Genomic DNA, 97626 nt, shown 5'->3' on the forward strand with positions numbered 1-97626 from the left:
CAGCACGCCAAGGGCACCGACACCGTCACCGCGTTCATCAACCTGGCCCTCGCGCTGGGCCTGCCCGGCACCCACGGCTCCGGCTACGGGTGCGTGACCGGGCAGGGCAACGGGCAGGGCGGCCGCGAGCACGGGCAGAAGGCCGACCAGCTCCCCGGCTACCGCAAGATCGACGACCCGGCGGCCAGGGAGCACATGGCCCGGATCTGGGGGATCCCGGCCGAGGAGATCCCCGGGCCCGGGCGGTCGGCGTACGAGCTGCTCGACGCCCTCGGCACCCCGGGCGGGCCGCGGGCGCTGCTGCTGTTCGGCTCCAACCCGGTCATCTCCGCCCCGGCCGCCGAGCACGTGGCCGAGCGCATCGGCGCGCTCGACCTGCTCGTGGCCTGCGACTTCGTCATGTCAGAGACCGCCGCGCTGGCCGACGTGGTCTTCCCCGTGACCCAGTGGGCCGAGGAGACCGGCACCATGACGAACCTGGAGGGCCGCGTCCTGCTGCGCCGCCGGGCCGTCACCCCGCCCGAGGGCGTCCGGAGCGACCTGGACGTCATCGCCGGGCTGGCCGAGCGGCTCGGCCACCGCTTCGAGACCGAGCCGGCCGAGGTGTTCGACGAGCTGCGCCGCGCCAGCCAGGGCGGCCTGGCCGACTACTCCGGCATCACCTACGACCGCATCGCGAACGAGACCGGCGTGTTCTGGCCCTGCCCCGACGAGGGCCCTTCCTCCCGGCACCCGGGAACGCCGCGGCCGTTCCTCGACTCCTTCGCCACCCCGGACGGTCGGGCCAGGTTCGTGCCCGTCCAGCACCGGCCCCCGGCCGAGGAGGTCGACGAGGACTACCCCGTCTACCTGAGCACCGGCCGGGTGCTCGCCCACTACCAGAGCGGCGCCCAGACCCGCAGGATCGCGCCACTCGTCCAGGCGGCTCCCGAGCCGTTCGTCGAGCTGCACCCGGACCTTGCCGAGCAGCTCGACATCGCCGCCGGGGACATCGTGCGGGTCAGCAGCAGGAGGGGCGAGGCCAAGGCCGTCGCCCGCATCAGCGACGCCATCAGGCGCGACACCGTGTTCATGCCCTTCCACTGGGAGGGCGCCAACCGGCTCACCAACCCGGCCCTCGACCCGACGTCGAGGATGCCGGAGTTCAAGGTCTGCGCGGTCAGGGTGGAGAGGGACTCATGAGGCTCGTCGTCGTGGGCAACGGGATGGCCGGGTCACGCCTGGTCAGCGAGGTGCGCACCCGTGACCCGCACATGAAGATCACCGTGTTCGGCGCGGAGACGTGCCGGCCCTACAACCGGATTCTGCTGTCGAACGTGCTGGCCGGCAGCTCCCGCCCCGACCAGGTGCGGCTCGTCGACGCCTCCTGGTACGAGGCGCACAACGTGGAGGCCGCCTTCGGCAGCGCGGTCGCCCACATCGACAGGGAGACCCGGCACGTCGTGACCGAGGACGGGCGGCGCGAGCCGTACGACCTGCTGGTCCTGGCCACCGGCAGCGACGCCATCGTGCCGCCGATCCCCGGCGTGGAGCGGGCCATCCCGTTCCGCACGCTCGACGACTGCGAGCGCATCATGCAGTCGGCCGAGCGGGCCCGCAGGGCCGTGGTCGTCGGCGGCGGCCTGCTCGGCATCGAGGCCGCCCGCGGCCTGGCCGGGCGCGGCCTGCCCGTCACGCTGCTGCACCTGGCCGGGCACCTCATGGAGCGCCAGCTCGACGTCGAGGCCGGCGAGGTGCTCGGCGAGACGCTGGCCGGGCTCGGCGTCGAAATCCGCACCGGCGTCAGCGCCTCCGGCGTGGACGAGGGCGGCGTCCGGCTCGACGACGGCGAGCTGATCGAGGCCGACCTCGTCGTCCTGGCCTGCGGCGTCCGCCCGGTCACCGGCCTGGCCGCCGACGCGGGCCTGGAGGTGCGCCGCGGCGTCGTCGTGGACGACGAGCTGCGCACCGACGACCCGTCGATCTTCGCCATCGGAGAGTGCGCCGAGCACGACGGCACCGTGTACGGCCTCGTCGCGCCCGCCTGGGAGCAGGCGTCCGTGGCCGCCGACGTCATCACCGGGGGCAAGGCGCTCTACCGCGGCTCCCGGCTCGTCACCCGGCTCAAGGCCAAGAGCGTCGAGCTGGCCGCGATGGGCGAGACGCAGCTCGGCGAGGAGCACGCCGAGGTGGTGCGCTTCAGCCACCGCGCCCGCGGCACCTACCGCAAGCTCGTCATCCGCGACGGCCGGCTGGTCGGCGCGATCCTGCTGGGTGAGAGCGACGCCGTCGGCACGCTCACCCAGCTGTTCGACCGCGGCGGGCCGCTGCCGGGCGACCGGGCCGGGCTGCTGTTCCCCGGGCTGTCGTCGGCGCCCGTGGCCGACAGCCCGACGCTGATGCCGGACGCGGCCAAGGTCTGCCAGTGCAACAACGTGACGAAGGGCCAGATCAGGGCGTGCTGGGAGGCCGGCGCGCGGGACGTGGCCGCGGTGGCGTCCGCGACCAGGGCCACGACCGGATGCGGGACCTGCCGCGACGCCGTGGAGGGCATCGTCGGCTGGCTGTGCGAGCAAGAAGGAGTCTCCGTATGAACAGGATCGTCGTCGTAGGGTACGGACCGACGGCTCACCGGCTCGTCGAGACCCTCGCGGGCAAGGGCTTCGACGGCACCGTGACCGTGATCGGCGAGGAGCCGCGCCCCGCGTACGACCGGGTGGCGCTGACCTCCTACCTGTCGGGCACCAGTGCCGAGGACCTCACCTACGAGGTGCCCGCCGGCATCGTGACCAGGCTGAACACCCGGGTCACCGGCATCGACCGGGACGCCCGGCTGGTCACGCTGGCGGACGGCGGCACCGAGCCCTACGACGTGCTCGTGCTGGCCACCGGCTCCGCCCCGTTCGTGCCGCCGGTGCCGGGCGCCGAGCACGCCTTCGTCTACCGCACCATCGAGGACCTGGACGCGATCAGGGTGGCCGCCAAGGACGCCGTGGAGGGCGTCGTGATCGGTGGCGGCCTGCTCGGCCTGGAGGCGGCCGACGCGCTGCGGGCGCTCGGCCTGAAGGCGCACATCGTCGAGATGAGCCCCTGGCTGATGCCGCGCCAGGTGGACGAGGGCGGCGGCTCGGTGCTCAAGTCGCACATCGAGGGGCTCGGGCTGAGCGTGCACGCCGGCGCGGGCGTCAAGGAGATCGTCACCGACGGCGGGGGCCAGGTGACCGGGCTGCGCAAGCCCGACGGGACGCTGGTGGACGCCCAGGTCGTGGTGTTCTCCGCGGGCATCAGGCCGCGCGACGAGCTGGCCAGGTCGTCGGGCCTGGACGTGGGCGAGCGGGGCGGCATCGTGGTCGACCCCGGGATGCGCACCTCCGACCCGTCGATCTACGCGGTCGGCGAGTGCGCGCTGGTCGGCGGCATGGTGTACGGGCTCGTGGGGCCGTGCAACACGATGGCCGAGGTGGCGGCCGACCGGATCACGGGCGGCTCCTCGACGTTCGAGGGCGCCGACATGTCCACGAAGCTCAAGCTGCTGGGCGTCGAGGTGGCGCAGTTCGGGGCGATGGAGGGGGCGCTCGACGTCACCTACATGGACCCGGTGGGCGGCGTCTACAAGAGGCTGTTCATCAGCGACGACGCGCAGACGCTGCTCGGCGGCATCTGCGTGGGCGACGCCTCGCCGTACACCTCGCTGCGGCCGTTCGTGGGCAAGGCACTGCCGGCCTCGCCGTCGGACCTGCTGTTCAGCGGGGCCGGCGCGAGCCTCGACCTGCCGGACGAGGCGCAGGTGTGCTCGTGCAACAACGTGTGCGCGGGCGACATCCGCACGGCCATCGCCGACAAGGGCGTCACCGACGTGCCCGGGATCAAGGCGTGCACGCGGGCCGGCACGACCTGCGGCAGCTGCGTGCCGATGCTCAAGCAGCTGCTGGAGAAGTCGGGCGTCGAGGTCAGCAAGGCGCTGTGCGAGCACTTCACGTACTCGCGGGCCGAGCTGTTCGACATCGTACGGGTCCGCAAGATCACGACGTTCTCCCAGCTCATCACCGAGCACGGGCAGGGCCGGGGCTGCGACATCTGCAAGCCGGCCGTGGCCTCGATCCTGGCCTCGCTGCACAACGGGCACGTGCTGGAGGGCGAGCGCGCCGCGCTGCAGGACACCAACGACGCCTTCCTGGCCAACATCCAGAAGAACGGCACGTACTCGGTGGTCCCGCGCATCCCGGGCGGCGAGATCACGCCGGACAAGCTGATCGTGATCGGCGAGGTGGCCCGCGACTTCGGCCTCTACACGAAGATCACCGGCGGGCAGCGCATCGACCTGTTCGGGGCCCGGGTCGAGCAGCTGCCGGAGATCTGGCGGCGGCTGGTGGACGCCGGGTTCGAGTCGGGGCACGCGTACGGGAAGGCGCTGCGTACGGTGAAGTCGTGCGTGGGCTCGACCTGGTGCCGCTACGGCGTACAGGACTCGGTGGGCATGGCGATCGCGCTGGAGCTGCGCTACCGCGGCCTGCGCTCGCCGCACAAGCTGAAGTCGGCCGTCTCCGGCTGCGCCCGCGAGTGCGCCGAGGCCCGGTCGAAGGACTTCGGCATCATCGCCACCGAGCAGGGCTGGAACCTGTACGTCGGCGGCAACGGCGGCTTCAAGCCCCGCCACGCCGACCTGCTGGCCAACGACCTGTCCACCGACGAGCTGATCAGGACCATCGACAGGTTCCTGATGTTCTACATCCGCACCGCAGACCGGCTGCAACGCACCGCCGCCTGGCTCGAGTCGCTGGACGGCGGGCTCGACTACCTCCGCGAGGTGATCATGGAAGACTCGCTCGGCATCTGCGCCGACCTGGACGCGCAGATGGAGCACCACATCGCCACGTACGCCGACGAGTGGCAGGCCACGCTGGACGACCCGCAGAAGCTGAGCAGGTTCGTCAGCTTCGTCAACGCCCCCGGGATGCCCGACCCGTCGATCGTGTTCGGCAACGAGCGCGGCCAGATCAAGCCGGTGATGGCCCGATGAACTGGACGACGATCTGCGCCTACGACGTGCTGCCGCCGGAACGCGGCGTCTGCGCCCTGGTGGAGGGCGTCCAGGTGGCCGTCTTCCGCACCTACGACGGCGACCTGTACGCGCTGGACAACCTCGACCCCTTCAGCGGGGCGTACGTGCTCTCCCGCGGCATCGTCGGCACCAGGAAGGGTGAGCCGACGGTCGCCTCCCCGCTGCACAAGCAGGTGTTCTCGCTGGTGACGGGGCGCTGCCTGGACGACGGAGGCGTGTCGGTGCCGGTCTACTCCGTGCGGGTGGGTACCGGCGGGCACGTGGAGGTCAGCCTGGAGCAGCGGGTGGAGGTAGGCGTCTAGCGGAACTCTCCGGCGAGGACCGGGCCCCGGGTCGTACGGCCTGGGGCCCGGTCTTTCTTCGCGTACCGGCTGCGACGCGGGCGAACGTCAGGCTAGGCTCTGGGTCTCCGCGGCGCCCGCTTCCACCGGGGGATAGACATGTGGGCTGCGGTGGGCCGCCGGAAGCACGCATCGACGTCCGGACTCGACGCTGTCACAACGTTCGGCTTCCTCGCGCTGGGGGAGAGGTTCGGGGTTCGCCTGGGTTCGCGGCACTGGATGGACGGTATCGGCGCTCCCGTTCGCGCTGGTCTCGGGACGACAACGATCACGGCACTGACCTGTCTCGCCAATTCCAGTGAACCGTTACGGTGAGTAATACCCGGACCAGGCAAAGGGGTCGTGCGGAGTGCCTAAACCCCGCATTCGCCGCCGACGGACGCGGGCATCAAAGCGGTCATGAGCAAGATTTCTCAGCGCAGGGCACTCCTGCTGGCCGCGATCGTCCCCGCCCTCCTCGTCGCGGGCTGCTCCGCCGGGAGCAACACGCAGGCGATGAAGGGGGCGGCGAGCCCCGGCACGCCCACCGACATGGACTCCATGCCACCGGAGGAGACCGACACCTCCTCTCCCGAAGCCACGGACACCGGCGAGGCCACGCCGACCGAGACCGGGGCCGGCGGCCAGGCGCAGTCGGCCGTCCAGGGCTACTTCAACGCCCTCAAGTCGGGGAACGTGGACCAGGTCGTCAGCTCGTTCGCCGACGACGGGATCGCCGCCGTGGACGGGGAGGCCACGGCGGAGGGCAGCCAGGCGATCCGCACCCTGTTCCAGAAGCAGTTGCAGGGCGCGAACGACATGGGGAAGGCCACGCACACCATCGACGAGGCGCGTACGGCCGGCAGCGACGACGCGATCGTCCGCTCGACGAGCAAGCAGGGGGGCGACAACTACCGGGAGCTGTTCGTGCTCACGCGGGACGGCGGGGAGTGGAAGATCGCGCAGTTCATGAACAACCAGGCATCATGAGGCACCTGCGCGGTTGAGAGCTCCCGATCGGGGTGCTCCCGGGGTGGGGTGGCGGCGTTTCCCGGGTTGGGGGTCTTCCCCCTTCCCGGCCGATCCGTCGCCACCGGCGGCCATTCCGGGGTCGAAACGGCTGGAGGTAACTAGCCGTATACCGCGCGGTTAAGGCTCGTCATATCCGGAAATATGGGCTTTTGGAGGCTTGGGTTAATTTTGCTGGTTGTCGCCGGGAATGCGCGGTCTGATGCGGCGCTGATCCACCAGGGCGAGGTAGACGGCGAAGGCGCCCTGCGTCCACATCGCGGCTTGTTGCGCGGTCAACCTGATCTCCTCGCCCTCGTGTGAGACGATCATGTAGCCGCCCAGCGGCATTCGTCGCCACGCGACCAATACGTTCTCGTAAACGAGCACGTCGAGCATCGCGGTCAGATATTCGCGGCCGGCGGCGGACACGGCGCAAGCCTCCTCGCTCCTCCCGAATTCTCGCTTCTGCCTTCATTGCGCTGCCTCTATTGTGCGCGCCGTATCGGGAAATGTCGCACCTTTCGCGCGGCGCCCGAGAACCTGGGCCCGGCCACCGGTGTATGTAGACCGGAGGTGGTCTCATGAGGAAGATCCTTGTCGCGCTGGCCGCGGCGGTGGCGCTGGCCGCCGGAGCCGTCCCGGCCGCGGCCGCCGGCGGGTGGGCGGTGACGTACCTGGATCCGCCGCCGTCCCGGTTCGAGGCCGGTCAGTCGTACGCGCTGGGGTTCTGGGTGCTGCAGCACGGCACCCACCCGTTCGTGGGCAAGCTGGACCCCGTCGGGCTGCGGCTCACGCGGGCGGACGGCGAGAGCGTGACGTTCGAGGGGACGGCCCTGCCCGAGGCCGCCCACTACGCGACGTCCGTGGTGGTGCCCGAGGGCGTGTGGAAGGTGGAGGGCCTACAGGGGTGGTTCCGGCCGTACGAGGTGGGGACGCTCACCGTTCCCGGCTCGCTGCGGATCAACCCCGTGCCTCCTGACCTGGTGGCGGGGCCTGTCGAGGGCGCCAAGAACCACTGGGGCGACGTGCGCCCGCCCGGCTTCGAGCCCGGCACGGCGGCGGCTGCGCCGGCACAGGCGTCGGCTCCTCCGGTGTCGGCCCCGGCGTCGGCAGCGGCAGCGGCTTCGACCCCGGCGGAGGCGCAGGCTTCTTCGGCGCGGGTCGAGGAGGCCGGTGGGGTGCCCGCGTACACGCTGCTGCTCGCCGCCATCGGCGGGGCGGTGCTGGCGGTGGCGGCGCTCCGGCTCCTGACGCGGCGGAGGGACGACGAGCCCGATCCGCCGGTTGACGAGAAGGAGGACACCATCGTCATTTCTGGGTAGGGGGCAGACCGCCGGGGTGCGCCCGCGACGCCGTTTTCCCGAGCGGCACCCGTCGGGGCGCACCCCGGCTCTCGGTCTCGCGTCGGGGGTGGGGTTGATGGGTGCGGTGCTGGGGCTCGTGGCGCTGCTCGCCGTGGGGGTCGCCGGGGTCTATGCCGTGTCCGCCTTTCTCGCGCCCCGGGGGGTGGTGCGGGCGGGGCCCTTCCTGTCGGGGGCGCGGCCCAGGGAGCACGCGCTGTCCCGGTTCCACGTGCGGTGGTACGCGGTGACGCTGATCTTCCTCGCCTTCGACATGGAGATGATCTTCATGTACCCGTGGGCGGTCGTGGTGGCCGAGGTGGGGGCCATGGCGGTGGTGGAGATGTTCGCGTTCCTGGCGTTGTTGCTGGTGGGGGTGCTCTACGCCTGGCGGGAGGGGGCGTTCCGGTGGGTGTGAGCGGGTGGTTGCTGCGGCGGGCCGCCGTCCGGCCGCGGATTCTGGTCGTGGGATGCCCGTACGGGACCCGGGCCCGCTTGCTCGCCGAGGCCGAGGCCGGGCGGCGGGGGTGGCCGGCGGCGCGGGCCCCGGCCGAGGCGGGGGTGCTGGTGGTGTGCGGGACTCCCGGGGACGAGATGGCGGCGGCCGTCGGCACCGTCTGGGACGACATGCCGGGGCCCCGGGCACTGGCCGAGCTGGCGCCGGACGTGTCGGAGAGCGAGGTCGCCGCCGCCTTGGACACGGCCGTCGAGGTGCTGGGCGACGAACGGGCCCAGGACGCCGACCGTCCTGCGGGGATGTCGAGTGTGGCGGGGGGCGACCGACCTGCGGGGCCGCCGGGTGATCGGACGCACGGCGGCGACGGGCACATGGGGGCGGCCGGTGGGGTGGGTACGGCGGAGCGCGGGCCGGATCGGGACGGGCTGAAGCTGGATCGGCTGCACGTGCCGCTGGGGCCCGTGCTGGCCGACTGGCCCGCCGGGCTCGTGGTCGAGACCGTGCTGCAGGGAGATGTGATCCAGGAGGCCGTCGTACGGGTCGTACCGCCGGGCCGCCCCGGTGGCGTGGGGTTCTGGGACGAGCCCTGGCGGCGGGCGGGCGGGGTGCGCCGCGAGGAGGCGGGGCGGCGGGCGGCGGCGGCTCGCCTGGACAGCCTCGGGCGGCTGCTCGGCGTCGCCGGGTGGCCCGCGGCGGCCAGGGACGCCCGGTCGCTCCGGGACCGGCTGCTCGCGGGCTCCTCCGCCGCCTCGGTGAGACGCGACTACGAGCGGTTCTCCCGGCGGGTGCGGCGGTCCCGGGTGCTGCGCTGGATGCTTCGGGGGGCGGGGGTGGTCGAGGGCGGGCCGGGATGGATGCGCGGGGACGTGCTCGATCGGGCGTATCGGTGGCTGGACTCGGCCGGGGCCGCTCTCGACGCCCTGGACGGGCGCGCGCCCGCGGGGGCGGCCGGACACTTCGATGGGTCCACGTCCGTGGCGGCGCTTTCGATGTTGCCGGAGCTGCTCGCCGGGGCCGAGCTGGCCGTGGGGCGGTTGGTCGTGGCGAGCCTCGATCCGGACGTCGAGCAGTTGCCCGCCGGGTCGGCGGTGTCCAGTGAGTGAGCACGTTAGTGAGCGTGTGGGTGAGCACGTAGGCGTGCGCCGTGGGTGAGGCGGTGGGGCTGGTGCTCGGGCTGGTGGGGCTCGGGTGGGTGGCCGCCGCGCTCGATGCCGGCCTGGGCGGGGCGTGGCGTGGTGCCATGGGGGTGCCGTTGGGGGAGGTGGCGCGGTTGGTGACGCAGCGGCGGCGGCGCACGCTCGTACCCGATGGTCTGCTCGTCCGTACCGGCATCGTCGCCCTGCTCCTCGCCGCCCTCCTGGCCGCCGTCGTGCTGCCCGTCGGCGAGGCGCCCGTGCTCGACACGAGTGTCGGGATCGTCTGGTTCAACGCCATGGAGGTGTGCGTCTGGGGTGCCCTGTGGCTGGTCGGGTGGGGGGTCAACTCCGTGTACCCGCTGATCGGCGGCTACCGGTTCCTGGTGCAGGGGCTGAGCTACGAGCTGCCGCACATGTTCGCGCTGATCACGGTGGCGCTGGGTGCGGGGTCGTTGCGGATCGGGGACGTGGTGGCGGCTCAGCGGGAGCTGTGGTTCGTGGTGTGGATGCCCGTCGCGTTCGTGGTCTACCTGATCTCGGCGGCGGCGATGGCGTTCTGGGGTCCCCTGGGGCAGCCGCTGGGCCGGGACGTGGCCGGCGGGGTGCCCGCGGAGCTGGCGGGGGCCGACCGGTTGTTGTTCACGATCGGCCGGTACGCGCTGCTGATCGTCGTGGCCGCCGCCGCGGTGCCGTTGTTCCTGGGCGGCGGCGCGGGGCCGGTGCTGCCCGGCTGGGCGTGGGCGGCGATCAAGACCGTGGCCGTGTTGTGCGTGTTGGTGCTGGTCAAGCACCGGGTCCCGGCCGTACGGATGGATCGGTTCACCGAGTTCGCGTGGGTGGTGCTGATCCCGCTCGCGCTCGTGCAGACGCTGGTCGTCGGAATCGTGGTGCTCCCGTGAGCGTGGCCTTCTGGGTGCTCGCCGTCCTCGCCGTGGCGAGCGGCGTGGCCGTCTTCGTGGTCGACTCGATGGCGCGGGCCACGTTCGCGCTGCTGGCCTCGCTGCTGGCCGTGGGCGGGACGCTGCTGCTGGTCGATCTGCACTACGTGGGCGTGCTGGTGATCCTGATGATGGTCATGGAGATGCTGGTCATGGCGGTCTTCATGATCATGTACATGATGAACCCGGGCGGGTTGACCCCCATGAAGATGGTGCACAACCCCCGGGGCGCCGCGCTGATCGCGGGGGCCGTCTTCGTGCTGCTGGCCGCGGGGGTGTTCCTGTCCCCCTGGCCCGAGCGGAAGGGGCGGCCGCCCGCCGACCCCACACGCGCGCTCGGCCTGTCGATCATGGGACCGAAGATGCTCGTGATGATGGTCATCGGTGTGGCCATCCTGGCGACCATGATCTCCACCGTCGTGCTGGCGACCCACCGGGGGCGGTACGACCGATGACGCTCGAAGCCTTCCTCCTGCTGGCCGCCGCGCTGTTCTCCGTCGGCCTGTACGGCGCCCTGTCCCAGCAGTCCATCGTCATGCTCATGATGGGCCTCGAACTCATGATCAACGGGCTGATCGTGGCCGGCGGCGCCTTCTGGTACTTCGTCGCGCCCCAGACCGCCGACGGCCAGGTCCTCGTGCTGGTCGCCGTCACGGTCATGGCGCTCGAGATGGCCATGGGCTTCGCGGTCACCACCGCGATCTTCCGCGCGCGCGACGTGGACATGACCGACGACGCCGGAGACCTCAGAGGGTGAGCGCTCTCCTGTGGCTCCTGCCCCTGCTGCCCATCGGCGCGGGCGGCGCCCTCCTGCTCGTACGGCGGGCGGGCCGGGCCGTGGCGATCCCCGTGGCCGCGCTGACGCTGGCGCTGGCCGCGCACGCGGCCGTGACCAGGCCCGCCGTGACCACCCGGCTGCTCCTCCAGGAGGGGCTGGCCGTGGACGGGCTGTCGGCCGTCATGGTGATCACGGTGGCGGCGGCCGGGCTGGCCGTGCTGGTCTTCGCGGCGGGGGAGCTGCGGGAGGCCAGGTTCCACGGGCTCATGCTGATCTTCCTGGGCGCGATGCTGGTGACGGTCACGGCCACGGACCTCCTGCTGCTGCTGATGGGGTGGGAGGTCATGGGCGCCATGTCGTACGCGCTCATCGGCTACTGGTGGCACGAACCGGGACGGGTCCGGTCCGGCACCGTCGCCTTCCTCACCACCCGGGCCGGGGATTTGGGGCTCTATTTCGCGGCCGGGGCGGCCATGGCAGGGGGCGGTGCCCTCCTGCTGTCGGGGCTGCCGCAGGCTCCGTGGCGGGATCTGGTGGCGGGCGGGATCGTGCTGGCGGCGCTGGGGAAGTCGGCACAGCTGCCGTTCTCGTTCTGGTTGTCGCGGGCGATGGCCGGGCCCAGCCCGGTGTCCGCGCTGCTGCATTCGGCGACGATGGTGGCGGCGGGGGCGTACCTGCTGCTGCGGGTGCAGCCGCTGCTCGCCGCCACCGGGTGGGCGGAGGCCGTGGTGACCTGGGCGGGGGCGCTGACGGCGCTGCTGCTCGGGGCCGTCGCGGTCGCGCAGCGCGATCTCAAGCAGCTCCTGGCCGCCTCCACGTGTGCGCAGCTCGGGTTCATGGTGGTGGCGGCGGGGCTGCCGGCCGTCGCCGGGGGTGTCGTGCACCTCGTCGCGCACGCCGCCGTCAAGAGCCTGCTCTTCCTCGGGGCCGGGGCCTGGCTGTCGGCGCTCGGGACGGAGGAGTTGCGCGGGCTGGGTGGGGCGGGACGGCGGTATCCGGTGGTGGGGGTGGCGTTCGGGGTGGGGGCGGTGGCGCTGGCGGGGGTGCCGCCGCTGTCGCTGTGGGTGACCAAGGACACGATCCTGGGGGCGGTGCGGGAGCCCGGGCTGTACGCGGTGCTGCTCGTGGCCGCGCTGCTGGCCGCCGCGTACTCGGCCAGGGCGCTGGTCGCGGTCTGGGGGCGGCCTGCCGGCGGTCGCCCGCCCGGTCGGGCGGTGACGGGGTGGGAGCGGGCGCCGATGCCGGTGCTCGCCCTGGCCGCCGCCGGGCTTGGGGTGGTGGGGGTGCCCGGGGTGTTCGAGGCGTGGGGGCGGCTGGTCGGCGATCCCGGCGCGGCCGCGCCCACGATCGGCGGCCTTGCGCTGTCCGGCGGCCTGGCGCTCGCCGTGGTGGCCGCCGTGATCCTGATCCGGCCCGGTACGGTCGTCGTCCCGGCGCGGCGGGCGGGCGGGGTGCTCGGCGGGTGGCTGGGTCTGGAGCGGGCGGCCGTGGTGCTCGTCGCGCGGCCGGTCATGGCGCTGGCCCGGACGCTCGCCCGGTTCGACGACCGGGTGCTGGACGCGGGCGTGCACGGTGCCGCCCGGGCGGGCAGGGCGGTGGCGGGGGCGGCCGGGGCGTTCGACGACCGGGCGGTCGACGCCGCCGTGGCGGCGGTGCCCCGCGCGGGCCTGGGCGCCGCCCGGATCGTCAGGGCCCCGTTCGAGGCCGGGCTGGACGGCGCCGTACGGGCGGTCGCCGCCACGGCCGGCCGCCTCGGCGCGCTGGCCCGGCGCCCGCAGACCGGCCAGGTACACCTCTACTTCGCCCAGGCGGCCGTCGCGCTGATCGTGCTGGCCGTCGCATTCGCCATCCTGAGGTGAGCGTGCTCTCCATCGTGATCTTCCTGCCCCTGGCGGCCGCCGCCGCGCTCCTGGCCCTGCCCCGGCTCGGCGCGCGGGCGGCCACATGGATCTGGATCGCCGCCACCGCCGCCGACCTGGCCCTGGTCGTCGCCATGTGGGCCGGGTACGGCGGCGGCATCGCGTACGAGATCAGGCTGCGCTGGATCCCCTCCGTCGGCGCCGGCTACCACGTCGGGGTGGACGGCCTGTCGCTCCCGCTGATCGCGATGACCTCGCTGCTGTTCCTCCTCTGCGCCGTCTACTCGCTCGGCGAGACCCACCGGCCCCGGGCGTACGCGGCGCTGTTCCTGTTCCTGCAGACCGTCTGCCTCGGCGTGTTCGCGGCGCTCGACCTGCTGCTGTTCTTCGTCTTCTTCGATCTGGCGATCGTCGGCATGTACTTCGTGATCGTCGGCTGGGGGCACGGGGACCGGGCGCGGTCGGGGCTGAAGTTCTTCCTGTACACGTTCCTCGGCTCGCTGGCGCTGCTGCTCGGCTTCATCGGCCTCTACCTCGCCGCCGAGCCGCACACGTTCGACATGGCCGACCTGATCGCGAACCCGCCGCCGGCCGGCGCGGCGGTGCTGCTCGCCGTGGGGATCGGGCTCGCGGTGAAGACGCCGGTGGTGCCCGTGCACACCTGGCTGCCGCCCGCCCACACCGACGCGCCCGCCGCCGGCTCGGCGATCCTGGCCGGGGTGCTGCTGAAGATGGGCACGTACGGCCTGGCGCGCATCGCCGTGCCCATGCTGCCGGGGCAGTGGCGGGCGTACGCCTGGGTGGTCATCGCGATCGGGGTCCTCAGCGTCCTGTACGGCGCCCTGGTCGCCCTCGCCCAGGAGAACCTGAAACGCCTGATCGCCTACACCTCCGTGAACCACATGGGCTACATCGTCCTGGCCCTCGGCGCGGCCGGGCTGAGCGGCGGCCGGGCGGCGCGGGAGCTGGCGGTCAGCGGGGCCGTCACGCAGATGGTCAGCCACGGTCTCATCACCGGCGCGCTGTTCCTGATCTCCGGCGTCCTGTGGGACCGGGCCGGGAGCTACCAGATCGGTAAATATGGCGGGATCGCCGGCAAGGCGCCGGTCCTGAGCGGGCTGACGGCGATGGCGGCGTTCGCCTCGCTGGGCCTTCCCGGCTTTTCCGGATTTATCGCCGAATTTCAAATTTTCACCGGCGTCATCGGGGCGGGCGCCGTGGTCGCGGGCGCGGTCTCCCTCACCGGCATCCTCATCACGGCGGCCCTGCTGCTGCGGATGCTGCACCGGGCCTTCCTCGGCGAGCCGGGCGAGCTGACCGGCCGGGTCGCCGACCTGCGCCCGCACGAGTCGGCCGCGATCGCCCCGCTGCTGGCCCTGTCGCTGGTCATCGGCATCGCACCGCGCTGGCTGCTCGACCTGATCGAGCCCGCCGCCCAGGCCGTCGTGACGCTGGCCGGCCGATGAGCCTTCTGGCGCTGCTTCCCGAGCTGCTGATCCTGGCGGGCGCGGTGGCCGGGCTGGTCACGGGCCTGTTCGTGGCGCGGGATCGCCAGCGCGTGGTGGCCTGGACCAACGGGGTGGCACTGGCCGGCGCGGCCGCCGCGACCACGATGAATCCCGAGACGATGGCGTTCGACGGGTACGTCGTGGACCGCGTCACGAACGTCACCCGCCTCACCGTCTCCCTCGCCACCATCCTCGTCATCTGCCTGGCTGCCGGCCGGGCCAGGGCGAACGCGCGCGAGAGCGAGCTCTACACGCTGGTCGCGCTGGCCGCCCTCGGCACGATCGCCATGGCGGGGGCAGGGGACCTGCTCGTGCTCGTGGCGGCGTACCTGCTGGCGAGCATTCCCGCGTACGCGCTGGCCGGTTTCGCCAAGGACGCGCCGGGCACCGAGGCGGCGCTCAAGTACTACCTGATGGGCGCCTTCCTCGGCGTGCTCATGCTGGCCGGCGTCACGATCGCGTACGGCTCCTCCGGCGCCACCGCCTACCCCGAGACCCGCGCCCCCGCCGTGGCGGCGGTCCTGCTGCTGGCCGGGCTGCTGTTCAAGGCCGGCGGGGTGCCCGCCCACTTCTGGGTGCCCGACGTGGCGGAGGGTGCGTCGCGGCCGGTGGCGGCGTTCGTCACGACAGTGCCCAAGATCGGGGCGCTGGCGGCTCTGTACCGGCTGGCGTCCGGGGTGTTCGACGAGCCCGCGCTGATCGCGGTCGTCGCGGCGGCCACGATGACGCTGGGCAACCTGGCCGCCTTCCACCAGGACAACGTGCGCCGCCTGCTGGCGTACTCGACGGTCAGCCAGGCCGGCTACCTGCTGGTCCCGGTGGCCGTGGCCGGGCGTACGGACCTGGCGGAGCCGGCGCTGCTGTTCTACCTGGCCGCGTACGCGATCACGAACCTGGGCGCCTTCGCCGTCGTGGTCACGGCGGGCACGGACACCCTGGCCGACTACGCCGGGCTGGCCAGGCGGTCGCCGTGGACGGCCTTCGCCCTGGTCGTGTGCCTGCTGGGGCTCGTCGGAACCCCGCCGACGGCCGTCTTCGCCGGCAAGCTGCTGATGTTCGCGGCAGCCTGGGACGGGGGATACGCCTGGCTCGCGGTCCTGGCGGCCGCCAACACGGTGGCCAGCGTTTTCTACTACCTGCGCTGGATCCGGCCGGTGTTCGCCCAGGAGGGCGGAGCCGGGGAGAGCCGGACGGGCGCGGTCGCCCTCGTGGCCGCGGCAGGTTCTCTCGCGCTGGGAATAGCCGCCGGCGTCGTCCTGCTCATCGCATGACGGCCTACGGTGTGGGCCGAGGAGGTAACGGCGAGCGGCAGCCGTCACCCGTGACGGGGCAGACGTCCACGGAATATTCGCGGTCGGTGAGAATTCGCTGCAGGGAGGCTTCCACGAGCGATCGCTGGAAGTCGGTGCGGATGCGGCGTGCGATGACCACGATGGTCACTTCCGCGGCTCCCCCGAGCAGGAGCGCGGCGGCTGCGGACTGCGCGTGCCCGCCCTGGACCCAGGTGTCCTTCAGCACGCCGATGTGCCTGCCTGCCACTGTCGCAGGATCAGGCACGATGAAGTGCTCGGGCCGAGCCTCTCGTCGCTGCGCCTCCGGAATGTCAGGAGCGGCTTCGAGCCTCAGCCGGGCCCAGCGATCTGGAAGGACGGCTGCCAGCGTGGCGAGAGGATGGGTGCCAGTACGTCCCCGAAGCGAGGGAACCGTCGTCACGCCTGTGACGGGCCTGGCGGCCACGACATCGAGACACGACGCGTGGGTACGGGAAAATCCCAGAAGGAGAAGAAGTAACCGCTGGTAAGAGGGATTGCGGAGCCGCTGGGCTTCGGGCATCGGATCTTTGTACCGGTACATGTCCCGGTCCGCCTGGGTGCCCACAATGGCATAGCTCAACGGGACGACCCGGCCCGCGACGGGCACTTGTCCTCGGCTGGCATCCACGTTGCAGCGGTAGCACCGCCTGTATTGCGGGGAGACGGGACCTGTGCAGATGTCGCACGTGACATTCGGTATGCGGAGAGGGTTCGACATGACCGCGCCAAGCCGCTCACGAATCATCTGCCGGAGCGCCGGTGATGTCTCCGACAATGGAGTCAGCCAATCCCCGAAAGGAAACTCTCAAGCTGCTTGGGACGGTCCAGCAGGTCATCGACGATGGCCATCGCCTCGTGGGTGTCCTGAGCCACGTGGACGTCGGGCTTGCCCGCCGTGACCCGTCCCCACTCGGTGCGGTCGAGCACGGAGCGCATCAGGATCACGGGCCGGCCGTGTTCCACCGCCTTGCGCGCCTGGATGCGGGTCCCGCTCCGCTCACCGGCCTCGACGATGATCGTCGCCAAACTGTAGCCCGACATCGTGCCGTTGCGCAGCGGGAACGTCGTCTTGTCCGGTGCTCTGTCCGGCCAGAACTGAGAGAACACCGTCCCTTGCTCCGCGACCTCCCGATGAAGATCGCGATTTTCGGGGGGAAAATGTTTGCGGATCCCCGTACCTATGACGGCCACCGTTCGGCCGCCCGCGCGGAGTGCGGCCTGATGTGCGGCCGTGTCGACGCCGGCGGCCAGGCCCGAGACCACGGTGAGGCCACGCTCCACGAGTCGCGTGGCCAACTCGGCCGTGATGGCCCGGCCTTCTGATGAGACCGCTCTGGAGCCGACCACCGCCACCCCGTCGTCCTCAGCGCGGACCGCCCCACGGGCGAAGAGCAGCGGGGGCCGGTCGAACACGTCGCGGAGGCGGTGTGGGTAATGATCATCGCCCAGGGTGATCACCTGGATGCCGTCCCGTTCGCAGGACGTGATCTCCTCCGTGGCTCTGGCGATAGCCTCATCCACGGGATCCGAGAACAGGTCGACGGGCGCCAGGTGCTCGCGCAGCACCGTCACCGGCGATGCTTCATCGGCGAGTCGCTGGACGAGCTCGCGCTCGCCCTTCTCCGTGGAGGTGTGCCGAAGTAGCGCCACCAACGCGGCGCGCTCCCTGTCGTCCCACCGGCCCACATCACCAGCCTAGTGTCTCGACCTGTCTCACGTCATCCTGGACATCGAACACATGTGCCCATTGTCCCGGTTCGGTCATGCAACTGCGGCACGTCCACGACCGGTGAGGGCAGCCGCTCAGCGCATCCTGACGATCAACCGGCGGATCTTGCGCAGGTCGCGCAGCCTGTGCTCGTACGTGGCGCCGGTGAACAGCAGGAACGCGCCCGCCAGCGCGATCGGCAGCCAGCGCGGGCCCTCGCCCATCAGCTCGGCGAGGGTCGGCGCGAACTCGTGCGCCGCCGTCACCACCAGCACCCCTCCACCGAGGATCAGCGGTGCCTGCAGTCGGGTCCACGCGCCGGCCAGGGTCGCGGCGAACGCGGCCACGCCCAGCAGCAGCGGTCTGGCCAGGGCCGGGTCGTTCCAGGCGGCGTAGGCGCTGGGCAGGAACGTCAGCGCCAGCGCCGGGCCGTACCCGCTCCAGGAGGAGATCCCCGGGTCGCGGCGCCTGGCCGTCCACGCCGCGACCAGCCCAGCCACCGAGAGGGGCAGGGTGTACGCCTCGGGGGCGGTGACGCCGACGTCGGCCAGCCGCAGCCAGAGGGCGAGCTGCAGCAGCCCCAGCCCGAACCAGGCGGCGCGCCGCCGGTCCCGGCGCAGGGCGGCGACGGCCAGGGCGAGCCCGCCGGTGCAGGCGAGCGCCAGGCTCAGCAGGCTCGGGTCCCGCACCGCCATGGCGAGCGCGGCCGCGGCCAGCCCCCACCCGGCCACCTCAACCCCCACCGCCACCCGAACCGGCCGCCGCTCGTCCGCCCCGGCCTCCATCGCCACCCGCAGCGTCTGCCGTTCGTCGGCCTCGGCTCCCGTCGCCGCTCGAACCGGCCGCCGCTTGTCCGCTTCGGTTTGCGCCGCCGCAGGGGTGGGGTGCCGGACCGGCGTTTCGGTTTTCGGTGCCATCCGGATTACCCGGCGTCCGGCGGCGGGGCCGAGGGTGAGGGCGGTGGCGGTGAGGGCGGTGGCGGCGAGGGCGGTGGCGGGGAGGGCGATGGCTGGGAGGGTGGACAGGCGGGTGGCGGCGAGGGCGGTCAGGGCGGCGGTGGCGAGTACGGCGAAGGCCGCCTGCTCCACCCGCAGCCCCGCCGACAGCGCCGCGGCCGCCGCCAGCCCGCCCGCCGCGATCGCGGACGTCGCAGCCGCACCCGTACGCGCGGTCTCGCTGCGTGCCGCCACCCCGGCCACCGCCCCCAGCACCGCCACCCCGCCCAGCACCGCCAGCGTGTACGCCTCCACGTCCAGCGACCACACCACCAGATGTCCGCCGAACACCGGCGCCAGCACCCCCGCCACCCCCGGCCGGACCCCCGAGACCGCCTGCGCGGTCAGCGCCACCAGCACCGCCCCGTAGAAGGCCAGCACCCACGGGTACGCCAGATCCCCCGCGACCGGCACCAGCACCAGGCACCCCGGTACGACCACGGTGGCCACGGCCCGCCCGGCGAGCGCGCCACGCAGCCCGCGCGCCACGAGCACGCCGGTCACCGCCACGAAGGCGCCCACCCCCAGCGCGGTCACCACCGCCGACAGCTCGAACCCGGGATCCACCACGAACGCCTCCCCCCGGGCCTCGAACGACCGGGCAAGGATCGGCCACCCCCCGAAGCGTTCGCTCCAGGGCCGGCCGATCCCCGCATACGGCAGCCCCAGCGCCATCCCCCACACAGCCAGATGCGGCAGCAGAGCCACCCCCGCCACCAGGCCCGCCAGCACGTACGCGCTCACCCGGGTCCCCGCCCGCAACCGCCCCGCCGCCCCGGCCAGCGCGAGCGTGCCCACGGCCAGCACCAGCGTCAGCCGTGCCACGTCCTGCGACAGGACCATGGCCACCGGCCACAACGACAGCGCGGCCCCGCCCATCGGCCCCGCGACCGCCCCCGGCAGGTTCGGCAGCGCGGCGGCGAGCGACAGCAGCACCGTCACCAGCAGCAGGACCAGTGCCGCGTTCGACTCGCCGAGCCCGCCGCCCAGCGCCGCCGCCACGCTCTCCGCCCCCACCGCCAGCCCGGCCACCGTCGAGGCCACGCTCGTCACCGGCGAGCCCCTGCCCCGGAACGCGCACACCAGCCCTGTCACCACGATCGCCGCCAGCACCGCGAGCGTCGCCGTACGGTCGGCCAGCGACCAGGACACCGCCAGCGTCGCCGTCCACAGGCTCGCGCTGCCCACGGCCGACCGGCTCATCGCCGACCAGAGCGCCAGCCCCGCCGTGAGGGCGACGAGGAAGGCCAGCGCCGCCCAGTACGGCAGGTCGGCGACCACCGGCAACGTCGTGGCCGCCAGCGGGAACGCGACCCTCGCCACCCCCATCGCGGCCGGCCTGCCCCAGCGGGCCCAGGCGGCGAACGTACCGGCGGCACCGGCCAGCACCAGGACGGGCAGCAACATCGGCTGCTCGTGCCACGGACCCGAGGGGCTGAGCGCCTCCCGCGCGCCTTCCGCCGCACCCGCCCAGGCGTGGGTCAGCCAGCCGTACGGGCCGACGAGCGCGGGCACGACGGCACTGCTCAGCGGCAGCGGCGCGAGCGCGGCCAGCACGCACGCCTCGACCGCCGCCGCCGTACGCCAGGGGCCTCTGGGCCGCCGCCACGCCGAGGCCGCCGCCAGCACCGCCGCGATCGCCGTCAGGAGCGCCAGCCACTCCACCGGGAGCGAGTGCCCGGCCAGCGCGAACACCCCGACCGCCACGGCCGCCGCCTCCGCCGCCGTCCGCCCGCCCGGGCGCACCAGCCTGGTCAGCCGGTCCAGGGAGCCGAGGGCGAGGGTGCGGCTCGTCCGCCGAGCCCGTACGACGGCTGCGGCCAGCCTGCGCGACGGCCTGGTCACGACGAGCGTGGCGGCCCGGACGCCGAGCAGTGCCAGCGCCGCGGCCGGCCCGTTCCCGAACAGCGCCCAGACGAACATCGCGGCGGCGAGCGTCGCTCCAGCCCCGCCCACGGCCTGCACGGCACGCGGCCGGCCGGTGACGGCGCAGGCCAGGAGCACGACCAGCAGCCCGCCCGCCACCGCGGCCGAACCCTGCCGATCAGCCAGCGCCCAGCACGCCACCAGCACGGCCAGGTACCCGCCCAGCCACAGCGGCGCCACATACCCGCCGCCCAGGCGCTTGTCCCCGGAGGCCGCGTCCGGGCCCGGCTCTTTCGGCGGCGTGCTGCGGGCGGCCGTCCAGAGCAGCGCGCCCGCCAGCGCCACGGCCACGGCCAGCGCCGCCTCGTACGGCATCCCCGCCGCCACCGGCGCCGTGAGCACGGCCAGCGAGGCCGAGACCAGCAAGAGGGTACGCCGGAGCCCGGCCGTCCACAGCTCGCCGCCCCGAGACGGCACGAGCGCCAGCCCCGCCACCACGGCCGCCATCACGACGGGCGTGGCCTCGGCATCGTGCCAGACGAGCCCCGGCCCCAGCAGGTCGGACGCGCGGCCGGTGACGTCCCGCCAGATGGACGTGAGCCAGCCCAGCGGGCCGATCGCGACCGCGCCCACCGCGTACGCCTTCCACGCGGCGGTCACCGCCAGCACGAGCGCGCCGCCCGTACGGACGCCGTCCCGCAGGCGTACCGGAAGCCTGAGGGCGGCGACCAGGACCAGCAGGCCGGCGCCCGCTACGACGGCGGGCCGCCACGAAGGCGGCACCATGGAGGCGGGCACGGCGCAGCAGGCGCCCGCCGCGGCGAGGGCGGCGCAGGCGGCGATCAGCGCGCGCGCCCCCCGGGCCCGCGTCGCGGACGCCCACAGGAGGGCCACCGCCGCGGCGACCCCCAGCACGAGCGCCATCCCGGGCCGGGGAAGGTCGACGTTCGCCACCGTCACGTACGCGGCCAGCCCCGTGCCGGCGACCCAAGTGAGCGAGCCCGCCACGGCGGTGGTCACGTACTCCGCGGAGGCCCGTGCCCGCCGGGCCGCCCGCCACAGGGCCAGGTCGAAGGCGGCCGTGGCCACCAGGGCCCCGGCGACCCAGGCCAGAGCGGGCGCCGGGCCCTGCTGGACGGCCAGTGCGGCCAGCGGCAGCGGTGCCTGGGCCAGGGCGATCGCGACCGGCGTGGGCAGGCGCAGGGGAGCCCGCCACGCGTACAGGGCCCACACCACGCTCAGCGCGGCGGTGCCCAGCGAGTAGCCCCACGAGGGGTCCAGCCCCGGTCCCCCGGAGGGACGGTCGTCGTCGAAGATCTGCGTGATGGCGACGCCGTCCAGCGGGATCAGCACCAGCCCGATGAGCGCCACCGTCTCGGCGGTCGCGACCAGGCGGCGGCGTACCAGCAGCCAGGGGGCGGCCAGCACCGCCAGCGTGAACAGGCTCAGGATGAGCGCCCGCAACGCGGGCACCTGCCAGCTCACCAGCGTGAACACCACCGCCGCGATCGACAGCAGCACCCCGCCGAGCAGGAGCAGCAGGTTCTGCACCGCCCGATGCGACAGATCCCGCCGCGGCCCCCGCACCCCCTCGGCCGCCGGGGCGGGGTCGCGGGTCGTCGCGGCCTCGGCCGCCGGTCCGGCTTCGGCGGCGTGCGCGGGCGCCCGGACCGGCTCGGCGGGTGCCGCCCCGGCGGTGGAAACGGCGGTGGGGGTGCTCGCGCGCATGCCCGCGAGCGCCTGGTCGCGGCGCTTCAGCAACTCGGTACGGCGCTGCTCGAGCTTGGTGAGCGCGGCCGCGGCGGCCAGGTAGTCGGAGGCGGCGCGGCCTCGGAGGTGCAGCCGGCAGTCGGGGCAGGTGTCCACCGGGCCGGACAGGGCGGTGCGACAGGAGGGACAGGTCGGCCAGTCCATGCGGGCACCTCGCGAAGATCGGCGTTGCCCAAGACCTTGCCGTACGAATCACACTTTGTCTGGAAATCGGAACAGCCGCAGCCACGTCGTGACCCAGCCTCCGGACGCCGAGAGCGCGGGCCGGGTGCAGAGGCGGGTGGGCGGTGTGCGGGCCGGGCGGAGAGGCGGGTGGGTCGACGCGGCGGGGTGGGGTCAGAGGTCGCGTTCCTGCTGGTCGAGGATGGCGACGCAGACCGCGATCGCCTTCGCCGCGTCCCTCTCCTCGATCGCCCCCAGCAGCTCCTCGTGCGACGTGTCCGGATCCAGCGCCGCCTGCTCCTGGTCCCGGACGCTGTCGCGCAGGGCGTCGCTCATGCTGCGGTAGAGGTCCGCGAGCAGCGGGTTGTGCGCCGCGTCGGCCACCTGGAGGTGGAAGTCCACGTCCGCGTCCGCGAAGCCGTCGAGGTCGCCGGCCCGGCCGGCCGCGTTGCGGCGGGCCAGGGTCTCGCGCATCGCGGCCACGTCCTCCTCCGTGCGCCGGCCCGCCGCCAGCCGGGCGGCGACGAGGTCGAGGCCGCGGCGTACGTCGATGATGTCCATGGCGGCGGCCGTGTCGAGCCGCCGGCGCAGGGCGACCTTGGACTCGTCGGTCGCGGTCACGTACGTGCCGTCACCCTGCCGGGTGTGCAGCAGGCCCGCGTGGGCCAGGACCCGCACCGCCTCCCGTACGGACAGCCTGCTCATGCCCAGGCTCTCCGCCAGCCGGCTCTCGGACGGGATCTTGGTGCCGACCGGCCACACCCCTTCGGAGATCTCCCGGCGGAGCTCGGCGATGGCGGCGTCCACGAGCGAGGTCCGGGCGACGTTACGCATGAACTCTCTCCTCATCGGCTGAAGAATCTCCACCCTAGATCCTGCCGGGGGATGGGTCCGGATGGTGGGACGGCCACGGCACGGTCAGGCGAGCTCCGCGGCGAGGCGTTCGATCGTGTCGCGGCCCTCCAGCGGCGCCAGCCACGCGGCGGGCAGGGCGGCGGTGCCGTGGAGGGCGCCCAGGAGGTTGCCGCACACCGAGCCGGTCGAGTCGCTGTCGCCCGAGTGGTTGACCGACAGCAGCAGCGCCCTGTCCACGGCGGGCTCGACGAGGGCGCAGTAGACGCCGATGGCCAGGGCCTCCTCGGCCACCCAGGCGCCGCCGAGCGATTCGACCGCCTCGGGCGAGTGCTCCCCGGTCGCCGCCAGCAGCAGGGCGGCACGGAGCGCGGTGGTGGTCTCCTCGTGGCCCGGATAGGTGGACAGGAGGTCCATGGCCTGGCGGACGGCGGGCTCCAGGGCCGCTCCCGCCATCAGGCGCGCGATGATCGCGGCGAAGGCGCCGGCGGCCAGGTAGCCGGTCGGGTGGCCGTGGGTGATCTGGGCGCAGGCCGCGGCCAGCTCGAACGCCTCTCGGGCGCCGATCCGGCCTGGATCGGACGGCTCCCCGGCGGTGCCCCGCCCCGGACCGGACGGTTCCCCGGTGGTGGTCCGGCCTGGATCGGAGGGCTCGCCGGCGGTGGTCCGGCCTGGGTCGGACGGCCCTGCGGCCCGGGCCAGGCCGAACGGGGCCGAGCGCATCACCGTGCCGCAGCCTTTCGAGTCGGGGTTCACCGGCCCCGGCTCGCCCCACGCCGCCGGGCCAGGGAACGGCCGGTGCAGGCCCGACAGGCAGGCGCTGCCCGGTGCGCGCCGGGAGTAGAGCCAGGTCTCCTCCCGCAGCCGGCCCGTCTGGTGGGGGAGGGCCGCCGGCGGGGGATCGGGGTTCCGCTGGGTGTCGAGCCAGCGCAGGTACGCCTGCCGCACCGCACCGACCACCTCCCCGACCACCTCCGCCGGTTCCCGCGCGGCGCCGAGACCTTCGCCACCCGCTCCGCTAGCTTGGGCGGTGGCGGCGCGGGCGGCCAGGAGGCCCTCGACCGTGAAGAGCGTCATCTGGGTGTCGTCCGTGATCAGGCCGGTCTTACCGCGCCAGGTCGTGACATATCCCGAGATGCCGTCGGCACCATGATCCCTGCGGATCTCACGCAACGACTGGAACTCGATCGGCGCCCCGAGCGCGTCACCGATCGCTCCGCCCAGGAGGCAGCCCCGGACCCGATCCCGAACATCCATACCTGGGATCTTGCCACCTCCCGGGCTGTCTGAGAGATTGCGCTTTATTTGGTCAATTGTCCCGGAGGACATGCGTGTCACAATTACGCCCAGCCCTCTTCGCAGTCGCCCTCACCCTCGCGATCGCGACCCCGGCCCAGGCCGCTGCCGGTCCTGTCATCACCGTCGAGAACGGCCGCACACAGCCGGTCTTCTCCTACGCGGACGCCGTCCGTGAGCACGTGTACGTCGAGTCGACCGTCGACAGCGACCTCGACGGCAACCTCGACAAGGTCAGGGTGGACATCATCCGGCCCAAGGAGTCCGGACCGGGGCTCAAGGTCCCGGTGGTCATCGACGAGAGCCCGTACTACGACAACTCGGGCCGCGGCAACGAGGCCGAGCGCAAGGTCTACGACGCCGCCGGAAATGTCACGAAATTTCCGCTCTTCTACGACAACTACTTCGTCCCCCGCGGCTACGCCGTCCTCAACGTCGACATGCTCGGCACCACCAGGTCGGACGGCTGCCCGGACATCGGCGGCAAGGCCGACGTGCTGGGCGGCAAGGCCGTCATCGACTGGCTGAACGGCCGCGCCAAGGCGGTACGCGCGGACGGCACCCCGGCCGTGGCCGACTGGACGACCGGCAAGGCCGCCATGATCGGCAAGTCGTACGACGGCACCCTGGCCAACGCCGTGGCCGCCACCGGGGTCGAGGGCCTCAAGACCATCGTCCCCATCTCGGCGATCAGCTCCTGGTACAAGTACCAGCGCTCGAACGGCGTCGTCTACAACTACGACTACGCCTCCTGGCTGGCCAACTACGTCGACACCGACCCCGAGGCCAAGTGCCAGCAGGTACGCGACCAGATGGACGCCCAGGACGGCGACGACACGGGCAACTACAACCCGTTCTGGGCCGAGCGTGACTACATCAACGGTCTGCTCGGCGACGCCTCCAAGGTCAAGGCCAGCGTCTTCGTCATCCACACGGTCAACGACCTCAACGTCAAGCCCGACAACTTCTCCGCCTGGTGGAAGGCCCTGGCCGACCGGGACGTGCCGCGCAAGATCTGGGTCGGCCAGACCCAGCACGTGGACCCGTTCGACTTCGAGGGTCGCAGGGGCCTGTGGGTGGACACGCTGCACCGCTGGTTCGACTACTGGCTGCACGGCGTGCGCAACGGGATCGTGAACGAGCCCCGCGCCGACGTCGAGATCGCCCCGGCGCAGTGGATCACCCAGCGCGACTGGCCGGCCCCGTTCGCGCTCAAGGCGTCGCTGCGCCCGTCGGCCGACGGCTCGCTCGGCCTGCGGCCCGCCGCCAGGAACAGCACCGCCTCCTTCACCGACGTCGCCATGAGCGAGAACGACATGGTGGCCGACGTGGGCACGGCGAACCCGGGCCGGGTGGCGTTCACCACCGGCGCCCTCCCGCTCAACCTGCGCCTGTCCGGCACGCCCACCGCCGACCTGCGGGTCAAGCTGGACAAGCCCACCTCCAACCTCACCGCGCTCCTGGTGGACTTCGGCGAGGACACCCGCGTCGACTGGCGCCGCAACCAGGGCATCACCACGCTCACCGAGGAGGACTGCCACGGCGAGAGCACGGCGGACGACGACGCCTGCTACCGCAAGGTCGTCACGAACGTGGCCACCCGCCCGCTGGAGATCGTCGCCCGCGGCTGGATCGACGTGCAGAACCGCGACTCGCTCAGCCAGTCCGCGCCGCTGCCCGTGGGCACGTATGGCAAGGTCAAGTGGCTGACGCTGCCGCAGGACTACACGTTCAAGAAGGGCCACCGGATCGGTCTCGTCGTCGCCGGCACCGACTCGACCTACACGGACGAGGCCGGTACCGGCGCGAACGTCACCATCGACCTGGCCAAGAGCAGCGTGACCGTGCCGTTCGTGCTGGGCACGCCGCTGGCCGACGTGCCGCAGGACAAGGCCAAGTTCCGCGGTCCCGACCGGATCGAGCTGCCGGCGCCCGAGCCCGAGTTCCAGTTCTTCTGATCCCCCGGCCGGTAGGGGCCCCGGGCCCCTACCGGCACCCGCTCCAGTGGCCGCCGTCGCCGTCGTCCCGCGGGAGCGTGGTCCAGGCCACGTTCAGCGTCAGGGTGCCGCCGGCGGCGGTGGTGCCACCGGTGCGCCGCCCGTCGCCGGTGGTCCGGCCGGTCCACCGGACGGTGATCTTCCCCCGCTCCACGCCCGGCCGGGGATCGCAGGCGTCGCGCTCCCTGATCCGGAAGCGGGTCCCGGACACGGCGACGCCCTCGGTGCCGGTGGCCGAGGTGATCTCGCACCGGCCGGTGCACGACAGCGCGAACGACCCCGTGCGCTCCGCGCCCAGCCACATCGACGACGGCGACAGCCGGGCCACCGGCGGCGCGGGCCTGGGCAGCGCGGTCTTCCTGGGCATGGCCTTGAGCGCGGACCCGGCGGTGTCACCGGTGGTGCCACCGGTGGTGCCACCGGTGGGGCTCTCGGTGGTGACCTCGGCCACCCAGCGCGACGGCTCCTCCAGCAGCGCGCTCGTCTGCGCGGCGGCCTTGGTGAGCGTGACCGGGTGCTCGCGGGCGTTCATGACGGCCCAGATCAGGCCGGCCGCCAGCAGGCCCACGCCGACGATCAGCCCGAGCCTGGCCACGGCCCTGATCGGCGTGCCCGGCTCGGGATCGTCGTCGTCGGGCTGGTTCCGCCAGTACTCCTGCCACTGAGCGCCGTCCCCGCCGGCCGGCTGCTGCAGGTTCGACAGCGTGATGCCGCCGTAGCGGATGACGGCGCCGTTGCTGTGCACGCCGTTGCTCTCGCCCTTGGTGGCGGCGGTGAAGACCAGCTTGTCGCCGTACGCGCCGCCGCGGAAGGGCCGCGTCTGGCTCGGCGGCGTGAACGGGTGCCGCCCGCGCACGGCGGGCGCGGGCGGGTGCTCCTGGTCGGCGGCAGCCGCGCCCGCCGCCGACCAGGGCTTTCCCGAGGTCGCCGTCGTGGGGCCGGCGACCGGGGCGGGCGGCGTGGCGTCAGCGACCGGCGGAGGCGGCGACGAGGAGCCGCTCTCCACCAGTGTGCGTGCCTGCACAGGAAAGCCGTCAGCCCGCCAGAGTGGCCCCTCGCCGGGCAACGGCTGCGCTGATGCCAGCCGGTTGGGCAGTGTGCCGGGCAGTGCCGCGATCGGCAGGCGGCGCAGCAGCGCCCCCGCCGTCATGGTCCTGGGCGCGGCCCGGCAGGTCGCGCAGGTCTGGATGTGGCGGCCGATCCGGGCCCTGGCCCGCCGGCCGGGGGCCGCGACCCACTCCGCCATCCGCGCGGTCAGGTCTGTGCAGCCGTCGGGGGAGCGGGCGGCGATGATCGCGGCGAACCACTCCTCCAGGCCGGCGGCGGCCCGGGAGACGATGGCCCGGACCTCGTCCTCGGGCAGCTCGAAGAGCACGCTGAGCTCGGGGTCCGCCAGGCCGTGCCGGACGGACAGGTCGAGCAGCTCCCGCTGCGGGCGCTCCAGGGACAGCAGCGCCTCGGGCAGCAGCTCCGACATGCGGCCGGGGCGCGACCACGAGCCGATGCTGGCGGGCTTGGCCACGACCGCCCGGTGGGCCCGGGCCACCGCGTACAACCAGGGCCGCCGCAGGGCGGGATCCACCACGCGGTCCGCGTACAGGTGCGCCGTCATCGCGGCGCCGGCCACCGCCTGCTCGGCGTCGCCGGCGGCGAGCTCGGTGCGGCAGTAGTCGTAGAGGCGGGCTCCGTGCTTGTCGCACAGGTCACGAATGGCCTGGCGCGCGTCGTCGGACAGGGTTCGCCACATCCGGTGTCACCTCCTCCATTCGGTACGCGGACGCGTCTATGTCGGTCAGGCCCTCCCCGCGGAGTCGGACACGGCGGACTTGGGCAGGGTGTCGAGCAGGGACGCCTGCGCGAGGTAGGCACGGGTGGCGTCGGGGTCGCCGGCGATGGCCCGCAGGCCCGCCATGGCCGCCGCGAGCCGGGCGCTGTCGCGCTCGCGCACGCCGGCCAGCCGCGTCTCGCGGCGCGGGATGACCCGCTGCAGCACCACCGAGCGCCGCCGCCAGGCCCACGCCTCCAGCGCGGTTGGCGGGGCGAAGCCGCCGATCACGGCCGCGATCACCTGGCCGGCCTCGGCCGCGTCGTGGATGCCGGCGTTCATGTTGAGCCCGCCGACCGTGGACGTCAGGTGCGCCGCGTCGCCCACGAACAGCACCCGCCCGCACCGGTACGAGGTCAGCACCCCCCGCGACAGCCCGAACCGGTCGGCGCCCGTCACGTGGATCGGCCCGCCCGCGCCCGGCAGGGCCCGGCGGACCAGCAGAGACAGGTTCGACGGGGACAGCGGCTCGTGCGCGTCGCAGGGGATCTTGAAGATGATCCGCCAGTGGTCGGGCAGGCCGAGCAGGGTGCACGACTGCTGCACGTCCCGTACGTACGTCAGCGGCGCCAGGCTCGGCAGCAGCCGGTCGAGCGGCGAGTCGGTGAACACCCGCAGCGCCTGGGTCGGATAGCCGGACCTGGGGAACGGCAGCCCCAGCGAGCCGCGTACGGTGCTGTGCGCGCCGTCGGCGGCGATCATGTACCGGGCCCGCGTCCAGGTGTGGCCGACGCGGACCCGGATTCCCGTGCCACCCTCCGCCACGCCGTCCACGTGGGTGCCGAACCGCACGTCCACGTCCGGGTAGACGTCGAGGGCGGCGAGCAGCAGCCGGGTCAGCGAAGCCTGGTCGGCGTGGATCCGGAACGGGTGCTTGGTCAGGCCGTCCAGCCGGTTCATGCCCATCTCGGCCAGCACGATCCCCGACCGGTCGCGCCACTGCACCCGGTCCACCACGCGGCCCCCGGCCACCAGCCGGGAGGCCACGCCGAGGTCGTCCAGCAGGTCCAGCGTGGCCGGGTGGAACGTGCACGCCCGCGGTTGCCGGGGCAGCTCGCTCTCCCGCTCCAGCACGGTGACCGGGATCCCGGCCCGGGCCAGCGAGAGCGCGGCGGTCAGGCCGGCCGGCCCGGCTCCCACCACGATGACGCCGTTCATGCCGTGCGCCTCCCGTGAGCCGCCATGTGACGGCGGTAGGGCACGCGGCTGAGCGTCACGTGCCGGCCGACGGCTCTGGACAGGGCCCACCAGGCCGTGCAGAGGTTCGAGGTGAGCAACATCCGGTCGTTGCCGCTGGCCAGCGGCCCGAGCACGGGCAGGGTCGGCAGCCCGGTGCCGGTGAACAGCAGCACGGCGTCCCCGGGCAGCTCCGCCAGCTCGACCTGGCTGATCAGCTCGGGCGGGGTGACCGCGTAGGAGGAGTAGCCGTCCTGGGCGCGTACCTGGACCACCTGGGTGACGTTCAGCCCGGCCGTCTTCCAGAACCGCTCGGCCAGCTCCGTGACCCAGGGCTGGTACGGGGACACCAGCACGATGTCGCTCACCCTGACGTGCTCCATCGCCTCGCGCGTGGCCAGCGTCGCCGTGGCGAACGGCACCCCGGTCACCGCCGTGAGCTCGGCGCACTGCTCGCGGTCCTCGTCGGGGCCGAGCAGGTAGCGGGGCTCGCTGCAGGCCAGGACCATCGCGTCCAGCCGCAGGCCGTCGAACGCGCCCGCCATGGCGGGCAGGGCCTCGTTGTAACTTTCCAGCCGGTCGGCCAGGGACGCCCCCGGCATCACGGGGAGGCGGGCGACGTGCATGTCGGCCCGCGAGCCGAGCAGGCGGGTCAGCTCGGGTTCCGCCGACGGGTTCGCGGGTGCCACGATCACGCCGACCCTGCCGCGGCTCACTGGGTGCCCCAAACGGTGCGCATGGGTTTCCTCCTGTGCGGGAAGGCGAAGAGGTCAGATGGCGCGGTGCCGCGGTGTCCGATGGGTCAGGGCCTGGTCGATCTCGGTGATGGCCTCGACGGACACCTGGCGGATGCGGCGCAGCCGGTGCACCGTGCGCGCCGATCCTGCCGCCGGCGGGGTGCCGCCCGGATCCTCGTCCTGGGGCGGCTGCGGCGCGCCGGGCCGTACGCCCCGCGCGTGGACTTCGTGTGGTTGGGACCTGCGCAGCTCGTCGGTGAGCATGATCGCTCCTGTTTATCGCGGGTTGCCGGATCGGATGGGGGATGGATCACGAACGTCGAAGCGGGCCGGCTCCTTCGCGGCCTCGCTCCGTACCTGGTCGAAGCCGATGCGCGGCCCGGCGAGGAGCCGGCGTGGTATTGCCGGCCCCTCTTCCGCCGCGCGTTGAGATCGAGGTCCGGTCTCACGTCCCGACGCCCCGGCGACCCGCACCAGCGCCGTGGCGGCGAGCAGAACGGCGGCCGGCGGAACGGCCACCAGCACGGAGGCGTGCCCGGGCACCGGCCCGTCAAGGAAGGGCCGGCCGATCAGCACCGTGGCGCCCGTCACGCCGATCGCCCCCCGAGCACCGCTCCCGTGCCGATGGTGCTCAGAGCCGAACCCCCGCCGGGGCCGCGCACGGCGAACGAGGCCGCGCATACCCGCAGGCGGGAAGAAAGCCGACCCCAGGCGCTACCCCTTGAGTTGGCCAGCACGCCAGCCGCTACCGCGCTGGCCAACAGCACCGAACCGACTAAGTCGGGCACGTGCCGCTCGGTGCCGGGGGGGTGGGGAAGCGCCGGGGCCGGCGCCAAGAGCGCTGCCATCAGTCCCGCACAGACGGCGAACGGGCCGGGCCGGCCGTACTCGGCCGGCAACCACCCTCCGCCGGATGGCAGCGCCAGCATTCCTGCGCCGGCGCACACGTACGCCGGCGCGATGCCCCGGGCCCTTCGGCCTGCCGGCAGCGCGCCGAGGAGCAGCGCGAGCGCGACGGGGCACATCATCGCGGTACCGATGCCCTGAGCCGGCCGCCCTCCCGGCAGCACCTGCCAGGGCGCGGCCGTGATGACCGCCGTCGCGCCCAGGCAGAGCAGGGCCAGGCCGAGCGAGAGCACGCTCCGCCGGCCGAGGAGGTCGGTCGGCCGCCCCGAGATCGCGGTCGCCGGGACCGGTACGGCCCGGTGCTCGCGTAGGGGTGTCAGCGTCATCGCGCCGTCACCGCGCTCTCGACCTCGTTGGGCACGCTGACGCAGACCATTCGCTCCGTCAGCCCCGCTCGGGGGCCCGCCGCGCGCGGCCGGGCCGGTCCCGCACCACCGGCCACCGTACGCGCGACTTTCGAGGCGAGGGCGAGATGCTCGCCGCAGCGACGGCTCACCTTGGCCTCCAGCCCGGCCACCTGCGCCAGCCTGAGCCGCATCGGCTCCAGCGACGACCAGCGTTCGAGGCCGTCGAGATCGGCCAGCCGGGCGGGCCAGCGCAGCGCGTCGGCGCAGCGAGCCTCCACCTCGTCGGGCAGGTCCTCGGCCGGGAACGCCTCATGACGCAGCCGGGTGGCGACCATGACGGCCATGAACGCCGTCTTGTCGAAGTCGGCCAGCCGACCCGTCAGGGCGGCGGCCAGCATCCTGGCGCGGTGGCTCAGGCAGACCGCACTCCACCCGAGCAACAGCAGCCGATCAGGGCCCGTCTCCGTGTGCCAACCGGCCAGCCGCAACTCGCGGGCCATCCGGTGATAGAAGCGCCAACGGTGACGGGGGCTGTCCAGCCAGACCTGGAGTCCGCCCAGCGGCAGCCCGGCGACGTGCACACCCGCGCCCGCCACCGGCCCGGCCACGCGGGCGCAGATGCGTTGTACCACCCGCTCCTGCCCCATGGGGGCCGGATCTTCCGCGAACCAGGAACCATTTCCGGGATCCATGGTCATGTCCGGCCACCTCCTTGTCCGGGGAATCTCTTCAGAATCCTTAGGCTGTTAAGCCTCAGTTACCACGCGCTCCGATAGTCCGCTTACGAGCGGGGCTATGTCAACTGACAGTTTGCGCATAAGTTGATACCTGACCGCGTGGCAGAGCTTGCCCGCATGGCAGGGGACACTGGAGCCCGCGTCCCTTACGCTGGAAAAGTTCACGGGCGGTAGGAGGTGTGCCGTGGCGAACTTCGCCGAGCGGCTCGATCTCGCGCTGACCAAGCGCGGCTTCACCGGCGCGCAGGTCGCCTCCGCCCTGACGGAGGCGGGCATCCCCATCACCCGCGCCTACGTCAGCCAGTTGCGCACCGGCAAGCAGACCAACCCGACCCTCCAGGTGCTCAGGGCGCTGGCGTCCTGCCTCCAGGTGAGCGTCGGCTGGCTGGTCGGTGACGACTACCTCGAGTCCGGCTCCGTCGAGGACCTGCAGCTACGGGCGGCCACGATCGGCCTGTCCGCCTCCGGCCTGTCGGAGGGCTCGCTGGCCGTGCTGCGCGGCGTGATGGAGCTGGCCCGCAGGGCCGAGGGGCTGCCCGAGGAGCCGGAGCCCACCTCCGACATCCCGGAGGCGGTCGCGCCGCTGAGCGGGCCGCAGCGCCGGGCGCTCGGCAAGCGGCTGCACGGCCTGCGCCTGTCCGCCCAGCTCTCCGTCGAGCAGGTGGAGACCGCGATCGGCAAGGGAGCCGCCGCGATCCCCGCCATCGAGGAGGGCCGCATCGCCCCCGCGCCCATCACCGTCGAGCGCCTGCTGACCGTCTACGGCGTCTCGGCCCCGCCCATCCGCGAATACGTGCTGGCGCTGGCGCGGGGAGAGCGCGAGGCCGCCTGGTACGACGCGCAGTCGGTGCCCGTCTGGCTGGCCACCGCCTACGCCCTGGAGCAGCGGGCCACGGTGATCCGCACCTTCCACACCCAGTTCGTCCCGCCGCTGCTGCAGACCGAGGAATACGCCAGGGCCGCCATCACCGTGGCCGGCCCCGCGACGCTCGGGCAGCAGACGGTGGAGGAGGCGCTCGCCCTCGTGCTGGCCCGCCAGGAGGCCGTGGCCCGCGACAGCGGCGTCGTGCTGTGGGCCGTGATCGACGAGAGCGTCCTGACGCGCTCGATCGTCGGCCTGCACGTCCAGCTCCGCCAGCTCGACGTGCTCATCGAGCACGCCAAGCGGCCCAACGTCTCGCTGCACGTGGTGCCGATGGAGGACCCGGCGTACGTGCCGCGCACCGGCCCGTTCACGCTGTGGCGCTTCGCCGAGGCGTTCGAGCCCGACATCGCGTGCGCCCACGGCATCGAGTCCGACGCGCTGATCACCGAGACGGCCGCGGTGGAGGCGTACCACCAGGCCTTCACCAAGTTGTCGGTGACGACGACGACGCGCGAGGAGACCTTCGAGATGTTGAATCTCCATCGCGAAAGGCTTTCGCGCTCGCTGGGTAAATGATCGGCGTTCCCGCCTGAGAGATCATTTATGCGGGCGAATGGTTACGCACATATACCCAAATCCAATAGCTTTTCCGGTTGTCTTTCGCCGTGGGGCGAGGATCATATGTTCTGGGTCATCGAGTGTGGGGTCCGAAAGGATCAGCTTTTCCCGAGATAGTGGGCGAGGGGAAAGGGGCAACACTCAATGCGTCAGCGTGCCATCCGAAACCTGGCGAAGCTGGAGATGACCCAAGCAAGAGTCACCCGGATTCTCGACGCCGCCGCGGGTGGGAAGAACAACTTCGTGGCGGACCGAGACGTCATGCGCCGCTACGACCAGGCCGCCCCCATCACGACGACCGCCGCACGGGCCGTGCTCCGATATTTGTGCCGTGTGGTCCGTCACCTGGCGACCGAGGGCGTGGACCAGTTCGTGATCGTCGGGAGTGGCGTCCCGAGCGGCCTGCCACCGGGCAGGCAGTTGCACGACGTGGCCCGTGACGCCCTGGGCGCCTCGGTGCCGCGGGTGGTCTACGTGGAGAACGACCCTATGGTGCTGGCCGGCGCGAGGGCGACCATCGAGCCCGTCACCGACCTCGTACGCGTTGTGGAGGGCGACGTGCGCGAGATCGACGACCTCCTCGACGACCGGGTCCTGCAGACGTTCCTCGACTGGGACCGGCCCATGGCCGTGTTGCTGCTGTCGGCCCACAGCCTGAACGACGACGAGTACTTCCATTACGTGATCAAGCGCATTCGGCAGGTGGTCCCGGAAAGGAGCTACCTGTCGTTACTGCAGACCACGTTCGACGCCATTCCGCCGGAGCTGCTGCCCGCCATTCACGACCTTTTGGCGATGACGCTGCCCGGTCAGGCGATTCGCACCCGGGAGGAGGTCAAGGCGTTGCTCGAAGGTCTGGTGCTGGTAGAGCCGGGGCTGGTGTGGGTTCCGGAATGGCGGCCCGACGGCCACGACATCGCCTGTGCGGAAGAGCCCGGCGCGTCGGGCAATTACGGGGCAGTGGCCCGGATTCCCTGACGGCGCGTCGACGGTTGCCGCGGGGGGTCCATCGGGACCCTCCGCAGGGATCGCAGCAGCGATCGGCTGGGACCTCAGTCCCACCAGAAGGACCAGGCGTGGCCGCCGATGAGCTGCTCGGCGTACGCCTGGAGGTCGCCCGGCCCCTGCACGACGTTGTCCGGGCAGAACGTCCAGTGTTCGGCCGCCACGTGTAACGCGTGCTCGGGATCGGCCGGCGGCGCCGCCACGCTCAGCTCCAGCGTGTTGAACCCGACGCTCACCACCCGCGCTCCGAACCGGTCCTCCCAGCTGCGCACCACCGCCGCCATCGGCACCATCCACTCGTTGTGGTGCAGCGCCCCCTGCCAGCCCATGACCGCCAGCGCGTCCGCGCTCCGGTCGGCGGCGACCAGGGCGAGCGGCATGCCCCTGGCGGCCAGCTCGCCCGCCAGCCAGTCGGCGACCGCCCCCGCGTCGGCCCGCGGCACGCCCGGGGCGGCCAGTCCGGGGCAGATCGCGCCGTACGGCTCGAGCTCGTCCAGGGCGTCCTGCGGCATCTGCGCCACCCACTCCTGCCACACCTCGGTCATGAACCCCTCGGCGGTGAAGTGGTCGATCTGGCGGGGGTCGTCCGGCACGATCTGCCCGATGCCCCAGGGCTGGGCCGACTCGTCCAGCAGGAGCGGCCACAGGCCGCTGTGCGGGTGCCACTCGCGCATCAGTTTCCAGTCCGCGCCGGAGACCGGCTCGTCACTCATCCAGAACGCCGGCCGCGACGCCTCACCCTGCCTGGTGTAGCCGGGATCCGGCCAGACCACCTCACCAGGGGGGAGCTCCACGGGCAGCCTGCGCCCCCTGCCGCCGTCGGCGAACAGCCGGCACAGCTCGCGTGGCAGACGGAGATCGCTCATGCCCTACCGTTCCGATACCGAATCCTGTCTCGGAGATGGTAGTGCCGCCGGTCCCCTCAGCACCTGTGGGCTATGGACCGCTGTCGCGCGCGAGGCAGAATGGTGGGCTGTGATCCCCTTTGACGCTGTTCTGACGGACCTCGACGGCGTGCTGCGCCACTTCGACCACGCCGCGCAGGCCGACATCGAGGCCCGGTACGGCCTGCCCCTGATGAAGACGGCCTTCGACCCCGAGCTGATCACGCCTCCCACGCTCGGCCAGGTCAGCGAGGCGCAGTGGGCCGAGTCGATCGCCGTGGCGCTCGGCGGGGACGAGCGCGCCCGCCAGGCGGTGGACGAGTTCATCCGGATCCGCTTCTGGGTGGACGAGGAGGTCAGGGCGCTGCTGGCCCGGGTGCAGGAGCACGTACCGGTGATCATCGTGACCAACGCCATGGACACGCTGGAGGAGCACCTCGACCTGCTGGGGCTCACGTACTTCGCCGACGACGTGGTCAGCAGCGCCAGGGTCGGCGTGGCCAAGCCCGACCCGCGCATCTACCGGATCGCCGCGGAGCGCGCCGGGGCCGCGCCCGAGCGCTGCCTGTTCGTCGACGACCGGCTGCCGAACGTGGAGGCCGCCAGGGTGCTCGGCATGACCGGCGTGCACTACCGCACGCTCGCCGACCTGACGGCCGTCCTGGGCTGACCGGCCGGCCCGCCCGAAGATGTTGTTTCCGGCGCGGCTCGCGCCGGCCGCGCCGGAAACGCTGAGTGACCGCCGCCCCCCGCCGTTGTGGGCGAGCTGCGCTTCTCGCCAGGACAGGGGGCGGCGGCGACCGAGCGCCTGTCAGTACCCGCCGTAGGGATTCTGGGAGGGGGGCTGGGTATTGGGGGCGCTCGTCTGGTGGCCCGACGGATGGTTCGACGGGCTGCTGGACGGCGTGCCGGCGGCACCGTTCGAGCTCACCTTCGTGCCCTGCGGGGCGATGACGCCGATGAGGCCGTGCTTGGTCCCGTCGATGCCGGCGGAGAACCACAGGGAGCTCTCGCCGCCGGTGGCCGCGGTGCCGGGCTCGAGGTCCCAGAGGCCGGGCAGCACGATCGGCCTGCCGTCGGAGTTGCGCAGCGAACCGAGGTGACGGCCGCGCTTGTAGGCGTGTACGGTGCCGTCGCCGAAGTTGCCGACCAGCAGCGCGCCGGCGTACTGGCCCCAGCCCTTGGGCGCGGCGGTCAGGCCCCAGGGGGCGTTGAGCCCGACCCTGGAGATGCGGCCGGTGAGCCGCCCGTCGGCGCTGAAACGGCTCACGAAGCCCTTGCCGGCGCCGAAGACGGGCTTGCCGGTGGACTGGTCGCGCAGGGCGTAGGCGACCCAGATGTTGCCGTTGGCGACCGCGACGTTGTAGGCCTTGTAGGTCGAGGGGACGGCCGGGTCCCTGAACTGCCAGCGGCGCAGGGGGATCCGCCGGAAGTCCTCGTCGAAGGCGTGGACGCGCCCGCCGGCGAAGTCGGCGGCCAGCAGGAAGGCGCCGTCCTCGGTCTCAACGAGCTCCAGCCCCTTGTAGTCGGCGCCGCGGGTGAAGGCCGCGATGATCGCGTTGGCCGGGTCGACCTCCGCGTTCCAGCCGGTGATGGCGCCGCTCGGGCTGGAGAAGATGAACGTGGCGGGCTTGCCCTTCACGGTGAAGCCGTCGCCGGGGTTGAACACCTGGCCCGTCGGGGCTCCGCCCGGGATGGCCACCTCGGTCTGCTCCTTCTTGCCCGTGCCGGAGTAGACGGTGGCACTGCCGGTGCCGGTGTTCGAGACCCACAGAGTCTTGCCCATGGCCAGGCCCCACGGGTTGACGACCTTGGGGTCGGTGACCGGGGCTTTGCCCTTGACATCCGACACAAGGTTGATGACGTCGAATCGAGTCCTGGTGGTGGCGTGTGCGGGAGTGGTGAGAGTCGCTCCCAGAACGACCGCAACAGCGCAGAGTGTGATGATGCGTGGCCGCATCCGTTGCCTCCTAGTTAGCGCTTGTGACGCGAGATACGTGGAGGGTGGGAGGCGGGTTCAGTCGGGCCCGCAAATATCGGGTCGGGAGTTTTCCGCGCCTGGCGGGGGAGAGGGAGAACCATGAACGTCTTGGGCATCGACATCGGCGGCTCCGGCATCAAGGGTGCGCCGGTCGACACGAAGGCCGGTGAGCTGCTGGAAGAGCGGCTGCGCGTCCCCACGCCGCACCCGTCGGGGCCTGACGAGGTGGCCGGGGTGGTGGCCTCGATCGTCGAGCATTTCAGCTGGAACGGTCCGGTCGGGGTCACGTTCCCCGGTGTCGTGGTGAACGGCGTGGTCAGGTCGGCCGCCAACGTGGACCGCTCGTGGGTCGGCGTGGACGCCTCCCGGCTGTTCGGCGGTGCGACGGTGCTGAACGACGCCGACGCGGCGGGCCTGGCCGAGGTGCGGTTCGGACGGGGGCGCGGGCTCAAGGGGTCCGTGCTGCTGCTGACGTTCGGTACGGGCATCGGCAGCGCGCTGTTCACCGACGGGGTGCTGGTGCCCAACACCGAGCTGGGGCACCTGCAGCTGCACGGCAAGGACGCCGAGCATCGCGCCTCGGCGCGGGTCAGGGACGAGCACGGGCTCAGCTGGGAGAAGTGGGCCGAGCGGGTCGAGGAGTACCTGCGGCACGTCGAGATGCTGTTCTCGCCGTCGCTGATCCTGATCGGCGGGGGTGCGAGCAAGAAGGCCGAGAAGTTCCTGCCGTACGTCCATCTCGACACCCCCGTGGAGCCCGCCGCCCTGCAGAACGAGGCGGGCATCATCGGCGCCGCCCACGCGGCCGCCGCCGCCCGCGCGTAGCCGGCCTGGGCCATGGGTGTGCGGCCGGGTCAGCCCCGGCCGTCGGCCGACAGCGCGTCGGCCATGCTCTCCAGCTGGTCCAGGAGCACCCTGGCCTGGGCCGGGCCCAGCACGGCCGTCATGCGGCGCTCGATCGCCAGCACGTCGGCCGTGGCCGCCTCCAGGAGCCGTTCCCCGGCGGGCGTCAGCCGGGTCGGCAGCGCGCGCCCCGACGGAGCCGTCGCGGGCCGCTCCACCAGCCCGGCGTCCTCCAGGTTCCGCAGCAGCACGTTCATCGACTGCCGCGTCACGAACGCCCCGCGCGCCAGCTCCGCGTTCGACAGCCCGGGTCGCCGGCCGAGCAGGTCCAGGCACGCGAACTGCGGTGTCGTGATCCCGTGCGCGCGCAACGCGCCGTCCATGGCCGCGCGCAGGGCGGCCTGCACCCGCTTGAGCTGGTAGCCGACGGTACGGCCGAGGTCTTCTTGCTTCATGTCAGTATTCTGACATATGGTCCTCAAGTCAGATTCCTGACATATGACAAGGAGCAGCCATGACCGTCACCGGAGTCGACTTCATCGCCCTGCAGGTTCGCGACCTCGCCGGGGCCGCCGAGTTCTACGAGACGCGCCTCGGGCTCAAGCGCGCCCCTGTCGCCCCGCCGCACGCGGTCGTGTTCGCCACAGAGCCCATCCCCTTCGCCGTCCGCGAGCCGCTCCCCGGCGTGGAGCTGCCGCAGCGGCCCGGCACGGGCGTGGCGCTCTGGCTCAAGGCCGGCGACGCGCAGCGGCTGCACGACGAGCTGCGGGAGGCGGGCGTGCCGATCGTGACCCCGCCCGTCGACGGCCCCTTCGGGCGTACGTTCTCCTTCGCCGACCCCGAGGGTTACGTGATCACCATTCACGATCGCTAGACACGGCGTTATTGGGATGCGAGGAGTGGGCGTTGTCGGGCAGCATGGGCGGTTGGCTCCGGGGATGCGGGGCTCAAATATCCTGATAGCAGTATGGGAACGCCTTCGTTGTCCTCTCCACTCGCCGAGCTCCAGTCTCGCCTGCCCGACCTCATGCCGCGCGACCAGCGGCGGCTGCGGCGCAGGCTCGACGGCATGCGCCGGGTGCGCTCCCGCGACGCGCGGGACAAGATCGTCGCTGAGATCCTCGCCGACCTGGAGCGGGCCGAGCAACGACTGGCGCGGCGCCGCGAAGCCGTGCCGGTGGTGAAATATCCGGAAAACCTGCCTGTCTCCCAGCGTAAAGACGACATCCTCGAAGCCATCCGCGACCACCAGGTCGTGATCATCGCGGGCGAGACGGGCTCCGGCAAGACCACCCAGATCCCCAAGATCTGCCTGGAGCTGGGCCGGGGCGTACGCGGGCTGATCGGTCACACCCAGCCCCGCCGCATCGCCGCCCGCACGGTCGCCGAGCGCATCGCCGAGGAGCTCGGCACCGGCCTCGGCGAGGTGGTCGGCTACAAGGTCCGCTTCACCGACCAGGCGAGCGAGCGCACCCTGGTCAAGCTGATGACCGACGGCATCCTGCTGGCCGAGCTGCAGAACGACCGCATGCTCGACCAGTACGACACGCTGATCATCGACGAGGCCCACGAGCGCAGCCTCAACATCGACTTCATCCTCGGCTACCTGAAACAGCTCCTCCCCAAGCGCCCCGACCTCAAGGTGATCATCACCAGCGCCACGATCGACCCCGAGCGGTTCTCCCGCCACTTCGACGACGCGCCGATCGTCGAGGTGTCGGGGCGCACCTACCCGGTCGAGGTGCGCTACCGGCCGCTGGACGAGGACGACGACCAGACGCAGGGCATCGTGGACGCCTGCCGCGAGCTGACGGGGGAGGGCCCCGGCGACATCCTGGTGTTCCTGTCGGGCGAGCGGGAGATCCGCGACGCCGCCGACGCCCTGGCCAAGGCCGAGTTCCGCAACACCGAGATCCTCCCGCTCTACGCCCGCCTGAGCGCCGCCGAGCAGCACCGCGTCTTCCAGCGCCACACCGGCCGCCGCATCGTGCTGGCCACCAACGTCGCGGAGACCTCGCTCACGGTCCCCGGCATCAAATACGTGGTCGACCCCGGGTTCGCCCGCATCTCCCGCTACAGCCACCGCACCAAGGTGCAGCGCCTGCCGATCGAGGCCATCTCGCAGGCCAGCGCCAACCAGCGCAAGGGCCGCTCCGGGCGCACGTCCGACGGCATCTGCATCCGGCTCTACGAGGAAGAGGACTTTCTCAGCCGGCCGGAGTTCACCGACCCCGAGATCCTGCGCACCAACCTGGCCTCCGTCATCCTCCAGATGACCTCGATCGGGCTGGGCGACATCGAGGCCTTCCCGTTCGTCGAGCCGCCGGACCGCCGCCAGGTCAAGGACGGCGTCAACCTGCTGCACGAGCTGGGCGCGTTCGACGCCCAGGGCAAGCTCACCGGCGTCGGCCGCAAGCTGGCGCAGCTGCCCGTGGACCCCCGCCTGGGCCGCATGGTGCTCGAGGCCGAGAAGAACGGCTGCCTGCGCGAGGTCATGGTCATCGCCGCCGCCCTGTCCATCCAGGACCCGCGCGAGCGCCCCTCCGACAAGCAGCAGCAGGCCGACGAGAAGCACCGCCGCTTCGCCGACCCCGAGTCGGACTTCATGGCCTACCTCAACCTGTGGAGCTACCTGCGCGAGAAGCAGAAGGAGCTGTCGTCCAGCGCGTTCCGGCGGTTGTGCAAGGCGGAGTTCCTCAACTACCTGCGCGTGCGGGAGTGGCAGGACATCTACAGCCAGGTCCGCCAGTCGCTCGGCGCCCAGCCCAACAGCCAGGACGCGCAGCCGTACCACGTGCACATCTCCCTGCTGGTCGGGCTGCTGTCGCACATCGGCGTCAAGGACGTCATGGACAAGCAGCGCGGCCAGGACGGCCGCAGGCCGATCCAGGAATACCTCGGGGCCCGCAACGCCCGCTTCGCCGTCTTCCCCGGCTCGGCGCTGGCCAGGAAGCAGCCGCAGTGGCTCATGTCGGCCGAGCTGGTCGAGACCTCGCGCCTGTGGGCCCGGGTCAACGCCAAGATCGAGCCCGACTGGGTCGAGCCGCTCGCGCAACACCTGGTCAAGCGCACCTACTCCGAGCCCCACTGGGAGAAGAACCAGGGCGCCGTGATCGCCCTGGAGAAGGTCACCCTCTACGGCGTGCCGCTCGTGGTCGGCCGCAAGGTCAACTACGGGCGCATCGACCCCGACCTGTCGCGCGAGCTGTTCATCAGGCACGCGCTGGTCGAGGGCGACTGGGACACCCACCACCGCTTCCTCAAGGACAACCGCCGGCTGCTCGAAGAGGTCGAGGAGCTGGAGAACCGCGCCCGCCGCCGCGACATCATGGTGGACGACGAGGCGCTCTACGACTTCTACGACCAGCGCGTACCGGCCGACGTGGTCTCGGCCCGCCACTTCGACTCGTGGTGGAAGAAGGCCGCGCAGGAGCAGCCCGACCTGCTCACGTTCTCGCCGGAGATGCTGGTCAACGAGGGCGCCGACGTCAGCACCCGTGACTACCCCGACACCTGGAAGCAGCTCGGGCAGCGGATGAAGCTGACCTACCAGTTCGAGCCCGGGGCCGACGCCGACGGCGTCACCGTCCACGTGCCGCTCCAGGTGCTCAACCAGGTCAGCTCCGACGGCTTCGACTGGCAGATCCCCGGGCTGCGTGAAGAGCTGATCACCGCGCTCATCCGGTCGCTGCCGAAGAACCTGCGCCGCAACTTCGTGCCCGCCCCCAACTACGCCAAGCAGGTCCTGGCCGGGGTCGAGCAGGGCGGGGAGCCGCTGCTGGCGGCCGTGGAGCGCGAGCTGCTGCGGCTGACCGGCGTACGCGTGCCGCGCGAGGCCTGGCAGCTCGACCAGGTGCCCGACCACCTGCGCATCACCTACCGGGTGATCGACGAGCGCAGGCGCACGGTGGCCGAGGACAAGGACCTCGACGCGCTCAAGCGCCGCCTCGCGCCGCGCCTGCGCCAGACGCTCTCCCAGGCCGGCGACGACCTGGAGCAGACGGGCCTGCACACCTGGAGCTTCGGCACGCTGCCCAAGGTGTTCGAGCAGGGCCGGATGAAGGGCTATCCGGCCCTGGTGGACGCCGGCGACTCGGTCTCCATCAAGATCTTCGAGACGCAGGCCGAGCAGCGCCGCTCCCACTGGCCGGGCGTGCGCCGCCTGCTCCTGCTCAACGTCACCAACCCGGCCAAGTCCCTGCTCGGCGGCCTGTCCAACCAGGCCAAGCTGGCCCTGTCACGCAGCCCGCACGGCGGGGCGGTGGCGCTGTTCGACGACGTGGTCAACGCGGCCGTGGACAAGCTGATGCTCGACGTCGGCGGCCCGGCCTGGGACCCGGTCGGCTTCGACCGCCTCTACCAGCACGTGCGGGCGAACCTGTACGGCACGGCGAAGGACGTGCTGGCGCGGGTGGAGCAGATCCTGAGCGTCTGGCACGAGGCCGGCGCCCGCCTCGACGCCCTGCGGCCGAGCGCGTCGACCGACGACGTCAGGGAGCAGCTGGCCAGACTCGTGTACGCGGGCTTCGTGACGGCCACGGGTCACCGGCGGCTGCCGGACATCCTGCGCTACATCCGGGCCATCGACCGCCGCCTGACGAAGCTCCCTGAGGAGCCGTGGCGGGACCAGGAGTGGATGGACCGGGTGCACAAGGTCGAGGACGACTATCACGACCTGCTGGAGAAGCTGCATCCGGCGCGGCGCGGGGACGCGGACGTGGTGGAGATCCGGTGGATGATCGAGGAGCTGCGGGTGAGCTTCTTCGCCCAGACCCTCGGCACCCCGACCCCCGTGTCGGAGAAGCGGATCGGGAAGACGATGGAGAAGCTCGCACCGTGAAGCTGATCGGCCCGTGAAGACGATCGGCCCGTGAAGACGATCGGCCGCCTCCGCCGGGAGCGGAGGCGGCCGATCGGTAAAGCTGATCACGCGGGAACGCTGGACACGTCCCGCTCGTAGAAGCGGTGCCCCGCCACCGCCTGCGCGAAGGCCGTCGCGATGTCGTCCCCCACGAACACCCCGACGTCGTTGGGCAACTGCGCGGCCTCCACCAGTTGCCGACCCGAGCCCACCGCGCCGATGGCCTTGTTGTGCCGGAACGCCTCCAGCAGGAAGAACCGCGCCCGCCCCATCGAAGCCAGCGCCGCGCCGTCCGCCGCCACCACGGCGTCGTAGATGACGGAGTTGGCCGCGCTCAGCTGGCGGTCCACCGGGAGGCCGCCGACCTCGCCCTCGTGCGGGGCCACGATCTCGCAGATCGCCCCCTGGCCCTCCAGGGCCTGGCGCAGGGAGGTGACGGCGGCGGCGTCGGCCCCGTCGCCCATGAGGACGGCGATCTTGCGGGTGGCGACGCTGCGCGGCTGGCCGGTCATGCTGAGCGCGGGCGAGGCGTTCGCGTGCACCGGGCCGCCCCCGGCCGGCGCCGGGAGGCCAAGCCCCCGGGCCACCTGGGCGCCCAGGTCCGGGTGGATCCTGCCCAGATGGGCGACCATGGCCTCCTTGATGTGCTTGCGCTCGACGTGCCCGAGCTCGAACAGGTACGCGGCCACGATGTGCTGCTTCTCCCAGTCCGCCATGCTGTTCCAGAACAGGGTGGCCTGGCTGTAGTGGTCCTCGAAGCTGGGGCTGCGCATCCGGATCTTGGAGCCGTCCACCTTCTCCTGGTGGTGCCGGTAGCCGTCCATGGCCGCCGGGCAGCCGCCGCTGATGGAGTTCGGGGCGTAGCTGGTGCGCGACTCGTGGATCTGGTGCTGGTGGAAGCCGTCGCGCTGGTCGTTGCGTACGGGGGCGATCGGCCGGTTGATCGGGATCTGCGGGAAGTTGGGCCCGGCCAGGCGCAGCAGCTGGGTGTCGAGGTAGGAGAAGTTCCTGGCCTGCAGCAGCGGGTCGTTGCTGAAGTCGATGCCCGGCACCAGGTTGGCCGTGTGGAAGGCCACCTGCTCGGTCTCGGCGAAGAAGTTCTGCGGGTTCCGGTTGAGCGTCATCTTGCCGATGGGCCGCAGCGGCACCTGTTCCTCAGGGATGATCTTCGTGGCGTCGAGCAGGTCGAAGTCGAAGTCGTGCTCGCGCGACTCGGGCACGAGCTGCACGCACAGCTCGTACTCGGGATAGACGCCGCGCTCGATCGCCTCCCACAGGTCACGGCGGTTGTAGTCGGGGTCGTTCCCCTGGATGCGCAGCACCTCGTCCCACACCAGCGAGTACGTCCCCAGCACCGGCCGCCAGTGCCACTTGACGAACGTCCCCTGCCCCGCGGCGTTCACCAGCCGGAACGTGTGCACCCCGAACCCCTGCATCATCCGGTAGCTGCGCGGGATCGCCCGGTCGGACATCAGCCACATGACCATGTGCAGCGACTCCGGCTGGAGCTGGACGAAGTCCCAGAACGTGTCGTGCGCCGACTGCGCCTGCGGGATCTCGTTGTGCGGCTCCGGCTTGACGGCGTGCACGAAGTCGGGGAACTTGATGCCGTCCTGGATGAAGAAGACCGGGAAGTTGTTGCCGACGAGGTCGAAGTTGCCCTGCGTGGTGTAGAACTTCGTGGCGAAGCCGCGCACGTCGCGCACGGTGTCGGCCGAGCCGCGCGAGCCCGCCACGGTCGAGAAGCGCACGAAGGTCGGCGTCTTCACCGTGGTGTCGTTCAGGAACGCCGCGGTGGTCAGGTCGCCGAGGGGCTCGTACAGCTCGAAGACCCCGTACGCGCCGGCGCCCCTGGCGTGCACCACCCGCTCGGGGATGCGCTCGTGGTCGAAGCGGGTGATCTTCTCACGGAAGTGGAAGTCCTCCATGATCGTGGGCCCGCGTGTGCCCGCCTTGAGCGAGTTGTCGGTGTCGTCGACCGGAACGCCCTGGTCGGTGGTCATGTTGAGATCGTCGAGGGGTACACGGTGCTCGTCGAGCTGACGGTCCTTCGCGTCGCGCTCTGGTTGCATGGAAAAATCCCCCTTGCAGGTATTTGTCCGGGCTGTGGTCTAGTGCCCGGATGAATGAGGTGAAACAGGGTTTGCCGAGCAGGGGGATCGATGATCAAGACAGTGGTGCTCGACGTCGGGGAGACGCTGATCGACGAGACGCGCATCTGGACCCGCTGGGCCGGCCGGCTGGGCGTCAGCCCCTTCGTGCTGATGGGCGCGCTCGGCGGCATGGCCGCCCTGGACCGGCCGCACGGCGACGCCTTCCGGCTCGTCCGCCCCGGCTTCGACCTCGCCGCCGAGGAGGCCGCCTGGGAGCGGGACGACCCCACCGGCCTGCGCAACCACTTCGACGCCGACGATCTCTACCTCGACGTGCGCGAGGCCCTGGCCGGCCTCCGAGCGGCCGGGTACCAGGTGATCATCGCCGGGAACCAGCCGCGGCGGGCCTTCGACGCGCTGGTCGCCATGGACCTGCCCGCCGACTCCGTGCACACCTCCGAGGGATGGGGCGTCTCCAAGCCGGATCCCGGATTCTTCGCCAAGGTCGCGGCGGTCGCCGGGCGCGAGCCGGCCGAGATCCTCTACGTGGGGGACCGGCTCGACAACGACGTGCTGCCGGCCGCCGCGGCGGGCATGCGGACCGCGCTGCTGCGCCGCGGCCCGTGGGGCTACCTGCATGCCGAGCGCCCCCAAGCAGCGGCCGCCGACGTGATCGCCGACGGCCTGCATGCTCTTCTCCCCGCCCTGGGACGGCTCATGTGAGATTTTCGTCGGGATCGATGCGGACCGCCCGCTCCTCCGCCGACAGGTCGTCGGAGTCGTCGCCCCAGTCCTCGCCGATCTCCTCGTCGTCCCGGTCCGGCTCCAGCCCCTCGTCCGGCTGGGTCAGCCGGTGCTTGGAGCGGGGTTCGCGCAGCCGTTCCGGAGCCTCGCGGCGCAGGCGCTCGTCGAGCGTGTCCCTGTGCTGCGGGTCGTCCTCGGCGACTTCATGAGTGAGGCCGAGATCGTCGGTCCACTCCTCGACCTCGATCTCCTGCTCGTCGCTCATGCCGTACCGGTTCGGAGGTGTTTCGGTCATACGCGCCCCCTACCCAGGGAACGGCCCGGAATCCTATGACTTGGCGTGCCTTAGGGCCTGCTCCAACTCTTCCTTGCCCATATGGGACCTGCCGGGAATGTCGGCCTTCTGTGCCTGCTCGTACAGCTCGGCCTTCGTGGCGCCGTCGCCCGTGCCGGACAGGGCCTGCAGCTCCTCGGCCCTGCGCTGCTTGAACGCCCGGCCGAGCTGCTCCAGCTCCTTCGCGCCGGCCGACTTCTTCAGCGAGGGCAGGATCTTGGTCTCCTCCTCCTCGACGTGGTGGGTGACGGAGGCGATGAGCTCGTCGAGCGTCTTGGTGAACTCCGCCGAGCCGGGCTCCGCGCGTACGAGGGAGTCGAGGAGGACCTCCGCCTCCTTGTGCTCCTCGACGCTGTGGTGCGCGTCGATGCCCGGATAGACGCGGTCCTCCTCGGCGCGCGCGTGCGCGATCAGGAGGGCGTGCAGCTCGGCGACGGTGGCCTTCTGATCGCCCTGCTTCTTCTTGAGCCGCTCGAAGAGGCCTTCCACGACTCTGTGGTCCTGGGTGATGAGAGTGATGACATCGGTAGCCATGGTGACGCTAGCTACCCGGACGGTCACCGTCCAATCGCTGAGCCGACGAGCGAGCGCGGGTCGGCCGCCCCCGCCAGCATTCCGTCCGGCCGCAGGTCGATGACGTGCGCGTGGCCGAACGAGCTCCCGTACGGCAGCGCCGCCACCCGGTGCCCGAGCGCCGTCAGGCCGTCGGCCCAGCCGCCGCCCTCCTCCAGGTCGAGGACCGCGTCGTCGGGCGCCTCCCAGGTGTCGAACCCGGTGCCGCCGGTGCCCAGCCGCCAGCGCGGCGCGGAGATCGCCTGCCCGGGCTCCTCGCCGTGCCGCAGCAGCCTGGTGATGACCTGCAGCAGGATCTGGGGCTGCGCGTCGCCGCCCATCGTGCCCACCACGGACCTGAGCGTGCCGTCGGGGCGGGTGATGAGCGCCGGGGTCAGGGTGTGGGGCGGGCGCCGCCCGGGGCCGTACTCGGCGGGGTGGCCGGGCTTGAGTGAGAAGCCGATGCCGCGGTTGTGGAGGTTGATCCCGGTACGCGGCTCGAACACCATGCTGCCGAACCCCGACGCGTTCGACTGGATCAGCGACACGCCCATGCCGTCGCCGTCCACCGCGCACAGGTACGTCGTGTCGCCCCGCTCGGTCTGCCCCCGCAGCCGCAATCGTGACCGGGGGTCGATCAGTGCCCGTCGCCCGGCGATCTGGGCCGGGTCGAGCAGGTCCTTGGCGTCCTCGTGCAGCACGTCGAGCCGGTCGTGCCCGGCGACCCTGGCGGCCTCGGCCAGCAGGTGGGCCCAGGCGGGATGGTGCGGCGAGGCGGGCAGGTCGAGGCCCTCGGCGATGGCGAGGGACATCAGCAGCAGGTAACCCTGGGAGTTGGGCGGCATCGACCAGACGTCGTGGCCGGACGAGCGCGCCTTGAGCGGCTCGACCCAGTCGGCGCCGGGCGCGGCCAGGTCGGCCTCGGTGTATTCGCCCGCGCCCAGCTCGATCAGGCCCTGGCCGAACTCGCCCAGGTAGAAGCCGTCCCGGCCGCGCTCGGCCACGGCCTGGAGCGCGCGAGCCACGCCCGGCCTGGTCAGGCGGTCGCCCGCGGCGCGTACGGGGGCGAAGTCGGAGCCGCCCGGACGGCGGGCCGCGTTCCTGGCGCCGGCCACCATCAGCGGCGAGGCGGGGAACCCGTCGCGGGCCAGCCGGATCGCCGGCGCGAGCAGGTCGGGCATGGGCAGGCGGCCGTGCCGGGCGTGCAGCGCGAGCCAGCCGTCCACGCAGCCGGGCACCGTCACCGACCTGATGTCGTGCAGGTGGGGCATGCGCGCGTGGCCCTCGGCACGCAGCCGGGCGGGATCCGCGCCGGAACCCGCCCGGCCGGAGGCGTTGAGCGCGCTCACGCCGCCGTCGTGGACGAGGGCGAACAGGTCGCCGCCCAGGCCGCACATGTGAGGGGCGACGACGGTGAGCACGGCGTTGGCGGCGATGGCCGCGTCCGCTGCCGACCCGCCGCGGTCCAGCGTCGCCAGCCCGGCCCCCGAGGCCAGGTGGTCGACGCTGCACACCATGCCGGAGGGCGCGTATCTGGTGTTGTGCACGTCCAAGAGAGTACGCGCCCCCGCCCGGCACCCGCTCGGGCTCACCCCTGGTCGCGCAGCCGCGCCAGCGCCTCCTTGAGCTGGTGGCGCAGCGTGGCGACCTCCCGCTCCAGCTCCAGGATGCGGCGGATGGCGATCAGCGTCATGCCCTCCTCGGCCATCCGCGTGACGTGCTGGACGATGATGATGTCGCGCCGCGAGTAACGCCGCTGGCCGCCGCTCGACCGGCTCGGCCTGATGACGTCGTGCTGGTCGAGCCGCCGCAGGAAGGCATGCTGGACCTGCAGCATCTCCGCCACCTGCCCGAGCGAGTAGAGAGGCGCGTGCTCGTCGTCGAAGGGCAGGTCCGGCATCTCGCTGGTCTCCTCGTGGCTCGGGGGCGGGGGTGCCCGCCCCCGGACCGCGCGTCAGGCCTTGATGGCCTTGGTGTCGCCGCGCTGGATCGCCACCTTGCGCGGCTTGGCCCGCTCCAGGACCGGGATGCGGACGGTGAGCACGCCGTTGGCGTAGCCCGCGTCGATCTTGTCGCTGTCGAGGTGCTCCGACAGGTAGACACGCCGGGTGAACGTGCCCATGGTGCGCTCGCGGACGAACAGCCGCTCGTCCTCCGCAACCTCCTCCTCGCGCCGTGCGCTGACGCTGAGGACGCCGCGGTCGACCGTCACCTCGATGGAGTCGGGGTCGATGCCGGGCAGGTCGAACCGCAGCAGCACGTCGTCCGCGCGGCGCAGGCCGTCCATCGGCATCGCGGCGGCGCCGTTGTCGAAGGTCTGGCGGGCCAGGCGGTTGAACTGCCGCTCGAACTCCTGGACGAACGGATCGATCGAGGTCAACAACATTTTTCCACCCTCCTCGCTGGATGCTCGGATGCAGCTAACCTCCAAGTTCAGTTGTAGGTTAGCTGCTCACCCGTATGCAACCAAAGAGGGGTAAGGAAGAATTCCCGGTAAGGTCAGGCGTTCTCGAGGCGGGGCCGCACCCTGACGGCCTGCCTGATCGTCCGGCCGGACAGCCGGGCCAGTGCCACCGCCGCGAGCAGCGACGCCGCCACGCAGGCCACGCCGCCGATCTCCAGCGCGATCCGCGGGCCGAGCGTGTCGCTGAGCCGGCCGAGCAGCGGCCCGCCGAGCGCGCCCGCCCCGGCGCTGACGATGGACAGGGCCGCGATCACCCGGCCGCGCATCGCCTCCGGGCTGTCGAGTTGCGCCCTGGCGGAGACGGTGGTGTCCAGGGCCACCGCGCCGGCCGCGATCGGCAGCATCATGGCCGCGAACGCCCACAGCGACGGCATCAGCCCGCTCAGGGCCTGCGCCACCCCGGTCACGAACGCCATCACCAGCAGCAGCCGGATCGTCAAGTGGGGCCGGGTGGCGGCCAGGAAACCGCCCATCACCGTGCCGACGGCGAAGACCGTGGACAGCAGGCCGTACCCGCCGGCGCCCGACTCCAGAGGCCCGGCGCTCATGGCCGCCATGGTGACCTGGTAGTTGCGGCCGACGCTGCCCGAGACGAACCAGAGGGCGAGGACCACCAGCAGCCACGGGGTGCGCAGCACGTACCGCAGGCCGTCGAGCACGGCGCCGGGCTGCCGCTCGGCGGCGGCCAGCACGTGGAACTCCGCGCGCCGCATGCCGGCGACGGCCGCGATCACCACGAAGAAGCTGGCGGCGTTGATCACGAACAGCCCGCCGTTGCCCGTGATCGGCAGCAGCGCGCCCGCCAGGCTCATGCCCAGGATGCGGCCGGCGGAGCTGAGTATCGAGCCGAGCGCCATCGCGTTCGGCAGGTCGGCGGGCGGCACGACCTCGGCGCCGAACCGGCCGAGCGCGGGCCCGCCGAGCGCGGTGACCACCCCGCCGGCCAGCGCCACGCCGTAGATGGGCAGCACGGAACGCACGTCGGTGAACGCGATGACCGCCAGCGCGGCCGCAAGGGCGGCCTGCGCCACCTGGGCGGCGATCACGACGGGCCGGCTGGGCAGCCGGTCGGCCAGCGCCCCGCCCCACATCCCCAGCAGCAGCGTCGGCAGCGCCTGCATGACGAGGCTCAGCCCGACGCTGGTCGCCGACCCGGTCAGCGTGAGGATGAGCCAGTTGACGCCCAGCACCTGCATCCAGGTGCCGGTGACGGAAACGATGTCAGCTCCCGCCCAGAGCCGGTAATTGTGATGACGCAGGGCTCTGAACGTGGAGGAGGAGGGAGACAAAACGGGTCCTTGCCTTGGGGATGCACCGGGGGAGCAAACACCCTTCTCCCGGGACCGGATTCCGGTCTGGCCGGAATGTGAGGCAAGACACGTTTGAAAGTGGATTAGACGAGTTCCAGGGGCTGGTCGCGGCTGACCAGGGCCGCGTAGTGGCCGCCGCGGGCCATCAGCTCGTCGTGGGTGCCGCGCTCGACGACCCGTCCGTGGTCGAGCACGACGATCTGGTCCGCGTCGCGGACGGTGGACAGGCGGTGGGCGATCGTGATCGTCGTACGGCCCCGCGCCAGCGAGTCCAGCGCCTCCTGCACGGCCCGCTCCGTCTGCGTGTCCAGGGCGCTGGTGGCCTCGTCGAGGATCAGCACCGGCGGGTCGCGCAGCAGCGTGCGGGCGATGGCCAGGCGCTGCTTCTCGCCCCCGGAGAAGCGGTAGCCGCGCTCGCCCACCACGGTGTCGTAGCCGTCGGGCAGCGAGGCGATGTGGTCGTGGATGCGCGCGGCCCGCGCCGCCGCCTCCAGTTCCTCGTCGGTGGCCGACGGGCGGGCGAAGCGCAGGTTGTCCGCGATCGAGGCGTGGAACAGGTACGTCTCCTGCGACACCACGCCGACCGCGTCGCTCAGCGTCTCGAACGTCAGCTCCCGCACGTCCACCCCGTCGATCGTGATCCGCCCGCCGGTGACGTCGTAGAGCCGGGGCAGCAGGTAGCTCAGCGTGGTCTTGCCCGAGCCCGTCTCGCCCACGATGGCCAGGCTGGTGCCCGCCGGCACGGTGATGTCCACGCCGGTGAGCGTGGGGGCGTCGCCGTACGAGAAGTCGACCTCCTCGAAGCGGACCTCGCCGCGCACGTCCTCCAGCGCCCGCCGGCCGGGGTGGAGGTCCACCGGCAGGTCCAGGTACTCGAAGATCCGCCCGAACAGCGCCAGCGAGGTCTGCACCTCGACCCCGAGCCGCAGCAGCGAGACCGCCGGCCGGAACAGGCCCGCCTGCAACGTCGTGAACGCCACCAGCGTTCCCACGGAGACGGACCCGGTGTGGCCGACGGCCCAGTAGATCATCGCGGGCATCGCGGCCATGACGAGCTGGATGGACGACTGCCGCCAGCGCCCGGCCATGCTGGTGCGCACGCCGAGCTCGGCCAGCTCGTCGGAGGCCCGGCCGAAGCGCTCGGTCAGCTCGGCCGAGCGGCCCATCGTGCGGCCCAGCAGGATCCCGCTGATCGACAGCGACTCCTGCACCATGGACGCGATGCTCGCCAGCTTGCGTTGCCGCTCGGAGGTGATGCGCTTGCGCTCGGAGCCGACCTTGCGGCTGATCCACACGAAGACCGGCAGCAGCACGAGCGAGACCACCGTCAGCCGCCAGTCGAGCGCGAGCATCGCGACGATGGTGGCGAGCACGGTGGTGAGGTTGGAGACGATGGCGGCGGCCGTCGAGGTGACGACCGACTGCATGCCGCCGATGTCGTTGGCGATGCGCGACTGCACCTCGCCGGTCCGCGTCCTGGTGAAGAACGCCATCGACATGCGCTGCAGGTGGCCGTAGACCGCGATGCGCAGGTCGTGCATGACCCGCTGGCCCACGGTGGTGGAGACGAGCGTCTGCAGCACGTCGAACACCGTCGTCGTGACCGCCACGAGGATCATGCCCAGGGCCAGCAGCGTGAGCAGCCCGGTGTCCCGGGCCGGGATCGCCACGTCCAGCACCTCGCGCAGCAGGAAGGGCGAGGCCAGCGACACCAGCGAGGAGAGCAGGATGAGCGAGCCCACCACGGCCAGGCGGCCACGATAGGCGCCGAACAGTTTGACGATGCGCCCCAGTGGCGCGCGTGGTTCCTCCGCCAAGTGGGTCTCCTTTCAGATGTCCACTCAAACAGAGGCTAACTCATATTTGTTCCGGCTAAACTTACCGACATGGCAGAAAAGGCGCTCGCCGAGCTGTTGTTCCTGATCAGCAGGCGATTGCGGCATGGATACCTCCATCGGCTGGAGCCGCTCGGGCTCAACCCGGGCCAGGCGCGGGCGTTGCGGGCCATCGCCGAGGCCGAGCGGCCGCTGCGGATGGTGCGGCTGGCCGACGAGCTGCGGATCGTGCCGCGCTCGCTCACGCCGGTCGTGGACGCGCTGGAGGAGGCGGGGCTGGTGCGCCGGGAGGTCGATCCGGCCAACCGCCGCTCGACCCTGCTGGTGCTCACACCCGAGGGCCGCGCCCTGTCGGAGCGCGCCCGCGACGCGCGCAGGGAGGCGGGGGACGAGTTGTTCGCGGTCCTGTCGGACGGGCAGCGCGAGCAGCTCAAGGGCTTGCTGAGCCTGGTGGACGACCAGTTCCGCTGAACCGGGGCGATCGGGTGATCGTGCCGGCGACGACGGGGACGGGGCGGGTCAGGCGATCGCGCCGCCGACGACCGTGCCGAGGCAGGGCGGCTGGGCCAGCAGGGCGGCGTACGGGTAGCGCCCGCGGGCGTCGTAGACCGCGAAGTCGGCGCGCGTGCCGGGGGCCAGCGCCCCGATCCGGCCCCGGCCCCGGTGCATGCCCAGCGCCGCGGCCCCGCCCAGCGTGGCCGCCTCCACCAGCCTGCGGTCCAGCCCTCGGGGGCGCAGCCCCTGCTCGCGTACGTGCCGGCGGACGGCCGCGGCCGGCCCCAGCGGACCTTCGTCCGGTCCCCGCACGTGCCCGCAGGTCCCGAAGGCCACGGTGTTGCCCTCCTCCAGCAGTGCCAGCGCGTCCGCGGGCGGCTCCGGCCCCGGCGGGCACAGGGCCACCACGGTCCTGCGCAGCCGGAGCAGCTTGCGCTCGCCCGGGTCGAGCGGCCTGGCGCACACCACGTGGCACAGGGGCCCGAGCACCCCGGCGTCGTCCAGCGCCGCGGGGGAGTGCCGGTCCAGATCGACCAGCAGTCGCAGCCCGAACGTCCTGGCCAGCACGGCCACGTCCTCCAGCACCTGGGGATGCCGCGTGCGCGCCGCGATCCCGACCGCGCAGGGCCGGTCGATCTCCCGGATCGCCGTGATGACCGTGTCCCGCTCGCTCTCCTCCCACTCCTCCTCGCTCTCGCTGGTCACCTCGACGTACGAGATGCCGGGAAAGCTCGTGGGGTCGGCCGGACCGGAGACCACGCGCCCTCGCGCGGTGACGCCGGGAGCGGTGGACGGGACGGCGGAGCAGGCGTCCACCAGGCCCGCGACGATCATGCCGCGCCACCGCAGCTCCTCGGCGGCCGGAAAGGAGGGCAGCAGCTCCGCCCGCGGGCCCACGGCGAGCACGCGCTCGCCCCTGGTCACCACCGCCCCGTCGCGGAGGGGATCGGCGCACACGGGCAACACGAGCGGCGCGGAATGGATCACGACGGGCGCGGGCGCGCGCCGGCCCAGACCCGGCCCGGCACGCTTGGCAGACGGCATCAGAACTCCCCGTGGGATCTAGCCCTCAGGGCATTAAACGTGAACCCCGGACAATGACGCAATCAGGACGAACTATGCGAATCCCTAGGTAAGTAGCGCCCGGACAACCGCGCGAGTTTGAGACTCAGGTGCAGGGCGAGCCGCTCGCCGCCGTCCTTCAGGTCGGTACGCGCGAGCTCCTCCACCCGCTGCAGCCGGTAGTAGAGCGACGTCCGGTGCAGCCGCAGCGCCCGCGAGGTCGCCACCGCGCTGCCCGCCAGGTCGAGGTACGTCTCCAGTGTCTCCAGCAGCGGCAGGTACTGCGCGTCCCCGAGCAGCCCTTCCAGCCCCGGATGCAACTCCTGGTCGGGCAGCTGGGTGAGCATCCGGTACACGCCCAGCCGCGCCCACTCCGCCGTCCGCCCCAGCCCCGGCACCCGCGCGGTCACCTCGGCCGCGTGCCTGGCCTCCCGGTACGACTCCGCCGCCGCCGCCAGCGCCGGCCTGGCCCGCCCGATCCCCACGACCACGGGCACCGGCATGGCCGCGTGCAGTTCGTCGGCCGGCACCGGCGGCCCCGCGGTGAGCAGCGCGGCGTGGTCGTAGCGCACCAGGTGCAGCGGATGATGCCCGCTCAGCCGCCGCCGCAGCGCCAGCAGCCCCTGCTCCAGCGCCAGCCTGAGCGCGTCGTCCGGCTCGGCCGTGCGCGGCCTGGCCACCAGCACGGTCACCGCCTGCGACTGCGGGAACGCCCCCGCCTCGATCAGCTGCTTGGCGGCGTTCGCGGCGGGGTCCCGCTCGCCGAGCAGCAGCCCGGTGACCGCCTCCAGCTCCCGGTGCGAGGCCAGCCCGCTGGCCAGGCTCTCGTGGAACAGGGCCAGCGCCAGGCCCGGCACGGCCGCCGCCGCCTCGGCGACCGCCGCGTCCGGCATGGGCGGCTCCACGTCGATGAACCACAGGAAGCCGAGCAGCCCGTCGGCGTGCCGGATCGGGACGCACACGCGCGGCAGGAGCCCCAGGTGCGGCGCTCCGGGGGTGCGCAGCGGGTCGGTGGCCTCCTGGATGCCCGACTCGCGCAGCCACTGCCGTACCTCCGGCACGGTGTGCCGGCGCAGGATCGAGTCGCGGCGGACGTCGTCCATGGCGCCGCTCTGCTCGCTGTACGCCACCACGCGCTGGACGCGGTCCTCCAACAGCAGCGGCCGGTCAAGACGGGCGGCGAGCTCGTCCACGATGCGCTGGAGATCCGCCACAGACCCACCCCTACCTGGAAATTTCAACAAGTGACGGAAACGCCACTCCAGGTCTTCCCTACAACTGTTCGGTGATCTCCGTCAATAACGTCTATACCGTCAATCCGTGAATGCCCCGAAGAAGCTGCTGAAGGGTTTGCTGGCGGCCATCGTGCTGATCCCGGTGAGCCTGATGGCGACCCCTGCTTCCGCAGCACCCCCCACAGATCCCGAGCACCCGTGGCGGCAGGAACACTGGCCGCAGACGCAACCCTGGCAGCTCGACGCACCCGCCGAGGCCCAGGCCATGCGCACCCGCCCGCCGGGCGACATCAAGCCCATCGACCCGCAGAACTGGGAGAATCCCGACCACATGACGTGGGCGGACTACAAGAAGCCGCCCGGCACCAACTGGAACGACCCCTCGGTCAAGGGCTCGCAGCGCACCTTCAAGGGCGCGCTCGTGCTGCTCGACTACCCCAACCAGCAGTTCGTGGTGACCCAGCCCAAGGGTTCGACGATCTACGCCAACCCGAGCGCCGAGGCCCACGACATCCCGCGTGACCAGGTGGCGAAGTTCTACCAGGACTTCCTCAACACCCCGAACGACCTCAACAAGGGGCACACCATCCACGAATACTGGATGGAGGACTCCGGCGGCCGGATCGGCGTGGAGCTCACCGGCTTCGGCCCGTACACGATGCCGGGCAAGGACCACGAGTATGCCATGGAGTACCAGCGCGAGGCGTGCCCGGCCGGCGACACCTGCAACAAGAACCTGCGCACCGACGGCAACGCCGCCTGGCTCGCCGCCGTCGGCCCGGACGTGGCCGCCCAGTTCGACTTCGTCTTCTACCTCAGCGCCGGCCAGGACGAGTCGTCCACCTGGCAGGAGTTCGGGATGATGAAGTTCCCGACCAAGGAGGACGTGCCCGACGAGTGGGGCCCGCCCGACCCGGCCCTGCCCAACTGGTCCAGGACCCGCTACGTCGAGTGGAGCTCCTGGCAGGCCGGCTCCAACTTCTGGCCCAACGCCCGCTTCGGCGTCGACTCGGTCCAGGCCGAGAGCTCGGGCATGGCGGTCTACGCCCACGAGCTGAGCCACATCTTCGGCATCGCCGACAACTACAACAACCCGTACGCCGTGCCGCCGAAGAGGGCGTACACCGGCATCTGGGAGATGCTCAGCCGAGGCAGCTTCAACGGCCCCGGCGGCCCGCACTCGCGCTGGCTGATCCCGCCCACCGCCGGCGCGTCCATGGGCGCCCAGCACATGCTCCGCAACAAGATCAAGCTGAACATGGTGGACGAGCAGAACGTCCTGCGCCTGTCGCGCGAGGCGCTCGACGAGTCCGGCCTGGTCACGGCCAAGGTGCTGGCCCGCGCGGTGCAGCCGGGCCAGAGCGAGCTGTCCGGCGTCAACGTCTCCTTCGACACCGGCGACAAGAGCGCGTGCGACCGGGCCGACCCGCTCTGCGACGGCGGCGCCTACGAGAACTACACCGTCGAGGTCGTGGACCGCATGGGCAGCGACTCCTTCACCCCCGACTCCGGCGTCCTGCTGGCCAAGACCAAGAACCAGGACAACCCGGCCCCATTCGAGTGGGTGATCGACGCCAACCCGGCGGACATCGGCATGACCGACTACGTCCTGCCCGACGGGACCAAGGTGCCGATCACGATCGGCGACTACCGCCAGCTCTCCGACGCCCTCTTCCACGCCGGCACCGACTCCGGCAGCGAGTACGAGTACGTCGACGAGGCCAACCGCCTGCACTTCTACGTCACCGACCTCAAGCGCAACCGTGACGGCGAGCTGTCCTACACCGTGGCGATCCGCTCGCTCGACGGCGCGGGCCCGCAGCGCCGCGGGCTCAAGCTCCTGCCCGCCGCCGGCATCCCCACCGGCAAGAACCTCTCCACCTGCAAGTTCCCGCTGTTCAACACCGGCAAGGCGACCCCGGCGCAGGGCCAGCACCCGGAGGACGTCAGCGCCTACCTGAACTCCGACCTCTACCGCCTCAAGGCCGAGGTCCAGGGCAAGGGCTGGACCGCCCAGCTCCCCAACGCCCTGGCCTCCGTCGCGTTCGGCAAGCAGTCGCTCGTGAGCGTCAACGCCGTGCGCGAGGCCGGCGGCGACCGGCTGGCCAGGGTCAAGCTCACCGCCACCTCGGAGAGCGACCCGACCAAGACCATGACGGCCACCTGTCACGTGATCGGCCTCTGAAACCGACGATGGGGTACGGCTGGCGCGGGCCGTGCCCCATCGGCTTGAATCACCCCGGGAAGGGGGTGTTCGTTGGCAGGGGACCTGCCCGACAAGGTGACAGGGGGCTTACCCGACAAACCGCGACGGCGGCGGAAGCTGCCGTGGGCGGCGCCCGTCTCCGCCGGCCTGGCGGCCGCCGCGGCGAGCGTGCTGGCCGCGTCCGTGGAGTGGGAGCTCCCGCCCGCCGCCAAGATCGGCGTGACCATGGCCGCCGCCCTGCTCGTCGGGCTGACCACCTGGGCCACCACCGAGTCGCGCAGCAACAGGCGCCAGGCCCGATCGGAGCCGGGCTCGGTCGCCCCCGACCAGTGGCCGCCCGTCCCCGAGCACTTCACCGGCCGCGCCGAGGCGCTGGCCGAGCTCCGCGAGGTCTTCACCACCCGGAGGAGGTCCTCCGACCTCTCCCCGCCGCTGGTCGTCTCCGTGTACGGCCGGGGCGGCGTCGGCAAGTCCGCGCTCATGACCAGGTTCGGGCAGGAGGTCGCCGGCTGGTTCCCCGACGGCCGCCTCTACGCCAACCTGCGCGGCGGCGTGGACGCGCCCGTGCGGCCCGAGGAGGTGCTGATCGGCTTCCTGCGCGCGCTGGACGTGCGCCTCACCACCGACCCCGGCGGGCTGGAGGAGCTGCGCAAGCTCTGGCTGACCTGGACCAAGGGCCGCAGGATCCTCATCGGCCTGGACAACGCCCACGACGCCGCCCAGGTCAAACCGCTGATCCCGGCCGAGCCGGGCTGCGCGGTGCTGGTCACCTCGCGGGCGCCGCTGTTCCTGAACGGCACGCACGACACGCGGCTCGGCGTGTTCAGCGAGGCGCACGGCGTGGAACTGCTGGCCAGGCTGGCCGGCGGCGCCCGGATCGTCGAGGACCTGGACGCCGCCAAGGAGGTCGTGCGGCTCTGCGACTACCTGCCGCTGGCCATCAACATCTGCGGCGGCCGGCTCGCCACCCGCGAGCAGTGGACGATGCGCGAGATGGCCGGCCGGCTGGCGGACACGCGCCGCCGCCTCGACCAGCTCGAGGTGGCGCCCACGGTGGACAAGAGCGTGCGCGCCTCCGTACAGCTCAGCTACGACGACTGCACCGGCATGCAGCGCCGCCTGCTGCGCCTGCTCAGCGCCCTGACCGCGCCCGACGTGCCCGGCTGGGTGGCCGGCGAGCTGCTCGACATCTCCGGGCTCGACGGCGCCGACCAGCTGGAGGCGCTCATCGACGCCCAGCTCGCCGAGTGCTCGGGCACCGACCAGACCGGCGCGATGCGCTACCGCCTGCACGACCTGGTCAGGGTGTTCGCCGCCGAGCTGGCCGGCCAGGACGGGGAGGAGCGCCGCAGGGCCGCGATCGAGCGCGTGCTGTACGGCTACCGCCGCCGCGCCGAGGAGGCGGCCCAGAACCGCTGGCCGCAGGACTGGAGCCGGGGCGGCCGGCGGTCGAGCGCCGACGGGCAGGTCAAGGCCGGCGACTGGCTCAACGCCGAGCGGCTCTCGCTCCTCGCCATGATCAACCTGGCCCACCAGCTCCGGCTGTGGGAGCTGACATGGGGACTGGCCAGGGCGTTCTGCTCGCTGTGCCATTCGCTGCGGGCGTACTGGGCCGACTGGTCGGCGGTGGCGCGGATCGGCTGCGAGGCCGCCGCGCACACCGGCGACCGGCGCTCGCTGGCCATCGCGCTGCTCGACAGCGCCGCCGTCCACGGCGGCCTGGGCGTGCGCGGGCGGGCGCTGGACGAGGCCGAGCGCGCGCTGGAGATCTGCACCGAGCTGGGCGAGTCGTGGTGGGCGGCCAGGGCCATGCGGACGATCGGGATGACGCTGTTCAGCGACGGACACCTGGACCGGGCGCAGGACTTCCTCATCGGGGCCATCACCGCGTTCAAGGGCGAGGACGACCCGTGGTGGATGGCCCGCACCCAGCGCAACCTGGCCGAGATGCGCATGGCCGAGCGGCGGCCGGAGGAGGCCAGGGAGCTGCTGGAGGACGCGCTGGAGATCTTCAAGCGGGCCGGCAACCGCTACTCCGAGGCCCAGACCCTGCGCGTCTACGGCGAGGTGCTGGCGGCGCAGGCGCGCGGCGAGTATCGCGCGGGTGACCACCGGCCGGCCGCCAACCTGTTCGCCAGGGCCGGGTTCAGCCTCGACCGGGCGTCCGAGATGTTCAGGCAGCGCGGCGAGCTGTGGGAGGAGGCCCGCTGCCTGCGGGCGGCCGGGGAGGTCGGCGATCCGGCTAACGGGCTGCGCGAGCTGGACTACGTCCGGCGGGCCGAGGAGATCCTGGTCGCGCTGGGCGATTCATGGGGGGTGGCCCGGAACGCGGTGTCGGCCGGGCGGGCGCTGGCCAGGCTCGGGCGGATCGAGGAGTCCGACCGGGAGCTGCGGCGGGCGATGCAGGCGTTCGCGGAGCTGGAGGACCGGTGGTGGATGGCGATGAGCCTGCGCTACCTGGGCGAGGCGCACCTCGACGCGGGCGGGCACGAGGCCGCCGTGGAGCCGCTGGAGCAGGCCAGGGAGATCTACCGCAGCCTCGGGAACGAGGCCGGCATGCGCAGGACCCTGGAGCTCCTGCGGCGCGCGACGCCCGCCACCTAGGTGAGCGGGCTGCGTAGCAGCTCCCCGGCCGCCTGTCTGGCCTGCAGGATGCTCTCCTCGAACAGCTTGCGCACGTGTGCCGCCTGGTCGGACAGCTCCCTGATGCGCTGGTGGGCCAGCTCGTCGCGCACGTTCTCGGCCAGGAGCTGCTGGTACTCGGGGGTCTTGGCGGCCAGCCGCTCCAGCCGGGTGTGGGCGTGGTAGACCTTGTCCGCCTTGAGCACCTGCTTGGCGTACTTCTCCAGGTGGCGTACGCGCTGGGACAGCGACGTCCAGGCGGCGTCGAGCGCGCTCGTGTACGGCTTGAACGCGTCCTCCATGCCCGGCGGCAGCTCGCGCGGGATGAGCTTGCCGTGCTCGGCGTGCATCGACGACAGCCGCCGCAGCCGCTGGGCGATCTGCCAGATCTCCTCGGGCAGCGACACGGTGTTCTCGATGCTGTCGATCAGGCCGGCCTTGTGCACCTTGGAGTTCATGATCGCTTCGACGGCGTTCTGCGCCCGCCGCAACAGCATCTGGCAGGGATAGTCCAGGTCCTCCGGCAGGATGTAGTGCTCGGCGTGCGACTGGGCCAGCCGGAGTCTTCGCCTGGTGGACCGATATGTGGTGTCCATCGCCATCCACCGGATCAGGACGATCAGGCCGACGCCCATGCCCGCGACGAACAGGCCCGGGCTGCCGGTCAACATGTAGATCAGCAGCAGGAAGGCGGGCAGGACGAAGAGCAGGGCGGGGTTGTGGGTGGTGTCCATGCGCGCGCCGGAACGAGCCAGGCGGAGAATGTGCGGGCTCGACCGCAGCTCGACCGAGATCTCCGGGTGCAGCGAAGGATCGATCACCAGCCGTGGAGGCAGAGCTCGTGGATCCATACGTTCATGCTGCGTTATGAACCTCGAATCCGCTCATGTTTGGCGGACATATAGGGTCGTAATAATGAGCGAGATGACGAGGTGGATCGACCTGGAAGGCGCGGTGAACGCGCGTGACCTGGGCGGATTGCCGACTCGTGACGGTGGCCGCACCCGTCACGGGCGGATCTTCCGTGCCGACAATCTGCAGGGTCTCACCCCCGCGGACGTGGCCCTGCTCGTGGGCGAGCTGAAACTGCGGCACGTGGTGGACCTCCGCTCCACGGCCGAGGTGTCGCTGGAGGGCCCCGGCCCGCTGACCCAGGTGCCGGAGGTGCGGCACCACCATCTGACGCTGTTCGCGGAGGGCGGCCGGCACACCGACGTCGAGGCGGACAGCATCGACGGCGACCGGGTGCTGCCGTGGGCCGAGCGGGTGCTGGACGAGGAGCTGCGGGTGACCGGGTTCTACTTCGGCTACCTGCGCGACCGGCCGGACGCCGTGGTGGCCGCGCTGCGGGTGATGGCGATGGACGACGGGGCCTCCCTGGTGCACTGCGCGGCGGGCAAGGACCGCACCGGGGTGCTGTCGGCGCTGGCGCTGGAGATCGCGGGGGCGACCCGGGCGGCGATCGTCGAGGACTACGTGGCCACGGGGGAGCGGCTGGAGCTGATCCTCAAGCGGCTGCGGGGCAGCGACACCTACCGGGGCGACCTCGACTCCCGCCCGGCCGACGACCACATGCCGAGGGCCCGCTACATCGAGCAGTTCCTCGGCGTGCTGGAGGACCGGTTCGGCGGGCCGATGGGGTGGCTGGCCCGGCACGGCTGGACGGACGCCGACACCGCCGCCATGCGCGCCCGCCTGCGCGACTGACCCGCGCGGCGGTCAGCTCAGGTGGACGACGATCCGCTGGGTGGCCGACAGGCGGGCCGCCTCGAGGACGGCCAGCACCTCGACCGCGCTCTCCGGATCCACCGGCGGCGCCGCGCCCTCGCGCAGCGCCGCCGCCACGCCCCGGTAGAAGTCGAGGTACGAGCCCGGCTCGGTGCGTACGATCTCCCGCTCGTCCGGCGTGCCCAGCACGCCCCAGCGCTCCTCCTCGTCGTCGCCGAACCCCGGCGAGTCAGGCGTCATGCCGGTCCGCAGCCGCTCCTCCTGCACGTCCATCCCGTATTTCTCGAAGGCCGCGGAAGAGCCGAGCACCCGGAACCGGGGCCCCGGCCGGGCGGCCATCGAGCCGGCCCACAGGTGTGACCGGGCGTCGCCGGCATGCGTCAGCGCGATGAACGTGTCGTCGTCCGCACCCACCCCCTGGCGCCGGACATTGCTCTCGCAGTAGACCTCGCGCACCGGCCCGAGCAGCTGCACCGCCTGGTCGACGAGGTGGCTGCCCAGGTCGTAGAGCAGCCCGCCGACCTCCTCCGGGCCGCCGGCCTCGCGCCAGCCGCCCTTGGGCACCGGCCGCCACCGCTCGAACCTCGACTCGAACCGCAGCACCTCGCCCAGCCGCCCCTCGCCGGCCAGCCGCCGCACGGTGCGGAAGTCGCCGTCCCAGCGCCGGTTGTGGAACACGGTCAGCATGAGGCCCCGCTCCTTGGCCAGGCGCACCAGCTCGCGCCCCTCCTCGGCGGTCCTGGCCAGCGGCTTGTCCACGACCACGGGCAGGCCCTGGGTGAGCGCGGCGGCGGCCGTGGCGACGTGGGTGCGGTTGGGGGAGGCGACCACGACGAGGTCGCACCGCTCCCACAACTGCTGGACGTCGGCCACCGCCGCCGCGCCGTATCTCCCGGCGACCTCGGCCTGGCGATCGGGATTCCTGGTCACGACGGCCGCCAGCGACAGGCCGGGGGTGGCGTGGATGAGCGGGGCATGGAAGTAGGCCCCCGCGGTGCCGTAGCCGACCAGCCCGACCCGGATGTCACTCATCGATCCAGGCTATATGGACGGCGGGCGCTACTCGTCGTCCCGCTCGGCGAGGAAGCGCTCGAACTGGGCGGCGAGCTCGTCGCCCGTGGGCATGGGCGTCGTCTCGGCCATCAGGTTCTCCCGCTCCGCGCCGCCCGCGAACGCGTCGTACTGCTGCTCCAGCCCGCTGATCGCGGTGGACAGCTCGGTCGAGGCCTGGATCTGCTCCTCGATCTCCGTCGTCGTACGCCGGGCGGCGTCGCGGAGCCCGTCCATCGGGAACACCAGCCCCGTGCCCCTCGTCACCGCCTCCAGGCCGGTCACGGCGGCGGTCGGGTATTCGGCCTGCGAGAGGTAGTGCGGCACGTGCACCGCGTATCCCAGCGCGTCGTGCCCCTGCGCCCCGAGCCGCAGCTCCAGCAGCGCCGCGACGCTCCCCGGCACCTGGACCCGCCCGAACGCGCTGGTCTGCGAATTGATGAGCTCGGGCCGGCTGGCGTGCATCGTGATACCGAGCGGCCGGGTGTGCGGGACCGCCATCGGGATCCCGTGCAACGTCACGATCTTGCTCACCCGCAGCCGCTCGACCAGCGCCGCCACGGCCCTGGTGAACAGCTCCCACTCCCGGTCGGGCTCGGGCCCGCTCATCACCAGGAACTGCGTCCCCGTCGAGTCCTTCGCGACATGGACGGCCAGCTCCGGGCTCTCGCACTCCACCCACCGGTCGGTGTCGAAAGTCATGATGGGCCGCCGGGACCGGTAGTCGAGCAGCCGGTCCACGTCGAACGTCGCCACGACCCGGTGCTCCAGCTCGGCCAGCAGGTGGCCCAGCGCGAGACGTCCAGCGCCGCCGGCGTCGACGAAACCGTCGAAGTGGTACAGCAACACCGGATCGGGCAGCTCGGGCGCGTCGTCTGCGAGCTTGTAGAGATCCTTCGGGTCGAACACGGTTGGACAGCCTTTCCCTAGGTACTCTTCTCCAGAACCTACGGCGCGTCGGAACGATTCCGTGCAGGGCACCCTATCGAGGGACAATGGGGTCATGGACGGGGACCCGGAGCTGGAGGAGTTCGCCACCAGGATGTTCGACCTGGCCAGGGCGGGCGACACCGAGGCGCTGCGCGCGTACGTCGAGGCCGGGGTGCCGGCCAACCTGACCAACGGCAAAGGTGACACTTTGCTGATGCTGGCGGCTTATTACGGTCACGCTGAGACCGTACGCATGCTTGTAACACGCGGCGCCGATCCGAACCGGGTCAACGACCGTGGGCAGACGCCGCTCGCCGGTGCCGTGTTCAAAAAGGAGTCCGCCGTGGTCAGGGCCTTGTTGGAGGCTGGTGCCGACCCCGATGCCGGTCAGCCCTCCGCCAGGGACACCGCGCTAATGTTCGCAAATGACCAGTTTATCCAATGGTTCTCGCATAGTGATTCATAGTATGAAATAAGCATTAAAGGGCTCGAAGTTGTCGAGTGTGGCCTTTCGAACAGTCCATAGTCATGCTGGATGGCGTGGCTACTTCTGCGCACTCCTTCAGTAGGCGACCACTCCACATCCCTCCGCTGCCATGTCCGTTCCCGAATGAGATCAACGTTCATGCCTCGGAGGTCGACGCGGAGAGCCACGCATGGCTGGCCGCCTCACACATGCTCAACGGCGCCGACACGATCGAGCACTTCCGGCGCTCCAAGATCGGCCTGCTCGCGGCACGCACGAACCCCACCGTGCCGCGTGACAGCCTCCGGCTGATCAACGACTGGTACAACTGGCTGTTCGCCTTCGACGACGCGTTCTGCGAAGGCGAGCTGATGGGGCACCGGGCCTCCGCACTCGCCCGCGCCCTGCCGCCGCTCCTCGAGATCCTCGACGGGCGCCGGGAGGCCGGAGCCGACGACCCGTTCGGCCTCGCCCTCAGCGAGCTCCTCCGCCGGATCTCGGAGTACGCCACCCCCGCGCAGGTGGACCGGTGGCGGACCACGGTGAAGGAATACCTTTTCGCCCAGATCTGGGAGGCGGCCAACCGGGAGGCCGACCTCATCCCCACCCCCGAGGACTACGTGCTGATGCGCCGCATCACCGGGGCCACCTACACCTGCTTCGCGCTCATCGACGCAGGAGGCGGCTACCGGCTGGAGGCGGAGGAGTGGCACCACCCCGACGTGCGGATGCTCTCCGACCTGGCGTGCGACCTCATCGGCTGGGACAACGACCTGCTGTCATACGCGAAGGAGCGCGGCAACGACAAGGCCCGGCACAACCTCGTCACCGTACTGGCCACCCACAAGTCGCTCATCCTCCAGGACGCGCTGCGCGAGGTCTCGGAGATGCACAACGACGCGATCGCCGCGTTCCTCGACCGCCGGACGGCGCTCGAGCACTGGGCTCCCCTCCCGGTCCGCAAGTACGTACGCGGCCTGGAGCACTGGGTGCGCGGCCACATAGAGTTCTCGCTCGGCAGCGCGCGCTACGTGCACGCCTGGCCTGACGGCACCCGCTGGCCCCAGGCCGTCTAGAAGGTCCCGCTTCCCGAAGAGGTCCCGCTGTCCAAAGGTCCCGTTTCAGCTCTCGTCAGGGGCGTCCGGATCGTCGAGCGCGAGTCCGGACGCCTCGTCGAGGTCGAGCCGGGCGCCCTCCTCGAACGCGTCCTTGTAGGCCAGCTCACCCATGTGCCGCTTGCACTCGCGTACGCAGGAGTCGTGCTCCCCGGTCATCCACGGCGCTCCGAGCTGCGGCAGGCCGGCCGTCCGCCAGTTCTGCTGCAGCGCCCCGAGCAGCCGCGCGGCCAGCGCGACCTGGTCGGACGCGGCGAAGATCCGCGCCGCCGTCTCCAGCGCCAGCAGCATGCCGAGCGTGTCGTGGAAGTGCCGCTTGATGCGCAGCGCCTCCCTGGTGTTCTGCAACGCCTCCTCGTGCCGGCCCGACGCGAGACGGGTGCCGGCCAGCGCCCACTGCGCGTGCGAGCTGAGCCACAGCTCGCCGCGCTCCGTGCACACCTGCAGGCAGTCCTGCAGCAGCGACTCGGCCTCGTACAGCTCCCCCTGCGCGGTCAGCACCAGCGACAGCTCGACGATGGCGGGCAGCAGGCCGGGGTTGAGCTCCTTGTTGTCGGTGTTGAACTCGATCGCCACGCCCAGCAGCGCGCTGGCCTTCTGCAGGTCACCCTGGAGCAGCGCCGCCGTGCCCTGCATCTTGGAGGCCAGGATCACCGCCCTGGAGTCGCCCACCCGGACGGCCTCGGTGCTGCACTTCTCGGCCGCCTGGAGCGCCCCGGCGCTGTCGCCCTGGGCGCTCTTGACGTAGGAGAGCACCCACAGCGCCTTGCACCGTTCCTTGCTCACCGTGGGGTTGGCCTCCAGCGCCCGCTCCAGGTAGAGGCGCCCCTCGCGGGCGAACCCGCAGCACACCCACATGAACCACAGCGACGACAGCAGCGTCAGCGCGAGCGAGGACTTGCCCGGCGAGTTGAGCGCGTGCTCCAGCGCGACGCGTACGTTGTCGTGTTCCTGCCGCATCCGGACGAACCAGTAGATCTGCCGCGGCCCCGACCAGGCGTCCTCGCTGCGCTGGGCCAGGCTCAGGTAGTACTCCAGATGCCGCTGGCGCATCTGCTCCTTCTGGCCGAGCTTCTCCAGCCACTCCTCGCCGTATTCGGCCAGGGTGTCGATCAGCTTGTAGCGCACCCCGGCGTGGTTGCTCCTGATCAGCAGGATCGACTTCTCCACCAGCCCCGTGACGAGGTCGGTGATGTCCTCCGACGGCAGCCGCCCGTCGGAGCAGACGAAGCGGGCGGCGTCGAGCTCGAAGTCGCCCGCGAACACCGACAGCCGCGCCCACAGCAGCCGCTCGGCGGGCTCGCACAGCTCGTGGCTCCAGCCGATGGCCGCCCGCAGCGTCTGGTGGCGGGGCAGCGCGGTCCGGCTGGCCCCGGCCAGCAGGCTGAACCGGTCGGCGAGCAGCCCGAGGATCTGCTCCACGGACAGGGCCCGCAGCCGCACCGCGGCCAGCTCGATGGCGAGGGGGATGCCGTCGAGCCGGCGGCACAGCTCGGCGACGGGCGCGATGTTGTCCTCGTCGAGCACGAAGTCGGGCACGCTGGCCCCGGCACGGGCCGCGAAGAGCTGCACCGACTCGTTGGTGAACAGGCTCTCGGCCGGATCGTCGCCCGGCACCTGCAGCGGCGGCACGGGGACCACGTGCTCGTAGGGCAGGTGCAGCGACTGGCGGCTGGTGGCCAGCACCTTCAGGTTGGGCGCCGCCTCCAGCAGCTCGTGGACCAGCTCGGCGCAGCCCTGCACCAGGTGCTCGCAGGTGTCGATGATGAGCAGCATGTCGCGCTCGCCGACCCACTCCGACAGCGACTCCGACTCCGCCCGTGACGACTGGTCGGCGATGCCGAGCGCGGAGGCGATGGTGTGCTTGACCATGCCGGCGTCCTGCAACCGGGCCAGGTCGGCGAACCAGACACCGTCGGGATAGTGGGCGCGCACCTGATGAGCCAGCCGCAGCACGGTGCGTGACTTCCCCACACCGCCGATGCCGGTGACGGTCACCAGGCGGGATTCGCCCAGGTGCCGTTTGAGGTTGGCGAGGAGACGTGTCCGTCCGATGAAGCTGGTGAGCTCCGCCGGTAGATTGCCTTCTCTCCGCCAGCCTGACGGGGTGGCCATGGGCAGCCTCACGGGGGGATCGGCGACACCTGCTCTCGCATCGTACAGCGGCGCCCGCGGCCTGTCCTTGGACCTGCGGACACGCCGGGTATCGGTTTGTCCGCCTCGGTAGTATGTACGGCGTGGAAGATTTTCTACCCGAGCAGACCGCCGACGACACCGACCTCGGCTGGGGTGACTGGCGGGAGCGCGACACCGACGCCTTCTACCTCGACAACAGGCCCCCGCACTGGGACTGACACCTGCCGTGCACACGTTGCGCCCCGCCGTCCCTGACGACTACGACGCCATCGCGGCCGTGGTCGACGACTGGTGGGGCCGTCCGGTCCTGCCCGCCCTGCCCCGGCTCTTCCTCGACCACTTCCACCGCACGAGCCTGATCGCCTCGTCCGGCACGGGCGCGCTGGCCGGGTTCCTGATCGGGTTCCCGTCGCCGTCGCTGCCCGACGAGGCGTACATCCACTTCGTCGGCGTCTCTCCCGCCGCCCGGAAGAGCGGCCTGGCCCGGATCATGTACGAGCGGTTCTTCGACCTCGCCCGGGGGCACGGCCGGCTTGTCGTCAGGGCCGTCACCGCGCCGGTCAACGAGACCTCGATCGCCTTCCACCGGCGCATGGGCTTCGAGGCCGGCGACCCCGTGCCCGGCTACAACGGCCCGGGCACCAGCCTGGTGACGTTCGTCCGCGAGATCTGACCGGGCCCCCGCGTCCGGGCCGGAGGTCGCGCCTGGAGGAGAGGTGCGCTCGGCCTCCCCCCGGCCCCGGCCCCGGCCGAGCGGGTGCGGTGCCGGGCCTCGGGCGGGCGTACGCCCTCCAGCGCGTACGCCCGCGCCCGTCACACCCTCGCCGCTGATGACCAGCACGTCGAAGTCCGCTCGGCGAGCCGATCGGGCGTCTCCTGCCGCTTTTCCGGCGCCGAGCCCGCCGCTCGTCCTACGGCGCGACCCTCACTTTGAGCAACAGATCGCACACAGTCTGTATGTAATCCCCGGAATCGGGAATGGCACACAACGCTGCAAAGGAGGTGACAGGTGGCCGGACGACTGGGTCGGATGGGGCTGGCCGGCGAGCTCATCGCGGAGTGCGCCGGGACGATGGTGCTCATCCTGTTCGGGGCGGGGGTCGTCGCCCAGGTGGTGGCGGCGGAGCTCGGTGACCACGACAGCATCGCCTGGGCGTGGGGGATCGGGGTCGCGCTCGGCGTCTATGTCGCCGGCCGCACCACGGGCGCGCACCTCAATCCCGCCGTGACGGTGGGTTTCGCCCTGTTCCGCGGCTTTCCGTGGCGCAAGGTCGCGCCGTACGCCATCGCGCAGACGATCGGGGCCTTCATCGGCGCGCTCATCGTGCGCTGGAACTACGCCGAGATCCTGGCCATGGCCGACCCCGGACGTACGATCAAGACCCAGATCGTCTTCTCCACCCTGCCCGGCAACGGCACCCTGCCGGTGTCGCAGTGGGGCGGGCTGCGCGACCAGATCATCGGCACCGCGATCCTGCTCTTCGTCATCTTCGCCCTGTCCGACACCGCGAACATGGCGCCTAGCGCGAACATGGGGCCGTTCGTCATCGGCCTGCTCATCGTCGCGATCGGCATGTCGTTCGGCGCCGACGCCGGCTACGCCATCAACCCGGCGCGCGACTTCGGGCCCCGCCTGGCCAGCTTCCTCACGGGCTACGGCGGCGCGTGGCGAGATCAGTACGGCGACCTGTACTTCTGGGTCCCGATCGTCGGGCCGCTGATCGGCGGCGTCATCGGGGCCTGGCTGTACCAGGTGTGCATCGCCCGGTTCCTCCCCCAGGGCGAGGACCGCGACACCGTGAAGCCGTCCGACTGACGTCCGATCTGAGGAGAACGCCATGCCTGATTTCGTCGGCGCCGTCGACCAGGGCACCACCAGCACCCGCTTCATGATCTTCGATCACGAGGGCGCCGAGTACGCCAAGTTCCAGCTCGAGCACGAGCAGATCCTGCCCCGGGCCGGCTGGGTGGAGCACAACCCGATCGAGATCTGGACCAGGACCGCCGCCGTCGTCCAGACGACGCTGCAGCGCACGGGGCTGCACGACAACGACCTGGCCGCGCTGGGGGTGACCAACCAGCGGGAGACCACGGTGGTGTGGAACCCGCGCACCGGACGCCCGTACTACAACGCGATCGTGTGGCAGGACACCCGCACCGACCAGATCGCCGCCGCCCTCGACCGGGACGGCCGAGGCCAGGTCATCCGCGACCGTACGGGCCTGCGGCCGGAGGCGTACTTCTCCGGTGGCAAGATCCAGTGGATCCTGGAGAACGTCGACGGCGTCCGCGAGGCGGCCGGCCGGGGCGAGGCCGTCTTCGGCAACACCGACACCTGGACCCTGTGGAACCTCACCGGCGGCGTCAACGGCGGCGTGCACGTCACCGACGTGACCAACGCCAGCCGCACCATGCTGATGGACCTCGACACGCTGGACTGGGACGACGAGCTCCTGTCGTACTTCGGCATCCCGCGCGAGATGCTGCCCGAGATCCGCCCGTCCGCCGACCCCACCGGCTACGGCGCCACCGTCCGGTACGGTCCGTTCGGCGGCGAGGTGCCCGTCACCGCCATCCTCGGCGACCAGCAGGCCGCCACCGTCGGCCAGGTCTGCTTCGCGCCCGGCGAGGCCAAGAACACCTACGGCACCGGCAACTTCCTGCTGCTCAACACCGGCACCGACCGCGTGCGCTCCGAGAGCGGCCTGCTCACCACCGTGGCCTACAAGTTCGGCGACGAGCCGGCGGTGTTCGCGCTGGAGGGCTCGATCGCGGTGACCGGCTCCGCCGTGCAGTGGCTGCGCGACCAGCTCCACCTGATCACGTCCGCGGCCCAGAGCGAGCCGCTGGCCCGGCAGGTGGAGGACTCCGGGGGCATGTACTTCGTGCCGGCGTTCTCCGGCCTGTTCGCCCCCTACTGGCGCGCCGACGCCCGCGGCGCCATCGTCGGCCTGTCCCGCTACAACAACGAGGCCCACCTCGCCCGCGCCACCCTGGAGGCCATCTGCTACCAGAGCCGGGACGTGGTGGAGGCCATGCAGCAGGACTCAGGGGTCGTCCTCGACGTGCTCAAGGTGGACGGCGGGGTCACGGCCAACAACCTGTGCATGCAACTCCAGTCCGACATCCTCGGCGTGCCCGTCAGCCGCCCGGTCGTCGCCGAGACCACGGCGCTCGGGGCCGCGTACGCCGCCGGGCTGGCCGTGGGCTACTGGCGGGACACCGACGAGCTGCGCGCCCACTGGGCGGAGGACCGCCGCTGGGAGCCGGGGTGGAGCGAGGAGCAGCGGGAGCGGGGGTACGCGGGCTGGAAGAAGGCCGTGACCAAGGCCTTCGACTGGACGAACTGACCTCGCCACGGCCGAGGACCCTGGTACAGACGGCGCCGGTCAAGGCGTGGGCGGTGTGGCGCAGGGTCGAGGCCGACCCCGTTTCGACCTGGGGCCCCGTCCGGACCCGGACGACCATCCGGGCCCGGATTCCCCGCCGACGCCTAACTGACCACGTCCTTGTGGCGGAAGCGCCGGAACGCGATCGCGATCAGAACGGCCGCATACGTGATCGAGACCGAGGCGCCCTTGGCCATCCCGCTCCAGTCCAGTTCCGGCGCCAGGGCATCCAGCCAGGCGTTGTTCCAGAACGTCGGCAGGAACTCGCGCAGCACCCCCAGGGCCTCGACGGCCTGCAGGATGTTGCACACGATCCACAGGCCGACCGCCCCGCCCACGGCCCCCAGCGGGGAGTCGGTCATCGTGGAGACGAGGAAGGCGAGGCCGGCGACCACGAGCTGGCTGACCAGGGCGTACCCGATCACGATCCCGAAGCGCGGCAGCACGTCGAGCGCCGGGATGGTCTCACCCGTCCCGGGCACCTGGATGTCGTCCCAGCCGAACGCCAGCGTGCCCGCGAGCAGCGCCATCAGCGGCAGGCAGATCACCGCCGCCGCCGAGTAGCCGAGCGCCACGATCAGCTTCTGCCGCAGCAGCCGGTCACGGGGGACCGGTGCCGCCAGCAGGTAGCGCAGTGACGACCAGTTGGCCTCGCTGGCCACGGTGTCGCCGCAGAACAGCGCGACCGCCACCACCAGCAGGAAGCTGGCCGACACCGACAGGGCGAAGGCGGCGAAGTTCAGGCCGCTCGCCGTGGCCAGGTCCGAGATGCGCAGCGCCGACTGTCCCTGCCCGCTCGACTGCGGCCCGAACTGGAACGCGATCACGAGGATCCACGGCAGCGCCAGCAGCAGCCCGAACATGACCAGCGTCCGCCGCCGCTTGAACTGCCTGACGATCTCCACCCGCAACGGCAGCGTGCGGTTCGGCGCGTAGCCGGTCGCGGCGGTCATGACTTGTCTCCGATGAGGTCGAGGAACACGTCTTCCAGGCGCGGCCCGTGCCCGTTGGCGCCGGCGGCCGAGCTGAGCAGCAACGACACCGGACCGGTCGAGACGAGCTGCCCGCGCCGCATGACCACGACGTGGCTGCAGGTCTGCTCCACCTCGGCCAGCATGTGGCTGGAGACGATCACGGTACGGCCGTCGCGCGCGTAGCGCTTGAGCACCTCGCGCATCTCCCGGATCTGGGGTGGGTCGAGCCCGTTCGTGGGCTCGTCGAGCACGAGCAGGTCCGGCAGCCCGAGCATGGCCTGGGCGATGGCCAGTCGCTGGCGCATGCCCTGCGAGTAGGTGCGTACGGCTCGTTCCAGGGCCTTGCCCAGGTTCGCGATCTCCAGCGCCTCGTCGAAGCGCGCGTCCGCCGTGGGCCGGCCGGTGGCGGCCCAGTAGAGCTCGATGTTGTCGCGTCCGGACAGGTGCGGCAGGAAGCCGGGCCCTTCGACGAACGACCCGAGCCTGGACAGTACGGGGGCGCCCGGGGTGACGCGCTCGCCGAAGATGCGGATCTCGCCGGCGTCCGGCTGGATGAGACCCATCATCATCCGCATCGTCGTCGTCTTGCCCGCGCCGTTGGGCCCGAGCAGGCCCAGGACCTGACCCTGCTCGACCCGGAACGACAGGCCGTCGACGGCCAGCTCGCCGTTGCGGTACGCCTTCGTCAGGCCACTGATCTCCAGCGGCACCTCGTCGGGTCGGGAGCCGAGCCCGTCGCGGCTCTTCCCACCATCCGACCGCAGCCCCGAGGCGCCGTCGCCACCTCCGTGGCTGCCGTTCGCGCCGGTGGCACCGGCGCGGACGGCCCCGACGCCGATGGCGGTGGTGGAACCGGTGCCGGCGGCGGTGGTGGAACGCGTGCCGGTGGCCTCGGTTGCGGCGGCCTCGGTGACGGTGGAGTCGGTGGCGGCGGACACGAGGGCCGGGGAGTCCTGCGGCTGCCCGAGCTCCTGGCCTGCCGTGACCACGGCGGGGCGGCGGCGCAGGCGGGAGCGGCCCGTGGAGCGGCCCGTGGCCAGCAGGATGGCGGCGGCCACCACGGCGGCCAGCGGCATCGCCCACACCCACCACGCCACGCCCGTCGGAGCGGCGGCCAGGGTGCGGACCGTGGGGACCATGAGGGTGGGAGAGGCCAGCGCGACCTGGTACGTGGCCGGCTCGGCAGGGGTCGCGAACCCCATGTCGGTCGTGGTCACGACCAGGCGCAGCCGGTGGCCCACGGCGAAGCGGTAGTCCACGGCGGGCAGGTTGACCGTGGCCTCCGCGCTGCCCGCCCCCTCGGGGATCGTCACCCGGATGGGCGCCACCAGCCCGGCGGGCAGGATGGGCATCTGGGTGCTGTCCGCCACGTCGTACAGCTTGGCGAACAGCGTCGCCTCGCCCTTGCCCGACACCTTGACCTTGACGGTGGAGCTGCCGGTGAGCTGGAGCGGGGCGGTGAGCGGGCCGGACTCGAACGTGGCGCTCTGGCCCGGCATGTCGATCGAGACACCGCCGGTGCTCTGGCCACCCAGCAGACCGCCGATGCCCGGCACGGTCGAGATGGAGGCGGGGGCGCCGCCGGGCGGGTTGACGATGTTCTGCGCGGGGCCGCTCAGCTCGACGTCGGAGGTGTCGGTCCCGGCGAGGCCCGGATAGGAGGTGGCCTCCGGGTGGAGACGGATGCGCTGGCGGGTGCCGGGGTCGCGGCCGCCGTCACGCGTCACCGTGAACGCGCTCACCGGCGGCGCCGCCTCGGCCGAGCCCTCACCCTTCAGGTAGCGGGCGAACCAGGCCGAGGACTGGTCGAAGAGCCAGTCGACCTCGCCGTTGCCGCCGTCGTGCCCGCCGTCGAACCAGGCCAGGCTCACCGGCGTGCCGGCGGCCGCGATGGCCTTGGCGTTGGCGTCGGCGTGGCCGAGCGGGAACAGCGAGTCGCGCTGGCCCTGGATCAGCAGGGTCGGCGCCTTGATCTGGCCGGCCACGGTGATCGGGCTCGACTTGCGCAGCAGCTCGACGGCCTCCGGCGTGGCCCTGCCGTCCTTGGCGACCTGCTGGTAGATGTCGCAGATCGCGGGCAGGAACCGGCCGCACCGCGCCTGCTCGGGCGTCAGCGGAGCGCCGGCCTCCCGCCGGCCCAGCAGCGACATGGTGTCCAGCGAGACGCCCTGGCCGAAGAAGATGCCGGCCCACATGCGCTTGAAGACCCCGCTCGCGGCACCGGAACCCTGACCGGCCGGGGCGGCGGCGCCGGAATCGGTGCCAGTGGTGGTGCCGGTAGTGGTGCCGGTGCTGTCAGCGGTGGTGCCGTCGGCGGTGGTGCCGTCTGTGGCGGTGGCCTGGGTGGAGGCGTTGGGGAACAGCGCGTCGGCCAGGTCGGACCAGGTGATCTGCGGCACGATCGCGTCGACCCGCTGGTCGTGGGCCGCCGTCATCAGGGCGATGGCGCCGCCGTACGAGCCGCCCGCGATGCCGACGCGCGGGTCGTTCGAGGCGTCGAGCTGGACCTCCGGCCGCTTGGCCAGCCAGTCGATCAGCTGCTTGACGTCCTTGACCTCGTAGTCGGGCGAGTTGAGCGCGATCTCGCCGGTCGAACGGCCGAAGCCGCGCGCCGACCACGTCATCACGGCATAGCCCTGCTGGGCCAGGCGGACCGCTTGATCCCTCATGCTCTGCTTGCTGCCGCCGAAACCGTGGGCGAGCAATACGGCAGGTGCCTTCCCGCCGTCGGGCGGCGGGAAGAACGTCGTATCGAGCTCGACCCGTTGGTCGTCGGCTGGTCCGTCGACGACGGTTATCTTCTGGTCCTGGCCCCGCACCGCAGGAGCCGACGGCCACACGAGCCACGTCGTCACCCCGATGAGGGCGAGTGCCACAACCAGTGCGGCCACACGCTTCATGCGGTGAGCCTACTTTCCGCACCTGAGAGATCCCTGAGACGGCGCTTTCGCCGGACCTGCGAAGAGGTGCTCTAGGGGGCTGAACTGGGCGATCTTGGAACCGGCTGATCGGGTAACCGGCGGATCACGACGCCTGCCGCTCGTCCTCGTCCGTGCCCGAGAGGGCCCGGGCCACGGTGAGGCTGTCCTCGTAGATGTGGTAGCGGGTGATCCGGCCGTTCTCGACCGTGAGGTGCAGGGCGAAGGGGGAGGTGTAGGCGGCACCGGTGGCCTTCACGGTCTGGACGATGTCGCCGAGGACGACCGCGTCGTCCCCGTCGGCGAGGATCCGCGTCACCGACGTGCCGTTCAGCTCACCCACGTGGTACGCGTCCAGCATGCGGAAATGCTCTGCCACGTCATGGCGGGTCGAACGGGGCCGGATCCACGGCACGGACGGGTGCCCTTCGGCGGGCCAGTTGAACCGCCAGTCACTCCGCTCCGCGAACAGCTCGGCGATCCGGTCGAAGTCGCCCTCACCCATACGGCGCAGCAGCTCTTGCACGGTCTCGCGAGTCGTCATGATTCGTCCTTGAAGTCTGTTTCGGTGGGCGTTGCTGCCACAGTCTCCTCTGGATCGCGCGGGTTGACGATTACCCGCGAGATAAGGGGCATGCCTATCTCGCCTGCCCGGTCAGGCCAGGATCGCGTAGACAGTCGTGGCGTGGGCCGCTGTTTCGGGGCTGCCCTCGGGCGTGAGGGTGATCTCCGAGAAGGCCAGCGTGCGGCCCAGCTTCGTGATGCGTACGTCGAGCAGGACGTCCTTGCCCACCACCGGGCGCTGGAACGTCGTTGACTGCTGAACCGTGGTCATCGGCACGAACTCACCGCGCGCCGAGGCGATGGCGATGGCCGTGGCCGTGTCGGCGGCTGCCATCATCGCCTGGCCGGACAGCCCGCCGCCCTCTCTGGCCAGGTCGTCGGACCAGGGCAGCCGCACGATCGCGTGGCGGTCGCCCACCTCCTCGACCCGCAGGCCGAGCTGCTGGATCCAGGGGGCGAAGTATTCCTGGAGGATCGCCTCTGCGTCTTCTGGAGTCACGCGGCCATCATGCACGCTGGAGTTCGTGCGCGGGCGGCCGTGCGAGAGAGCGGGAGGGTGAGATGTCGGAGATCGACGGCGGTCACCAGGCGGCAGGGCGGTCGGTGGTGGAGGTCTTCATCCCGGCCACCTACGACAGAGCCGTACCGTACGAGCTGTTCGCCCGGCTACGAGCCGAATCCCCCGTCTGCTGGATCCCCGAACCACCGCTGGGCCCCTGGCGGGAGGGGCCCGGTTACTGGGCGGTCTTCCGGCATCCCGACGTCAAGCACGTCCTCCGCAGCCCGCAGGACTTCTCCTCGCACCTCGGCGCCACCCAGATCCGCGACCCCGACACCCCTGCCGACCTCGAGTTCGTCCAGGTCCAGATGCTGAACATGGACCCGCCCGACCACTCCAGGCTGCGCAGGATCGTGGCGGCGGCGTTCACCCCGCGGGCCGTGCGCGCCCTGGAGCGGACGATCGCCGAGCGGGCGGCGGCGCTGTTCGATGAGGGCGAGTGCGACTTCGTGGAAGTGGCCGCCGACCTGCCCGTATGGACGCTGGCCCACGTCATGGGCGTTCCGGCGCAGGACAAGCGGCTGCTGTACGACTGGGCGTCGCGCGTGATCGGCTACCAGGACGACGACTACGCGGGCCTGTCCACGGCGGACGTCGAGTCCCTCAGCCCCATGGGCCGGCTCGCCCTCGCGGCCAGGCCCGAGCTCCGGCCGGGTGTCAACCCGCGATCGAGGGCGGCCCTGACCGACATGTTCGCGTACGCCCACGCCCTGGCCGAGACCCCAGCGGACGGCGAATCCGTCATGTCGGCCATGCGGAAGGGCGGCCTGACGGAGGCAGAGTTCGAGAACATGTTCTTCCTCTTCGCCGTCGCCGGCAACGAGACCCTGCGCAACGGCATCCCGGGTGGCCTGCTCACGCTCCTCCAGCACCCCGCCGAGCTGGCCCGCCTGCGCGAGAACCCCTCCCTGCTGGACTCCGCGATCGAGGAGATGCTCCGCTTCTGGCCCCCGGTCATGCACTTCAGGCGTACGGCGACCCGCGACCTCACCCTCGCCGGGCAACCCGTCCGGGCAGGCGACAAGGTGGTCGTCTACCACGCCTCCGCCAACCGCGACCCGTCCGTCTTCCCCGATCCGGACCGCTTCGACATCGCCCGTACCCCGAACGACCACGTCAGCTTCGGCTTCGGCCCGCACTTCTGCCTGGGCGCCCACCTGGCCCGAGCCCAGTTCCGCTCGGTCTTCAGGGAACTGCTCGCCTGGGACGTGGAGCTCGCCGGCAGCCCGCGACGGCTCACCTCCAACTTCCAGAACGGCCTCAAACACCTCCCCGTACGACTCCGCCGCCGCCGCTGAAAGGCCGCCGAGAAGCCGGTGAAGGAGGCCGTGGGACACGTGGAAATGCTGGTGCGCCGACGCCGGTCGCGTGCCTACGATCACGGCCATGGACGACTACCTGCAGGTCAACCGGGCCAACTGGAACGCCCGCGTCCCCATCCACGTGAGCAGCGCCTTCTACGACGTCGACGGTTTCAAGGCGGGCCGGAGCCGGCTGCGGGAGTTCGAGGTCGAAGAGGTCGGTGAGGTGGCGGGGCGCCGCCTGGTGCACCTGCAGTGCCACTTCGGGCTCGACACCCTCTCCTGGGCCAGGCTCGGCGCCGAGGTGACCGGCCTCGACTTCTCCGACCCCGCCATCGAGCAGGCCAGGAAGATCGCCGGCGAATGCGGCATTCCGGCGAGGTTCGTCACCGCCGACGTGTACGACGCCCCGGAGGCGCTCGGTGAGACCTACGACATCGTCTACACGGGCATCGGCGCCCTCGTCTGGCTGCCGGACCTCACCCGCTGGGCCGAGACGGTCGCCGCCCTCCTCAAGCCGGGCGGATTCCTCTATGTCGCCGAATTTCACCCGTTCGCCGACATCCTGGATGGCGAAACGGGCACCACCGTCACGTACGACTACTTCCACCGCGGCCCCCACCTCTGGGAAGTGCCGTACACCTACACCGGTGGCGAGCCCCTCGAACACCGGACCACGATGGAGTTCCGGCACGGCCTCGGCGAGATCGTCAGCGCCGTCGCGGCGGCCGGGCTGCGGGTGGAGTTCCTGCACGAGCACGACCACACGCTGTTCCGCCGCTTCGCCACGCTCGTCGAGGACGGAGGCGTGTACCGCCCGCCCGGCGAGGCCCCCGGAATCCCGCTCATGTTCTCCCTGCGAGCCTCAGCCGATAGTGCACCTCCTCCAGCGGCGGATCCGGCAACATCTTCGCCCGCCCCGACCACGTGAACCCGTACCGCTCGTAGAACCGCCGCGCCCGGGCGTTGTCCGCCGTACCCACAGCCCGGCCTCCGCCATCGCCTCTATGGTGGCGGCCATCAAGGCCCGTTCCATGCCGGTCGAGAACTCCGCCGGCAGCACGTAAATGGCGTACACCTCCATGCCCGGAACGGCCCCGCACCACCTCGGGCCGCACCTCAAGCCCCGCCAGGTACGCCTCCGGCATGACCCCGCTGTAGGCCACGCGCCAGGTGGCGATCCGCACCGCCTCGACGGCCGCGGAGTCCTGGGGGAGGGCGGGGCGGATTTCGAATGACATAGGTGGCGTTGTGGCGACCACAGCGGCCCATGGGGCAGGGGACCGGGTCGTCGCGGGTCAGGGGGACGGTAGACCGTAAGATTCTCTGCCGTGAAGTCTCCAGCATCGTTCAAGAAGGCCGCCGCGTGGGCCCTGCCGTACTGGACCAGAGGCCAGGCAGGCCGCGAGACGCCGCAAGACCTGTTCAGGGTGCTCTATTACGGCTGGCTGCTGGTGCTCACGCTCAAGCTGCTCGGCTCCGCCTGGGACGTCTCGTGGCACTTCAAGTGGCTGCGCGACGACCTGGCGCCGCCCCACCTGCTCAACTCCGCCGGCACGGCCCTCGCCGTCGCCCTGACCCTCGTCCACGGCTACACCGGTTACGGCGTGGACAAGGCGGCGCTCAGGCTCATCCAGTGGGGCACCGGGATCTTCCTCGTCGCGGTGCCGCTCGACCTGATCAACCACCGCGTCAACGGGCTCGACATCACCTCGTGGAGCCCGTCGCACATCATGCTCTACGTTGGAACGTTCTTCATGATCGCGGGCGTCATCCGCGGCTGGTTCATGGGCGCGCCGCCGGGCCGCGAGCGGACGGTCGTGCTGGGCGCGCTCCTGGCGTTCTTCCTGGAGAACGTGCACTTCCCCGAGCAGCACCAGGAGTACGGCATCCTGTCCCTCGGCGCCTGGGACAACAACGCCACCTACGCCGAGCAGATGCTGCTCCAGTTCGCGGCCGACCAGATGGACCGGCCGGTGGACCGGACGATGATGGCCGGGTTCACGCTGCCGGTGCCCGACTACCTCTACCCGGTCTACGCGGTGGTCGCCGGGCTGTCGGTGCTGGTGGTGGCCAGGCTGCTGATCGGCCGGTTCGGCGCGGCCACCCTCGTCGCCGCCGGCTACGTGGGGTTCAGGACGCTGATCTGGCCGCTGCTGACCTTCACCGGGTTCCCGCCGTCCGCGGTGCCGTTCTTCCTGGTCGTGGCCGGGGTGCTGGTGGACGTGGCGTTCCTGGTACGCATGCCCGCCGCCCGGGCGGTGCTCGGCGCGGCCGTCGTGACGGCCGCCGCCTATGGCGCGCTGGTGGTGCAGAGCGCGGCGATGGGGCCGGTGTACGGCGCGCTCAAGGGGCAGGAAGGGTTGCTGGGGGCGCCCCCGCTGGCCACGTCGTCGGCGGTGTGGGCCGGGATGGGGCTGCTCGTCGTCTGGCTGGCCATCGAGTGGATCGCCGCCCGCCGCGGCCTCCAGCCGGTCACCTCCCCACCCCCGCGCGTGGCCGCCCCGGCCACAACCTAGAAACGCCTCTCACCACCCGACCGCGCCGCCCGGCACCGCACATCCGACCGGTTGCCGTCTGGCCGGTTGTCGTCCGGCCGGTCGGCCTCCGGTCGGTCGGCCTCCGGTCGGTCGGCGTCCGGTCGGTCAGGATGCTCAGTGCACAGGGCGTCCGGCGGGGGCGGAGGGCATGGGGACGGCCGGCGCTGGTCCCAACGCTGGGCCTGGGGCTGGGGCTGGGGCTGGGGCTGGGGCTTTCAGGCTATCGAGGCGCGGGTGATCGCCACCGCGACGCCGTACGCCAGCCCCATCACCCCCACCTCGGCCGCCGCCCAGCCCACCAGCGCGGTGGCCCGTCCCTGGCGTACGGCGGGCAGCAGCCGGAAGCGGATGTGCGCCGCCAGCGGCACCAGCAGCGCCACCAGCGCCGTCTTGACCACGACCAGCAGCACGTAGTGGCTGGTCACGATCGCGTCCGGCAGCGTCACGCCCGGCGTGAGCGCCATCGTCCCCAGCCCCGTGACCAGGCCGGACAGCCCCACCATGAGCAGGCACACGGTGGCCATCCTGGAGAACTTCGGCAGCACCACGGCCAGCAGGCCACGGTGCGGGGCCACGAACACGGCCGTGGCCACCAGCCCGCCCGTCCACGCCGCGGCCCCCATGACGTGGATCTCCATCGAGATCATGATGGGGTCGTGCCAGACCGAGTTCACCGCGTGGCCGGTGACCGGGATCGGCAGCAGCCCGAACAGCGCCACGATCACCCGCAGCTCGGCCGGCACCTTCTCGCCGAACCGCACCGCCATCAGCCCGATGCCGGCCGCCGCCAGCGCGCATGCCGCGCTGAACAGCAGCCCCTGGCCCGTGCCGACGCTCCCGACGTAACCGGCGATCATCCCGAACGTCGGCACGCTGCCGGGGTTGAGCTCGGCGGTCTGGAAGACGATGGTGAGCAGCGCGCAGATGGCCCACGCCCAGGCGGCGATCACGGTCAGCGGGCGGACCCTGATCAGGACCGGCTCGGTACGGTCGGGGGCGTCGAAGCCGAGCAGCTTGGGCAGCAGGCTGAGCCCGACCACGGCCACGGCGGCCAGGTCGAGCAGCACCCGCACGATCGGCAGCCCGATCGACACGACCGGGCCGGGCATCGGGATGCCGGGGACGGACTCCTGGGCGGTGAACGAGCTCGCCGCCACGGCCGCGACGACCGCGCACACGCCGAACGCGCCCACGACGAGCCGCCCGCCGACGCGCTGCTGGGCGAGGGGAGGAGCGGCGACGCTCACGCCCGCGCCCCCTCGGCCCGCGAGGAGTCATCCTCGCCCCGAGCCGCCGGCCCCTCAGCCTCGGCTGTTCCGGCGCCGGTGCCAGGGGCGGAGCGGCGCAGGGCGACGGCTGTGCCGGCGGCCAGGATCAGCAGTGCTCCCACGACCCACACCACGGCCATCCCGGCCCCGCCGTTGGCCGCCGCCTCGGCGGCCTCCGCGCTGGTGCCGCCGCCGGCCGCCCCCGCCGCCACCCCGGAGGCGTCCGCGGCCAGGCTGAAGCGGATCTTCCCGGTCACCGGATGCCCGTCGGCCGACAGGATCCGGTAACCCACCACGTAAGACCCTCCGGCCGGCAGCGGCTTCACCTTCACCGACACCCGCTCGGCCGCGACGACGGCGCTCCCGTCGGCCCACGCCGACCCGTCCGCCCCGGTGACGCCCACCGACGCGTACCCCTGGCGCACCGCCTGGTCGAACACCAGCGTCACCCGCTCGGGCGAGGCAGCCAGCGTGGCGCCGTCCTTCGGGTCGCTGCCGATCAGCACGTTGTGCGCCTGAGCCGGGGAGTACGCCACCCCCACCGCGGCGCAGGCGAGCAGCAGGACCGTGAGTAGCCGCCTCACAGATCAGAACCTTCCATCGAACACGTCCAGAACCTGTATATGGTCCCATCCATGGAGGACCTGTTCGGCGGCGCGGCGCCCTACTACGCGAAATACCGGTCAGGACACGGCGATCCGGCGATCGAACACCTGGCCATGACGTTCGGGAGCGACAGCACCGTGCTCGACCTCGGCTGCGGTCCGGGCACCGTGGCCATCCCGCTGGCCCGGCGCGTACGCGAGGTGCTGGCCGTGGACCCCGAGGAGGAGATGCTCGCCGAGGGCCGGCGCCAGGCGCCCGACCGGGCGAACATCCGCTGGCTGAAGGGCGACTCGACGAGGCTGCGCGAGCTGCCGGCGTTCGACCACGTCGTGATGGGCAGGTCGTTCCACTGGATGGACCGCCGTACGGTGCTGGCGGAGCTGGACGAGCTGCTGCCGCCGGACGGCGTCGTGGCGCTCCTCGGCCCGACCCGCGAGGACAGGGAGCAGCCCTGGGAGCCCGCCATGCGACGGGTGCGCGACGAGTTCGGCGTGAACACGTTCACCGCGAGCAACTCCTATCAGGCCACCGGCGAGCACCACGAGGAGGTGCTGGCCACCTCCCCCTTCGGCGACCTGGACGCGGCCCGCTACGAGGAGCACCTGACGTACGACCTCGACGCCGTGATCGGCCTGCAGCTGTCCTACTCCTACACCGCGCCCGCCCGCCTCGGAGACCGGGTCCCGGCCTTCGTCGAGGCGGCCAGGCGGGAGTTGCTCGCGCAGAACCCCGCGGGCACGTGGGAGCTGGTGGCGGTCACCGAGGTGCTGACCGCGAGGCGCCCTCCCAGATCCCCATGACCTGCCAGATCCGCCGGGTGAGCGGGTTGATCAGCCCGATCTCGGCGCACAGCTCGCGCGTCTTGCCGACCGAGTCGCGGATCTCCCGCTTGGCGCCCGGGTTGCGCAGGTAGACCTCGGCCACCACGTTCGCCGGGATCCTGAAGCGCCGGATCATCGGCCCCGGTGGTGCCAGCATGATGCGCGCCATCACGCCGAGGATGATCGGCGAGGCGATGCCCAGCATCAGGCGGCGGTACGCGGGCATCCCCGGCACCCGGTTGCGCAGGTAGTGCCGGGCGAAGGAGATGTGCCTGGCCTCCTCGGCGATGTGGATGCGCATGATGGTCTCTTCCAGCGGGTGGTGCGCCCGCCCGTCCTTCAGCACCTTGCGCTGCACGTGGTCGATCGGGTCCTCGCCGCCCAGCACGAAAACGAAGAACAGCTCGGTCGAGATCAGCGGGATCCAGGGCGCGACCTGCGCGATCACCGACAGCGGCCCGGGCATGCCGCGGATCGGCATGCCGGTACGGTTCACGAACTCCTGGAACATCATCCCGTGATGTCCCTCTTCGATGGTCTCGTGGTAGACGTACCGGAACTCCGGGGACCCGTTCGGCAGCCGGTAGGCGTAGTTGAGCAGCCCGCGCTTGAGCAGGTTCTCGAACTGCAGCCCGATCTTCATGGCGGTGGCCACCCGCCACAGCCCGATCCGCGCGCGCACCTCGGGGGAGCGGCTGCGGTACCACGGGTGGCCGCCCAGCTTGTCGACCTCCGGCAGCTCCCACCGCGGGTCGACCGGGTCCACCTGGAACTCCGGGTCGTCCCACGGGATGTCGCGGTAGGGCTCCCAGTGCTTGTCCACCGACGCCTTCGAGAGGCGATCGATGACCGCTCGGTACGCGCTCTTGCTCGCGACCTGCTCGTCGCGTTCCCTGGCGGCGGCAGAGCTCGGTGCGGATGTCATCGCGTGCACTCCTCTCCTCGCCCAGTAATTGTACGGAGAATCCAATAGCACTGGGAAGGTGAGGATCACAGCTTTTCCGCGGGCACCCCCAACTCGTACGCCGCCGCCGTACGGATCAGCACGTTCACCCGCCGCCGTGACAACACCTTGGGATGCGTGTGCGTCTGGACCGCCAGCCCGTCGATGAGCGCGAAGAGCCGCCACGTCGTCGCGTCGGGATCGGCGCACTCGAACTCGCCGCACCGCACGCCGTCCTCGATGATCCCGCGCATGAGCGTGCGGCCCCTGGCGTCGATCCGCCGCGAGGTCTCCTCCAGCTCCGGGCTGCGCATCGCCTCGGACCAGGCGTCGATCCACAGCCGCCAGCCCTCGGTCGGGATCGCCGGCGAGCAGAGCCTGAGCAGGGTGCGCAGGCGGTCGAGCGGCGTGCCCGTGGACCGCTCGACGTCGGCGAGCGCGTCGAGGTGCAGGCGGGCCGCGTAGCCGAAGGCCTGCGCGAGCAGCCGCTCCTTGGTCTCGAAGTGGTAGAAGAGCAGCGCCTGGCTGACACCGGCGGCCCTGGCGATGTCCAGAGTCCTGGTGTGCCCGAATCCCTGCTCCGCGATCACCTCGCAGGCCGTCTTGAGCAAATCCTCGCGCCGTAATCGGCTGAAACCAGTTGTCACAGCGAGTAACTCTAACTTCTGATCACTATTATTTATAGGACAAACCGGACGCCGGTTGTTCTGGTGGGCGGAGCCCCGGTACCGGTCCGGCTCCACTCTTCACCGACAGTCACGTTGATCATGGTAACCAGCGGCACCGAACGGCTTTCGGTGGGGGTCCCAAGATCCGCCTCACTCATTCCTTACCGGCAGCCGCAGGACGAAACGGGCGCCCTTCTCGGAATCCTCGATCCGCAGCGTGCCGCCGTGGGCCACCGCGATCTCGCGGGCGATCGGCAGGCCGAGCCCGGTGCCGCCGGCGTCGCGGTTGCGCGAGGCGTCCAGCCGGGTGAAGCGCCTGAAGACGACCTCGCGCTGCTCCTGGGCGATGCCGGCCCCGTCGTCGAGCACCTCCAGCACGGCCTGGTCGTCCCGCCGCACGGTCACGAGGATGGTGCTCTCGGCGTGCCGCTCGGCGTTGTCCAGCAGGTTCGTCAGCAGGCGGGCCAGCCTGAGCCGGTCGCCCGAGACGACGACCTCGGGCTGCAGCGTGGTCACCATCTGCTTCGACCGCGGCCTGGCGGTCTCGGAGGCGGCCAGCTCGGCCAGGTCGACGGGCTCCAGCCGGCCGGGCTCGCCCGCGTCGAGCCTGGTCAGCGTGAGAAGGTCGGCGACGATGTGCTGCAGCCGCTCGAGGCTGCCCAGCAGCCTGTCGCCGGCCGAGGGCCAGTCGGTCTGCTCGGGGTCGAGCAGGGCCGCCTCCAGCTCGGCGCGCATGGCGGTGATCGGGCTGCGCAGGTCGTGGGAGGCGTCGGAGGCGAACCTGCGCTGCTGCTCCACCGCCTGCTCCAGCCGGGCCAGCGTCTGGTTCGCGGTCTGGGCGAGTGCCCTGATCTCCTCGGCGTTCTCGGGCACGGGCACCCGCAGCGTGCCGTCGCCGGCGGTGATCTCGGCCAGCTTCTCGGTGATCCGGTGTACGGGCGCCAGCGTCCTGGCCACCACCCGCGAGACTCCGAACCAGGTCAGCACCACCACCGCCGCGCAGATCGCGGCCAGCAGGACGACCACGCCGGGGCTGATGTACCAGGGCGGCATGGGGCCGAAGGCGTAGACGGTCAGGTCGCCGTCCGGCTTGTACACGCGGAAGGCGATCATGATCTGGCACTCGCCGCCGAACTCCGGCCGGTCGCAGAGGGAGCCGATGCGGTTGGCGTCGGCCGGCTCGGGGTTCGCGTAGGTCAGGCGCGGCGAGTTCGCCAGGTTGGGCGTCGAGGACACCACGCGGCCGTTCGCGTCCACGACCTGGAGGCCGTGCAGCTCCAGGGAGATCACGCGGGGCAGGTCGTGCTCCTTGATCAGGTGGACCACGCGCAGGGCGGTGCTGACCACCTCTCGTGTGCGGATGTCCACGACCGTGCTGTGCACCGCCCACAGCAGCAGCGTGCCGGTCGCAAGGCAGAGCAGCACCATGGCGGCACTGGCGAACAACGCCAGCCGCGCGCGAATGGACCGGCCCAGCCGTGCGATCACACCCATCCCCCTGGTGATCAGGTGATCACACTAGGTGCATCCGGCTCGAATTTGCGGAGATTCCATGACAAACCACGTTAAAGACCTCCAGAGCAATGCTCTATGCGGGCCGCGGTGGCCTGACTAGAGTAAGTGGTCACTGATGCCGAGGAGTCGATGTGAATCTTGCTGATTACCGGCGTGCGGCCGGGGCCTGGCTGCAGGAGAACGTTCCATCCGACGACTATCCGGAGACGGACGGGATCGCCCACGCCAAGGACTTCATGGCCAAGCTCTACGATGCCGGTTACTCCGGCATCACCTGGCCGGAACGGTGGGGCGGCCAGGGGCTGACCCAGGCGGAGGAGCGCGCCTTCGCCGAGGCGGCCGCCGGCTACACCCTGCCCACCTACGTGTTCTCGATCGGCCTCGGCATGACGGGGCCCACGATCGTCGACCGGGGCACCGACGCGCAGCGGGAGCGGTTCGTCCGGCCGCTGCTGCGTGGCGAGGAGATCTGGTGCCAGCTCTTCTCCGAGCCCGGGGCCGGCAGCGACGTGGCCAGCCTCCAGACCAGGGCCGAACGCGACGGCGACCACTGGATCGTCAACGGCCAGAAGGTGTGGACCTCGGTCGCCCACCACGCCGACTGGGGCCTGCTGCTCGCCCGCACCGACGTGGAGGTGCCCAAGCACAAGGGCCTGACCATGTTCGTGGTGGACATGCACCACCCCGGCGTGACGGTCCGCCCGCTGAAGGACATGTCCGGCAGGGCCAACTTCAACGAGATCTTCTTCGACAACGTCACCATCCCCGACGAGCACCGCGTGGGCGAGGTCAACGACGGCTGGAGCGTGGCCGTCACGACGCTGCTGCACGAGCGGCTGTCGATCTCGGCGGGCGTCGGCATGGGCGGGCAGAAGGACAACCCCACCTCGCTGGAGGCGCTGCGCCGGGCCGTCGACACCGCGGACCCGCTGGTCCGCGACCAGCTCGTCGAGCTGCACATCCGCAGCCGCGCGCTGGCCCTGTTCAACCAGCGGCTGGCCCAGGAGACCAGGGCCGGGATCTTCCCCGGCGCGCGGGGCAGCGCCGCCAAGCTGCTGCTGGCCGAGCTGACCCTGTTCCAGGCGGACCTGGCCACCCAGCTCGTCGGGCCGGAGGCCGCGCTGGCCGGCCACCCCCTCGCCCGCGCGATCTCCATGGCCCCCGGCATGGCGCTGGGCGGCGGCACCAACGAGATCATGCGCAACATCGTCGGCGACCGCGTGCTCGGACTGCCGCCGGAGCCGCGGGTGGACAAGACCGTGCCGTTCAAGGACCTGAAGGTGGGGACGCAGGCGTGAAGCTCGTACTCAGCCAGGAACAGCAGGAGCTGCGCGAGACCGTACGCGCCTTCCTGCGCACCGCCTCGCCCCTGCGCAAGGCCCGCGAGGGCTACGACCCGCAGGTGTACTCCCGCCTCAACGGCGAGCTCGGCCTGTCGGGGCTGGTCATCCCCGAGGAGTACGGCGGCGCCGGCGCCGGGATGACCGAGCTGGCGGTCGCGCTGGAGGAGACGGGCGCCGCCCTGCTGCCCGGCCCCTTCCTGGCCACCGCGTTCACCGCGCTCGCGCTGTCGCTCGTGCCCGACAAGGAGCTGTGCACCGGCATCGCCGAGGGCCGCGTGGCGGCCACGATCGACGGCACCGAGGTCTCCCTCGACGGCACGGCCGCCAGCGGCACGCTGGCCCAGGTGTTCTCCGGCATGGACGCCGACGTGCTGGTCGTGCCCGCGCGCGGCGCCGACGGCCTGCTCATGGTAGCGGTCGAGCTGGCCGGGCCGGGCGTCACCAGGACCGCGCTGGAGACGCTCGACCTCACCCGCGGCCAGGCGACGGTGGTGCTGGAGGGCGCTCCCGCGCGGGTGCTGGGGGCGGCGCCGGAGACCGGCGTCTTCGACCGGCTCTGCGTGGCGCTGGCGGCCGAGCAGCTCGGGGTGATGCGGGCGGCGCTGGACGCCATCGTGGCCTACGCCAAGATCCGGGTGGCCTTCGGCCGCTACATCGGCTCCTACCAGGGCGTCAAGCACAAGCTCGCCGACATGCACTGCAAGCTCGAACAGGCCGAGTCCATCGTCCGGTACGCCGCCTGGGCCGCCGACGAGTCCCCTGACGAGCTGCCCGAGGCCGCCGCGCTCGCCCAGGTGTACGTCGGCCGCGCCTGCTTCGAGGTGGCCCGCGACCACTTGTTGCTGTACGGCGGGATCGGCTACACCTGGGAGCACGACGCGCATCTGTTCTACAAGAGGGCCAAGGCGGACGAAGTGCTGCTGGGCCCGCCCCGGATCCACCGTGCCCGACTCGCACAACTGCTGGAGCTCTGAATGGACATCAGCGAGCTACCGGGTTTCTACGCCATCGCCGCCGCCGATCCCGGCCGCCTCGCCGTGATCGACACCGACGGCACCGAGACGTCGTACGGCGACCTCCTCGCCCGGGTCAACCAGGTGTCGCACGGCCTGCGGGCCCGCGGGCTCGGCACCGGTGACGTCGTGGCCGGCGTGCTGCCCAACGGGATCGACGCCCTGGTCATGGTCATGGCGACCGGCCAGATCGGGCTCTACTACGTGCCGATCAACTGGCATCTGACCGCCTCCGAGGTGGCGTACATCCTGGGCGACTGCGACGCCAAGGTCGTCGTCACCGGCCCCGATCACGCCGTGCCAGGAGGGGAGATCGGGACCGACGGCCTGGCGGCGGGTCAGCCCTCCGGCGCGCCCGGCGACCGTACCTCCGGGGCCGTCATGTGGTACACCTCCGGCACCACCGGCTTCCCCAAGGGCGTGCAGCGCCCGCTGGCCGGCGCCGAGCCCGAGGCGCTCGTGCCGCTCTACACGTGGTTCTTCGGGGAGGTCGTGGACCTCAAGGCGGGCGACGAGGTGCACCTGGTGACCTCGCCGATGTACCACTCGGCGCCGTGCGCTCACGCCCAGTTCGCCCTGCACCTGGGGCACACGGTGGTCATCACGCCCAAGTTCGAGCCGCTGAACATCCTGGAGCTCATCGAGCGCTACCGGGTGTCCAACGCGATGATGGTGCCGACCATGTTCCACCGGATGTTGCAGCTGCCGGAGGAGGTCCGGGGCAAGTACGACGTGTCCAGCCTGCGCCAGGTCATCCACACCGCCGCCGCCTGCCCGGTCGCGGTCAAGCAGCAGATCATGGACTGGTGGGGTCCGGTGCTGTACGAGTACTACGGCTCCACCGAGTCCACGATCGCCTTCTCCGTCAAGCCGCACGACTGGCTGGCCAAGCCGGGCACCGTCGGCCGGCCCGCGCCCACGTTCGAGGCCAAGATCTGCGACGAGAACGGCATGGAGCTGCCCCCGGGCGAGCCCGGCATGATCTACGTCAAGTCGGGCATGGGCTCGTTCGAGTACCGCAAGGACCCGGCCAAGACGGCCGCCAGCATGCTGGGGGAGTGGTACACGCCCGGCGACATCGGCTTCCTGGACGCCGACGGCTTCCTGTTCCTGTGCGACCGGCGTACCGACCTGATCGTCTCCGGCGGGGTGAACATCTACCCCGCCGAGATCGAGGCCGCGCTGCTCGAACATCCCGCGGTGGCCGACGTGGCCGTCATCGGGGTGCCCGACGAGGAATGGGGCCACAACGTGGTCGCCCTCGTGCAGCCCGCCGAGGGGTACCCGCCCGGCCCCGAGCTGACCGCCGAGCTGCTGGAGCACTGCGGGCCGCGCATCGCCCGGTTCAAGCAGCCCAAGGTGATCGAATATCGCGCGGTGCTGCCCCGCACCCCCACGGGCAAGCTGTCGCGCTCGAAGGTGCGCGAGGACTACCTGGCGGAGGCCGGGAACACCAGCTCCTCGCTGTAACGGTCACCGTCGCCCAGGTAGAAGCGGGTGGACAGGGTGCGGTCGGCGGTGTCGAAGACCGTGGTCCACAGCGTGCGGAACGGCACGGCCGGATCCTCGGCCGGCCGGACCGCCCGCAGGCTGTCGCGCAGCTCCCGCGGTGACAGGGTGGCGCCCTTGCTGCGCTCGTACAGCGAGCGCAGCCGGGCGAAGGACTCGAAGCTCGACTCGCTGTCCCGGGGCAGGTCCATCGGGTCGGGGTGGCGGTGCAGCAGGTGGTTGGTGACGCAGAGCGGGCCGTCGCCGAACTCGATGATGTGCTCGCTGCCGTCCCTGCCCCGCTCCCACACGAACGCCTGCCCGTGCGCGTCGGCGATCAGGTAGTGCAGGGGCGTGCCGTAGTCGTAGTGCTTGGCGCCCAGCAGCGCCTGCTTCGCCTGGTCGGCGTTCGCGCAGGTGTCGATGACGAACCTGGGCAACTGCACGCTGGCCAGGCCCACCTGCGGCGCTATCGGGCCCTCCGGCGGTGCCGCGGTCTCGAAGTCGGCGATCAGCAGCATGACCGCCAGGCCCGCAGAGTTGATGCCGTCCATGCAGCCGTCGAGGTCGTTCATCGTGATCACCGTCGAGGACAGCCCCTCGTCGGGGATCGTCGTGATCACGTACGGCCGGGACGACATGGGCAGCTCGCCGGGCCGGGGCGTGCCGCCCATGATCTCGCTCGCGGTCGTCGGGAAGAAGTCGTAGTTGCGGCCCACCCGGCCGTGGCCGTCGGTGGCGGCAGACGGCGGGACCCACATCGCCGAGCAACCGGAGCCCTCGGGGATGAAGCTCAGGCTGTCGAGGGCCAGCTCGTCCTGGTCCGGGTCGAGGCCGAGGGCCGCCGCGGCGCCGTCCATGCGGGCGTGGTGCTGCGGCCAGTGCCGCTCGAACCAGGTGCGCCGGGCCCGGTTCACGATCGGGTCGACCGGTGCGGGCGCCCAGCCCAGCCGGCGGGCCTCCTCGGTGAGCGTCCGGCCGATCTCGACCTGGCTGCCGGTGAGCGTCAGGTGGGTGACGAGCTGGAAGTCGTCCTTGCTCCCCGCCACGTGCGTCATGTTCTTCATGTCCCCGAGCCTGCCCGGGGGCGCTGACCGGGGCCTTACCGGCCGCTGACCGCCCGCCGGTAGCGCTCTGACAGCCGCAGCACGTGCTCGGCCAGCTCCGGCGGGTCGAGCACCTCGAAGTCCACGCCGATGAAGCCGATCCACACCGCCATCCCGCCCAGGTCGTCGCCGCCCAGCCTGAGCAGGCACGTGGCCTCGTCCACCGGCTCGATCTCCAGGCCCAGCGGCAGCGCCCGGACCCGCTCGGCCGGGGCGTGCAGCAGCACCGTGGCCCGGTGGCGCCACATCGCCGTGTTGACGCCCTGCTCCACGTACGCCGCCACGTCGCCGTCCCCCGGCAGCTCGCGCGGGGTGAACCGGGGGCCGGACGGCGTGCGCGGGCTGACCCGGTCGACCCGGAACGTGCGCCAGTCCTGCCGGTCGACGTCGTAGCCGACCAGGTACCAGCGCCCGTGCCGGTGCACCAGGCGGTGCGGCTCGACGTTCCGTACGGTGGACCCGCCCTCGTGGCCGGTGTAGTCGAAGCGCAGGCGCTCGTGGTCGCGGGCGGCGTTCGCGATCGTGGTCAGCACGTCCGGCGCGACGGCGGGCGCGTTGCCGGGGATCTGGACCGTGTACGTGTTGAGCGCGTTCACCCGCCGCCGCAGCCGGGAGGGGAGCACCTGCTCCAGCTTGGCCAGCGCCCGTACCGAGGTCTCCTCGATGCCCTCGACGCCGCCCCCGGCCGCGCGGCCGAGCCCGACCGCGACCGCCACGGCCTCCTCGTCGTCGAGCAGCAAGGGCGGCAGCGCGGCCCCCGCGCCCAGCCGGTAGCCGCCCGCCACGCCCGGTGTGGCGTGCACCGGGTAGCCGAGCGAGCGCAGGCGCTCGACGTCGTTGCGGATCGTCCTGGTCGAGACGCCGAGCCGGGCGGAGAGCTCGGGTCCCGACCAGTCCCGGTGCGCTTGGAGGAGAGACAGGAGCTTCAGCAGGCGAGCCGAGGTTTCCAGCATGCGCACCAGTGTGCCCGCTAATGCGGCAAGGACGCTTCCGTAATGATGATCAGCTTGCCCAGGAAGTGGCCGTCCTCGCTGCGGCGATGAGCGTCGGCCGTACGTTCCAGGGGGAACACCTCGGCGACCGGCACCCGCACACCCGCGGCCGTTCGCCCGTTCCCCGCCGCCGGTTCGCCCAGGGCGGCCGCCACCGGATCGCGCAGCGCCTGCGCCGCGGCGACGGCCCCGACGCCCCTGCCGGTCGAGAACCGTGCTCCGAGCCGGCCCGCCCCGGCCGGGTCCGCGATCGTGACCACCTTCTCCGGGTCGCCGGTGAGCTCGACCGACAGCTCAAGCTCGCCCCTCCCCGAGGCGTCCAGCACCCCGTCCACGGTCTCCGGCAGGCGCTCCTTCAACCCCTCGCCGTAGGTGACGGGGTGCACGCCGAGCCCGCGCAGGAAGGCGTGGTGGCGCTCGCCGGCCGTGCCGACCACCCTGACGCCGAGCGCGCGGGCCAGCTGCGCGGCGGCCAGGCCCACGCCGCCCGCGACGGCGTGGATCAGCAGCGTCTGCCCCTCCCGGAGGCCGAGCTCGCGCAGCGTGCGGGCCGCCGTCTCGACGGCGACGGGCAGCGCGGCGGCCTCCTCGTACGTGAGGTCGTCCGGCTTGGGCACCAGCGCGTCCGCCTCGGCGATGGCATGCGTGGCGGCCGCCCCCTGCGCCACCTGACCGAACACGGGGTCGCCCAGCCGCCACCCGGTCACCCCGGAGCCGAGCGCGTCGATCGTCCCGGCCAGCTCGATGCCCGTGCCCTGGGGGCCCTCGATCGGCGAGCTGAGGAAGCCCGTGCGCAGCTTCCGGTCGATGGGGTTCACGCCCGCCGCCCTGACCGCCACCCGTACCTGGCCGGGGCCCGGCTGGGGGAGCGGAACCTCGTCCAGCTCCAGCACCTCAGGACCGCCGTGCCTGTGGTAGCGGACGGCCTGGGCGGTGACCAGCAGGAGAGCCTTGCCGACCAGCTCCCGGGCCTCCAGCGCGGCGTGCGCCTCGCTCGCGCGCTCCAGGGGCACGGCCAGGCCGACGGCGGCGGTCAGCCTGCCGGCCGCGACCTCCCGCAGGGTCAGCTCGGCCAGCCGCCGGAACTCGGCGGGAGCGAACTGCACCTGCTCCATGCCGATCAGCCGCACCCCGCGCCGCTCGGCCACCGCCGGGTCGACCAGGGCGGTCGAGCCGCTGGGGACGCCGTGGGCGAAGAACCGCCCGCCGCGCCCGAGCAGCTCGAACGCGGCCCCGCCGACCGCACCCCCGACCCCGTCGAACACCACGTCGAACCGCGCCGATCCTGGCTCAGGAGCCGCGACCTCCCCGGCCCTCGTGGTCACATCCGGGTAGTCGGCGGCCTCCGCCGCCCCCGCCTCCAGGGCCGCCGCGCGCTTGGCCGGGCCGTGCGCCGCGGCCGTCACGCGGGCACCGGCCGCGGCCGCCAGCCGGACGATCGCCAGCCCCAGCGCCCCACCGGCCCCGGTGACCAGCACTCTCGCCCCGGGCTCCAGACCGGCCGCCTCCACCAGGCTCAGCGCGGCGGGCCCCACCTGGATCAGCGCCGCCGCCCGCCACAACGGCACACCATCGGGCACCCCGACGACCGTCTCGGCACTCGCCACCACCCGCTCGGCGTACCCGCCGCCACCGGGGACCTGCGCGGCGACCCGCCGGCCCAGCCACCCGGCGTCCACCCCGTCGCCCACGGACAACACGTGCCCGGCCACCCCGGTGCCCGGCACGAAGGGCGGCTCGGCGGGGAACCACTCGCGCCCCCACCCGCCGCGCAACTGCGCGTCGATGGACATGACGTCCGTCACCGACACGCCGATCACCAGCCGGCCCGGCCCCGCGACGGGGTCCGGTGCCTGACCGGCCACGAGCACCTCGGGGCCGCCGAACTTCGTTACCTCGACCACGTTCATGGCGCCGAGTCTGGTACCTCAAGTTCGATTGAGGTCAAGTCACTCCAGGTCGTACGCCGTCTCGTGGCGCGGTTCGTACAGGCAGAGCCGCCCGCCGCCCGGCAGGTTGATCGCCGTGACCCGACCCCAGCTCACCTCGCCGGCCGGCGCGGCGAACTCGACGCCCCTGGCCCCCAGCTCGGCCATCGTCCGGTCCAGGTCGTCGCACATGAGGTAGAGCTCGTGGATGTCGGCGCCGTCCGTGGGATGGACGGCCATCTCGGCGGGAGGCAGCTTGAAGATCAGCCAGCCACCTCCCGCGTCGACGTGCGGGTAGCCGAGAACGTCGCGGATGAACGCCCGGTCGGCGTCCGCGTCCCGGCTGTAGATGATCAGATGAGCGCCGTTGATCATCTGTACATCATCCGCCGAACAGCCTCTGCGCCTGCTGAATGAGCACGATCACGGTCAGCGTGCCGAAGAACGCCACCGACCAGATCAGCGCCCCCAGCCGGTAGGAGCGGACCTTGATGGCCTCGGGCAGCGCCCGCCGGTTGAGGATGATCAGCAGGATCGAGTAGACGAACATCATCACGGCCGCGAAGCACGCCGAGAACACCAGCAGGATGAGCGGCTGGTCGAGGCCCGCCAGCAGGATCCCGGTGCCGATCAGCGCCATCGCCCAGACCACGAAGAAGTAGACCCGGTTGACGGAGACGGACTTGTCGCGCAGGTAGACCGTCTTGATCGTGTCGGAGGCCAGCCGCGAGGTGTAGTCGACGATGCCCATGGCCGAGGCGAACAGGGCCAGCGCCCCGATCACCCAGAACAGCAGCCCGAACCACGTGCCGACCGTCTCCTGCAGCACCTGGCCCTCGACCTCGAGGAAGGCGATGCTGTTCTCCAGCCCCGACCGGCCGAAGACCGTGGAGTAGGCCAGCATCGACATGAGCGCGATCGTCACGAACGACACCATGGCGAACGTCCACGCCTGCTCGACGTTCGCGAAGCGCCACCACTGCTTCCAGCGCGCCAGGTTCTCCTTCGTCGGCGCGAACTGGAAGCCGGTCGAGGACACCGCCTCCTCGTGGCCGGTGACCGGGCTGACCAGGCGCGGCACGTACAGGCCCATGCCGAAGCCCTTGTCGCGGATCCAGTTGCTCTGGCAGAGGTTCTGGCCACCGCCCGCGCCGGCGTACGCGATGGCGCCCATCAGCACCGCGAAGTCCAGCGGCGGCACCGGGAACCGGGCACCGACGGTCAGGCCCTTGCCCAGCTCCAGCCAGCTCTCGGCGCTGATGGCGACCAGGACCGCGACCACGGCCAGCGTCGCCACCAGGGCGATCTTCACGAAGATCACCTTTTCCAGCATGGTGTAGATCACGGGCGCCAGCGTCAGCCCGAGCGCGATCATGATCAGCATCGCGATCGCGATCCACCGCACGGAGCCCTGGCCGGTGCCCGTCAGGTACGTGACCATGGTCGCGGACGTGGTCACCCAGCCCGGCCAGAGGTTGGAGGCCAGCGTCATCAGCACGAAGACCAGGCCCCAGTGCTTCCACATCCGGCTGAACCCGGTGAGCGCCGTCTCGCCGGTGGCCAGCGTGTAGCGCTCGATCTCCATGTTCAGGAACCACTGGGTGATGATGCCGATCGCGGCGCCCCAGATGAAGATGAGGCCGACCTGCGAGGCGATGTACGGCCAGAGGATGAACTCGCCCGACGCCAGCCCCACACCGGCACCGACAAGGCCGGGGCCGATGATGCGCCAGGTCGATCGGGGCGGTTCGGGAAGGTCGCGGACAGCGACGGGGGGTAGGACGCGCGAAGGAACGGTGGGGGTGAACTCCGCCATGCGGATCTCCCTTGTTCGACTTACCTATCCGTCACATTACAGAGACCCGAAACGCTAGTGGAATAGCTAGTTGATCGACACCACGTATTCTCCGCGATCGGTGAATCCGACCACCCGCCCACCGGCCTCCATCGCCCCGCCGAGCACCTCCCGGACGGCCGCCCGCCACGCTTTCGCCGCCCCCGGATCCGCCCGCCGCAGCCTCTCGACATCCCGCGGCGTCCCCACCAGGACCCGCGCCCCCGGCTGCCCGTTCACCGCGCCGCCCGGAGCGGCCCCACCGACGAGCACCGGCCCGCCGTCCGCCCCTTCCTCCAGCACGGGCCGCGCCCCACTCGCCTCGGGGCAACCCTCCCCACGTCCCTCCCCTATGTGCCACACCGCCAGCAACCGATCGGACGCGTCCCCCTCATTGATCGCATCCGCCATGACGCCGTAGAAATCCGTCAGGTACGCCTCCGGCCGGGCGCCCAGCTTGACCAGATTGAACCGGGCATTACGCCGTACGAGCGGATCGAAGGTCCAGGTGATCTTCTCCAGCCCCCGCTCCAGGCACCAGTCCCGCTGGTGGAGCTTCAGCGCGTACCCGACCCCCTGCCCGACGACGGCCCCGGTCACGTGCGAGTGCAACGCCCGCCCCCTGGCCAGGAACCCGACGGACGCCCCCACCATCGTCTTCCCGGAGAACGCCCCCGCGACGTAGTTGCCCGTGCGCGCGAACCCGACCATCAGTTCCAGCGTCACCGGCACATTGGTCGGCCGCGGATGCCAGATCTCGTCGAAGAGCCGGTAGACCTGCTCGAACTCGCCGATCTCGCGCAACTCCCTGATCACCACACCGGCCACGGCCGCCGCCTCATCCTGACTGCTCATCCCCCCATTTACGCACGCCCCTCGGCCCCGGCACGACAGACCCGGCGACCGTGCCAGGTCCATGACCTGCGCAGACAGCTGTCTGTAGCCACACAAGCACCCCGAGGTGGCCGCATCACCAGTAGTCACATGAGGATCGCCGACTGTAGTCATGGTGGGTGCGTCGTCCCAGGCCCGGGACGTCCGTCGACCAGGGAGGATCCCCCATGACGCTCATGCTGACCGCCGCCCGCAGGCTGGCCGCGCTCGGACTGTGCGCGGCCGCGGCCCTCGCGATGCCGTTCGCGGCGCTCCCCGCCGGCGCCGCCACGGGAGCCGAGCTCTTCATCACCGTCACGCCCATCGCGGACGGGGCTTACTCGATGCGTCTGACCTGTGACCCGGACGGCGGCCTCCACCCACGCCCGGAGGCGGCCTGCGCCGCCCTTCGTGACGTGGACGGCCACATAGACGCGCTCGACGCCGATCCCGGGCCCTGCCCGCTCAACATCGATCCGGTGCGGGTGGAGGTGGCCGGATACTGGTACGACATGCCGGTGTCGTACCGGGCGGAGTTCCCGAACCGATGCGTCATGGAGCGAAAGCTCGGCCCGCTCGTCTGAAGCACCCCCGGCCTGTCCGCGCACCACACCGCGGACAGGCCTTCCCGGCCCGCACCGCCCGGCGCCGTGCCCGGAAGCTCGTCCAGGCACCGGGAAGCCGAGCGCAACGCCGCTGACCACCATGAGTACGCCGAGCCCCACCAGGCCCTGGTCACGTTGGGTCAGCAGAAGGCGGCGCCCGCGGCCTCAGGCGGGAGCGCAGCTCGCGGGGCAGAACTTGGCCTCGGGATTGCGAGCGGAGGGCTTGTCCAGGAGGGGCTGGGGTCGTGCTTTGAGGTGCTGGTCGAGGAAGGCGGCCACGTAGGTGCGGGTGAGTTCGGCGGCGCGCGCCGCGGGCAGGACGCCGGGGAGGGACTTGATGCCGAGGGCGTCCGCCAGCAGTGGGGTGTCGGTGAAGGACTGGTGTTCCGCGCCGGTCAGTACGATCCAGCGCTTCCATCCGGTGAGCAGTTTCCAGTCGCGGTCCCAGGTGGGGGCGGGGCCTCCGGGGACGTGCCGTGCGGAGCCCAGGAACATGAACGGCCGGGAGAGCCCGTTTTTGGGGATCCGGGCGTAGGTGGTGCCGTCCATGTCGATACCGGCGCGCACCCGGGAGTCGTTCACCATGGTTGCCATGGCGCTGGCCCCGCCGATCGACTGGCCGACCATCGCGATGCGGGCGCGGTCGATCCGGTCGGTGCCGTCCCACTTCGATGGCAACTGGTCGAGCACGAAGGAGACGTCGGCGGCCCGGCCCTGAACCAATCCCGCGCCGAAACCGGGATCGGAGTCGCTGTCGCAGGCGAGGCATTCGGCGATCCGCCCGTCGGGGAAGGTGGTGGCGTAGCTCTCGTAGGTGTGGTCGATGCCGGCCACGACGTACCCGCGGCTGGCCAGGTCCTCGGCCAGGG

General features: G+C 71.7%; 85 protein-coding genes. 39 read left to right on the top strand and 46 right to left on the bottom strand.

Annotated features, from left to right (window positions below):
• The 5 genes from ACTWPW_RS26930 to ACTWPW_RS26950 all read left to right on the top strand — a co-directional run.
• Window positions 1-1182: molybdopterin oxidoreductase family protein (locus ACTWPW_RS26930; RefSeq protein ID WP_443170259.1), on the top strand; the 1182-nt coding region annotated here is incomplete at its 5' end.
• Window positions 1179-2573, top strand: coding sequence for an FAD-dependent oxidoreductase (locus ACTWPW_RS26935; RefSeq protein WP_375115326.1), 1395 nt, complete (start codon window positions 1179-1181; stop codon window positions 2571-2573). The genes ACTWPW_RS26930 and ACTWPW_RS26935, both read left to right, overlap by 4 nt.
• Complete coding sequence (nirB, locus tag ACTWPW_RS26940; RefSeq protein ID WP_443170260.1) at window positions 2570-4999, top strand: nitrite reductase large subunit NirB; 2430 nt, start codon at window positions 2570-2572, stop codon at window positions 4997-4999. The genes ACTWPW_RS26935 and nirB overlap by 4 nt, the downstream gene beginning before the upstream one ends.
• Entirely contained in the window at window positions 4996-5343 is a 348-nt protein-coding gene (gene nirD / locus ACTWPW_RS26945) for a nitrite reductase small subunit NirD (protein WP_375115324.1), read from the top strand. The genes nirB and nirD overlap by 4 nt, the downstream gene beginning before the upstream one ends.
• A gap of 438 nt (window positions 5344-5781) precedes the next feature.
• The gene (locus tag ACTWPW_RS26950; RefSeq protein ID WP_364125359.1) at window positions 5782-6351 is read left to right on the top strand and encodes a YybH family protein; all 570 of its coding nucleotides are present in this window, start codon (window positions 5782-5784) and stop codon (window positions 6349-6351) included.
• Window positions 6352-6555: 204 nt separating this feature from the next.
• Here the strand turns inward: ACTWPW_RS26950 and ACTWPW_RS26955 are convergent, their stop codons facing one another.
• Complete coding sequence (locus ACTWPW_RS26955; protein WP_375115323.1) at window positions 6556-6801, bottom strand: hypothetical protein; 246 nt, start codon at window positions 6799-6801, stop codon at window positions 6556-6558.
• Window positions 6802-6953: 152 nt separating this feature from the next.
• Here ACTWPW_RS26955 and ACTWPW_RS26960 point away from each other — a divergent pair, with 152 nt between their 5' ends.
• From ACTWPW_RS26960 to ACTWPW_RS27000, 9 genes are all read left to right on the top strand, one after another.
• Window positions 6954-7694 (top strand): hypothetical protein, encoded by a 741-nt coding sequence (locus ACTWPW_RS26960; protein WP_375115322.1) that lies wholly within the window; start codon window positions 6954-6956, stop codon window positions 7692-7694.
• A gap of 97 nt (window positions 7695-7791) precedes the next feature.
• The gene (locus ACTWPW_RS26965) at window positions 7792-8130 is read left to right on the top strand and encodes an NADH-quinone oxidoreductase subunit A (RefSeq protein WP_375115321.1); all 339 of its coding nucleotides are present in this window, start codon (window positions 7792-7794) and stop codon (window positions 8128-8130) included.
• Window positions 8127-9272: a hypothetical protein gene (locus ACTWPW_RS26970; RefSeq protein WP_443170261.1), complete on the top strand. Its 1146-nt coding sequence runs from the start codon at window positions 8127-8129 to the stop codon at window positions 9270-9272. The genes ACTWPW_RS26965 and ACTWPW_RS26970 overlap by 4 nt, the downstream gene beginning before the upstream one ends.
• A 41-nt stretch (window positions 9273-9313) precedes the next feature.
• On the top strand, window positions 9314-10204 hold the full coding sequence (locus ACTWPW_RS26975; RefSeq protein ID WP_443170262.1) for an NADH-quinone oxidoreductase subunit H: 891 nt from the start codon (window positions 9314-9316) through the stop codon (window positions 10202-10204).
• A complete protein-coding gene (locus ACTWPW_RS26980) occupies window positions 10201-10698 on the top strand; it encodes an NADH-quinone oxidoreductase subunit J (protein WP_443170263.1) in 498 nt (165 codons plus the stop codon). The genes ACTWPW_RS26975 and ACTWPW_RS26980 overlap by 4 nt, the downstream gene beginning before the upstream one ends.
• Complete coding sequence (gene nuoK / locus ACTWPW_RS26985; protein ID WP_443170264.1) at window positions 10695-11000, top strand: NADH-quinone oxidoreductase subunit NuoK; 306 nt, start codon at window positions 10695-10697, stop codon at window positions 10998-11000. Before ACTWPW_RS26980 ends, nuoK begins: the two co-directional genes overlap by 4 nt.
• Complete coding sequence (locus tag ACTWPW_RS26990) at window positions 10997-12880, top strand: NADH-quinone oxidoreductase subunit 5 family protein (protein ID WP_443170265.1); 1884 nt, start codon at window positions 10997-10999, stop codon at window positions 12878-12880. Before nuoK ends, ACTWPW_RS26990 begins: the two co-directional genes overlap by 4 nt.
• Window positions 12877-14346 carry a complex I subunit 4 family protein gene (locus ACTWPW_RS26995; protein WP_443170266.1) on the top strand — a complete coding sequence of 490 codons (1470 nt, stop codon included), beginning with the start codon at window positions 12877-12879 and terminating at the stop codon, window positions 14344-14346. The genes ACTWPW_RS26990 and ACTWPW_RS26995 overlap by 4 nt, the downstream gene beginning before the upstream one ends.
• Entirely contained in the window at window positions 14343-15659 is a 1317-nt protein-coding gene (locus ACTWPW_RS27000; protein WP_443170267.1) for an NADH-quinone oxidoreductase subunit N, read from the top strand. Before ACTWPW_RS26995 ends, ACTWPW_RS27000 begins: the two co-directional genes overlap by 4 nt.
• A gap of 4 nt (window positions 15660-15663) precedes the next feature.
• Here ACTWPW_RS27000 and ACTWPW_RS27005 read toward each other — a convergent pair whose 3' ends face one another.
• The 5 genes from ACTWPW_RS27005 to ACTWPW_RS27025 form a co-directional block, all read right to left on the bottom strand.
• On the bottom strand, window positions 15664-16308 hold the full coding sequence (locus tag ACTWPW_RS27005; protein ID WP_443170268.1) for a hypothetical protein: 645 nt from the start codon (window positions 16306-16308) through the stop codon (window positions 15664-15666).
• Window positions 16309-16481: 173 nt separating this feature from the next.
• Window positions 16482-17387 carry a DNA-processing protein DprA gene (locus tag ACTWPW_RS27010; protein ID WP_375115312.1) on the bottom strand — a complete coding sequence of 302 codons (906 nt, stop codon included), beginning with the start codon at window positions 17385-17387 and terminating at the stop codon, window positions 16482-16484.
• Window positions 17388-17504: 117 nt separating this feature from the next.
• On the bottom strand, window positions 17505-22184 hold the full coding sequence (locus ACTWPW_RS27015; RefSeq protein WP_443170269.1) for an SCO7613 C-terminal domain-containing membrane protein: 4680 nt from the start codon (window positions 22182-22184) through the stop codon (window positions 17505-17507).
• Between the two features lie 192 nt (window positions 22185-22376).
• The gene (locus ACTWPW_RS27020; protein ID WP_375115310.1) at window positions 22377-23036 is read right to left on the bottom strand and encodes a FadR/GntR family transcriptional regulator; all 660 of its coding nucleotides are present in this window, start codon (window positions 23034-23036) and stop codon (window positions 22377-22379) included.
• Window positions 23037-23120: 84 nt separating this feature from the next.
• Window positions 23121-24311: an ADP-ribosylglycohydrolase family protein gene (locus ACTWPW_RS27025; RefSeq protein WP_375115309.1), complete on the bottom strand. Its 1191-nt coding sequence runs from the start codon at window positions 24309-24311 to the stop codon at window positions 23121-23123.
• Window positions 24312-24385: 74 nt separating this feature from the next.
• On the opposite strand from ACTWPW_RS27025, the gene ACTWPW_RS27030 reads away from it, so the two are divergent.
• A complete protein-coding gene (locus tag ACTWPW_RS27030) occupies window positions 24386-26308 on the top strand; it encodes a Xaa-Pro dipeptidyl-peptidase (protein ID WP_443170270.1) in 1923 nt (640 codons plus the stop codon).
• A gap of 28 nt (window positions 26309-26336) precedes the next feature.
• On the opposite strand, the gene ACTWPW_RS27035 is transcribed toward ACTWPW_RS27030, so the two are convergent.
• Genes ACTWPW_RS27035 through ACTWPW_RS27065 form a run of 7 tightly spaced genes read right to left on the bottom strand, consistent with a single transcriptional unit; the run spans window position 26337 to window position 32036 of the window.
• The gene (locus ACTWPW_RS27035) at window positions 26337-28094 is read right to left on the bottom strand and encodes an RNA polymerase sigma factor (protein WP_443170271.1); all 1758 of its coding nucleotides are present in this window, start codon (window positions 28092-28094) and stop codon (window positions 26337-26339) included.
• A 45-nt stretch (window positions 28095-28139) separates the two neighbouring features.
• Entirely contained in the window at window positions 28140-29330 is a 1191-nt protein-coding gene (locus ACTWPW_RS27040; RefSeq protein WP_375115306.1) for an FAD-dependent oxidoreductase, read from the bottom strand.
• Window positions 29327-30064 carry a maleate cis-trans isomerase family protein gene (locus ACTWPW_RS27045; RefSeq protein ID WP_375115305.1) on the bottom strand — a complete coding sequence of 246 codons (738 nt, stop codon included), beginning with the start codon at window positions 30062-30064 and terminating at the stop codon, window positions 29327-29329. Before ACTWPW_RS27045 ends, ACTWPW_RS27040 begins: the two co-directional genes overlap by 4 nt.
• 54 nt (window positions 30065-30118) lie before the next feature.
• Entirely contained in the window at window positions 30119-30349 is a 231-nt protein-coding gene (locus ACTWPW_RS27050) for a hypothetical protein (RefSeq protein WP_375115304.1), read from the bottom strand.
• A gap of 12 nt (window positions 30350-30361) precedes the next feature.
• The gene (locus tag ACTWPW_RS27055; protein ID WP_443170272.1) at window positions 30362-30676 is read right to left on the bottom strand and encodes a hypothetical protein; all 315 of its coding nucleotides are present in this window, start codon (window positions 30674-30676) and stop codon (window positions 30362-30364) included.
• Window positions 30673-31317 carry an MFS transporter gene (locus ACTWPW_RS27060; RefSeq protein WP_443170273.1) on the bottom strand — a complete coding sequence of 215 codons (645 nt, stop codon included), beginning with the start codon at window positions 31315-31317 and terminating at the stop codon, window positions 30673-30675. The genes ACTWPW_RS27055 and ACTWPW_RS27060 overlap by 4 nt, the downstream gene beginning before the upstream one ends.
• Window positions 31314-32036 carry a hypothetical protein gene (locus ACTWPW_RS27065; RefSeq protein WP_375115301.1) on the bottom strand — a complete coding sequence of 241 codons (723 nt, stop codon included), beginning with the start codon at window positions 32034-32036 and terminating at the stop codon, window positions 31314-31316. Before ACTWPW_RS27065 ends, ACTWPW_RS27060 begins: the two co-directional genes overlap by 4 nt.
• Window positions 32037-32259: 223 nt before the next feature.
• Here ACTWPW_RS27065 and ACTWPW_RS27070 point away from each other — a divergent pair, with 223 nt between their 5' ends.
• Window positions 32260-33516 (top strand): Scr1 family TA system antitoxin-like transcriptional regulator, encoded by a 1257-nt coding sequence (locus ACTWPW_RS27070; RefSeq protein WP_375115300.1) that lies wholly within the window; start codon window positions 32260-32262, stop codon window positions 33514-33516.
• Window positions 33517-33741: 225 nt separating this feature from the next.
• A complete protein-coding gene (locus tag ACTWPW_RS27075) occupies window positions 33742-34536 on the top strand; it encodes an SAM-dependent methyltransferase (RefSeq protein ID WP_364125290.1) in 795 nt (264 codons plus the stop codon).
• A 74-nt stretch (window positions 34537-34610) separates the two neighbouring features.
• On the opposite strand, the gene ACTWPW_RS27080 is transcribed toward ACTWPW_RS27075, so the two are convergent.
• Complete coding sequence (locus ACTWPW_RS27080) at window positions 34611-35429, bottom strand: DUF4253 domain-containing protein (protein ID WP_364125288.1); 819 nt, start codon at window positions 35427-35429, stop codon at window positions 34611-34613.
• Between the two features lie 109 nt (window positions 35430-35538).
• On the opposite strand from ACTWPW_RS27080, the gene ACTWPW_RS27085 reads away from it, so the two are divergent.
• The gene (locus tag ACTWPW_RS27085; RefSeq protein WP_375115299.1) at window positions 35539-36117 is read left to right on the top strand and encodes an HAD family hydrolase; all 579 of its coding nucleotides are present in this window, start codon (window positions 35539-35541) and stop codon (window positions 36115-36117) included.
• Window positions 36118-36258: 141 nt separating this feature from the next.
• Here ACTWPW_RS27085 and ACTWPW_RS27090 read toward each other — a convergent pair whose 3' ends face one another.
• Window positions 36259-37299 carry a TIGR03118 family protein gene (locus ACTWPW_RS27090; protein ID WP_375115298.1) on the bottom strand — a complete coding sequence of 347 codons (1041 nt, stop codon included), beginning with the start codon at window positions 37297-37299 and terminating at the stop codon, window positions 36259-36261.
• Between the two features lie 228 nt (window positions 37300-37527).
• On the opposite strand from ACTWPW_RS27090, the gene ppgK reads away from it, so the two are divergent.
• On the top strand, window positions 37528-38253 hold the full coding sequence (ppgK, locus tag ACTWPW_RS27095) for a polyphosphate--glucose phosphotransferase (protein ID WP_375115297.1): 726 nt from the start codon (window positions 37528-37530) through the stop codon (window positions 38251-38253).
• A 29-nt stretch (window positions 38254-38282) separates the two neighbouring features.
• Here the strand turns inward: ppgK and ACTWPW_RS27100 are convergent, their stop codons facing one another.
• The gene (locus ACTWPW_RS27100) at window positions 38283-38726 is read right to left on the bottom strand and encodes a MarR family winged helix-turn-helix transcriptional regulator (RefSeq protein ID WP_375115296.1); all 444 of its coding nucleotides are present in this window, start codon (window positions 38724-38726) and stop codon (window positions 38283-38285) included.
• Window positions 38727-38785: 59 nt separating this feature from the next.
• Here ACTWPW_RS27100 and ACTWPW_RS27105 point away from each other — a divergent pair, with 59 nt between their 5' ends.
• The gene (locus ACTWPW_RS27105; RefSeq protein ID WP_443170274.1) at window positions 38786-39145 is read left to right on the top strand and encodes a VOC family protein; all 360 of its coding nucleotides are present in this window, start codon (window positions 38786-38788) and stop codon (window positions 39143-39145) included.
• 93 nt (window positions 39146-39238) lie between these two features.
• On the top strand, window positions 39239-43111 hold the full coding sequence (gene hrpA / locus ACTWPW_RS27110; RefSeq protein WP_443170275.1) for an ATP-dependent RNA helicase HrpA: 3873 nt from the start codon (window positions 39239-39241) through the stop codon (window positions 43109-43111).
• An 86-nt stretch (window positions 43112-43197) separates the two neighbouring features.
• Here the strand turns inward: hrpA and ACTWPW_RS27115 are convergent, their stop codons facing one another.
• Window positions 43198-45204: a catalase gene (locus ACTWPW_RS27115; protein ID WP_443170276.1), complete on the bottom strand. Its 2007-nt coding sequence runs from the start codon at window positions 45202-45204 to the stop codon at window positions 43198-43200.
• Window positions 45205-45294: 90 nt separating this feature from the next.
• Between ACTWPW_RS27115 and ACTWPW_RS27120 the strand changes: the two genes are divergently transcribed.
• Entirely contained in the window at window positions 45295-45948 is a 654-nt protein-coding gene (locus ACTWPW_RS27120; protein ID WP_443170277.1) for an HAD family hydrolase, read from the top strand.
• Here ACTWPW_RS27120 and ACTWPW_RS27125 read toward each other — a convergent pair.
• The 7 genes from ACTWPW_RS27125 to ACTWPW_RS27155 all read right to left on the bottom strand — a co-directional run bounded on the left by ACTWPW_RS27125 (window position 45941) and on the right by ACTWPW_RS27155 (window position 52446).
• On the bottom strand, window positions 45941-46264 hold the full coding sequence (locus tag ACTWPW_RS27125) for a DUF5709 domain-containing protein (RefSeq protein WP_375115291.1): 324 nt from the start codon (window positions 46262-46264) through the stop codon (window positions 45941-45943). The two genes, ACTWPW_RS27120 and ACTWPW_RS27125, sit on opposite strands and share 8 nt — an antisense overlap.
• A 33-nt stretch (window positions 46265-46297) precedes the next feature.
• Entirely contained in the window at window positions 46298-46837 is a 540-nt protein-coding gene (locus tag ACTWPW_RS27130) for a hemerythrin domain-containing protein (protein WP_375115290.1), read from the bottom strand.
• A gap of 23 nt (window positions 46838-46860) precedes the next feature.
• On the bottom strand, window positions 46861-48402 hold the full coding sequence (locus tag ACTWPW_RS27135) for a gamma-glutamyltransferase family protein (protein WP_443170278.1): 1542 nt from the start codon (window positions 48400-48402) through the stop codon (window positions 46861-46863).
• Between the two features lie 41 nt (window positions 48403-48443).
• Window positions 48444-48755, bottom strand: coding sequence for a MerR family transcriptional regulator (locus tag ACTWPW_RS27140; protein WP_375115288.1), 312 nt, complete (start codon window positions 48753-48755; stop codon window positions 48444-48446).
• A 54-nt stretch (window positions 48756-48809) separates the two neighbouring features.
• A complete protein-coding gene (locus ACTWPW_RS27145; protein ID WP_375115287.1) occupies window positions 48810-49241 on the bottom strand; it encodes an Hsp20/alpha crystallin family protein in 432 nt (143 codons plus the stop codon).
• A gap of 113 nt (window positions 49242-49354) precedes the next feature.
• Window positions 49355-50608, bottom strand: a complete 1254-nt coding sequence (locus ACTWPW_RS27150; protein WP_375115286.1) for an MFS transporter — start codon at window positions 50606-50608, stop codon at window positions 49355-49357.
• Window positions 50609-50712: 104 nt separating this feature from the next.
• Window positions 50713-52446 carry an ABC transporter ATP-binding protein gene (locus tag ACTWPW_RS27155; RefSeq protein WP_443170279.1) on the bottom strand — a complete coding sequence of 578 codons (1734 nt, stop codon included), beginning with the start codon at window positions 52444-52446 and terminating at the stop codon, window positions 50713-50715.
• Between the two features lie 69 nt (window positions 52447-52515).
• Between ACTWPW_RS27155 and ACTWPW_RS27160 the strand changes: the two genes are divergently transcribed.
• Window positions 52516-52935, top strand: coding sequence for a MarR family winged helix-turn-helix transcriptional regulator (locus tag ACTWPW_RS27160; RefSeq protein WP_375118896.1), 420 nt, complete (start codon window positions 52516-52518; stop codon window positions 52933-52935).
• Window positions 52936-52983: 48 nt separating this feature from the next.
• On the opposite strand, the gene ACTWPW_RS27165 is transcribed toward ACTWPW_RS27160, so the two are convergent.
• Together ACTWPW_RS27165 and ACTWPW_RS27170 are read right to left on the bottom strand one after the other, a co-directional pair.
• Window positions 52984-54003 (bottom strand): imidazolonepropionase-like domain-containing protein, encoded by a 1020-nt coding sequence (locus tag ACTWPW_RS27165; protein WP_443170280.1) that lies wholly within the window; start codon window positions 54001-54003, stop codon window positions 52984-52986.
• A 62-nt stretch (window positions 54004-54065) separates the two neighbouring features.
• Window positions 54066-55235 (bottom strand): PucR family transcriptional regulator, encoded by a 1170-nt coding sequence (locus ACTWPW_RS27170; protein WP_375118894.1) that lies wholly within the window; start codon window positions 55233-55235, stop codon window positions 54066-54068.
• A 106-nt stretch (window positions 55236-55341) separates the two neighbouring features.
• Between ACTWPW_RS27170 and ACTWPW_RS27175 the strand changes: the two genes are divergently transcribed.
• Together ACTWPW_RS27175 and ACTWPW_RS27180 are read left to right on the top strand one after the other, a co-directional pair.
• Window positions 55342-57441 (top strand): M6 family metalloprotease domain-containing protein, encoded by a 2100-nt coding sequence (locus tag ACTWPW_RS27175; protein WP_443170281.1) that lies wholly within the window; start codon window positions 55342-55344, stop codon window positions 57439-57441.
• A 72-nt stretch (window positions 57442-57513) separates the two neighbouring features.
• On the top strand, window positions 57514-60066 hold the full coding sequence (locus ACTWPW_RS27180; RefSeq protein ID WP_443170282.1) for an ATP-binding protein: 2553 nt from the start codon (window positions 57514-57516) through the stop codon (window positions 60064-60066).
• Here the strand turns inward: ACTWPW_RS27180 and ACTWPW_RS27185 are convergent.
• A complete protein-coding gene (locus ACTWPW_RS27185; RefSeq protein ID WP_364125231.1) occupies window positions 60063-60935 on the bottom strand; it encodes a hypothetical protein in 873 nt (290 codons plus the stop codon). The two genes, ACTWPW_RS27180 and ACTWPW_RS27185, sit on opposite strands and share 4 nt — an antisense overlap.
• Window positions 60936-60999: 64 nt before the next feature.
• Here ACTWPW_RS27185 and ACTWPW_RS27190 point away from each other — a divergent pair, with 64 nt between their 5' ends.
• Entirely contained in the window at window positions 61000-61791 is a 792-nt protein-coding gene (locus ACTWPW_RS27190; RefSeq protein WP_375118891.1) for a tyrosine-protein phosphatase, read from the top strand.
• A 12-nt stretch (window positions 61792-61803) separates the two neighbouring features.
• Here the strand turns inward: ACTWPW_RS27190 and ACTWPW_RS27195 are convergent, their stop codons facing one another.
• On the bottom strand, window positions 61804-62844 hold the full coding sequence (locus ACTWPW_RS27195; RefSeq protein ID WP_375118890.1) for a Gfo/Idh/MocA family oxidoreductase: 1041 nt from the start codon (window positions 62842-62844) through the stop codon (window positions 61804-61806).
• A gap of 27 nt (window positions 62845-62871) precedes the next feature.
• Window positions 62872-63771, bottom strand: a complete 900-nt coding sequence (locus ACTWPW_RS27200; RefSeq protein WP_375118889.1) for a proteasome assembly chaperone family protein — start codon at window positions 63769-63771, stop codon at window positions 62872-62874.
• Window positions 63772-63865: 94 nt separating this feature from the next.
• Between ACTWPW_RS27200 and ACTWPW_RS27205 the strand changes: the two genes are divergently transcribed.
• Complete coding sequence (locus ACTWPW_RS27205; protein ID WP_375118888.1) at window positions 63866-64258, top strand: ankyrin repeat domain-containing protein; 393 nt, start codon at window positions 63866-63868, stop codon at window positions 64256-64258.
• Between the two features lie 209 nt (window positions 64259-64467).
• Complete coding sequence (locus tag ACTWPW_RS27210; protein ID WP_375118887.1) at window positions 64468-65334, top strand: terpene synthase family protein; 867 nt, start codon at window positions 64468-64470, stop codon at window positions 65332-65334.
• A gap of 45 nt (window positions 65335-65379) precedes the next feature.
• Here ACTWPW_RS27210 and ACTWPW_RS27215 read toward each other — a convergent pair whose 3' ends face one another.
• A complete protein-coding gene (locus ACTWPW_RS27215; protein ID WP_375118886.1) occupies window positions 65380-67500 on the bottom strand; it encodes an ATP-binding protein in 2121 nt (706 codons plus the stop codon).
• 235 nt (window positions 67501-67735) lie between these two features.
• On the opposite strand from ACTWPW_RS27215, the gene ACTWPW_RS27220 reads away from it, so the two are divergent.
• From ACTWPW_RS27220 to glpK, 3 genes are all read left to right on the top strand, one after another.
• A complete protein-coding gene (locus ACTWPW_RS27220; protein ID WP_443170283.1) occupies window positions 67736-68182 on the top strand; it encodes a GNAT family N-acetyltransferase in 447 nt (148 codons plus the stop codon).
• A 336-nt stretch (window positions 68183-68518) separates the two neighbouring features.
• Window positions 68519-69325: an MIP/aquaporin family protein gene (locus ACTWPW_RS27225; RefSeq protein WP_375118884.1), complete on the top strand. Its 807-nt coding sequence runs from the start codon at window positions 68519-68521 to the stop codon at window positions 69323-69325.
• A 22-nt stretch (window positions 69326-69347) separates the two neighbouring features.
• Window positions 69348-70859 (top strand): glycerol kinase GlpK, encoded by a 1512-nt coding sequence (gene glpK, locus ACTWPW_RS27230; RefSeq protein WP_443170284.1) that lies wholly within the window; start codon window positions 69348-69350, stop codon window positions 70857-70859.
• Window positions 70860-71002: 143 nt separating this feature from the next.
• Here glpK and ACTWPW_RS27235 read toward each other — a convergent pair whose 3' ends face one another.
• The 4 genes from ACTWPW_RS27235 to ACTWPW_RS27250 form a co-directional block, all read right to left on the bottom strand.
• A complete protein-coding gene (locus ACTWPW_RS27235) occupies window positions 71003-71851 on the bottom strand; it encodes an ABC transporter permease (protein WP_375118882.1) in 849 nt (282 codons plus the stop codon).
• Window positions 71848-74772 carry an alpha/beta fold hydrolase gene (locus ACTWPW_RS27240; RefSeq protein WP_443170285.1) on the bottom strand — a complete coding sequence of 975 codons (2925 nt, stop codon included), beginning with the start codon at window positions 74770-74772 and terminating at the stop codon, window positions 71848-71850. Before ACTWPW_RS27240 ends, ACTWPW_RS27235 begins: the two co-directional genes overlap by 4 nt.
• Window positions 74773-74896: 124 nt before the next feature.
• The gene (locus ACTWPW_RS27245) at window positions 74897-75334 is read right to left on the bottom strand and encodes a nuclear transport factor 2 family protein (RefSeq protein ID WP_375118880.1); all 438 of its coding nucleotides are present in this window, start codon (window positions 75332-75334) and stop codon (window positions 74897-74899) included.
• A 111-nt stretch (window positions 75335-75445) separates the two neighbouring features.
• Window positions 75446-75853: a PaaI family thioesterase gene (locus tag ACTWPW_RS27250; protein WP_364125197.1), complete on the bottom strand. Its 408-nt coding sequence runs from the start codon at window positions 75851-75853 to the stop codon at window positions 75446-75448.
• Window positions 75854-75915: 62 nt separating this feature from the next.
• On the opposite strand from ACTWPW_RS27250, the gene ACTWPW_RS27255 reads away from it, so the two are divergent.
• The 3 genes from ACTWPW_RS27255 (at window position 75916) to ACTWPW_RS27265 (ending at window position 79733) form a co-directional block, all read left to right on the top strand.
• Entirely contained in the window at window positions 75916-77211 is a 1296-nt protein-coding gene (locus tag ACTWPW_RS27255) for a cytochrome P450 (protein WP_443170286.1), read from the top strand.
• A gap of 88 nt (window positions 77212-77299) precedes the next feature.
• Window positions 77300-78145 carry a class I SAM-dependent methyltransferase gene (locus ACTWPW_RS27260; RefSeq protein WP_443170287.1) on the top strand — a complete coding sequence of 282 codons (846 nt, stop codon included), beginning with the start codon at window positions 77300-77302 and terminating at the stop codon, window positions 78143-78145.
• Between the two features lie 400 nt (window positions 78146-78545).
• Window positions 78546-79733, top strand: a complete 1188-nt coding sequence (locus tag ACTWPW_RS27265) for a hypothetical protein (protein ID WP_443170288.1) — start codon at window positions 78546-78548, stop codon at window positions 79731-79733.
• Between the two features lie 236 nt (window positions 79734-79969).
• On the opposite strand, the gene ACTWPW_RS27270 is transcribed toward ACTWPW_RS27265, so the two are convergent.
• Window positions 79970-81001, bottom strand: a complete 1032-nt coding sequence (locus ACTWPW_RS27270; protein WP_443170289.1) for a copper resistance D family protein — start codon at window positions 80999-81001, stop codon at window positions 79970-79972.
• Window positions 80998-81606: a copper resistance CopC family protein gene (locus ACTWPW_RS27275; RefSeq protein ID WP_443170290.1), complete on the bottom strand. Its 609-nt coding sequence runs from the start codon at window positions 81604-81606 to the stop codon at window positions 80998-81000. Before ACTWPW_RS27275 ends, ACTWPW_RS27270 begins: the two co-directional genes overlap by 4 nt.
• Before the next feature lie 51 nt (window positions 81607-81657).
• Here ACTWPW_RS27275 and ACTWPW_RS27280 point away from each other — a divergent pair, with 51 nt between their 5' ends.
• A complete protein-coding gene (locus ACTWPW_RS27280; RefSeq protein WP_375118874.1) occupies window positions 81658-82428 on the top strand; it encodes a class I SAM-dependent methyltransferase in 771 nt (256 codons plus the stop codon).
• Here the strand turns inward: ACTWPW_RS27280 and ACTWPW_RS27285 are convergent.
• From ACTWPW_RS27285 to ACTWPW_RS27295, 3 genes are all read right to left on the bottom strand, one after another.
• Complete coding sequence (locus tag ACTWPW_RS27285; protein WP_443170291.1) at window positions 82385-83374, bottom strand: AurF N-oxygenase family protein; 990 nt, start codon at window positions 83372-83374, stop codon at window positions 82385-82387. The genes ACTWPW_RS27280 and ACTWPW_RS27285 overlap by 44 nt on opposite strands.
• A 65-nt stretch (window positions 83375-83439) precedes the next feature.
• Window positions 83440-84039, bottom strand: coding sequence for a TetR/AcrR family transcriptional regulator (locus ACTWPW_RS27290; RefSeq protein WP_375118872.1), 600 nt, complete (start codon window positions 84037-84039; stop codon window positions 83440-83442).
• Between the two features lie 171 nt (window positions 84040-84210).
• Window positions 84211-85554, bottom strand: coding sequence for a sensor histidine kinase (locus ACTWPW_RS27295; protein WP_443170292.1), 1344 nt, complete (start codon window positions 85552-85554; stop codon window positions 84211-84213).
• Between the two features lie 152 nt (window positions 85555-85706).
• Between ACTWPW_RS27295 and ACTWPW_RS27300 the strand changes: the two genes are divergently transcribed.
• Genes ACTWPW_RS27300 through ACTWPW_RS27310 form a run of 3 tightly spaced genes read left to right on the top strand, consistent with a single transcriptional unit; the run spans window position 85707 to window position 89401 of the window.
• Window positions 85707-86873 carry an acyl-CoA dehydrogenase family protein gene (locus ACTWPW_RS27300; protein WP_443170293.1) on the top strand — a complete coding sequence of 389 codons (1167 nt, stop codon included), beginning with the start codon at window positions 85707-85709 and terminating at the stop codon, window positions 86871-86873.
• Window positions 86870-87892: an acyl-CoA dehydrogenase family protein gene (locus tag ACTWPW_RS27305; protein ID WP_375118869.1), complete on the top strand. Its 1023-nt coding sequence runs from the start codon at window positions 86870-86872 to the stop codon at window positions 87890-87892. The genes ACTWPW_RS27300 and ACTWPW_RS27305 overlap by 4 nt, the downstream gene beginning before the upstream one ends.
• Window positions 87893-89401 carry an AMP-binding protein gene (locus tag ACTWPW_RS27310; RefSeq protein ID WP_375118868.1) on the top strand — a complete coding sequence of 503 codons (1509 nt, stop codon included), beginning with the start codon at window positions 87893-87895 and terminating at the stop codon, window positions 89399-89401. It abuts the gene before it with no gap.
• On the opposite strand, the gene ACTWPW_RS27315 is transcribed toward ACTWPW_RS27310, so the two are convergent.
• The 6 genes from ACTWPW_RS27315 to ACTWPW_RS27340 all read right to left on the bottom strand — a co-directional run bounded on the left by ACTWPW_RS27315 (window position 89362) and on the right by ACTWPW_RS27340 (window position 96134).
• A complete protein-coding gene (locus tag ACTWPW_RS27315; RefSeq protein ID WP_375118867.1) occupies window positions 89362-90486 on the bottom strand; it encodes a C45 family autoproteolytic acyltransferase/hydolase in 1125 nt (374 codons plus the stop codon). The two genes, ACTWPW_RS27310 and ACTWPW_RS27315, sit on opposite strands and share 40 nt — an antisense overlap.
• A 35-nt stretch (window positions 90487-90521) precedes the next feature.
• Window positions 90522-91478: a helix-turn-helix transcriptional regulator gene (locus tag ACTWPW_RS27320; RefSeq protein WP_443170294.1), complete on the bottom strand. Its 957-nt coding sequence runs from the start codon at window positions 91476-91478 to the stop codon at window positions 90522-90524.
• 17 nt (window positions 91479-91495) lie between these two features.
• Window positions 91496-93427, bottom strand: a complete 1932-nt coding sequence (locus tag ACTWPW_RS27325) for a zinc-binding dehydrogenase (protein WP_443170295.1) — start codon at window positions 93425-93427, stop codon at window positions 91496-91498.
• 39 nt (window positions 93428-93466) lie between these two features.
• Window positions 93467-93820, bottom strand: a complete 354-nt coding sequence (locus ACTWPW_RS27330; RefSeq protein WP_443170296.1) for a VOC family protein — start codon at window positions 93818-93820, stop codon at window positions 93467-93469.
• 7 nt (window positions 93821-93827) lie between these two features.
• The gene (locus ACTWPW_RS27335; RefSeq protein WP_375118863.1) at window positions 93828-95261 is read right to left on the bottom strand and encodes an Nramp family divalent metal transporter; all 1434 of its coding nucleotides are present in this window, start codon (window positions 95259-95261) and stop codon (window positions 93828-93830) included.
• A gap of 66 nt (window positions 95262-95327) precedes the next feature.
• Entirely contained in the window at window positions 95328-96134 is an 807-nt protein-coding gene (locus ACTWPW_RS27340; RefSeq protein ID WP_443170297.1) for a GNAT family N-acetyltransferase, read from the bottom strand.
• A 206-nt stretch (window positions 96135-96340) separates the two neighbouring features.
• On the opposite strand from ACTWPW_RS27340, the gene ACTWPW_RS27345 reads away from it, so the two are divergent.
• Window positions 96341-96736, top strand: a complete 396-nt coding sequence (locus ACTWPW_RS27345; protein ID WP_443170298.1) for an SSI family serine proteinase inhibitor — start codon at window positions 96341-96343, stop codon at window positions 96734-96736.
• A gap of 186 nt (window positions 96737-96922) precedes the next feature.
• Here ACTWPW_RS27345 and ACTWPW_RS27350 read toward each other — a convergent pair.
• Window positions 96923-97626 (bottom strand): alpha/beta hydrolase family protein (locus tag ACTWPW_RS27350; RefSeq protein ID WP_443170299.1); only part of this gene is annotated, 704 nt, incomplete at its 5' end.

Origin of the sequence: Nonomuraea sp. KM90 (genome assembly GCF_052246675.1) — a bacterium.
In the GTDB taxonomy this organism is placed as follows: Bacteria; Actinomycetota; Actinomycetes; order Streptosporangiales; family Streptosporangiaceae; genus Nonomuraea.

Coding starts and splice junctions, on each gene's coding strand:
- nuoK (WP_443170264.1), top strand. CDS start 10,695: ATGACGCTCGAAGCCTTCCTCCTGCTGGCCGCCGCGCTGTTCTCCGTC.
- nirD (WP_375115324.1), top strand. CDS start 4,996: ATGAACTGGACGACGATCTGCGCCTACGACGTGCTGCCGCCGGAACGC.
- ACTWPW_RS27120 (WP_443170277.1), top strand. CDS start 45,295: ATGATCAAGACAGTGGTGCTCGACGTCGGGGAGACGCTGATCGACGAG.
- ACTWPW_RS27255 (WP_443170286.1), top strand. CDS start 75,916: ATGTCGGAGATCGACGGCGGTCACCAGGCGGCAGGGCGGTCGGTGGTG.
- ACTWPW_RS27125 (WP_375115291.1), bottom strand. CDS start 46,264: ATGACCGAAACACCTCCGAACCGGTACGGCATGAGCGACGAGCAGGAG.
- ACTWPW_RS27060 (WP_443170273.1), bottom strand. CDS start 31,317: ATGACGCTGACACCCCTACGCGAGCACCGGGCCGTACCGGTCCCGGCG.
- ACTWPW_RS27280 (WP_375118874.1), top strand. CDS start 81,658: ATGGAGGACCTGTTCGGCGGCGCGGCGCCCTACTACGCGAAATACCGG.
- ACTWPW_RS27165 (WP_443170280.1), bottom strand. CDS start 54,003: ATGCCGTCTGCCAAGCGTGCCGGGCCGGGTCTGGGCCGGCGCGCGCCC.
- ACTWPW_RS27015 (WP_443170269.1), bottom strand. CDS start 22,184: ATGGACTGGCCGACCTGTCCCTCCTGTCGCACCGCCCTGTCCGGCCCG.
- nirB (WP_443170260.1), top strand. CDS start 2,570: ATGAACAGGATCGTCGTCGTAGGGTACGGACCGACGGCTCACCGGCTC.
- ppgK (WP_375115297.1), top strand. CDS start 37,528: ATGAACGTCTTGGGCATCGACATCGGCGGCTCCGGCATCAAGGGTGCG.
- ACTWPW_RS27100 (WP_375115296.1), bottom strand. CDS start 38,726: ATGAAGCAAGAAGACCTCGGCCGTACCGTCGGCTACCAGCTCAAGCGG.
- ACTWPW_RS27040 (WP_375115306.1), bottom strand. CDS start 29,330: ATGAACGGCGTCATCGTGGTGGGAGCCGGGCCGGCCGGCCTGACCGCC.
- ACTWPW_RS27205 (WP_375118888.1), top strand. CDS start 63,866: ATGGACGGGGACCCGGAGCTGGAGGAGTTCGCCACCAGGATGTTCGAC.
- ACTWPW_RS27335 (WP_375118863.1), bottom strand. CDS start 95,261: ATGGCGGAGTTCACCCCCACCGTTCCTTCGCGCGTCCTACCCCCCGTC.
- ACTWPW_RS27285 (WP_443170291.1), bottom strand. CDS start 83,374: ATGACATCCGCACCGAGCTCTGCCGCCGCCAGGGAACGCGACGAGCAG.
- ACTWPW_RS26950 (WP_364125359.1), top strand. CDS start 5,782: ATGAGCAAGATTTCTCAGCGCAGGGCACTCCTGCTGGCCGCGATCGTC.
- ACTWPW_RS27185 (WP_364125231.1), bottom strand. CDS start 60,935: ATGGATCCACGAGCTCTGCCTCCACGGCTGGTGATCGATCCTTCGCTG.
- ACTWPW_RS27320 (WP_443170294.1), bottom strand. CDS start 91,478: ATGCTGGAAACCTCGGCTCGCCTGCTGAAGCTCCTGTCTCTCCTCCAA.
- ACTWPW_RS27330 (WP_443170296.1), bottom strand. CDS start 93,820: ATGATCAACGGCGCTCATCTGATCATCTACAGCCGGGACGCGGACGCC.
- ACTWPW_RS26965 (WP_375115321.1), top strand. CDS start 7,792: ATGGGTGCGGTGCTGGGGCTCGTGGCGCTGCTCGCCGTGGGGGTCGCC.
- ACTWPW_RS27310 (WP_375118868.1), top strand. CDS start 87,893: ATGGACATCAGCGAGCTACCGGGTTTCTACGCCATCGCCGCCGCCGAT.
- ACTWPW_RS27210 (WP_375118887.1), top strand. CDS start 64,468: ATGCTCAACGGCGCCGACACGATCGAGCACTTCCGGCGCTCCAAGATC.
- ACTWPW_RS27140 (WP_375115288.1), bottom strand. CDS start 48,755: ATGCCGGACCTGCCCTTCGACGACGAGCACGCGCCTCTCTACTCGCTC.
- ACTWPW_RS27190 (WP_375118891.1), top strand. CDS start 61,000: ATGAGCGAGATGACGAGGTGGATCGACCTGGAAGGCGCGGTGAACGCG.
- ACTWPW_RS27315 (WP_375118867.1), bottom strand. CDS start 90,486: ATGAAGAACATGACGCACGTGGCGGGGAGCAAGGACGACTTCCAGCTC.
- glpK (WP_443170284.1), top strand. CDS start 69,348: ATGCCTGATTTCGTCGGCGCCGTCGACCAGGGCACCACCAGCACCCGC.
- ACTWPW_RS27000 (WP_443170267.1), top strand. CDS start 14,343: ATGAGCCTTCTGGCGCTGCTTCCCGAGCTGCTGATCCTGGCGGGCGCG.
- ACTWPW_RS27145 (WP_375115287.1), bottom strand. CDS start 49,241: ATGTTGTTGACCTCGATCGATCCGTTCGTCCAGGAGTTCGAGCGGCAG.
- ACTWPW_RS27245 (WP_375118880.1), bottom strand. CDS start 75,334: ATGACGACTCGCGAGACCGTGCAAGAGCTGCTGCGCCGTATGGGTGAG.
- ACTWPW_RS27025 (WP_375115309.1), bottom strand. CDS start 24,311: ATGGATGTTCGGGATCGGGTCCGGGGCTGCCTCCTGGGCGGAGCGATC.
- ACTWPW_RS27235 (WP_375118882.1), bottom strand. CDS start 71,851: ATGACCGCCGCGACCGGCTACGCGCCGAACCGCACGCTGCCGTTGCGG.
- ACTWPW_RS27195 (WP_375118890.1), bottom strand. CDS start 62,844: ATGAGTGACATCCGGGTCGGGCTGGTCGGCTACGGCACCGCGGGGGCC.
- ACTWPW_RS27130 (WP_375115290.1), bottom strand. CDS start 46,837: ATGGCTACCGATGTCATCACTCTCATCACCCAGGACCACAGAGTCGTG.
- ACTWPW_RS27345 (WP_443170298.1), top strand. CDS start 96,341: ATGACGCTCATGCTGACCGCCGCCCGCAGGCTGGCCGCGCTCGGACTG.
- ACTWPW_RS27325 (WP_443170295.1), bottom strand. CDS start 93,427: ATGAACGTGGTCGAGGTAACGAAGTTCGGCGGCCCCGAGGTGCTCGTG.
- ACTWPW_RS27240 (WP_443170285.1), bottom strand. CDS start 74,772: ATGAAGCGTGTGGCCGCACTGGTTGTGGCACTCGCCCTCATCGGGGTG.
- ACTWPW_RS27340 (WP_443170297.1), bottom strand. CDS start 96,134: ATGAGCAGTCAGGATGAGGCGGCGGCCGTGGCCGGTGTGGTGATCAGG.
- ACTWPW_RS27065 (WP_375115301.1), bottom strand. CDS start 32,036: ATGACCATGGATCCCGGAAATGGTTCCTGGTTCGCGGAAGATCCGGCC.
- ACTWPW_RS27080 (WP_364125288.1), bottom strand. CDS start 35,429: ATGAGCGATCTCCGTCTGCCACGCGAGCTGTGCCGGCTGTTCGCCGAC.
- ACTWPW_RS27020 (WP_375115310.1), bottom strand. CDS start 23,036: ATGCGTAACGTCGCCCGGACCTCGCTCGTGGACGCCGCCATCGCCGAG.
- hrpA (WP_443170275.1), top strand. CDS start 39,239: ATGGGAACGCCTTCGTTGTCCTCTCCACTCGCCGAGCTCCAGTCTCGC.
- ACTWPW_RS27295 (WP_443170292.1), bottom strand. CDS start 85,554: ATGGGTGTGATCGCACGGCTGGGCCGGTCCATTCGCGCGCGGCTGGCG.
- ACTWPW_RS27035 (WP_443170271.1), bottom strand. CDS start 28,094: ATGTGGCGAACCCTGTCCGACGACGCGCGCCAGGCCATTCGTGACCTG.
- ACTWPW_RS26935 (WP_375115326.1), top strand. CDS start 1,179: ATGAGGCTCGTCGTCGTGGGCAACGGGATGGCCGGGTCACGCCTGGTC.
- ACTWPW_RS27160 (WP_375118896.1), top strand. CDS start 52,516: ATGGCAGAAAAGGCGCTCGCCGAGCTGTTGTTCCTGATCAGCAGGCGA.
- ACTWPW_RS27075 (WP_364125290.1), top strand. CDS start 33,742: ATGACCCAAGCAAGAGTCACCCGGATTCTCGACGCCGCCGCGGGTGGG.
- ACTWPW_RS26960 (WP_375115322.1), top strand. CDS start 6,954: ATGAGGAAGATCCTTGTCGCGCTGGCCGCGGCGGTGGCGCTGGCCGCC.
- ACTWPW_RS27105 (WP_443170274.1), top strand. CDS start 38,786: ATGACCGTCACCGGAGTCGACTTCATCGCCCTGCAGGTTCGCGACCTC.
- ACTWPW_RS27260 (WP_443170287.1), top strand. CDS start 77,300: ATGGACGACTACCTGCAGGTCAACCGGGCCAACTGGAACGCCCGCGTC.
- ACTWPW_RS27050 (WP_375115304.1), bottom strand. CDS start 30,349: ATGCTCACCGACGAGCTGCGCAGGTCCCAACCACACGAAGTCCACGCG.
- ACTWPW_RS27115 (WP_443170276.1), bottom strand. CDS start 45,204: ATGCAACCAGAGCGCGACGCGAAGGACCGTCAGCTCGACGAGCACCGT.